The sequence below is a fragment of the uncultured Brachybacterium sp. genome, assembly GCF_947500705.1.
Taxonomy (GTDB): Bacteria; Actinomycetota; Actinomycetes; order Actinomycetales; family Dermabacteraceae; genus Brachybacterium.
The window spans coordinates 342,493-456,847 of record NZ_CANMSY010000002.1; the positions used below are offsets into that span (position 1 = coordinate 342,493).

Here is a 114,355-nt window from a genome sequence, read left to right on the forward strand (position 1 = left end):
TGTTCGCTGCGGGGTCGTTCACCGCGCTGTCGTTCACTGCGCTGTCGTTCACGGCGCTGTCGTTCACTGCGCTGTCGTTCATGACTCTCCTCCAGGGATCAGCAGGATCTCGAGCTGGTCGCCGTCATGCACGGTCTCGGTGCCGGTCGGGATCCGCACCAGAGCATCGGCTGCGGCGTACCCGCCGATCAGATGGGAGGAGGCACCCCCCACCAGGCGCACCCGGCCCGAGGGCAGCACCCGGGCCCGACGGTACTGATCCAGCGCGAGCGGCGAGTGCTCCTCCACCTCGAGCTGCACCGGCAGGTGCAGTCGGCGGCGAGCGGGTGCACCGAGCGCGGGCCTCGCGATGAGCTCGCAGCTGAGCAGCGCGGAGACCGGGTTGCCGGGGAAGGCCAGCCAGGGGACCCGTCGCTCGTCCATCTCGAGGTAGCCGATGCCCTGCGGTCCGCCCGGCTGCAGGGCGACCTTCGGGAAGGCGAGGGTGACGCCGTCACGCCCGGCCGCGTGGCGGACCACCTCGAAGGCGCCCATGCTCACCCCGCCGCTGGTGACCACGAGGTCGACGTTCAGTGCCCGGATCTCCCGGCGTAGATGAACGAGCAGGGCGCCGGCGTCGTCGGGCACCACGCCGACGTGCACCACGTCGGCTCCCGCCTCGGTGAGGGCGGCTGCCAGCCCGGGACCGTTGGCATCGAAGACACTGCCGGGGGCGGGAGCTCCGCCGGCCCGGGAATGCACCTCGGAGCCGGTGGAGAGCACCATCACGCGCAGCGGGACGTCGACCTCCACGTCCACCACCCCGCAGGCCGCCAGATGGGCGATCCGGGCTGGGGTGAGCAGCCGGCCCTCCCGCAGCACGGTGTCCCCGCGGCGGGTGTCGGAGCCACGACGCCGCACGAACCGGCCGGTCGCGACGGAGGCGGGGGTGAGCGTGACCGTCGGGGCCGGGCGTGCGTCGGGCACCTCATCGACAGGGGTGAAGCGTCCCTCGGAACTCTCCTCGACGGGGATCACCAGCTCGGCGCCCGACGGGATGGGCGCTCCGGTCATGATCGCTCGCGCGGTGCCAGGTGCGAGCACGGCGGGTTCGTCCCCAGCGGCGATCGTCGGCCCCAGCGGGAGCGTCACGCGCGCACCGGATCCCTGGAGATCATGCGCCGCGAGCGCGAAGCCGTCCATCTGAGAGTTGTCGTGACCAGGGACGTCCACCAGGGCACGCTGCTCCCGGACGGCGACCCGTCCCACCGCGCGGCCATCCAACGGGATCACCTCGGTGGTGCGGACGGTGCCGAGCAGGGCGACAGCATCGGCCACGTGATCAGCCAGGGGGATCCGCTGGGCACCGGACATCTCGCACTCGCTCCCGTCTCCACGCTCGGCGTCTCCGTGACGCACCACCAGTATGGCGCGCCGGTTCCCGCTGCGGCGCCGCGAAGGTCGCCGTGGTGCCTGGAAGGCCGGTACGCACTGCAGCTGGACTGGCACCTGGTCGACAGACACAACGGAAGTCCTCACCACCGTGCAGGTGCGCCCCCTATCCTGGAGCGAGATCCCGGCGTTGCCGGGCCGCGCTGGAAAGGAGTGAGCAGATGGCATCGCGCCGCATCTCGCTGGGGATGCCGACACCGCGCAGGACCGACGAGACCGCGACCGAGCTCCCCGACACCTCGGACCGTCCCGACACCCCCGCTCTCGCCGACCGCTTCGGCCGGGAGGCGACGGACCTCCGCCTCTCGCTCACGGATTTCTGCAACCTGCGCTGCACCTACTGCATGCCCGAATCCGGGATGACGTTCCTGAAGAAGGATCAGCTGCTGAGCGTGGACGAGGTGGTGCGCCTGGTGCGGATCGGGGTGGAGCGCCTGGGCATCGAACAGGTGCGCTTCACCGGCGGCGAGCCGTTGACCCGCCCCGATCTCGAGCAGATCATCGCCGGTGTCGCCGCGCTCCCCCATCGCCCGGACATCTCTCTGACCACCAACGCGATCGGCCTGGACCATCGCGCCGCGCCCCTGCGCGAGGCGGGGCTGGACCGGATCAACGTCTCCCTGGACTCCGTGGTCTCCGAGACCTTCGAGCGGCTGACCCGGCGCCCGCTGCTGCACCGGGTGCTGGCCGGGATCGACGGTGCCCGGCAGGCTGGACTCGCTCCGATCAAGGTCAACGCCGTGCTGCTGCCCGGGGTCAACGACCATGAGCTGCCCGATCTGCTGGACTGGTGCCTGGACCGGGACCTGCAGCTGCGCGTGATCGAGCAGATGCCGCTGGATGCGGACCACATCTGGGACCGCAGCTCGATGCTCACCGCGGGTGACATGCAGTCACTGCTCGCCCCCCGCTACGTGCTCACCCCGGTGGCCGAGGCCCGGGACGGCGCCCCCGCGGAGCTGTTCGAGGTCGAGGATCGCGCCACCGGTCGCCATCGCGGAAGGGTGGGCATCATCGCCTCGGTCACCCGGCCCTTCTGCGCCGACTGCCGCCGCACCCGGCTCACCGCCGAGGGCCGCGTGCGCACCTGCCTGTTCTCCCGGGAGGAGACGGATCTGCGCGGCGCGCTGCGCTCCGGGGTCGAGGACGAGCAGATCGCCAGGATCTGGCGTGCCGCCCAGTGGGGCAAGAAGGCCGGTCACGGCATGGACCGCGAGGACTTCGTGCAGCCGGAGCGCCCGATGAGCGCGATCGGCGGCTGAGAGAGGACGAGATGACCAGCATCGACATCACGGGAGACTCAGAGCGGATCAGCGGAGGGAGCACCGGCGATCCCGTCGGCCCCGGCCCCCGCATCGCGGTGCGCCTGTTCGCGGGAGCCGCCGCAGAGTTCGGGGCCGACGCCACGACCGTGCAGGCAGCGACTGTGCAGGACGCCGTGGACGCCCTGCTGGCGGGGGCCTCCGCCGAGGCGGCCCGGGTGATCGACCGTTCGAGCTTCCTGATCAACGCCGTGGCCTGCCCGGACCGCACCCGTGCGCTCGCCGACGGCGACCGGATGGACGTGCTCCCACCCTTCGCCGGCGGCTGATCCCGCGCGGCTGCTGACTCTCCCGGGATCAGCCCGGCAGCCCCACCTCGATCCCACTGCCCTCCACAGCGCCGAATCCGCCGCGCAGCGAGCGCACGGCGATTCCTCGCTCAGCCAGCACCCGTTGCGCGCTCGCCGAGCGTGAGCCGGCCGCGCAGTAGAGCACGGCCCCCTCGAGCCCTGCCGCTGCGGCGGAGAGCCCGGACGACTCCGCCCCATCCGCCGGCACAGACGTTCCTGACGCGTCGGACCGTCCCGCCAGCGCCAGCAGCTCGGCCATCGGCACGTGCTCGGCGCCAGCCACCATCCCGTCGGCCAGCTCGTGGGTCTCCCGGATGTCGATCACCCGCACCCCCTCGGCCAGCAGCGCCGGCAGCTCGGCGACCGTGAGCTCATCGGTCGCGGGCCCCGTGGGCCCCGGCAGCCCGCAGGTGACCATCACGTCCTCGATCTCCGTCACCGCAGGGCGCTGCGGGTCCCGGGCCAGCGGCAGCTCGTCCCAGCGGGCGCGGAGCGCGTCGTAGAGGGCGAGCCGGCCGAAGAGCACGTCCCCGAGCCCGGCCAGGACCTTGACCGCCTCCATCGCCATGGTCGCGCCCATCACCCCGCACAGCATGCCCAGCACCCCGGCCTCGGAGCAGCTCGGCACCTCCCCGGGACGGGGCGGCACCGGGTGCACATCGCGATAGGTCACGCCGCGCCCGCCCGCGCCCCAGAACACGCTGACCTGCCCCGAGAATGCCAGGATCGATCCCCACACCAGGGGGAGGTCGAGGATCTCGCACGCGTCGGAGGCCATATAGCGGGTCGGGAAGTTGTCGGTGCCATCGAGCACGAGATGATGGCCGTCCAGCATCTCGAGCGCAGAGGCGGGGGTGACCGTCCGGGCCACTGCTCGCACCGAGATCTCCGGGTTCAGCGCGCGCAGCCGTTCTGCCGCGGCGACCGCCTTGGAACGGCCCATATCCGCGTCGCCGAAGAGCACCTGCCGGTGCAGGTTGGTCGCGTCGACGGTGTCCGGATCGAAGACCGTGATCTCCCCGATCCCGGCGGCGGCCAGATAGGACAGCACCGGTGCCCCGAGCCCGCCGGCACCGATCACCGCGACGCGGGAGGCGGCGAGCCGCCTCTGCCCGAGAGCGCCCAGCTGAGGCAGGCGCATCTGGCGGAGGTAGCGCTCCTGGGACCCGGCCGCCGCCTCCGGACCGGGTGCGACCGCGCGGTCACCGATATCCGGCAGGCCACGTCCGCCTCCGGGCTCCGGTCGCTGCGCCGACGCGGGCGAAGTGACCACCGGGGAACTTGCGGCATGCACAGACCTCTCGAAAACTCCATGACTTTCCACCATGTGAGGTAGTCTCCCCCACGGCCACGCACTGTGGCAGGTGGATAACGATTCGGCTATGGAGCCGATCCCAGCGCGAAGATGCGCGTCCTTGTGACCTACAGTGCAGAAACCTGCTCAGAGGCTCCGCACGGTTGCGGAGCGAGCACCGATCATGTGAGGAATCCTGACGATGCGATCACCTTCGTCTGCCTGGAGTCGTCCGAGCCGCCGTGATGGCGCCCGGGTGCTCAGGGTCTCCAGTGCGATGATCCCGAGTCTCATCTCGGGAGCCGGTGCATGACCCAGTACATCCTGCGGCGGTTCGTCAACTACCTGGTCCTCACGGTGATCGCGACCGTGTTCTCGTACATCGCCGCGAGCCTCTTCTTCTACCCGCGCCGGCGCTATCTCGGGATCAACCCTCCGATCCCCGAGGAGTCGGTCGACGGCATCCTCAGCGCCTATGGCGTCAACGACAAGGACCCGGTGCTGCTGCGCACCTGGTGGTGGATCGAACGCATCATCTTCGAGCCCCTCTCGCAGAAGCTGGGACAGGACCTCCAGGGCAACTGGGTCATCAACGAGATCGTCGGCCGGGCCGGGACCAGCCTCCGCCTGCTCCTGCTGGGTGCCCTGCTGGCCGCGCTCCTCGGCGTCACGCTCGGTGTCTGGGGTGCGGTGCGCCAGTACAAGGCGTCCGACCAGATCGTCTCCTACGCCTCCTTCATCCTGATCTCGACCCCGACCTTCGTCGGCGGCGTGATCCTGATGATCCTGGCGACGAACTTCAACCAGCTGCTGGGCTTCCAGATGATCCGATTCACCGGGTCCTACACGCCCGGCATCACAGGGTTCTTCCCCCAGCTGTGGGACGGCTTCGTGCATCTGCTGCTGCCCACGATCGCGCTGATGCTGTTCGGCGCGGCCGGCTACTCCCGCTATCAGCGCTCGCTGATGCTGGACGTGCTGGGCAGCGACTTCATCCGCACCGCCCGGGCGAAGGGCGCCACCCGCAACCATGCACTGGTCAAGCACGGCGTGCGGGTCGCGCTGATCCCGATGTCCACCTACCTCGCGTACAGCTTCGGCACGCTGGTGGCCGGCTCGGCGTTCCTCGAGATCATCTTCTCGTGGGAGGGCATGGGCAAGTACGGCATCGTCGCCGTCCAGACCTCCGACGTCAACGCGCTGGCCGGCAACGTGTGCTTCACCGCGATCCTGCTGCTGTTCAGCTCCACCCTGTCCGAAGTGCTGTACGCGGCGCTCGACCCGAGAGTGAGGGTCTGACATGTCGATGAACGCACAGCAGCCCGCTGACCGCGGCGCCGATCTCGCCGAGGACCTCGAGCCCACGGCGCACCTGATCGCCGAGAAGGCCGACACCACCGCGTCCCAGCAGGAGAAGGCGCACCGCCCCATCTCTCGTGGCCGCCTGGTCTGGCGCCGTCTGAAGGGCAAGCCGAACTTCTACATCGGCGGCGCGATCGTGCTGGCGATCGTGGCCTTCGCCCTCTTCGGCGACCTCTTCAACATCTACACCCAGGGCCAGCAGGACTCCTTCAACTTCAACTCCCCGCCGAGCGCTCAGCACTACTTCGGCACCGATGCGATCGGGGTGGACCTGTACGCCTCGATGACCTCGGCGCTGCGCACCTCGCTGCTGATCGGCTTCCTCGCGGCGCCCACCGCCACGCTCGTCGCGGCCATCATGGGCTCGCTGGCCGGCTACCTCGGCGGTCCGTTCGAGATGTTCACGAACTGGCTGATCAACCTGCTGCTGGTGCTGCCGGTCTTCTACGTCCTGATGATCGTCTCGCCCGCGATCGCCGATCCGAGCAACCTGCCCGGCGCGATCCAGTGGCTCGGCTTCATGCCCGCCTGGGGCCTGCTGGTCATCGCGATCGGGCTGTTCAGCTGGATGATCATGGCCCAGATCGTGAAGAACCAGACCAAGTCGCTCAAGGAGCGCGAGTACGTCAAGGCCGCGCGCTACATGGGCGTGAGCACCCCGACCATCCTGCGCCGCCACATCATCCCCAACGTCGCCTCGCTGCTGATCATCGACGGCGCCCTCGGCGTCGCCGGCGCGATCCTCGCGGAGACCTCGCTGTCCTTCTTCGGCCTGGGCATCCAGGCCCCTGACGTCTCCCTGGGGACGCTGCTGCAGGACGGCACCGGGGCCGCGGTCTCGAGGCCGTGGCTGTTCGTCATCCCCGCATCCTTCCTGATCGCCCTGCTGACCGGTGTCGCGCTCGTGGGCGACGCCCTGCGCGATGCCATCGACCCCACCAGTGAGGTGAACCGTGCCTGAGCCGCTGCTGCAGGTCAAGGACCTGACCGTCACCTTCCCGAACGCGAAGGGCGGCGTCCGCGCCGTGCGCGGAGTCGACTACTCCGTGGGCGAGGGTGAGTTCCTCGGCATCGTCGGCGAATCCGGCTCCGGGAAGTCCGTCTCCTCTCTCGCGGTGATGGGGTTGCTCCCCTCCTCCGCGAAGATCACCGGTGACATCACCTTCCGCGGCGAGTCGCTGCTGGGGATGAGCGACCGTGCGCTGTCGAAGCTGCGCGGCCGCGAGATGGCGATGATCTTCCAGGATCCGCTCTCGGCGCTGACGCCCGTCTACACCGTGGGCCAGCAGATCGTGGAGGCACTGACCCTCCACGACAAGAACGTCCCGCAGCGCAGCGCCGAGAAGCGCGCCGTCGAGCTGCTGAAGATCGTGGGGATCCCCGCGGCGGAGCGCCGCGTCAAGGCCTTCCCCCACGAGTTCTCCGGGGGCATGCGTCAACGGGCGATGATCGCGATCGCGATCGCGAACGACCCCGCTCTGATCGTCGCTGACGAGCCCACCACGGCGCTGGACGTGACCATCCAGGCGCAGATCCTCGAGGTGCTGCAGAAGGCCAAGGAGGTCACGGGCGCTGCCGTCGTGCTGATCACCCACGACCTCGGCGTGGTCGCCGGCAATGTGGACCGGGTGGCGGTGATGTACGCCGGCAAGCTCGTCGAGAAGGGCCCCGTCGAGGAGGTCTTCCACTCGCCCCGCATGCCGTACACGATGGGTCTGCTGCGTTCTGTGCCGAACATGCTCACCGCCGGCAAGGAGCGGCTGGTGCCGCTCGAGGGGCGGCCGCCGAACCTCGCGAACCTGCCCGTGGGCTGCCCCTTCGCAGATCGCTGCCCTGCGGCCCAGGATCGCTGCCGCACCACCGAGCCGGAGCTCCTCGCGGATCTCCGCGACGGCCGCGAGGTCGCCTGTCACCGGTCCGACGAGATCGCGGCGGGCACCCTGAAGCCCTCCGACATCTTCCCGCGCCCCCCTCACGAGGAGCGTGCGGTCAAGGACAGCACCGGCCTGCAGCCTGTCGTCAAGGCACAGGATCTGATCCGCCACTTCCCGCTGTACAAGGGCGCCGTGTTCCGCCGCGTGGTCGGCAGGGTCAAGGCCGTCGACGGCGTGGACTTCGAGGTCCTGCCGGGCGAGACCCTCGGTCTGGTGGGCGAGTCCGGTTCCGGCAAGTCCACCACCGCGCTCGAGATCATGGAGCTGGTCAGCCCGCAGCGCGGCAGCCTCGAGGTGACGGGCAAGGACGTCGGCACGCTGTCGCGCGCTGAACGGCTGGCGATGCGCCAGGACGTGCAGATCGTCTTCCAGGACCCGATGGCGGCGGTCGACCCGCGCATGCCCGTCGGCGACATCATCGCGGAGCCGCTCACGGTCCACGGGGTTCCCCGCGCCGAGCGCGACCGCCGAGTGGTGGAGATGCTCGAGCTGGTGGGCCTGGACCCGGAGATGACCGACCGCTACCCGCACGAGTTCTCCGGCGGTCAGCGCCAGCGCATCGGCATCGCCCGCTCGCTGATCACCAACCCCAAGGTGCTCGTGCTCGACGAGCCGGTCTCCGCGCTCGACGTCTCGGTCCAGGCCGGCGTCGTCAACCTGCTCGAGGATCTGCGCGACCGGATGGGGCTGTCCTATCTGTTCGTCGCTCACGACCTCGCGATCGTCCGGGAGATCGCCGACAAGATCGCGGTGATGTACCTGGGCAGGATCGTCGAGTACGGCCCGGTGCAGGAGGTGTACGAGACCCCTCGTCATCCCTACACCCGCGCGCTCATGAGCGCGGTGCCGGTACCGGATCCGACGATCGAACGTGCGCGCCGACGGATCCTGCTGACCGGTGACCTCCCCAGCCCCACCGAGGACATCCCCGGCTGCAACTTCGCCTCGCGCTGCCCGTTGTTCCGGATGCTCGACGAGACTCGCCAGGCGCAGTGCCTCGGCGACGATCCGGCGGCGACCGTGCACGGGAAGTCCAAGGTGGCCTGCCATCACGTCGATGAGATCCATCGGCTCGATGATGCAGACATCTCCGCCCTGTCCCCCATCCCCGGCGACTGACGCCCCGCGTCCACCGCCCCCAGAACCGCAGTACCCACCCCCAGAACCCGAGAACCCCGTGCAGAGCAGCAAGCAGCACATCTCACCCAGGAAGAGAGAAACCCATGAAGATCACGAGCACTCGTCGTCTTTTCCTCGCCGGAACCGGCGTGGTCGGCTCCGCCGCCGCGCTCGCCGCATGCGGCGGTCAGGCCACTGAAGAGGAGCAGCAGTCGCAGGCTGCCGAGGAGAACGAAGAAGCCGCGGAGGAGCAGGGAGAGCTGCCCTCGACCGCCTGGGAGCGCATGGAGTACGACGAGGTCCCCGACGGCGGATCCCTGCGCAAGGCCATCCTCACCTTCCCGGCCAACTGGAACCGCGACCAGGTCGACGGCAACAACGCCGACACCTCCGAGATCTCCTACCCCTGTGGTGCCGGCGCCGAGCTGATCCTCTCCGAGGCCGGCGAGAAGGAGCTGAACCCCGACTACATCGAGTCGGCGGAGATGACCTCCGAGGACCCGCAGACGGTCTCGGTCAAGTACAACCCGAACGCGAAGTGGGACGACGGCTCCCCGATCGTGGTCGCGGACCTGATCGCGCAGTGGAAGGCGCTGAACGGCTCCAACGAGGAGTTCCTCGTCGTCTCCACCGTGGGCTGGGACCAGATCGAGTCGATCACCCAGACTGATGACGAGTACTCCGCCGAGATCGTCTTCTCCAGCCCGTTCATCGACTGGATCACCGTGCTCCACCCCGTGTCCCCGGCGTCGGTGTACGCCGACCCGGAGACCTTCAACACCGGCTTCGCCGATGGCCCGACCCCGGGCAAGGGCCCCTTCAAGGTCGGGACCATGGACCAGGGCGGCGGCGTGGTCACCCTCGAGCGCAACGAGCACTGGTGGGGTCGTGCGCCGAAGCTGGAGACCGTCATCTTCCAGGTCGTCGACCAGACCACCCAGCCCCAGTCCTTCGCCAACGGCGAGATCGACTGGCTGGACGTCGGCACCGGTGACGTGCTCAGCCAGGCGAAGACCCGTTCGGATGCGACCATCCAGGCGACCAACGGTCTGACCTGGACGCACCTGACGATCAACGTCGGCGGTGGCGACGGCATCCTCGAGGACGTCAAGGTGCGCGAGGCGATGGCCCGTGGCATCGACCGCGACGCCATCGGCCGCGCCGTGGTGGGCCCGCTCGAGGCCCCGATCGTGCTGGTCGACAACTTCGTCTACATGCCCGGTCAGGACGGCTACCAGGACTCCTACGAGGCCATCGGCAGCCTCACCTTCGATCCCGAGGCCGCCGGCACGATCCTCGACGAGGCCGGTTGGGTGCTCGAGGGCGACAAGCGCTCCAAGGACGGCAAGACCCTGGACCTCAGCGTCATCATCCCCGCGGACACCAAGTCGAACTCCGACCGTGCCCGCCAGGTGCAGACGAACCTCAATGCGATCGGCTTCAACGTCGAGCTGCAGACGGTGCCGTCCGACGGCTACTTCCCCGACTACGTCATGCCGAAGGCCTTCGACATGGTGACCTTCTCGTGGGTCGGCACCGCCTTCCCGGAGTCCTCCTCGGTCAACCTGGTCTACCCGATCGACTCGGGCCAGAACTACACCGGCTTCGCCGACGACCGTCTCGGCCCGCTCAACGAGCAGGTCAAGGCAGCCTTCGATGAGGAGGAGCGTCGCAAGGTCGCCAACGAGATCTCCGCGATCATCGCCGAGTCCTTCGCGGTCATCCCGTTCTACGCGACCCCGAACATCGTGGCGATCAAGACCGGCGTCGTGAACACCGGTGCCTCGCAGTTCGAGTCGACGGACTGGACCCAGGTCGGCGTCAAGGCCTGATCGACGTATCAGCCTGATCGAGGACACCTCATGAGGAAGGGCCGGACCGCTGCGGCGGTCCGGCCCTTCCTCTGCTCCCTTGTCCCCTGCTGTCTTCAGACGCTGTAGCCGCGCTGCCCCGGATCAGCGGAGCGCAGTGCTCACAGCAGGATGCGCGCTGCGGCGAGCGCCGCGCACACTGCCACCACCGCGATCTGCACAAGGTTCGGGCGGGTGGTCATCTCTGTGCCGGCTCCCGCCGTGCTGTCCTGCGCGGGTTGTCCCTGCTGTCCTTGCCGTCCCTGCTGTCCGTCACGGCCGTCCTGCCAGCGCTCCCACCGCAGCTTGATCACTGCGGATCGGCTGGACTGCTGGTCGTTGACGAGCCGCTCCTGTGGCGTGAGCCGGCGGCCGCGCAGACCCTGTTCGTGGATCTGCGCCTGTCGCCGCCAGGGCGCATCGCGGCTCAGCGCGGGTGCGTTCCAGGCGGTGATGGTCGAGGTGGTGCCGCTGCGGCCCGCGACCTCGAGTCGCAGCATCGCGCCGACCCTCACCTCCTCGATCACTGCGAAGGGGACCAGGTGGGTGACCAGGACGTTGCGCACCTCGACGGAGTCCTCATGCAGGACCACCCGTGGTGCCCACAGCACCATCCACACCAGCGCCAGGATCAGCAGCAGCACCGGCAGCATCATCATGCCCTCCCACCCCGCACGGAGCACGGCGTCGAGGGTGAGGCCGAGGCCGAGCAGCCCGACGACCGCGCAGAGCACTATCGCCCCGTGGGGGCGCAGGTGGAGGGTGCCTCCCGGATCGTGAACGGGGGCTGGGCTGGTGGAAGGCATGGAGTCACGGTAGTGCAGGAGCGCCTCAGATCCTGAGCACGGCCACGGTGCCGTCAGCGGCGTCGGCATCGCTGCGCAGCACGATCGCGTCGGCCCGCCCGTAAGGGGCCAGGCGCCGCCCGGGCAGCAGGTCGACCACCTCCCGGCCGTCGGCCGCGAGGCGCAGCCTGCCGGGCAGCGCATGCACGGTGCCGGGTCGGGGCTGCCCCCGATCTGCCGCCGTGTCACCGAGCAGCATCCGGCATGGCGCGGCGCGCTCCGCCATCAGCAGCGGCCGGACGAACAGGTGATAGCCGACCAATGCTCCGACCGGGGTGCCGGGAAGATGGACGACGGGCGCTCCACCGTCGAGCAGTCCCCACCCTTGCGGTCCGCCGGGGCGCAGCGCGAGATGCTCGAATCGGGAGGTGCTGCTGCCCTGGTCGCCGAGCAGGGTCTTGACCACGTCGAAGGCGCCGTGGCCGATGCCGCCGGTGGTGAGGACGAGGTCGGACTCCGCGGCGGCGCGGGCGAGCGTCTCGCGCAGCAGGACGTGGTCATCGCCGCTGTGCAGCGAGGGCAGCGCCTGCGCGCCGTCGGCCGCGAGCGCCGCAGCGAGCATCGTGCCGTTGGATTCGCGCACGCTGCCGATCGCGGTCGCCTCTGCGGCGAGCTCGTCCCCGGTGACCACCACGGTCACCCGGTGGCGGCGACGCACCGGAAGGTGGGCGAGCCCCAGGGCTCTGGCCAGCCCCACCAGTCCCGGACCCACCAGGTCTCCGGCGGCGGCGAGCAGCTCCTCCGCAGCGACCTCCTCGCCGGGGAAGCGCACGTGGCGCCCGGCGGCCGGCATGGCCTCCAGTGTGATGGCCACTGCGGCCGGGGCGGGCCCGAAAGGGTCGGCATCCGTCGCCTCGACCTCGATCACGGCGTCGGCACCGGCGGGCACCGCGCCTCCGGTCATGATCCGGGCGGCGGTGCCGGGCACCAGCGCCGGGACCTGGCCGGGGCGAGCGGGGATCTCGGAGCTCACCGGGAGAGTGGTGGTGCCAGGAACCCTCAGATCTGCACGGCGCACCGCGAAGCCGTCCATCGCGGCGATGGGCAGGGCCGGCATCGCCTCGGGGCTGTGGACCGCGGCGGCGAGATATCGACCTCGCGCCTGCTGCACCGGCACCAGCTCGGACTGCAGCGGCAGCGTGATCTCGCGGGTCAGCAGTTCGCGCCACTGTCGCGGCGAGAGACGATGGGCGCTCATGGTCCTCCTGGGGAAGCGTCGCGGCATGCGGTCCTTCCATGATCCCCCATCGTCGGCCCCACGATCCCGACCATCGACCTTCTGCCGTGGCCACCGCCGGGCGGGGGGTGCATGATGGGGCCATGCGTGAGATCCGTTTCGACCGCTTCGGCGGCCCAGAGGTCCTGACCCTGCACACCGACGCCCCCACACCCGAGCCCGCGCCCGACGAGGTGCTCGTGCAGGTGCTGTTCGCCGGCCTGAACCCGCTGGACTTCAAGATCCGCGACGGCTCCTCGGGACGGGCGAAGGACCTGCCGCTGCCGGCGGGCACCGGTCGGGAGATGGTCGGCACCGTGATCGGGGCCGGCTCCGGGCTCGACCAGGCCGAGCTGGGCTCTCGCGGCCTCACCGAGGGGACTCGCGTGTTCGGGATGCGGAGCCCCGGGGATCACCGCGGGGTGGCCGCCGAGGTGATCGCGATCTCGGCCGATGACCTCGCCCCGGTGCCCGGGGAGATCCCCGAGGAGGAGCTGCCGCGCTGGGCCGGGCTGGCGCTGGTGGGACTCACCGCGATCGCCACTGTGCGGGACACCGCCGGGATCGAGGAGGGTGAGACGGTGCTGATCCACGGCGGCAGCGGCGGAGTGGGACAGCTGCTGATCCCGATGGCGCTCGAGGCCGGAGCCTCCGCCGTGTATGCCACCGGGCGGTCCGCCAACGCCGAGCGCATCCGCGAGCTCGGCGCGACGCCCATCCCCTACGACACTGCTGATTGGGGCTCGGAGCTGCAGCGCCTCACGGACGGCCGCGGGGTCGACGTCGTGCTCGACACCCACTATCACGCGACCTTCCTGCCCAGCCTCGACCAGCTCGCCCCCGGCGGCCGGATCGTCGCCCTCCCCTCCCTTGCGGATCTCACCCCGGCGCTCGAGCGGAGCATCGAGGCACGGGTGCCGTCGATCGTGCAGAGCCGGGAGCGGCTGGACCGCCTGGCTCAGGGCATCCGCGCCGGCCGCTACCCGCTCGAGGTCTCCGAGGTGCTGCCCATGAGCCAGATCGACCAGGCGCATGTGCGGCTCGAGGAGGGCCACACCCGCGGGAAGCTGGTGCTCGACATCGGAGCCTGAGCCGCCGGGCACGCGCCGGCTCACCGCGGTGAGCCCGGACACATGTCCAGCAGGTACCCTTTTCTCATGCCTGTGCCCCCTGCCGATGATGCCGATGCCGCCCTCCGTGCCCTCGAGCCGGTGTTGCATCCCGGAGGGTGGTCGCTGCTGAACTCCCTGCCTCCCTACCGTGAGGACGACGTGCTGCGGACCTCGACGCGGCTGCGCGAGGCCGGCCATTCCCCTGAGCTGGTCTCCGCGGTGCTGACCCAGTCGCGGCTGCGGGCACGCGCTGCGGACAAGTTCGGGGAGTTCGCCTGGTCCATGCTCTTCACCCCCCATGGGCTCGAGCAGGCGACGCGTCTGCGGATCGCAGCGCTGCATGCCCAGCGCTTCCAGCGGGCCGGAGTGGGCAGCGTCGCGGACCTCGGCTGCGGCATCGGCGGCGATTCGATGGCGATGGCGGGGCTGGGGCTCGAGGTGATGGCGGTGGATCGTGATCCCGCAGCGGTCGCCGTGGCCACGGTGAACCTGCTCCCCTTCCCCAACGCCCGCGCCCAGCTGGGTGACGCCGCGGAGCACGACCCCGGGTCCACCGAGGGTGTCTGGCTGGACCCCGCCCGCCGAGCTCCCTCCCGCGGTGGCACCCGGCGCCTGCACGACCCCGAGGAGTACGAGCCGCCGCTGTCCGCCGTCCTGGACCTCGCGCGCCGGCTCGGCACTGACGATGGGCTCGGACCACTCGGTGCCAAGCTCGGTCCGGCCGTCGCCCGGGAGGCGCTGCCGCGCGAGGTGGAGGTCCAGTGGCTGTCCTACCACGGGCAGGTCCTCGAGGCCGCCGCCTGGTGCGGACCGCTCGCACGCGAGGGCGTGCTCTCCTCCGCCCTGCTCATCGATCACTCCGGCGCGCACCGTCTGGACCGAGGCGTCGACTCCGCCGGCGACCCCACGCCGGGTCCGGTCGGCGACCACGTCTACGAGCCCGACGGCGCCGTGATCCGCGCCGGCCTGATCGGCACCCTCGCCGAGCACCTCGGGGCCCGCACCCTGGACGAGACGATCGCCTATCTCACCGGCGACCGTCAGGTGAGCACCCCCTTCGCCCGCGGCTACACCGTGCACGACGTGATGCCCTTCGGCCTCAAGCGCCTGACCGCCTACCTGCGGGAGCATCGCCTGGGCGTGCTGGAGATCAAGAAGCGCGGCACCGCCGTGGAGCCCGAGGAGCTGCGCCGCAAACTGCGCCCGCGCCGCTTCGGCGACGGAGCCGCGACCCTGATCCTCACCCGCATCGGCGGGGAGCAGTCCGTGATCGTCGCCTCGCCGCATCCGAGGCCTGCCATCCAGGGCACCGCGCAGGAGGCCACGCGTTGAGCACCGGGAGCGGCACCAGCGCCGCCACCGACGCCGCCGCCGAAACTGGTGCTGCCCGCAGCACGGACAGCTCCGCGCGCGCCGACGCCCATCGTCGTCTGGTCGCGGTGCTGCTGCTGATCGTCTCCCTCGGCGCGATCGGCCTGGTCGCCCTCGGCGCGGCCGCGGATCGAGGGCCCGGCGCGGTGTACACGGGAGAGACCGAGGGCGAGTACCAGTTCGCTCCTGCTCGTGAGGCCTACAACGAACCGGACTGGGCCACCCAGGATCTGCCCACCCAGCCTCCGGACCCCGACGGCCCGAACACCGGGCTGGTCATCGCCCTGGTGGTGCTCGGCGTGGTCCTCCTCGCCCTCGCCGTCTGGGTCGCTTACCGGATGCGGAAGCTCGCCCGCCCCACCCCCGCGCTGGCCGGGTACGCCGAGGAGGACGAGCTCACCGCCGAGCAGGCGATGGCCGCGCTCGAGGATGCCCGCGCTCATCTCTCCACCGTGGTCGATGCCCATGATGCGGTGATCGCGGCCTGGCTGGCGCTCGAGCGCGCCATCGCCGAGGCCGGGGTGCGCCGCGCCCCCTCCCAGACCACGCTCGAGTTCGTCGTGGCCGTGCTCGGTGCCCTGGAGCTCGACCGCTCGGCGCTCGATCGACTCTCGCACCTGTACCGTCGGGCGCTGTTCGACCCCCAGCCCCTGGTGGAGTCGGACCGCGACGAGGCGCTCGGGCTGCTCGACGGGCTGACCGCGGATCTCGAGGTCGCCGCGAGCGGGGTCGACTCACCAGGGGGCGGCTCGGTGGAGAAGCGAGCGATGGAGGAGGGCTCCGGATGATCCGCTCCAGGCTCCCGCTGCTCGTGAAGCTGGCGATCGGCGTGGCGCTCGCCCTGGCGCTGTACGTCATCTGCACCTTCTTCGGGCTGTACCTGCCGCTGCCGCTCCTGGTCTCCGTGGGCCTGGCCTGCGGTGCCATCTGGTGGATCATCGACGAGGGTGCTGACCGCGCCGACCAGCTGCACGCTCCCGCACTCGATCTCGACGCCGACTACGCGCTGCCCCATGCCCAGGACACACGGGTGCGCCGGCTCGAGGACCTCGCTCATGGCGCCCAGCCCAGCCGCCGCATGACCAGTCGCGGCCTCGCCCGCGCACTGGACGAGATCGCCGAGGAGCGAGCACGCGATCCTGATGCCCCCGCGCTCAGCAGCGGTCTGGAGCGGCTGCTCGTGACCGCCCGCCATCCCGATGCCGAGACCCACCCCGTCGGCCCCATCGACCGACGTGCCCTGCACCGCTGCCTGACCGAGCTCGCCTCGCGCGAGGAGAGGGACCGATGACCGACCCCACCCCCATTTCCCCCGCTGCTGCGACCGAGAGCGCTGCCCCCCAGACCCCTGTCGCTCCCCGGGCGATGTCGCCCCAGGAGGCCACCACAGCCGCCGCCTCCGTGCTGGATGCCGTCGAGACCGCCGTGGTCGGCAAGCGGGAATCCCTCGAGCTGGTGCTCACCGGCATCCTCGCCGGCGGGCACGTGCTGCTCGAGGACCTGCCGGGCCTGGGCAAGACCCTCGCCGCGCGCTCGTTCGCACAGGCTCTCGGACTGCCCTTCAAGCGTGCCCAGTTCACTCCCGACCTGCTGCCGGCGGACCTCACCGGCGCCGAGGTGTTCGACCAGCGCACCGGCGAGTTCGTGTTCCGGCCGGGCCCGGTGTTCACCGGGCTGCTGCTGGCCGACGAGATCAACCGCACCCCGCCGAAGACCCAGTCCGCGCTGCTGGAGGCGATGCAGGAGCGGCAGGTCTCCGTCGAGGGCACCACCCGGAAGCTGCCCGACCCATTCCATGTGCTCGCCACGGCGAACCCCATCGAGCACGAGGGCACCTATCCCCTGCCCGAGGCGCAGCTGGACCGCTTCCTGCTGCGTCTCTCCTTCGGCTATCCCACCGCCGCGCAGGAGTGGGAGGTGGTCTCGCGCCGCATCGACCGCCGCCGCGAGGAGCAGATCGTCCCCGAGGTGCTGGACGCCGCCGGGCTGCTCGGGGTGCAGCAGGCTGTCGAGGACGTCCACGTCGAGGACTCGGTGGGCCATTACGCGGTCGAGCTCACCGCCGCGACCCGCAGCCACCAGCACGCCCTGGTCGGCGCTTCCCCGCGCGGCACCCTCGCCCTGATCACCTGCGCCCGCGCGCTCGCGGTGATCCGGGGCCGCTCCTATGTGGTTCCCGAGGACATCAAGGCCCTCGCCCACCCCGCCCTGGACCACCGCGTCACCGTCAAGCCCGAGCTGTGGCTGCAGAACGCGACCGGTGCCGGCGTGGTCGAGTCGGTCCTCGGGCAGGTGCCGGTCCCCGCTGCGATCGAACCGGTCTCCCAGGCCTCGGTGTGAACTCCGGGGACTCGCGGCAGAACGAGCTGCGGACCCGGCCGACGGCGGCTCTGGTGCGGGCCGCGATCATCGGCGGTGTCTCCCTCGCGCTCGCGCTGGTGCTGGGACGGCCCGACGTCATCCTGGTCGGTCTGCCGCTGCTGGTCTGGGCCCTGGTGGCGCTCGCCCGGCGGACCCTGCGCGGCGAGGAGCGGGCCGTGGTGGATCCGCAGCAGCGGGTGAACCGCCGCAGCATCGAGGAGGGCGGCACCGCAGCCGTCACCGTGCGCACCGATCCGGGGGTGCTCACCGCGGCGACCCTGCCGATGCCGCCCCACGCCGACGTCGCCCCTCGCCACGGCGCCCTCGCCGGCGACGGGGAGGTGCAGCTGCGGATCAGCGCACAGCGCTGGGGAAAGATCCGGGTGGGTCCGATGCACGTGCTGGTTGCCGACGCCCTCGGTGCCTATCGCGCCCAGCGGACCCTCGCCCCTGCCGAGGTGCAGGTGGTCCCAGCCTCCACGGTGCTCGACGCCCCCGTCGAGGTGCCCACCCCGATCGGGGTCAGCGGGGTGCACCTGTCCCGTCGCCGTGGGGACGGCACCGCTCTCTCCGAGGTGCGGGCATTCCGCCCGGGTGACCGCCTGCACCGCATCAACTGGCGCGTCACCAGCCGCACAGGTCAGCTGCACACCAACGCCACCTTCACCGAGCAGGACACCGAGGTCCTGATCGTCACCGACACCATTGCGGACATCGCCCCCGCGCCCTGGTCCGACGCCGAGGCACCCACCAGCTTGGACATGACCATCCGGGCGACCTCGGCGATCGCCCGCCACTATCTCGCCGCCGGGGATCGCGTCGCGGTGTTCGACATCGGTCATCTCATCGGCCCGGTGCCGGCCGGCTCCGGACCCCGGCAGCTGCGAGTGCTGACCACTGCACTGTCCCGGGCAAGCCGGGATGCCGGCGCGCTGCGCCCGGCACGGCGCCTGCGCTCGGTGCGCTCGGGCACCCTCACCGTGGTGTGCACGCCGCTGCTGAGCCGGGACACGATCGCGCAGATCGGGGTGCTGGTCTCGCACGGTGCCGACGTCATCGTGGTCGACACCCTGCCGCCGAGCATCGGCGACACGTCGGTGCTGAACGGCAAGCCGCTGCGGATCGATGGCAAGGTCTCCGACCGGTTCTGGCCCGAGGCCTGGGCGATGCGACGCCTGCTGCGCGAGAAGACGGTGCGGGAGCTGCGCGAAGCCGGAGTGCCGGTCACGGCCTGGGAGGGTCCGAGCTCGCTCGCCCCCGTGCTGCTGTCACTCTCGGCGGCCCGGACGGCGCCGCGGATGAGGAGGTCCTGATGCGAAGGGGACAGCTGGTCGATCCGGTCGCCCAGCGGCTGCTCGAGCTGCAGAAGGTGAGCGGCACGCAGTGGCTGCTGCGCATCGTCGGCACCGCGATGACGCTGCTCGCGCTGCTGATGACATTCGGGGGTACGGGGCTTCTCGCCCATTTCGGCACCACGCTGATCACGCTCGTCGTCGCGCTGGGGCTCCTGTGCCAGTTCCGCAACCCGGACAGCGATCTGGGGTTGCTGGCACCCGTGGGGATCGTGGTGGGCATCCTCGCCCAGGGCGAGGTCTCGATGCTGCGCACTGCCGGGATCGGGCTCATGCTGCTGATCGCGCACAGCGCCTACGCCCTCGCTGCGACCATTCCCGTGCACGGGGTGTTCGGTCGCAGCGCCTGGTTGCTCGCCGGCAAGGGGCTGCTGGCGGTGCTCGTCCTGAGCCTGCTGGGCGGGCTGCTGGTGGCAGGTCTCTCCGGTGTGCAGCTCGGTCCCTGGATGATGGTGGTCGGCGTGCTCGCGGCGACCGGTCTGTTCATCGCGGTGCTGCCGCGGGGGCGGTGAGGTCGCAGCGAAGGATCACCGGCCCGTGTCTGGGCTGGGCGAATGGGTGCTGTGCGGGGGCAACGCCTCACCCTGAGGCTGCGCAGTCCGGCGGCGCTTCGCCCTCCCTGGGCTGCTGGGCGTTCGGCTGGACGTGAGGGGCCGATTGGTCCTGCGCGTCAGAGTGGTCCTGAGGATCCGGCTGGCTCGGAGCGTCTTGATCATGAGGCGCGTTCGGCAGGATCTTGGACCGCGTCCCGTCGGGCCCCTTGAGGAGCCGCCTCAGCAGCGGTGAGGTCGAGGTGTAGCGGTGCCCGGTCGGCGTCTCGATGGTGAGCACGCCCGGCGCCTCACCAGCGGCGGGGTCCAGGGTCGAGGTCCATCCGGGCATCTCCTTGGCTAGGTTGAACCGTTGGCAGTGGCCCACACCGTTGCCGACATCGGTGCTGCCCCCATCGGCGTGGCGGCGGGCATGGTCGACGTCATGGATCGCGGCATCGCAGAAGGGCGTGCGGCAGCGCTGGTCCCGCGTGAGGATGAAGCGTCGGACCTCTCCGCGGAAGAGCCGGCGGCGGCCATCCACCTCTGTCAGATCACCGGTGGTCGAGTCGGTGTAGAGGCGTCTTATCCAGCGCTTCGCCTCGGTCACCTCCCGCGGGTCCTCTTCTGTCGTGGTGAAGTCTGGTGGACTGGTCGTGAGCGCGGCAGCTTCCACGTCGGGCCCGGACAGAAGTACCTCGGGCACACTCTGCGGTGGCCGTGATGACATCGTGCGGGTGCCGAGGGCGATGTTTCGCGCAGCCGGGCCAGGGATCGGAAGGCCGCCCATCCACGCGGTCTCGACGTCCTCGCCGAGCAGCGTCAGATCGGTCATGAGCAGCTGGATCTCCACCGGAATGTCGTCCACGGTCTCCACCCCGGTGGTGCGCTCGACGAGCGTATCGGCCATGATCTGGCCCTTCCCACGGGGATCACCGGAGCTCTTGGCGGTCTTGGCGGCGCGCGTGAGGGCATCGAAGCTGGCGACACCCTCCTTCACCGGCAGGACCGCCCGCAGCACCGACATCCCATCCACGGCGGGGCGCAGCGTGACCCGTCGGCCGCTGACCGCTCGCTGGTTCCGAGCCACCGCCGCCTCAGGGTCAAGCTCCATGGCTCGCGCCCGCGTGATGTCGTTCGCGCGGCCCGCGGTGACCTTCGGGAGGCGATTCTCAAACTCGGCATCGATGGTGGCACGGTCCTCGTCATCGAGGACGACCACGTTGGCCGCCACCATGTGGGCGGCCCACTCGCTGATCTTCCCGGCGCTGAGCAGCGCAGTGGTGCGCGGCATCGAGGTGACGAGTATCCGTCGCAGCGCAAGCTCATCGGAGGCCTGCTTGGGGGTGATCCTGCGCGCGAGGCCGATCTGGTCGGCGATGCCACGTCCGAGCTCATCTCGCGGTACCCCGAGGCGCTTCTGCTCCCGGATCTGAGAGTCGTGGAAGACAGCCTCAGCCTGCGCCTGCACGGCGGCGAGGCGTGCCTTGCCCTGCTCCATCGCGGTGATGAGATCGATGAGCGTGTCGTCATGCTCCCTGGGGAGCAGTTCCAGGGACGGTGCGGCGTCGAGAAGGAGCTCGAGGTCGGTGGTCCACTGCGTCGCGCCGGCGCTCATGCCTCTGCCCTCCTTCCTGCCTGCCCACGGTCCTGGACGAGTGTGTCCGAGGCTGTCGTGCTGTTCGAACAAGCGTGCGCTCCGCACCGTGGCAGCACCAGGTCTGCGCCCCGGATGTGGACGAAGGGGTGCTGGGGAGGAAGGGTCACGCCGTACGTCACGCCCTGGGCGGAACCCGGGTGTTCCACGTCGCTCCGACCGGCCACGACCGCCCGGCGAGGACTACCGTGAGGGCATGTGGCAGATGATGGACCTCCTGTACGGGCACAAGAAGGAAATGGTCGCGCGGGAAGACGCCCTCCCCGGCCGCGACCGCTACCCCTATCCGCTTGCGCGCGAGCACCTCGTGCTCGGCACCGACATGCTCGGCCCGGACGCCCCCGTCGATCCCCGTCCCTGGCCCGCGGGCAGCGAGGAGATCATCCTCGCCGGCGGCTGTTTCTGGGGCATCGAACGGATCGCCTGGCAGGTCCCCGGTGTGCACACCACCTCCTCGGGTTATGCCGGTGGATATACGCCGCATCCCACCTACGAGGAGGTCTTCTCCGCGAAGACCGGCCACACCGAGGCCGTGCGCGTCATCTACTCCGGTGGCGAGCCGACGCTGCGCGCCCTGCTCACGCAGTTCTGGGAGCAGCACGACCCCACCACCGCGAACCGTCAGGGCAACGATGTCGGTACCGAGTACCGCAGCGCCGTGTATTGGACGTCCCCGGCACAGGGCGAGGTCGTGCGCAGCTCGGCGGAGCGCTATCAGCAGGCGCTCGACGAGGCCGGTCGCGGCGCGATCACCACGGAGCTCTCACCGCTGGCCGAGGCCGGCAATGGCGTGTACTACACGGCGGAGCCGGAGCAGCAGCAATTCTTGGAGAAGAATCCTGGCGGCTACTGCAACCATGGGTTCAACGGGGTGGCCTGCTCGATCTGAGGATCTGATCGCCGACAAGGGCGGTCAGAGCTCACGGTGCGTCGCCTCAGGGTCCGACGGCCCTTCAGTCTCCTCGGTTCTTTCCGGAACCCAGGGATCGGCCTCCTCGTCCACGGGAACATCGCCGTTGACCAGTCGTGACTCCATCGACTTGGAGAAGATCGAGACCGGGTCCGAGGCGACGACGATCGTTCCGTCGATGTCCTGCCACTGGCCGCCGGCAACGGAGAACTGTCCGCTGAACGTGGTCGTCAGCTGCACGTCGTACCACCCTTCATAGCGGTACGTCGCGGAGACGACTTCCGAGGGGAACGGCTTCCCCGGATTCGTGGTCGAGATCGTGTTCCCGTCTCCCAGGTCCCATTCGTAGAGCACCGGAGTCGCACGCACGACGACCGGAACTCCCAACAGCTCCATCGGCATGCTCTGCGTCTCCGCCTCGGCATGCAGGACATTGACCATGTTCACCGGCAGCCACCCACTGTCCGGTCCAGCTGCCGCCACCAGAGGTTTAACCGGCATCGACGCGAAGTCCTCTCGGGTCACCGTGATCACAATCGGCTCAGTGCCCGCGACCAGTACGCCTCCTCGTCGCTGGCAATCGAAGCCGAGCAGCTCCTCCGAGGATTGACCGGATCGTGTGTCGATCTGCACCGTCTCCGACGCGACGAATCCCTCCCCGTCCGACGCTATGAGATCTAACATTTGGCACGTCTGAGTCGCGATACCGCACCCCGCCGCGCTACTCGTCTCCGACTCCTCGAAGAGATCGATGCAGCTGAACCGGCTGTTCATGCCGAGTTCGCGGGAGGTGATGTAGACGGGTGGCGGTGCACCTCCTGAGGATTCCGCCGTTTCCGCAGACCCATCTGCACCAGCATCAAGGAGAGTCTCAATATCTTGAATGCTGGCTCCGATCGAACCATTTTCTGTAACAGTCTCCACGTTCGCACCGGCCGGCTCTTTTGTCCCCCTTCCTTCAGCCCGGGCACCCGTGAATGGAGAAATAACAAGTAGCCCAACTAAGAGAAGCACCAGCAGCACGGGCGCTGATTCCCCGGCTAGGCGGCTACGATTACTGACCTCACCCATTGCTGGACTCGTCGAAAAGCATGGCTCCGATGACCCAACGATCTTCCGACCAGTCGACACCCAGCACCGCTGTATAGTTGATTGCCTCAAAATCGACCGGCGGACCCCCCTCTCGCGCGGGCTCAGTGTGCGGGCCCACGGTAAATATATAGCCAACTTCTAAATCATAACTATCAGATTCGACGTGCGTGATACCGACATCAACCACATCGAATGGACTCCAGAACTCACCCTCTGGCTGACCCTCAATGCGCTCCCGAAACCCTTGACAGGTTTTGCACGAATGCGAATACAGACCATCGAGAGGATCGGTCTTGCCTACCTGATAACCCCAGAAAAGAGTGGCAAAATAGAATCTGACCGCCTGTTCCGCCCCCTTCGGCGTCTCCTGATCCATGCCCGGATAGTCCGCAGGATCGGGGGCCGGGATGTCCGGGGCGGCAACGGGAGAATCCTCGCCTTCGCCCTCGCCTTCGGAGTCGCTCGGACCGGCTCCACCGTCGTCGCTCGGCTCAGCTCCCCCATCGTCGCTCTGGCCGATGTCGATCGTCGGGGGCGGCGTCGTCACCACGTTCTCGCCCCCGTCCCCGCACGAGGCAAGGCCGAGGGTCAGGGCAGTGACGGCCACGGCGGCCAGGAGGCGGCGAGACATACGGAGACCTTCCAGGTGTGCGACAGATCACCGTGACCCTACCGATTCACCCCGTCGGCCACCACCTATCTCGGAATCCTGTGGATAACCTCGGGGCCGCAGCACCGACCGACGAGTGCGCCCCAGTCGTCAGCCAGCAGGCTCCATCACCTGCCACAGCCGGTCACCGCTCAGTGGGCGTTCGAGTCCGAATCCGCCGTCGGCAGCCCGTCGCCGTGGTCCCCGCCCATGAGATTCCGTCGTGCGCCGATGTCCGGCCCACCCTCGGGCCGCGCCGCGGCCGGGGCGACGCCCAGCAGCTGCGCCGCGAAACCGCCCACCTCGCGCGGCATCGGGGCCGCCACGCCGGGAGCACCGCCGGGTCCGCAGGCCGATGCCGCCGCTGAGCGAGGCATACGGGGCGCCCCGCCCTCCCGGGCGAAGCGGGTCATCTGCTCCGTGGTCGGGTAGACAGAGCTGACCACGATGTCCAGTCCCAGCAGCGTCACCGGCAGGGCGGACTCCCCCGCGGACTCCAGCAGCGCGCGCACCGGCTCGCACTCCTCGAAGGCCCAGGCGTCCTCGTCCTGCAGGTAGACGGTGATCGGCTGGCCGGCGAGCGCGAGGGCCGCCGCCTCGTCGAGGAAAGCCTCCTGCTGCTCGACGTCGGGCGGCGGAGAGGGCAGGAAGATGTCCAGTGCCGCCTGCTGCGCAGAGTCATCCACAACGTTCATGAGCACCACCGTAGCGCTCTGAGCGCCTGGCAAACTGTGGCGATGGATACCTCCGCGTCCGCCCCCGCGCCCCGGCCCGGTCCCGTGCTCCTCGGCCACGACACTTTGGTGATGCAGCAGATCACCGGGTTCATGTCCAACGACTTCGACATCCTCGACGGCGCCGGCGAGCAGGTGATCGGGCACGTCACGACCTCGGGCGGCGGAGTGTCGCGCTTCTTCGCCGGGAGCCGCTCCCTGGATGTCGCCGACGCCGACGGCACACCGCTGCTGCACGTCGAGGATCCACCGGACATCGGCTTCGACCGCTTCGAGCTCTCGACCCCCGGTGGCGCGCCGCTCGCCGAGGTGACCAGTCGCTTCGCGCTCTTCTCGACGCGCGTGGGGATCTCGGTGGTGGGCGGCTCCGCGCTCGAGCTGAACGGGGACATGCTGGGCATGGACTTCACGGTCGAGGTCGAGGGCTTCGTCGCCGCGACGGTCGCCCGGCAGTGGGGCGGGCTCTCCCGTGGCTTCCTCGGCCACAGCCGCTATGTGCTCGCGATCGATCCGACGGCGCCGCCGCAGGTGCGGCTCGCGATCATCGGCGGCTGCATCGTGCTGGATCTGATCCGGCAGAAGAAGTCGCGCAACAGCTGAGCCTGCTCATCACGGCAGTCCCTGATCACCGCAGCATCCGTTGTGCGGTGCGCAGCCACGCCGCCGACTCCTCGGTCCAGCCCAGGTTGCCCAGGTGGATCCCGGTGGTGACGCGTTCGAGCGCAGCCCAGGCGGCGATCCGGTCCGCGTCGAGCTCGAGACGCTCGGCGAGCTGAGTGACGAGCCCTGCATGCCAGCGCCGCCCTGCGCCGGCTCCTTCGCGATGATCGAGGTCGTCGATCACCTGCTGGTGGTCCCGCAGCGCCACCCCGACGTCATATTCCGGCTCCCCGAGGAAGCCGTCGGGATCGATGAAGACATGCTCCGCCCCTCGACGCAGCACATTGCCCGGATGCGGATCGCCGTGCAGGACCACCTGGCGCGATGAGGGGACGGCGATCAGCTCGAGCGCGAGGGCCCGCGCTCGCTCGAGAACCTCGCGCTCTCCCGTCTCGCCGCCCGCGGCGGCATTCCCGCTGGCGTCGCCGCTCACGCCCGCGAGCGCGCCGTCCACGAGGGTCAGCAGCGAGGTGGCCTTCTGGGCGGGGGTGAAGGGGGCGCCGGCGGCGTTGGGGAGCTCCCAGGTGGTGGGCAGCAGGTCGGCGAGGGCCAGGGACTGGGCGAGAGGGTCCGGGACGGACTCCCGAAGCGGCGAGCCGAGCCGTTCCAGCAGCATCGCGCCGAGGTCGTCGGCGTGCTCGAGGACTCGCACGTAGCCGCGCCCGTCGGCCGCCAGGAGGACCCTCACCTGCTGGGCGTGATCGGAGCCGTGTCCGCTGAGCTTGAGGACGGCGGGGCCCATGGCGCGTCCGTGCACCTCGAGCACCGGCAGCTCGGCCCCGTCACCGAAAGCCCGGACCACGGTGAGATCCCAGCGGGACAGCACCGCCCGCAGACGGTCCGGGAGTGCGTCGAGGAGGTCCCGCGCCCAGGGCTGTGCGGCCCAGGGTCGTGCCCGTGCCTCGTCGAGCACCTCCGCCAGGCGCACTGACCTCAGGCCGTTTCCACGGCGGTCGTTGCTGCTGCCTCGCCCTGGGCTTTCGCCGCGGCGTCCAGCACCCGCCCCAGCGGGAGGTAGTGCGCATGGACCGCCTGACGGTAAGCCTCCGCGTCCCCGGCCTCGAGGGCGGTGAGCATGGCCTGGTGAGCATTGACGGTGTCCAGGATGTCCTCGGCCGGCGGGAGCTCGAGCAGCGGGACGGCGACGGTGTGGATCTCCCAGAAGGCCTGCGCGAGCTGGCGCAGCAGCCCGTTGTCCAGTTGGGAGAACAGCGCCGTGTGGAAGGCGGCATCGGACTCGGGGAAGGGCCGGCCAGCAGAGGCGAGAGCTCGCATCTGCTCGACGAGCCCTTCGAGCTCGGGATTCGTGGTGTCGCGGTAGAGCTCCACCAGCTGGTCCGCGACGGAGAGGTCGATGGCGATGCGCAGCTCGACCACCTCTCGCAGGGCGCGCAGGTCATTGCCGTCGTCGAGCCGGGCCCGGAACAGCAGCCCGTCCACCAGCGGGGAGAGCGAGAGCTGACCCACGAGGGTGCCGTGGCCGTGTCGCACCTCGACGATGTCCAGCGAGGCCAGGGTGCGCATCGCCTCGCGCACCGAGGAGCGTGAGATCGCCAGTCGCTCACACAGTGCACTCTCGGTGGGCATCGAGTCCCCCGGCACCAGCCCTTCGACCACGATCAGGTCCTGGATGCGCTCGACAGCGCTGTTGCCCGTGCCTCTGCTGCGCACCATGGTTCTTCCTCTCGGTCCCGTCGCGCGGTGCGACGCAGGTCTCATCATGCCGTGCCCCGGCCTCCGGCGCGTTCCGGTCCGGAGGGTCCTGCCTGTGCGTGACGACTTCGCGGCCACTTGGTCACCGATCGGTCACGACTGCTTCCGGAGGTGGTGGCGATCACGCGATCCGTGATGTACTCTCACCAGTCATCAGACATCATACATCTGATCTTCGCACGGTGGCGGATCTCCCGTCGAGTCGCGAGGACGGCGTGACCATCCCCGTCGCCAACGGCGCCGGGACCACCCCTGAAGGGATGCATCAACGGTGATCTCCAACTCCACCGGTCCGCTGGGCCGACGCGGCTTCCTCCGCGGCACCGCTGCCATCGCCGGCGCGGCCGGCATCGTCGCCGGCATCGGCGCCTGCGCTCCGAGTGACGACGACTCCGGCGGCGGCGGCGGCTCCGATGGCGGCGGTGCCCCCGCGGGCGAGGCGAATCCGGACGGCCACATCAACGCCGCCATCAGCTATGAGCTCGGCACCAACGGCTACGACCCCATGACCACCTCCGCGGCGCTGACCGTCGCGGTCAACTGGCACACCCTGGAAGGCTTCACCGAGCTGCACCCCGTGACCCGCGAGGTGTTCGCGGCGCTCGCCGCCGAGGTCCCCTCCGCGGACGGCACCAGCGTGGACGTCGCCCTGCGCGAGGGTGCGGTCTTCCACGACGGATCCCCCGTCACGGTCGACGATGTCGTCTTCTCCTTCGAGCGCGTCCAGGACCCGGCGAACGCGTCGCTGTACTCGCAGTTCATCCCGTTCATCGACACCATCGAGAAGAAGGACGACACCACCGTCACATTCACCCTCCTGCACCCCACCGGCGTGTTCGCCGAGCGGCTGTCGACGGTGAAGATCGTGCCGAAGGCGGCGGTCGAGGCCGACCCGAAGGCCTTCGACTCGAACCCGGTGGGCTCCGGCCCCTGGAAGATGACCGACAACTCCGCCGCCTCGAAGATCGTCGAGTTCGATCGCAACGACGACTACACCGGTCCGATGCCCGCCCAGGCGAAGACCATGAGCTGGCAGGTGATCCCGGACCCGTCGACCCGCACCAACGCGCTGCGGTCCCAGACGGTCCAGGCGATCGACTCGGTCCCTTACCTCTCGGTCGACCAGCTGAAGGCCAGCGCGGACGACGAGTCCGTGGGCGGGTTCGGGCTGCTGTTCGCGATGTTCAACAACAGCGAGGACAACCCCTTCCACGACCTCAGGAACCGCCAGGCGTTCCTCTACGCGATCGACATGGACAAGGTCATCGAGACCGGTCTGTCGGGCCAGGCGGAGGCGGCCAGCTGCTTCGTGCAGACGGAGCACCCGAACCACAAGGAGGCCTCGACGGTCTACTCGCTGGACCTCGCGGCACCGTCGAGATCTCGACCGACGACGGCGCGACATGGCAGCGCAAGCGCGTCTTCGCCCCCGGTGCCTGCCAGTACTCGGTGATCATCCCCGTGGGGCGGGACGAGTTCCTCCTCGCCTACGAGGGCGAGCAGGAGACCATCATGATCGCCCGGTTGGACATGGACTGGATCCTGTCCCGATGATCCGCCTGGGCTCCTCCCCCGCACCGGTTCCCGGCGCCCCGGTACCGGATGTCCCGATACCGGACGCCCCGATACCGGACGCCCCGGTCCCGCACACCGTGCTCGCCCGCGCCGGGGAGGGGCCCTGGCCCCGGTACCGGATCGTGGGGCTCGTCCATCTCGGCGACGGGCACCTGCTGGCGGCCTTCGATGGCCGGGACACCGGTCAGGACGTCCCGGATCCGACGGGCCTGGTGCAGCGGCGCTCCCTGGACGGGGGCCGCAGCTGGGGCCCCTTCGAGGATCTCCGGTCAGCGGATCGCGAGGGCCGCCAGTGGTACTGCGATCCCAGCTATCTCCACGACCCCGCCTCGGGCAGGCTGTTCGTGTTCCACACCCACGCGAAGGACCGCGGGGTCTGAGATGCGTCAGCTGGCACCGATGACACGGACCGGGACGTGATGGGCTCTGCCGTCGGCATCTCCGAGGACTCCGGCCGCAGCTGGGAGTTCCGCTCCGTGACCGCGGTCGCCGCTCCCCCGGAGCTGATCCGCACCGCCTTCCCGACCTCCGGCGCCGGGATCATGCTGCGCCGCGGCCCGCACGCAGGCCGCCTGCTGCAGCCGTACTGCGGTTGGTTCCACGCCGACGGCAGGGACGGTGATGCGCCCGGCACCGGCGAGCGCCCGGCCGGCGGGGAGGTGGTGCGCTCCTATGTGCTCTTCTCCGACGACCGCGGCGAGAGCTGGCAGCGCGGCGCACCGGTGGGAGAGGACATGGACGAGACCACCATCGCGGAGCTCTCCGACGGTCGGGTGATGCTGAACTCACGGGACCATGCCCGCGGCGGGCACCGACGGATCGCGGTCTCGGCCGATGGTGGTCAGAGCTGGGAGGACCGCGGGGGCGATGACCAGTTCGTGGATCCCGGCAACAACGCCCAGTTGGCGAGCCGCTGGCCGGATGCCCCTGCCGCGGACCCGAGGGCGAGGGAGCTGCTGTTCAGCAATGCCCACGACCGGTTCGCCCGGATCCGCGGCACGCTCAGCGCCTCGCACGACGACGGCGAGACCTGGCACGAGGTGCTCGTGTTCGAGCCCGGTCCGCTGGACTACTCCGTGGTCCAGGCCCTGGATGACGGCGCGATCGGGCTGCTCTGGGAGGTCGAGGCCCGCGAGATCCGCTTCGCACGGATCCCCGCGGAGCAGCTGCCCAGGGCCTGAGCTCGCCGACTGCTGGCGGCGGAGAGCACACTCTGGTCATATATCCAGAGTGTGCTCTCTGTCGCGAGTTCTCGACACACGCGGGAAAGAACGGACAGGCGGACAGGCGTGCGGACGAGCGGAGGGCGGCGGCACCGTGATGGTGCCGCCGCCCTCTGTCTGCCGCGCAGGGCCGAGGCCCCGTGCGTTCTGACTCAGCGCGCCCCGGGCTTGCCCGGGGTCGGGTTGTCGATCGTGAACTGCGGGGAGGTGAAGGTCTCCCAGTGGTCCGGGTTCGCCGGATCACCCAGGGGCTTCAGCACCCGCATCTCGAGGATGTAGTCCCCGTTCTTCACGGTCTTGGACTTCTGGTTCTTCAGCGCATAGCTGCCGTCCCAGGCGTAGACCTCGGGTGCGGCGGAGCGGCCGAGGTGGTCACCGGCGTCGATCAGGCCGACGGAGGGGTTGACCGGCTTGGCCTTCCCTCCCCCGTTGATCGAGTAGGCCGTGATCTCGAGCCGTTCCACCGGATAGCCGAAGTAGTACGCGAGGTAGGGGACGTCCCCCTCCTGCATCGTGTAGGTGTGGCCGCCGTCGGGATCCAGCAGCACGCTGCCGGCTCCGTCGGAGACACCGAGGGACGGGAGCCCCATCCCCTGACCATCCAGCACCGGCAGCGCCTGGTAGTCACCGGAGAGTCCGGCGAAGGGCACGACGAGGTCGTCCTCGGCGCCGGTCAGGGTGATCCAGCCGCCGTAGATGATGCCGTCCTCACCGAAGTCCTCACCGAGGACCACGTCGAGCTCGGTGCTGCTCCCGGCGGGCACGGTGACGGTGCCTGCGCCGGGCTCGGCGATGCCCGGGGCATCGTAGAAGGCCGGGTTGTAGGTGGGATGGCCGGTGGCGATGCCGTGGCGGACGCCGACCTGGTAGGTCTGCTCCGCCTCGGAGTCGTTGTGGACGGTGAGGGTGACGGTCTTCAGGCCGCCCTCACCCTCGCCGAGGGAGATCGAGGGCTCATCGACGCGGGTGGCGGTGTGCACGGCGCCGACCATGTCCAGCAGGCCCGCACCCTGGCGGTGGACCGGCTCGAGGTAGTCGGCATCCGGGATCAGCGACCAGGTCAGCTGGTCCGCGGTGTTCATCATCGCGGTCTTCACGTCACGAGGAGTGAGCTCCGGGGAGGACTCCAGCAGCAGCGCGGCGGCGCCGGCGACATGGGGCGCCGCCATGGAGGTGCCGGACTTGGCACCGTGAGCGCCCTGTTCAAGCGGGATCGTGGACCAGATCGCGCCGCCGGGGGCGGCGATGTCGGGCTTGAGCTGCAGCTCGGCGGTGAGGCCGTAAGAGGAGAAGTCCGAGACCAGGCCCGCGGTGGGGTTCTCGAGGGTCACGGTGCCCTCCTGCCAGGCCCAGGTGACGTCGCCGGCGGCGAGCGCCTCCTGGAGGGCCAGGCCGTCGTCCTGGCTGATCATGACCACGGGGATGGTGATCGCGGGATCACCCTCGACCGTCGGGTTCACTGCGCCGGGGGCGTTGTTGTACAGGATCACGGCGTCATAGCCGGCTGCCTGACCGGAGAACGCCTTCTCATAGAAGGAGCAGACGCCGCGCTCGACGAGCAGGGCCTGGCCCGGACCGGTGGCCGGGGTGACCGCGGCAGGGTCGCAGGCCTGGCCTTCTGCGCTGCCCGGGGCGCCGGCGGAGACCAGGGCGAGCTCGCCGGAGGTGGGGATCGCCGGTGCGCCGGTGGCGCCGCTGTAGGCGATCTCGGCGTCGGCGGCGGTCGCGTAGGGCGAGCGGAGGTGGGTGTTGTCCACCGAGGCGACGGTGATCGCGCCGGCGGCGACGCCGGGGGCACCGCTCGAGAAGGTCCCTGCGACGCCCTCGTTGCCGGCGGAGATCACCATGGTGACCCCGTTGTCGGTGAGCACATCGGACATCTGCGCGGTCGGGTAGTCCTGCCAGGTCACGAAGCTCGCGCCGAGGGACATGTTCACCACGTCCGCACCGTCCTCCATCGCCTGCTCCATCGCGGCGAGGATCACCTCGGTGCTGCTGGAGCCGTCGCAGCCGAACACGCGATAGGAGAGCAGGTCCACCTGGGGCGCCACGCCGAGCACCTCGCCGTCGGCGCCGATGATGCCCGCGACGTGGGAGCCGTGGCCGCCGCAGTCGTCGGGGTACTCATCCGGGGAGACGGGGATGCCCGCGCCGGCGTCGTAGTCGTCCCCCACGAAGTCGTAGCCGCCCACCACCCGGTCGCCCGGGAAGTCTGCCGTCTGGTCGTTGGTGCCGGAGCCCCCGAGATCGGGGTGGTTGTAGTCGATGCCGGAGTCGATGACGGCCACGGTGACGCCCTCGCCGGTGAGGCCGTCGACCTGCTGGACCTGGTCCACACCGGTCATGGCGTTGCCGTAGATGTCCTTCGGGGCGGCATCGACGGGCTCGGGCATCGAGACCTCGAGCACCGGGTAGACGGCCGTCACGCCGGCGACATCACGCAGCTTGGCGACGTCGGCATCGTCCATCGCGACCGACATGCCGTTCCAGCCGGCCACGAAGCTCTCCTCGACCTCCATCGAGATCTGGGCGGCCTCTGCGCGGTCGTGGACCTGCTCCTGGGCACGGGAGTTCGCCGAGGAGCTGCCGCCGCGGAGTGTGGGGGCTCCCTCGACCTGGACGAGCCAGCGGCCCGGGATCGCGGTCTCCGCCGAGTCCAGGACCTCGTCCGGGGTGGGGACCTCGACACCGAGCTCCGAGGCGGTGCCGAGGAGTTCGGGAGGGCCTCCCTCGGCGAGAGCGGGTGGGGCGACCAGCAGGCCGGCCACGAGGGCCGCACCGGCGCCGGCTGCGAGCGCGCTGCGGGGCCTGGGCAGATCTGAACGGTTGAAGTGCATCGTTGCATTCCTCCGGGGATGGGATGAGTGGTGCGCCGCGCATCATCGCGCCCGGATCCTCCGGCGCGCACCGACGCACAGCATTCCATCACGTGGCGCCGCTGCCCGGGGAGAAACTACAGAACCTTTACCCATCGGTATCGCTGCGTCGCATGATGACGTCCGCGCCTGCTGCTCTCCGGGGGCAGGGGGCGCCGTATACGCTCGCAGCGTGGACCGCCCGACCAACTCTCCTGCCGTTCCCGCGGTCTCTGCGGAGGCGGGCAGGCGTTCCCGACGACTGGTCCCTCCCCTGCTGGCACTGGCCGCGACCCTCGCCTACGGGATGCTGGGCTCCCAGCAGTTCCACCGTCTCGTCGCGCGCTCGTGGGATCTGGGGATCTTCACCCAGCTCGCTCGCGCCTACGGGGAGCTGCGGGCCCCGATCGTCCCTATCAAGGGCGACGACGTGAATCTGCTGGGCGATCACTTCCACCCGCTGCTGGTGATGCTGGCCCCGGTGTGGTGGGTCTGGCCCTCGGGGGAGGCGCTGCTGTGGACGCAGGCACTGCTGTTCGGGCTCTCCGCGATCCCGCTGACCCGACTTGCGATCGACCGCCTGGGGCCGGGGCTCGGCTCCCTCGCCGGCGGGGCCTATGTCTTCTCCTTCGGGCTGCAGTCCGCGGCGTCGGTCCAGTTCCATGAGATCGCCGTCGCGGTGCCGTTGCTGGCGCTGTCGCTGACGGCGCTGCTGCGCGGCAGAGCGCTCGGCGCGGTGCTCTGGGCGGCGCCGCTGGTCTTCGTCAAGGAGGACCTGGGGCTCACCGTCGCCCTCCTCGGGGTGCTGATCGCGCTGCGGCACCGCGAGCATCCGCGCCACCGCCGTGGAGGATGGGTGCTGGCCGGCTGGGGCGCAGGGTGGTTCGTGCTCTCGACCTTCGTGATCCTGCCGCTGCTGAACACTGCCGGGCAGTACGACTACACGGACAACCTGGGCTCACCGCTGGAGGTGTTCTGGCCGCCGGTGAAGTGGCTGACGGTGCTGATGCTCTTGCTGGTCGCCGGCCTGATCGGTGGCCGCTCACCGCTGATCGCGCTGATGCTGCCCACCCTCGCCTGGCGCTTCACCGGGACGGTCGAGTTCTACTGGGACTGGTACTGGCACTACAACGCGGTGCTGATGCCGATCGCGCTGGCCGCGATGCTGGACGCCCTCGGGGACCGGCGCACCGGGCACGCAACAGCCTGGTGGCGGCGGGACGCGCCACTCCCGGTGCGTCGGATCCGCGTCACCGCGGTCGCCGCCTCTGCGGCAGTCACCCTGCTGCTCGGTCCGGCGATGCCGGTGCTCGACGTGCTGCGGCCCGCGCAGTGGGAGCCGACCTGGCGGGCGGAGCCGGCAGCGGCGGCGCTCGGGGCGGTGCCCGACGGTTCGGTGCTCGCGGTGGACATCACGCTGATGGCCCAGGCGGTCCCCGACCATGACGTGCAGTGGGTGCACGGACCCAATCAGCGGGTGCCGGACTGCGTGCTCATTGACCGCTATGCCTTCTCCTGGGGCGACGGCCCGCCGCAGGACCTGCAGAGCTGGGCTCAGCAGCAGTGGGGCGCGGAATACCAGAAGGAGTTCGAGAGCGGCGGCTTCACCGTCGTGTGCCGGCCGTAGCCTGCGAGCCCGTTCCCTGGTTGTCGTCGCCGCCGCGAGAGCCGCTGCGAGCGTCGGAGGCGCCGTCGCCGGCGGAGTCGCTGCCGCTTTCGGAGCCTTCGGTGCCGGGGGCTGCGGGGCTGGATGGCACAGGATCATCAGGGGTCGTCGCCGTGCCCTCGCCTGGTGCGGGCTCCGTCGTCTCGGGATCGCTCGGCACTGGCGTCGTCGGAGCGTCCTGAGCGGGCTCCGTCGTGGGCTCCGTCGTAGGAGTCGGCTCCGGTTCTGGAGTCTCATTCCTGGGAGGAGTCGTGCTCGGTCGCGGCGCCGGTGCCTTCTCTGTGGCTGGCGGCGGGGTCCAGCCGCCGTTGCCGGAGCCATTGCCGCGGGTGCCGCCGCCGGTGGAATCGCTGCCGCTGCTGTCCTCGGTCCCGCGCTCGGCGTCGTCCTCCGCGGGCTCGGCGGGTGCCGGCTGCGTCTCCTCGGCGGGTGCGCTCTCGGTCTCCGCCGGCGTGGTCTCCTCGGCGGACTCGGCAGGCACCGGCGGGAGCGTCGTGCCGGCGGGGGTGGGGGCGCCGCCGCCATCCGAGGGGCCGGGAGTCGCGGATCCCGTCTCGGCGGGGAGCTCGACGGGTCTCTCCCCTGAATCACCGGCGAGGGCGGAGAGGGGCCCCATCCCGGCGGCACCGAAACCGGTCACCGTACCGACCCCGACGATGCTGGCGACCGCCAGGGCCCGCAGCAGTCCCTGATGGGTCGCACGAGGTGCGCTGCTGCGAATGCCGGTGGCGCGTCGCCTGCTCGACCCAGACCCCATCGATGCTCTCCCTGACTGTGCTGTTCTGCGTTCGGCTCAGGATACTGGCGCCTACCCTCTCCCGGCCTGCCGAGGGGCAGGGCTCACACTGGATCCGCCCGCTCCTGGGGCGAGCGCCGACCGCGATGGGGCCGGGGATCGGAGCGGGCGCGTTCCCGCAGCAGTCGTTCACGCTCGGCGCGCGCCGACTCCAGGCGCAGCCGCCACGGTGCATAGCGCTCTGCGGCGAGCGCGATCTGCAGCCCCCGGGAGAGGGCGAGATCGGTCGCCGAGGCCGGCAGCGCCGCGAGCTCGGCCGCGCGCTCCGGCAGATGGGCCGCTGTTCCGCAGGCGCTCCAGCGCGCGGCGACCTGCAGGATCCGGCTGCGGGTGTCGAGGATCGAGTGTCGGGCGCCGGGGATCTCGAGCAGCCGGGCACCGGGAATCCGCGTCGCGAGCTCGCGGGCGATGCGCGGGGGTGAGACCAGGTCCTGGGAGCCGGTGATCACGAGCGTCGGTGCGGTGATCGCCGGTGCCAGTTGGTGCAGATCCAGCTGCTCCCCGGTGAACGGCGGCACCGCCCGTGCCTGCTCCGCTTCCAGCAGCAGCGGATCCAGCGGGCCGCCGTCGGCGTGATGCCCACCGCCGAGCTCGGTATGCAGGATCCGGGCGGTCAGGTCGTGCTCGATCACGTACGGGGTGGACTGCAGCCATGCCTGGTTCAGCACCTGACGGACGCTGGTCCAGGTCAGACGCCCGCGCCCCACGGCCAGCAGATCCACGAGATCACGCACGGCCTCCGGCCCGCCATGCTCGTGGACGGCGAGCACGACCGGCCCCGCCCTGTAGGCGTCGACCGTGCCTTCCTGTGCGAGCCGCCGCAGCGCCCGGGCGGTGGTGTCGGTGGACGGCTCGGTGCCGTCCCAGTACAGCGCGCGCAGCGCCTCCTGGGCGATCACCTCATCCCCCGCACCGGTCAGCGGCGAGTCCAGCACCAGCGAGTGCACCCGCTCGGGGTGGAAGATCGCGAGCAGCTGCGCGAGATAGGCGCCGTATCCGCTGCCCACCACCGCCGCCTGGGGGACCCGGGCATGATCGAGCACCGCCACCAGATCGCCGACCACCTCACGCAGAGCCATCGCATGAGGCGGGAGGTCCTCGCCCTCCGCATCGAGCCGCGACAGCCCCACCCCGCGGTGCTCCATCATCAGCACGTCCAGGCCCCGCCCCGCGAGGCTGCGACGCAGCACGTCGTAGGGCAGCACTGAGGCTCGCGCCGGACCGCCGGGGATCAGCAGCACGGGCACCTGAGGCGCGGCAGTTCTGCTCGTGGCAGTGCTGCTCGCGGGGCGAACGCGGCGCGGGAGGGTGCGGGCGTAGCGCAGCGGGAAGAGCCGCGGATCCTCGGCGGAGAACTCGCGGTAGACCGTCATCAGGTCGTTGCGGAGCTGGAGCAGATCATCCTGCGCGGCACGATCGAAGAACTCCAAGGGCCGGGCGCGGGCGGAGCGGACTCCGGGCAGAGCGATCATTCGCCGGTCCTCCCGTCGAGCAGCTCGACCAGGATGTCGAGCTGTCCGGCATGGCGCGCGGTCTCCTCGACCATATGCGCCAGCACCCAGCGCACGGTGCGCACCTCGCCCCCGCCGTGCAGCTCCTCCCCCGGGTCACGGGCTCCCAGCTGGGCCCGGGACTGCGCGGTGGCGCTGCGGTAGTCCTCGCGTGCTTCCGCGAGCGAGGCTCCGAGCGGAAGCGTCCATTCGCCGCTGGCGTCATGGCCGTCGGACCAGCTGTAGCCGACGTCCTCGAGCGGAACCCCGCCGAGCACCGCCCGGAACCAGTAGCGCTCGGTGTCGGCCAGATGCCGCAGCATCCCGGTCACGGTGGTCTCCGAGCTGACCAGTCGCCGAGCGGCCTGCTCGTCGCTCAGACCCTCGGTCTTGCACAGCACGGTGGCGCGCAGGAAGTCGAGGAACCCCTCGAGGGTCTCCCGTTCCCCACCCAGCAGCGGTGACTCGGGGCGCTGTGCGGCGGGTTCGTCGGCGCTCTCCTGTGCCTGCGCCTGCTCCGCGGCGATCGCGCCCCGCTGCTCCGCCGCGAGCCGATCCACGAGGTCGTCCAGTCCTTCGACACGGCTCTCAGCGCTGCTCTCGGCACTGCTCTCGGGGCTGCTCACGAGGGATCCCCGATGGTGTTCCACAGGAAGGTGTACAGCAGTGCGTTCATCCGCGCAGCCTGCTCGTTGTTGGCCGCGCCCCCGTGGCCGCCCTCGATGTTCTCCCAGTAGCGCACGTCGGCCCCCAGGGACTCCATCGCAGCGGCGAACTTCCGGGCGTGGCCGGGGTGGACCCGGTCGTCCCGGGTGGAGGTCAGCACGAAGGTGGGCGGGTACTGGGCGCCCTCACCCTCCTGGAGCAGGTGGTAGGGGCTGAAGGTGCGGATGTACTCCCAGTCCTCGGTGTCGGGGTCCCCGTATTCGGCCATCCAGGAGGCGCCCGCCAGCAGGTGGCTGTACCGCTTCATGTCCAGCAGCGGGACCTGGATGATCACCGCACCGAACAGCTCCGGGTACTGGGTGACCATGTTCCCGGTGAGCAGGCCGCCGTTGGAGCCGCCGCGCACTGCGAGATGGTCGCGGTCGGTGACGCCGCGCTCGATGAGGTCCTTCGCGACCGAGGAGAAGTCCTCGTAGGCGCGGTGCCGGTTCTCCTTGAGCGCGGCCTGGTGCCAGCGAGGGCCGTACTCGCCGCCACCGCGGATGTTGGCCAGCACGTAGGTGCCGCCGCGCTCGAGCCAGGTCTTCCCGATCGCCCCGAGGTAGGAGGGCGTCAGGGAGATCTCGAAGCCGCCGTAGCCGTAGAGCAGGGTCGGTCGGGGTCCGTCGGCGCCCGCGCCGTCGCTCTCCTGGATCCGGCTGATCTCGAAGTACGGGATGCGGGTGCCGTCGTCGCTGGTCGCGAAGTGCTGGCTGACGTCCAGACCCTCGGACTCGAAGCGGGCCGGGGCGGACTTGATGACCGCGAGCTCCCCCGGCTCGCCGCCGCTCGCGACCGCTGCGAGGTCCCCGAGCTGAAGGGTGGTGGGCTCGATGAAGTCGGTGACCGTCACCCAGACATCGTCGCTGACGTCGGCGTCGACCGCGGCGACCCCGATCGAGCCGCGCAGCTCGGGGTAGAGATCCTGGCGCACCCACGCGCCGTGCTCATCACGGGTGTGCACCTCGAGCCGATGCACGACGTCCTCGAGGATCGACAGCACCACCGTGGTGCGGGTGATCGTCATGTCCGCGAGCGAGGTGGTCTCGGTGGGCTCGAACAGCATGTGCAGCTCCGGCTCGCCCTCCTGGAAGCGGGCGAAGTCGCCGACCACCAGAGAGCCGGCCGGGTAGGTCGCCTCTGCGACCTCCCAGTCGCTGCGGGGGGTGAAGATGCCCAGGTCTCGGTGCGCAGTGGCCTCGAGGTCCGCGGGGACCTCGATCGTGGTCAGCACCGGCGGCTGCTGTGCACGGTCGACCACGTGGATCGTGTTGTCGTAGAAGGCGTGCGCCTCGATCACCCAGTCCCGCTCCCAGCCGGGGGTCGAGTCGTGGGCCGCGAAGATCGCCATATCCGACTCGGAGACCTCGTGCACCAGCTGGGCCTCGTCCAGCGGGGTGCCCCGGTGCCAGATCCGGGCCTGTCGCGCATAGCCGGAGCTGGTCATGGTCCCCTCGCCGAAATCGGTCGAGGCCCAGACGGTGTCCGCGTCGATCCAGCTCAGCGATCCCTTCGCCTCCGGACGCTCGAAGCCGCCGTCGGCAGCGGTCACGAAGGAGAGGGTCTCCAGATCGAACTCGCGGGTGACGTCCGCATCCGAGCCGCCGTGGGAGAGATCGACCAGAGCGTGCCGGTAGGGCTCACCCTCCGGCGGGCGCAGCAGGCTCGCGCCGTGCCACACCCAGTCCTCCCCCTCGGCCTCGTTGAGCGCATCGACGTCCAGCAGGACCTCCCACGCGGGCTCCTCGGTGCGATAGGAGTCCAGGGTGGTGCGCCGCCAGAGCCCACGCTCATGCTCCGCGTCGGTCCAGAAGTTATAGAGGAAGTCCCCGCGCTTGGTGACGCCGGGGATGCGGTCCTTGGCATCGAGGATCTCTCGGATCTCCTCCTGCAGCGTCGCCGCCAGCGGGACGCCCGCCGGGTCCCGAGGATCGCCGACGCCGTCCAGCTCCGACTCCGCCGCAGCGTTGCGCCCTCTGACCCAGTCCAGCGCCTCCTCTCCGGTGACCTCTTCGAGCCACTGGTGGGGATCCGCGCTGCCGTCGGGGGCGGGCAGCTGTGGGGCCGGGGTGGGCTGAGGAGCGGGGGCGGTCATCGATTCTCCTGGTCAGACGTCGGGGATGGGGTGGACACCATGAACTCGGTGAAAGTGGTCAGGACGGTCTTCCAGGCGATCTTCCAGACCTCTCGCGCCTCGGCGCTCTCGAGGCCCTTGTGCTCGATCCCGAGGGTGCTGCGCCCCTCGTCCTTGGCGGTGATGTTCACGGAGAGCCGGCTCCCGTCGCTCACGCCGGCGCGCCAGTAGCGCCAGGTCGGGGTGTCGCTGAGGCTGGGCTGTTCGAGCCCGAGCTCCTCCCGGCGTGCGGCGGTCATGAAGGCGTCCCAACGCTCGCGCACGGCGTCGGGTTCTCCGGGGAGGGTGCGGGAGGCCGACGCGGCGAAGTCCCCCGCGCAGCTCTGGCCCACCACCCGGCGGCCGATGATCTGCTCGTAGGCGACGGTCACGCCCTGCGCCCACCATCCGCTGATCTCCCACCGCTGCGGCAGCAGGCGGGCGATGGCGGTGTGGTCGAGCTCGCGGCCCCCGGCGTCGTCGATCCGCCGCACCCAGGTCGCCAGCGGCGTCCCGGTGCCGGACTCGATCCGCGCGGCATGGGGATGCTCCTGCGACGGGGTCTCAGTGCTCATGGGACCACCCTACGGGGGCACCGGTGGCTCCGCTCACCTCCTGCTGACATCGGGACCCGCCATGGAACACTGACGGCATGCGTCGTCGTCAGCTCCTGGCCCTCACCCCCGCGGCGGCCCTCGCCGCCTGCACCGCAGAGGAACCCTCCCAGGGCCCCGGGGCCGACGGGCCCGGCGGCTCCAGCGACGGCTCGAGCGACAGGGGCGGCGCCGAGGGAACGTCCTCGCAGGAGCCCAGCGCAGCGTCGTCGGCCCCCACCACCACCGAGCCCCCGACCGCGGCTGAGCGGCTGCTGGAGACCCTCTCTCCGCGCGAGCTCGCCGGGCAGCTGGTGCTGGTGGGGATCCCTGCCGGTTCCGAGATCCCCGAGCAGGTGCTGACCGAGCATCATGCGGGCGGCATCTTCCTGCTCCAGGTCTGGGAGAGCGCCGAGGCCGTCGACCGCACGGTCGCCAGGGCGCGCGAGCTCTCCCGCTCCGGCCTGCCGGCGCTGATCGCCGTCGATCAGGAGGGAGGGCAGGTGAGGATGCTGCGTGGGGACACCGCCCGCAAGACCCCGTCGGCCGAGACGCTCGGCGAGCAGGGCACCGAGGCGGTGACGGAGGCGTACACGAGCATCGGCGAGGACCTCGCCGCCCGCGGCATCCAGGTCGCGTTCTCCCCGGTCGCCGACGTGGTCGATCCCGCCCTGGGCGATGCCAACGAGCCGGTCGGCGGGCTGGACCGCGGCTTCGGCACCGAGCCGGAGGCGGTGGGTGAGTGCGTGGCGGCCGCGACCACGGCCCTCGCCGCCCAGGGCATCGGTGCGACCCTGAAGCACTTCCCAGGACTCGGACGGGTTCAGAAGAACACGGACTTCTCCGCCGAGGGCATCGAGGATGAGGTCACCGGTCCCGAGGACCCGTTCCTGCAGTCCTTCCGTGCCGGGATCGAGGCCGGCGCGCAGCTGGTGATGATGTCCTCGGCGATCTATCCGCAGCTCGAGGCGGGGGTCCCGGCGATGTTCTCCGCCGCGGCGATCCAGGATCTGCTGCGTGACGGGCTCGGGTTCGAGGGGCTGGTGGTCACCGACGACATCGGCGCTGCGAAGGCCGTGGCCGCCGTCCCCGTCCCCGAGCGCGCCACCCGCCTGCTGGAGGCGGGAGGCGACGTGGTGCTGACGGCCGACGCCTCGCTCACCGGAGAGCTGGTCGACGCGATCGAGGGCTGGGCCGCGCGGAGCCCGGAGCAGGAGCAGCGGGTGCGGGAGTCCGCCGGCCGGATGCTCGCGCTCAAGGAGCAGCTGGGGCTGCTCCAGGGGTAGCCCGGCAGGTCAGTTCTTGTCGAGGGTGATGAGGTAGTTCGCCGGGCTGAAGCCCCCTGTGTGGTGCGAGAGCTGCCAGCCCTGGGCGTTCTCCGTCGCGCTGGCGACGAACTCGCGGGCGGAGGCGACGATGGTGGCCATGTCATCATCGGTGCCTGCCTCACCGATCTCCCCCAGCTCCCCCGCCCGGTCGAACTCCGCGATCCGGGCGAGCTGCGCCGCGATCGCGGCGGACAGGGTCGACCCGGCGCCGCGGACCCGACGATCCGGGAGCCGCCGGGCTCGCAGCAGATCGGTACCGCCCTGATGGACCAGCACATCCACCACGTCCTCGCCCTCCAGCAGCCGGCCGGTGATCAGCACCGTGCCGGGCCCCCGCGCCTGCAGCGCGAGCGCCTGCTCCCGGATCTCGTCGATCGAGGTCGCGAGCGGCCGGCCCAGAAGCTGGGCGGCCTCGGCCATGTTCGGGGTGAGCACATCCGCCAGGGGCAGCAGCTCCGCCGCGAGTGCCGCCGCCCCCTCCGCGGAGATCAGCGCGGTGCCGTCGGCGCTGACCATCACCGGGTCCAGCACGATCCGTCCCAGCCGCCCGCGATGGGCACGGAGCACCGCGGTCACCGCCTCGACCGCTGCGGCGCTGCCCAGAGCACCGATCTTGGTGGCGTCGAGGCGGAGGTCGCCCGCGACCGCGTCGAGCTGGCGCCGCACCACGTCGCCGGGCAGCGGATGGGTGCTCTGCACACCAGTGGTCGTGACGACGGTGATCATGCTGACCACGCTCGCTCCATAGGTGCCCAGCGCCGTGAAGGTCTTGAGGTCCGCCTGGATGCCGCCGGCCCCGTCGGTCTCCGAGTCGGCGATGGTCAGGACGAGGGGCGGGCGCATGCGGACTCCATCTCTCGGGGATCCCGGCTCCGGTGGGGCGCGGGGCGGGCGAGCCCGGGCTGCGGGTCTGTTCCGTGAGCGGAGAGTACCAATCGCGGCTGGCATCTCTATCCTGGAAGCGGTCGCAGGCACCCTCGCGTGCGAGAATCACCCGGGCGGGCATGCGACGGCACCCGCGGGGAACGAGAGCGGAGCTCCGCACAGCGGCGCTGGGGAGACAGCGGCGATGGGGAGACGGCGGAGGTGGGGATGAGCAAGGAGCCAGGCGGCGAGCAGCGGTCGGCAGATTCCTCCTTGCCCGATTTCTCCTCGCAGTCCTCGGAGGGTCTGCCCGCCTTCGAGTCCGCCGACGGACCGGTGACCCTCGGCGAGCCGAGCGAGCGCGCCCTGCGCCGCAGCCGCACCACGATGCTGGCCGTCATCGGCTCCGCCGTGGTGGTGCTCGCCGTGGTCGCGCTGGTCCTCTCGCAGACCGTCTTCCGCTCGGTGCTGACGGACCCTGACCCCACCGCATATCAGACGGGCGAGCGCTCGGCCGAGGGGCAGTCCGAGTACGTGCCGGACCCGGAGGATCCGGACATCGCCCCGCCCCCTCCGCTGTTCACCCAGGCGCCGACCACCGAATGCACTGTGCCGACCAACAGCAATCCTCCGCCCGCCGTCCCCGGGAAGGTGCGCGGCGGCGGGCTGGAGTACACGAATCCTCCGGGCTGGGGCGACGGCTGGGCGGTCAGCTCGCTGCCCTATCTCACCGAGGTCGGCGCCGACTCCCGGCTGGTCGAGGGCGGCTGGTACAGCGTGCTGAACCTCGGCCGGGTCACCTTCCCGGAGGAGGAGGGCGGATATCCCGGCCTCGAGCCCGCCGCGGTCGCGATCTTCCAGTGCTATGCCACCACCTCGGGGGTGCTCTCCCATTTCGGCGAGCATCCCGAGGTCACCGACTACCGCTCCGAGGCCATGAGCGTCGACGGCACCGCCGCGTGGATCGTCCAGGCGACCTACCACTTCGAGGATCCCAGCATGCTCGAGTCCTCGAGCGCCTCGGTCGTCACCTCGATCGTCGTGGAGACCCCGAACGGTCCCAGCGCCCTGACCGGCGATGTCGCCGCCGACCGGCCCGAGCATGCCCAGAACCTCGAGGACATCATCGCGAGCCTCGCCGTCGTCGAATGATGACCCCTGACCATCGCCCGTCGAAGGAGCCGCAGTGCACACCGGACCCCAGTACACCTCCCCCCAGCAGCAGGCCGGCGGCAATGGTGGCCGCGGCGCCGCCCTGCTGATCGGCGTGATCGCCTTCGCCGTGGTCTTCCTGCTCATCGTGGGCGTGACCGTGGGCTACCTGGTGCTGCGTCCCCAAGGGGGCGGCGGGCCGGCCGTGACCTCTTCGTCCGCGAGCGGTGCGGTGGACCCGGAGACCACGTCCGCCTCGGAGACTGAATCGCCCACTCCGACCGACGTCGTGGCGGAGCGCTGCTGGAGCCCGGAGCGGTCCGAACGGACCTCCACCAACCCCTCCGGCAAGCTGCGCGGCGGCGGGCTGCAGTTCATCCCCCCGGCGCTCTACGACCTGCGCAGCGGCGCCCAGATCACCGCCTACTCCAATGATCTGCAGGGCGCGCAGGCTCTGGTCGAGGGCACCTGGTACTCCACCATGAGCGTCGGAGCGATCCAGTGGCAGCCCGGCATCGAGTACCCCGGTGCGGAGGTCGCCTCCCAGACCATCGTCGACTGCTACTTCTCGGCACCGATCTGGGGCGAGACCACAGGCCGCTCCCTGGATGACGAGATCACCGAGCCGGTCACGATCTCCGGCATGCCCGGCTACCGGACCACCGCGGTCGTGAACTTCACCTACTCACCGATGGAGAAGACCTCCGCCACCGAACTGGTGGTCGTGGTGCTCGAGACCGACCAGGGCCCGAGCCTGTTCGTCACCGAGACCGCCGTCGGCGTGCCGGAGCACGAGGAGGCCGCCGATCAGGCGTACGCATCGCTCACCGGGATCTCCTGAGACCGACCCGGTCAGGCACTGGCTCAGACCACCGAGGAGGCGAGGCGGCAGAGGTTGTCGACCACCTGCATGGTCCGCGGTCTCCGCCTCCATTCCTCGAGGGTGAGCTCGCGGCTGCGCTCCCTATAGGTCGCCTCCACCTCGCGCATCTTCGCCAGGAAGTCGGTGCCCCCGATCATCAAAGAGCACTCCATCTGCAGCAGGAATGAACGCATGTCCATGTTCGAGGAACCGATCACCGTCACCGAGTCGTCGATGGTGACGTGCTTGGCGTGCAGGATCGTCGGGGCGCGGTAGAGCCAGATCGTGACCCCGGCCTCGAGCAGCATCGCGTAGTAGGAGCGCTGAGCGTGGAAGACCAGGAACTGGTCCCCGATCTCGGAGACGAACAGCTCCACCTCCACCCCGCGGCGGGCGGCGGTGACGAGCGCCGCGAGCATCGACTCGTCGGGGACGAAGTAGGGCGAGACCGCGACGATGCGGCGGGTGGCGGAGTAGAACAGCTGGTTGAACAGCGCCAGGTTGTTCTCCGCGACGAAGCCGGGACCGCTGGGCACCAGCTGGCACTCATAGCTGCCCGTGGTGTCCGGAGACGGCTTGACCAGGGTGTCCTCGCCGAGCATCTGCTCCGACTCGAAGTACCAGTCCGTGGCGAACAGCAGGTTCAGCTCCGAGACGATCGGGCCGCGGAAGCGCACCATCGTCTCCTGCCAGTGGAGCCCGCGGCGGATGTTCGAGGGCTTGTCGTAGTGGGCGGCGATCAGGTTCTGGCTGCCCATCCAGCCGATCTCTCCGTCGACGATCACCATCTTGCGGTGATTGCGGAGGTCGGGGCGCTGGAAGGCGCCGTCGCGGATGGGCTGGATCGGGTTCATCGGGAAGTGCTCGATGCCGTGGGCGTCGAGCGTGCGACGCATCGCCCGGTACTGCGACCCGTGGCTGAGCGCGCCCCAGTGGTCGTAGAGCACCCGGACGGGGACGCCCGCGTCGGCGCGTTCTGCGAGGGCCGCGAAGAAGTCCTCGGTGACCTCGTCCAGTCCCATGATGTAGAAGAGCACATGCACGCTCTCGCGCGCGGAGCGGATGTCGGCCGCCATGCGCGCGATCGAGGTGTCGTAGTCGATCTCGAGATCCGCGGAGTTGCTGCCGGTCAGCGGGAAGGCGCCGAGCTCGCGGTTCAGGCGCACCGCGGACTGCAGCCAGCTGGGCACGTCCGCATCGAGCTCGCTGTCGGGGATGTTCTGCGCCCGCACCCGCATCAGGCGGTTGATGACCTGCTGCTTCTCGCGGCGCCGACGTGGCAGCTGCGCTTTGCCCAGCATCAGGTACAGCGGGAAGCCGAGCAGCGGGAACACCATGATCGCGAGCAGCCAGGCGATCGCGGAGCCGGGGCGGCGGTTGCGGGGCACCACGATCAGGCCCACCAGGCGCACCACGATGTCCAGCGTCCAGTACAGGTAGGTGGCCACGAGGACCCCGGGGTCCATCACCCACTGCCACACGTCGCTCATCGAGGGGCCCTCTCGTGGGAAGCAGAACGGCGGACCCCCGAGGGGGCCCGCCGTTCAGCATACGGGCGCGGACACCGCAGCGCCCGCGCTCAGATCAGTCGAGCACTGGTCAGTCGAGCACTGATCAGTCGTTGCCGCGCAGGATCATCAGGATCCGCAGGATCTCGACGTACAGCCACACCATGGTGACCGTGACCCCGAAGGCGAGGCGCCAGGCGTACTTGCGCGGCACCCCTGCCTCGGCCGCGTGCTGGACGCTCTCGAAGTCCATCACCAGCGAGTACGAGGCCAGCACCACGGCGATGCCGCCGATGGCCAGGCCCAGGGCCCCTTCGCGCAGGCTCTGCCCCATCAGCAGCATCGCGCCGATGTTGACCAGACCGAACAGCATGTAGGCGACCAACGCGACCATGAAGATCTTGTTCAGCCGCGGGGAGGTGCGCAGCACGCCCATCCGGAACAGGACCAGGACGGTGCCGGCGACGGCGAGGGTGCCCACCACGGCCTGCAGCGCGATACCCGGGTAGAAGTACTCCATGGTGCCGCTGAGGCCGCCGAGGAACAGGCCCTCGAATCCGGCGTAGGCGACCACCAGGATCGGCGAGGGCTGCTTCTTGAAGATGTTGATCAGCGCGGTGATCAATCCGCCGACCACGCCGATCAGGGTCGCGACGCCGGTGATCGCCAGCCCCGCCTGGGCACCGGCCTCACCCGCCATGATGGCCAGCGCATAGGGCAGGATCGCGACCGCGAAGCCGACCACGATGACGATGCCGAGGGTGGCGGTGATCGCGTTCAGCGCGTCCTTCATCGTCATCCGGCCGGTGTCGTGACCGGTCGCGGAGGGACGGGCGTACATCGCCTCGAGGTTCTCCGCACCGTGCTGGGCGGGGGCGCTGTGGCCATAGCCCTGCTGAACAGAGCCCTGCGGGGCGAAGCCCGAGGACCATTGGGTGTTCTGGGCCGGCGCGGCCTGTGCCGTACCGCCGAAGCGGGGGGCGTTGTAGTTCGCGCCGTTCTGAACGGCCTGGTCGCGGCCGAACACGATGTTGTGGCGTGCCATGGGGCTCCTCACGTGGGATCTGGTGGGTCGACGACCGGCGCCATGGTGCACCCGTCGGACCGACATGCTCATTGTACGGGCGAAACCCGAGACCCCGCTGTATGCACGGCTCCGCTCTGGGCGAAGCCGGGGCGGCGGTTCCCGGGCTCAGACCGAGCTGATGACCTCGCGGAAGCGACGCAGCCGCTCGTCCTCGCTCGAGAAGAACTCCGCGGGCGTGCCATCCTGCAGGATCTTCCCGTCCTCGAGGAACAGCACCCGGTCCGCCACCTGCTTCGCGAAGGCCAGGGAATGGGTGACGACCACGAGGGTGCGGTGCTCGGCGGCGAGATCGGAGAGCACCGCGACCACCTCGGCGGCGAGCTCCGGGTCCAGGGCGGAGGTCGGTTCGTCGAAGAGCAGGAAGTCGGGGTCCATGGCCAGTGCGCGGGCGATCGCGACCCGCTGCTGCTGCCCGCCGGAGAGACGGTCGGGATAGGAGTCGGCCTTGTCGGCGAGTCCCACCTTCTCGAGCAGCTCCCGGCCGCGCTGCTCCGCCGCCTGCCGGGACAGGCCGCGGTTCTCGCGCGGGGCGAGGGTGACATTGCCGAGGGCGGTGAGGTGGGGGAAGAGGTTGAACTGCTGGAAGACCATGGTGGAGCGGGCGCGGATCTCCCGCACCCGGGCGGTGGTCAGCTTCCCGCCGACCTCGATCGGCCCCTCCCCCAGGTCGATCGTGCCGGCGTCGGGCTTCTCGAGCAGGTTCAGGCAGCGCAGCAAAGTGGATTTGCCGGACCCCGAGGGTCCCAGCAGCACCGAGGTCGTGCCCCGCTCGACATCCAGGGAGACGTCGTCCAGGGCGACCAGGTCACCGAAGGTCTTGCGCAGGCCACGCACCCGCAGCGGATCATCAGCGGACATGGGCGGACACCTTCTTCTCCAGCTGGTTCTGGCCGAGGCTGAGCAGGGAGACCAGCGCCAGGTAGATCAGCGCGACCTCGGTGTACATGATGAGCGGCTCGTAGGTGGCGGCCGCGATCTGCCGACCCACCTGGAAGACGTCGATCAGCGTGATCGCGAAGACCAGGCTGGTGCCCTTGACCAGGTCGATGAAGTCATTGGCCAGCGGCGGCAGCACGATCCGCATGGCCTGCGGGGCGACCACCTTGCGGAAGGTGGCCGCGCGCGAGAGATTCAGCGACTGAGCGGCCTCGAACTGTCCCCGCGGGATCGAGAGGATCGAGGCGCGCACGGCCTCCGAGGCGTATGCCCCGGTGTTCAGGGCCAGGGTGATCACCGCCGCCGGGAAGGCTGCCAGCTCGATGCCCACGCCGGGCAGGCCGAAGTAGACGATGAACAGCTGCACCACCAGCGGCGTGCCGCGGAACACCTGCACGTACATCCACGCCAGCGCCTTCAGCGGTGCCGGGGCGTACAGCCGCGCCAGTGCCACCACCACCGCGATCACCAGGGCGATCGCGAAGGACAGCAGGGACAGCGGGACGGTCATCTCGACCAGCGCGGTCAGCAGGCGCGGGAGCGACTCGATCCAGAGCTCGAGGAAGCGGGGCATCCGGGGACTCAGCCTTCGGGGGTGATGTCCTGACCCACCCACTCCTCGTAGATGGCGCTCAGGGAGCCGTCGGACTTCATCCCGGCGAGGATCTCGTTCACCGCTGCGAGCAGAGCGTCCTGACCCTTCTGCATGATCGCCCCGACGGTCACATCGCTGGGCAGCTCGGCATCCAGCAGGCGGAAGGCGGCCCCGGGGTGCTCCTCCTGGTAGGTCTGGAAGGAGATGATGTCATTGGCGGTCGCGTCGGCCCGCCCCTGGATCACGAGCTCGATGGCCTCGGCGAAGCCCTGCACGGGGACGATCTCGGCGCCGACGGCCTCCATCTGCTGCGCCCAGTTGCTGGTCGCGGTCTGGGCGGAGCGCTTGCCCTCGAGCTCCTCGATGGTCTGCACCTCGGAGTCCTCCGGCACGGCGATCCGGCCGATCGAGCGGGCGTAGGGCTCGCTGAAGGCGTATTTCTCCTCGCGCTCCGGGGTGATGCCGACATTGTTGACGACCAGGTCGTAGCGGTCCACGTCGAGCCCGGCGATCAGCGAGTCCCACTCGGTCTCGACGTACTCCGGGGTGACGCCGAGCCCCTCGGCGATCGCGTCGGCGATCTCCTTCTCGAAGCCCACCAGCTCGCCGGTCTCGTCGTGGAAGGCATAGGGACGGTAGGTGCCCTCGAGGCCGATCCGGATGGTCCCGTTCTCCTGGATGCGGGCCAGGATGTCCTCTCCCCCGCCACCGCCTCCGTCGGAGCTACCGGAGCCGCCGTCGGAGCTGCAGGCGGCCAGGAAGGCGGCGACCGAGGCCCCGCCGAGGGCGAGGGCGAGGCGGCGGCTGGGGCGGGGTGCGATGGTCATGGGGTGGTCCTCGTTCTTGATCTGGGAGCAGTGGGTTCAGCGAGCAGCGGTCAGGGCCTGGTCGAGGTCGTCGAGCAGGTCCTGGAGATTCTCGATGCCGACGCTGAGGCGCAGCAGCTCGGGACTGATCCCGGCGTTCGCGCGGGCCTCGTCGGTCATCGCCTCGTGGGTCATCGTGGCCGGGCGGCAGATCAGGGACTCCACCCCGCCGAGGCTCACCGCATAGGCGGGATAGTGCAGCGCCTCCAGGAAGGCGACCCGGTCCAGCCCGTCCGCGAGCTCGAAGGAGAGCACCGCGCCGCCGCCCGTGGCCTGGGAGGCGTGGATGCGCGCCTCCTCCTCGCTGTGCGAGCCGGGATACCAGACCTGCGCGATGTCCTCACGCTCACGCAGATGGGCGACGATCGCGCCGGCGTTCTCCTGCTGGCGCTCGAGGCGCAGCGGGAGGGTCTTGATCGACTGGATCAGCCGGAAGGAGTCCTGCGGGGCGAGCACCCCGCCCTGGGCCTTCTGGGCGAGGGCGAAGGCGTCGGCGAGCGCGTCGTCGTTGGTGGTGATGGTGCCGGCCAGCAGATCGGAGTGGCCGGCGAGGTACTTGGTGGCGGACTGCACGACGACATCCGCTCCGAGGTCGAGCGGCTTCTGCAGCACGGGCGTCATGAAGGTGTTGTCCACGATCACCAGGGCGCCGTGGCGGTGCGCGAGCTCGGAGATCCGGCGCAGATCCGTGATCCGGAGGGTCGGATTGGCCGGGGTCTCGATGAAGACGGCCCGGGTGGTCGGGGTGAAGTCCTCATCGGTGAGCGCGCCGAGATCGTCGACGAAGCGCCCGGTGATCCCGCGGCCCGGCAGCACCAGATCCACGAAGCGGTAGGTGCCGCCGTAGACGCTCGCCGGCAGCAGCACCTCGTCGCCGACGACCAGGGTCGACAGGGCGGCCGCAGTGGCCGCCATCCCGGAGGCGAAGGCGAAGCCGTGCTGCGCCCCCTCGAGCGCGGCCAGCACGGTCTCGAGCTGCGCCCGGGTCGGGTTCGCACCGCGCTGGTAGGCGAACTCGCCGCCCTCGCTCGCGCAGTCGAGCGCGAAGGTCGAGGAGAGGTGCACGGGAGGGACCACGGCTCCGTGCTCGAAATCCCTCAGGGTATGCACGGCGGCGGTCTGGATGTGCACGGTGGCTCCTCAGCTCCTCGGATCGGTGGCTGGGTACCACTCTAGGTCGCCGTCCCGCCAGCCCAGAGGGCTGGGTGAACGACTGTGACGCATAAGCCAGAGAGCGCAGGGGCTCAAGGAGAGCTTAGGGGACGCCAGGGACGCCGCAGGTCCTCGCCGCAGGGACTCCTCACGGTCAGGAGCCGACGGGCACCGGGGTCGCATCGATGCGGGTGGGGACCTCGGAGCCGGAGTCGGGGACGACGACCGGGATCGCTCCGGTGTAGGTCGCCTCGTGCTCCCGCAGCACGGCGAGGGTGCGACGGGAGCGCACGCGCAGCGCCAGCAGGGTACCGGCGACCAGGGCGAAGCCGAGGCTCGCGAGGACGATCGCGACGAGCATCGGGGCGCGGTAGCCGAAGCCCGCCGCGATCACCGCGCCGCCGAGGGCTGCACCGAGCGCATTGGCGACGTTGAACGCGGCCTGGTTCAGGGACGCCCCGAGCACCTCCGAGCGGTGCGCGACCCGGATCAGCCAGGTCTGCAGGGCCGGGCTGAGGGCGGAGCTCGCGAAGTTGACGGCGAAGAAGCCGATCAGCAGTCCGACCACCGAGTCCTGAGAGCCCAGGAACAGTCCCACCAGGGCCGTGATGTACAGCGGGAAGCCGATCAGCAGGGTGCCGTTCAGCGAACGGTCCGTTGCGGTGCCGCCGACGATGTTGCCCAGGGTCATCCCCAGGCCGGCCGCGGCCAGCACCCACGGCACCAGTGACACTGCTGCGCCGGAGACCTGGGTGGCGATGTCGGCGACATAGCTGAAGACGGCGAACCCGCCGGCGAAGCCGACCGCCGCGATCGCCATGATGACCCAGAGCTGCAGGCGGCGTAGCGCGACGATCTCGTCGACCATCCGCCGGCCCGCGACCGGAGCCTGGGGCGGGACCGCCCAGCGCAGGGCGAGCACGGTGAGCACGAAGATCACGGCGATGACCAGGTAGACGACGCGCCAACCGGCGACCTGGCCGAGTGCGGTCATCAGGGGCACGCCGATGAGGTTCGCGACGGTCAGGCCCGAGAGCGCGACGGCCACGCCCTTGCCCTGACTGCCGGGCCCCATCAGGGAGGCGGCCAGGAGCGAGGCCACGCCGAAGTAGGCGCCGTGCGGGAGGCCGGCGAGGAAGCGGGCGGCCACGGTGAGCTCGAAGGTGGGCATCAGCGCGGAGAGCAGGGTGCCCGCGACGAGGGCGACGGCCAGCGCGGTGATCATCGAGGTGCGGCTCCAGCGCACGGAGAGCAGCGCCAGCACCGGTGCGCCGATGACCACGCCGAGTGCATAGGACGTGATCAGGAGCCCTGCCCGGGCGATGCCCGCCTCGGGATCCGCCGACATCTGGGCGGTCAGCAGGCCGTCGGCGATCCCGGGCAGCAGGCCCATGGTCGCGAACTCGGAAGCGCCGATGCCCACGCCGCCGAGGGCCAGGGCGAACAGGGCCAGGGCGCGGCGCCGCGGCGTGATCTCGTGCGGGGCGGGGAGCGTCGCAGCGTCGGATGCGGGAGCGGGGTCGGGTGCCGGGGTGGGACGCGGGTCGGTGGTCAGGGTCATGGGAGTTCCTCGACTGTCGGAAGAGCAGATGCAGGAGGGCGTCATCGACCGAACGGACACAATAAGCCAACGCTGTTGCGTTACGTCAAGGGGGTGCGTCGTCGGATCCTCGTCACATGGCCGCCGTGGGAGGATGGTCGCCGTGAGGACGACCGGACCGCTGGACCGCGTGGCAGGCGCCCATGACGCCGCCGTGCTCGCCGTCGCACGCCGCGGGGAGCCGGTCGCACGCACAGGCCTGGCCGAGGCCCTGCAGGTCACGCCCCAGGCGATCTCGAAGATCCTCACCCGGCTGATCGCTCGCGGGCTGATCGCGGAGATCGGTTCGTTCTCCTCCGGGCCCGGCAAGCCCACCACCCTGTACCGGATCGTCCCCGAGTCCCGGCGGGCGATCGGGCTGCACCTGACCCGGACGCGGCTGCACGGGGTGGTGGCGGACCTCACCGGGCAGATCCTGGAGCGGCACAGCACGGAGATCACCCCGGAGCAGCCCGTGCCCGCCCTGATCGCCTCACTCGCCCGCACAGCACGGGAGCTCTCGGGGCACGGCCCCGGCGAGCTGCTCGGCGTCGGGGTCGGGATGCCGGGACCGGTCGATGTCGACGAGGGCGTCCACCTCGGCTCCTCGTCCCGCACCGACGCCTGGCGCGGAGCCTCGATCCGTGACCTGCTCCTGGACGAGCTGCGGATGCCGGTGCTGGTGGACCACGACTCCCGAGCCGCCCTGATCGGCGAGAGCTGGTCACAGCCGGGCCTGCTGGACAATGCCGTGCTGGTGCTGGCCGAGGAGGGGCTCGGCGCGGCTCTGCGCCTGGACGGCACGATCGTGCGCGGCGCCCATTCCCGGGCCGGGGAGGCCGGGCACACCGTGGTGAACCTGAGCGGCGAGCCCTGCCCGTGCGGACGCCGCGGCTGCGCCCAGGCCGAGTACCTCGCCGCCCAGCGGGACGGCGACCCGCAGCGGGCAGCCGAGGTGCTCGCGACCGTGGTGCTGAATCTGGTACGGCTGCTGGATGTGGACCGGGTGGTGCTCGGCGGGCGCTCGGTCTACGCCCACCACCAGGTGACGATGGACGCGATCCGGGAGGCGCTGGACCAGGGACTGCACGCCGGGGCACCCGTGCACGTCGAGGTGCTGCTCTCCACCCGCGGGGTGGACCTCATCGCGGCCGGTGCCGCGTGCGAGGTGCTCGAGCACGAGTACGGGCTGCCCTCGGCGCTCGTCGGACCCTCGCCCCGCTGAGGGCCCGCTCCGCGCACCGCTGACGGATCAGCGGGCGTCGGCCCTCTCCCGGGCCGGGGCGAGCTCGATGCCGACTTGGTCCAGCTGTGCCAGTCGCCGCCGCGCCCGCAGGCGCAGCAGGACGAGCGTGGCCAGCAGCATCCCGAAGCCGATCGTGGCGACCACCGTGCCGATCACAGTCGGGGCCGCGAGCCCGTACCCGGCCGAGATCACCGCGCCGCCCAGCAGCGCGCCGAGCGCATTGGCGACGTTGAAGGCGGCGTGGTGCAGGGAGGCGCCGAGCATCTCGGAGCGGCCGGCGATGCGCATCAGCCAGGTCTGCATCGCCGGGGAGAGGATGGCGTGGGCGAGGTTGGCGAGGAAGAAGGTGAGGGTCAGCCCCACAGGGCTGCTGACCACCAGCACCATCATCAGCATCGCAGCGATGTACAGCGGGAAGGCCACCAGCAGGGTGCCGTTCAGCGAGCGATCGGTGCTCACCCCGCCGATCGCGTTGCCGATCGTCATCCCGAGCCCGGCCACGGCCAGCAGCACCGGGATGTAGCCGGGAGAGACGCCGGCGACCTGGCGGCCGATGTCGGCGATATAGCTGAAGACCGCGAAGGAGCCGGCGAAGCCGACGGCGGCGATCACCATCACCATCCACAGCTGCACGCGCCGGAAGGCGCGCAGCTCGTCCCCCAGACGTCGGCCGCGCGGCGCGGCCTGGGCGGGGATCGTGACCGCCACCAGGACTGCGGTCAGCGCGAACACCCCGGCGACCACGAGGAAGGCGGCGCGCCAGCCCGCGCTCTGCCCGAGCGCGGTGAGCAGCGGCACGCCGGCGAGGTTCGCGACGGTGAGCCCGGACATCGCCAGCGCCGCCCCCTTGCCCTGGGAACCGGGGCCCATCAGGGAGCTGGCGAGCAGCGCCGCCACGCCCAGGTAGGCACCATGCGGGAGCCCCGCGGCGAAGCGGGCGAGCAGGGTCAGCTCGAAGCCGGGCATCAGGCCGGAGGCCAGGGTGCTCACGGTCAGCAGCACTGCGAACACCACGATCAGCCTGGTGCGGCTGAAGCGCACCGCGAGCAGGGACAGCAGCGGCGCGCCGATCACGACGCCGAGCGCGTAGGCGCTGATCGCCCAGCCCGCCCGCGCGATCCCCTGATCGGGGGTCACCGCCATCATCTGCGGCAGCAGGGAGTCGGCGATCTCGGGCAGCAGACCCATCGTGACGAACTCCGAGGAGCCGATCCCGAAGCCGCCCAGGGCGAGAGCGAACAGCGCCAGGGCGCGACGGCGGGGCGACAGCGGCGGCCGAGCCGGGGTCCGAGCCGGGGTCTGAGACGACGGGGTCTGAGGAGCAGCGGGGGGCGAAGCGGTCACGGGGCACCTCCCGGCGCGGGGTGAGGGTCGGCCCGAGGCGGGACCGTGGAGGGGAACGGGGAACATCGTGCGGGCATGCGAAGAGGTGCCGACGCGGCTCCAGCCTCCGCGCTCAGCACCTCGGGGACCACGCTATGCGGCGGCGGGACTCCCGCGCCAGAGGGTCCCGGCCCGGAGGGGAGTCGGGTCACACCGCGGGGCGGGCTCCGAAGATCGCGGAGCCGACGCGCACGATGGTGGCGCCTTCCTCGACGGCGATCTCGAGATCACCGCTCATCCCCATCGACAGCTGCTCGAGCTCGGGCGCGCCCAGCTGCTCCCGGGTCCGGTCGCGCAGCTCGCGCAGCATCCGCAGCGAGGAGCGCACCTCGCCGGAGTCGCTGGAATTCGCGCCGATCGTCATCAGGCCGACGGGGCGCAGCACCTCGCTCGCCCGCAGCCGCTCCACGATCGGGGCGATCGCCTCCACGGTGGGCGCGAAGCCGCCTTTGGACTCCTCGCCGGATGTGTTGACCTGCACCAGCACCTCGCGCGTCAGGCCTGCCGTCTCGGCGCGGCGCTCGAGGGCGTCCGCGATGCCCTCGCGGTCCACGCTGTGGATCATCTCCGCGAAGGCCACGACGTCGCGGGCCTTGTTCGTCTGCAGCCGGCCGATGAAGTGGCGCGGCACCGTGCTGTCCACCAGCAGCGGATCGGCGTGCTTGGCGATCTCCTGCGCCCGGTTCTCCCCCACCGCGGCCCGTCGGCCCCGCTCGCGCAGCAGCTCCACCGCGACGGCGATCTCCGCCGGGGTGCGCGTCTTGGTGGCCAGCAGCACGGTGATCTCGCTGCTGTCGCGGCCCACCTGCTGCGCCGCAGCGTCCAGGCGGGCGAGGACCTCGTCGAGGCGGGCTGCCATCCGCTCACGGTGCTCGGGGATCAGGGACGTGTCGTCGGCCGGAGGGGTCATGCCTCCATTGTGGCCGACGACCCCTGTGGCCGAGAACCGCCCCCGCCTGCGGCGCGGGCCGGGCTTCGCGCCGCTGTGCTCCCAGCGGTGCCCCCAGCAATACCCCCAGCAGTGCCCCCAGCGGGACTCGAACCCGCACTGTGCCGATTTTAAGTCGGCCGCCTCTGCCGATTGGGCTATGGGGGCGAGGAGCGGGCTCGAGATGCCCTGCTGACCCTCACAGCGGTTCACCCTATGCTGGAACGCATCATGACCGCTGCGATCCGGTCCCTCGCGGACTCCCTGCGCCGGTTCGGTGACGAACGCCTCGAGGCACTGCTCGTCGCCCGACCGGATCTCACCTCGCCCCTTCCCCGCGGGATCGGCCCGCTCGCGGCCCGCGCGGCAGGCGCCACCTCCGCCCGGCGCGCCCTGGAGGCGCTGATCCTGCCGGAGCTGCATCTGGTCGAGGCGCTCGCCGTGCTCGAGGACGGCGCCTCCCCCGCTCAGCTGGCGGCGGCGGTCTCCTCGGATCCGCCCACGATCGCTGCGGCGCTGGAACGCCTGATCACCCTCGCCGTGGTCTGGGGCGAGGACGAGCTGCATCTGATCCGCCCGCTGCGGGAGGGGATGCGCACCCCTGCGGGCCTCGCCGCCACCACTGACGAGGACCCCACCCCGCAGGAGGCGCAGCAGCGGGTGGAACGTGCCCGCGCCGCACATCCGGAGGTCCTGGAGACGCTCGCCTGGGGACCCAGCACAGTCACCGGTGAGGGACGGCTCGCCGCAGAGCTGCTGACCGCCGGGATCGTGGTGGCCGAGGGGAAGGCCCTGCACCTCCCCCGCACGGTCCAGCTCGCCCTGCGCGGGGGCCGGCTGCGCCGCACCCATCTCGCGCAGCGTCCGGCCCCGGACGGCCCCGAGCTCACCGAACGGATCCCCGGCTCCCGCACCGCCCAGGCCGTCGAGCGCGCCTTCGAGGCCCTGCGCCTGCTGGGAACGGTGCGCGGCTTCGACGAGGACCCACCGGGGGTGCTGCGCCGCGGCGGCCTCCCCCAACGGGACCTGCGCCGCCTGGCGGACCGCGCGGGAGCACCGCTGCTGGACTATGCGACGGTTCTGCAGACCGCCTGGCAGGCCGGGCTGATCGGCCATGACGGTCAGGAATGGCATCCCACCCAGGACTGGGACGCGCACCGCCAGCTCACCGCGGAGCAGCGCTGGGCGGAGCTGACGCTGGCCTGGGCGCGCGGTCACCATCTCGCGGCGGTGGTGGGGACCCCGGACTCCTCCGGCACCGGCCGCTCGCTGCTGTCTGATCTCACCCGACGCGACGGGGTGCGCACCCGGCGCGGCAGCCTGCTGCGGCTGCTGCGCACCTCCCCCGGCGTGGACGCGAGCGAGGAATCCCTGGCCGCGGCGCTCGCATGGGCGTTCCCGCTGGTCCCCGCCGAGGTGATCCGCGAGGAGACCGCCGCGCTGCTGGTCGAGGGTCGGGCGCTGGGCCTGCTCGACGGCGGCGCGCTGACCGTGCTCGGCCACGAGCTGGTCCTCGCCCTGGACGAGGAGATCACCAGCGCCGATGCACGGCTCGCCGCCGTCCTCGCGGCGCAGGCCCCGGCCCCGGTCGCCGAGGTGCTGCTGGACGCTGATCTGACCGCCGTCATCCCCGGCCGACCCGCCGAGCGGCTGCTGCCGCTGCTGGACTGGACCGAGGTGGTCTCCCGCGGTGGGGCGCTGACGCTGCGCTTCACCACCGCCGCCGTGCGTCGGGCGCTCGGGGACGGTCGGGACGCGGAGGCGCTGCTGATCCTGCTGGAGGACGTCTGCCGCACCCCCGTCCCCCAGGCACTCACCTATCTGCTGCGCGATGAGCAGCGTCGCCACGGCCGGGTGCAGGTCTCCCGGGCCACCACCGTGCTGACCGCGGACGCCGAGGTGCTCGACCTGCTGCAGTCCGCGCCCGAGGCCGCCCCTCTGGGCCTGCACCGCCTGGCGCCCACCGTCGCCGTCACCCTCTCCGACCCCGGCTTCGCCCTGCAGATGGCCCGCCAGGCCGGCCTCTCCCCCCAGGCCGTGGGAGCGGACGGCCGCCCGGTCCCCGAGGAGCTGACCCACTCCCTGCGCGGCAGACCGGTCGAGCCGGACCTGGTGACGATCGACGGTCCGGAGCTGCGGGTGCCCGCTCTCGAGGCGGTGGCCCGGCTCCGCGCCGCGGAGGAGGGGGTCAGCGACCTCTCGGTCACCGATCGGCTGCTGGAGGCGATCTCCCGGAACGACGAGATCCCCCTCGGGATCGTCGACGGGCGCGGCGGGGTCGTGGTGAAGCACGCCCAGCCGCTCTCCCTCGAAGGAGGCCGCCTGCGCGCCCGGGAGGTCGGCCGCGACGAGGAGTTCACGGTGCTCGTGCACCGGGTGACGCTGAGCTGAAGGGCTGAGCTGAAACGCTGAGCTGAAAGGTGCGAGCCACCAGGCACCATGGGGAGTCCTCCCCATGGCGGGACCTCCCCCTGCACGCGGTACTATTCCGAGCGCCAGGACCGGACGTACGAGAACACCCGACCTGGGGCCCGGCACGTCACCGCCGGGGAATGATCATCAGGAAGAAGGGGATTCCCATGACCGCACCCAACTCGGGCTACGACGTCGAGAAGATCAAGAAGAGCGCGCTCATCGCCACCATCGTCGGCTTCATCTGCGGCGGTGCCATTCCGGGCGTGCTCGGCCTGCTCGGCTACCTCAAGGCGGACCAGGAACCGGCCACCGCGAAGAAGTTCACCAAGTGGGCGTGGATCGCGTTCATCATCATGTGGATCCTCGCGATCATTTTCATCGTGATCTACGTGGTGTTCATCGTCTCCATGGTGAGCTCCGGCGAGATGTCCACCTACTGACGCGCCGCAGAGCGCTCTGCCCCACGACCGCTCGGCACGAAGGCCCCGGACCTGCTGGTCCGGGGCCTTCGTCATGCTCAGGGGCGGGGCGCCGTCACCGGCGTCCCGCCCCCCATGCATCAGTCCTGCATCAGATCCTGGAGCGGATCAGTCCTGCTTGGTCTCGCGACGGTCCTCGGACCACTCCACGTGGAAGGTGCCCTCGGCGTCGACGCGCTGGTAGGTGTGCGCACCGAAGTAGTCGCGCTGTGCCTGGACCAGGGCGGCCGGCAGGCGCTCCGCGCGCACCGCGTCGTAGTACGACAGGGTCGAGGAGAACACCGGCACCGGGTAGCCGGCCGAGGCCGCGAAGGCCACGATGCGGCGCCACGCCGGGATGCACTTGGCGATCTCGGTGCTGAAGTACTCGTCGGCCAGCAGCAGCGGGAGCTTCGCGTCGCGCTCGTACGCCTCGGTGATGCGGTTGAGGAAGCGGGCGCGGATGATGCAGCCGCCGCGCCAGATCCGGGCCATCGCGCCCAGGTCGATGTCCCAGCCGAACTCCTCCGCACCGGCGGCGATCTCGTCGAAGCCCTGCGAGTAGGAGACCAGCTTCGCGGCGTAGAGCGCCTTCTGCAGGTCGTCGATGAACTGGGCAGGATCGGCGATCTCGAGGGTCTGCGCCTCGGCGGACAGCACCTTGCGGCCGGCCTCGCGCTGCGGCGTGGAGCTGGAGACGGAGCGGGCGAAGGTCGCCTCGGCGATGCCGGTGACCGGGACGCCGAGGTCCAGGGCCGTCTGCACGGTCCAGGCGCCGGTGCCCTTCTGGGCGGCGCGGTCGAGGATGACATCCACGAACGGCTTGCCGGAGGCGGCGTCCGTGTGATGGAGCACCTCGGCGGTGATCTCGATGAGGAAGGACTCCAGGTCGCCCTGGTTCCACTCGGCGAAGACATCACCGATCTCGGAGGCGCCCTTGCCGAGGGCCTTGGACATGAGGTCGTAGGCCTCGGAGATGACCTGCATGTCGGCGTACTCGATGCCGTTGTGGACCATCTTCACGAAGTGGCCGGCGCCGTCGGCACCGACGTGGGTGCAGCACGGCGCACCGTCGACATGTGCGGAGATCTTCTCGAACATGGGGCCGAGGCGGTCGTAGGATTCCTTGGTGCCGCCGGGCATGATCGAGGGGCCGTTCAGGGCGCCCTCCTCGCCACCGGAGACGCCGGTGCCCACGAAGTGCAGGCCCTTCTCGCGCAGTGCGGCCTCGCGGCGGCGGGTGTCGCCGAACAGGGCGTTGCCGGCGTCGACGATGATGTCGCCCGGCTCCATCAGCGAGGCGAGCTCGTCGATCACGGCGTCGGTGGGCTTGCCGGCCTTGACCATGATCAGGGCGACGCGCGGCTTCTGCAGGGAGGCGACGAAGTCCGCCATGGACTCCGAGGGGTAGAACTCGCCGTCGGTGCCGTGAGCATCGATGACGTGCTCGGTCTTGCCGACGCTGCGGTTGTGGAGGGCGACCTTGTAACCGTTGCGGGCGAAGTTGCGCGCCAGGTTGGAGCCCATCACCGCCATTCCGGTGACGCCGATGTCTGCCACATCGGCGGGGGACGGAGCGAAGCTAGCCATGGGTTCTCCTCATGTCGGGTGCTGTCGAGCCGGGCTGGACCTCGCAGCCGAACAGACGTCGGCGGGTCGGGCGTCCCGGTCCATCGGGCCCCATCTTAGGGATGTTGGGCCCGAGGTGCTCGGGAGTGCCAGGGCTTGCCGTGATCCCGGCGCCTGCCGGGGATCGAACCCAGCCGGCGCCCCGTACCGTGATCCCCGCACGCCACCGCCCTCACCGGCCCGACAGAGAGCCCTCCCGATGACCGACCCGTCGCCCCACTTTGCACCACCCTCCCGCAGCCCCCACCACGGCGGTGCGCCGGCTCCGGGGACGGACCTCGCCGCGGATCTCGGGGCGGGGCTGCGCTTCGCCGGCACGGCGCTGCTGCGCAATCCGGTGGCCTATCTGGTCGTGGGATTCATCTACTGCGCGATCTACGCCGTGATCGTCATCGGCGGGATGATCGGTGGCTTCGCGGCGATGTTCTCGCGCACCGACCAGTGGACTGCGGACTACATCCCGGTCGCCGAGCTGCTCCTGTTCTTGGCGATCATGGTCGGTGCGCTGCTGCTCGCGATCCCGTTCAGCCTGATGTGGCAGTCAGCGTCGGGCCGCGCTGCGGAGATCGTCCTCCAGGGTGGTCGGCCCACCGTCTCGCAGGCGCTCGTGGGGCCCTGGCGCATCATCCTCACCTCGCTGCTGTACAGCCTGATCGTGATGGTGGGGATGCTCCTGTTCTACGTGCCCGGCCTCATCGCCGCGGTGCTGTTCATGTTCGCGATCCCGGCGTCGGCCCGCGGCGCCGCCCCGATCGCCGCGCTCAAGGAGAGCTTTGCCCTGGTGCGCGCGAACCTCGGCACCGCGATCGTGGCGTATCTGGTGCTCTCGGTGATCCTCTCGGTCGGCGCCATGGTCGTGGTGGGCATCCTGGTGATGACCCCGTTCATCGTGCTCTTCGAGCTCGGCATGTACGAGCGGCTGCGGGGGCGCGAGCTGCCGGAGCCGGCCCGGGCCTGAGCCCTGAGCCCTGAGCCCTGAGCCCGTTCCACCTCCGTCGATCGCCGTCTTCTCGTGCCCGGTGCGCATCCGCGGGTGACGGGGAACGCGCTCGTCGAGCCCGCCGCTGCCTGAGCGGGGACGTAGCCTGAGGGGATGACCGACGGCCCCCTCATCGTCCAGAGCGACAAGTCCCTCCTGCTCGAGGTCGACCATCCCCGGGCGCAGACCGCCCGGATCGCGATCGCCGCCTTCGCGGAGCTCGAGCGCGCGCCGGAGCATGTGCACACCTACCGGATCACCGACCTGGGGCTGTGGAATGCGCGCGCCGCCGGGTATGACGCCGAGTCGGTGGTCGCCGCGCTCGTGGACCACTCCCGTTATCCGGTCCCGCATGCGCTGCTGATCGAAGTGGCGGACACGATGGACCGCTACGGCAGGCTCCGGCTCCGCTCGGATCCGGTCCATGGGCTGGTGCTGCACGCCCTGGATCAGGCGGTGCTCGAAGAGGTCTCGCGGACCAAGCGGATCCAGGGCATGCTCGGTGCCCGCCTCGACGAGACCACGATCGTGGTCCACCCCTCCGAGCGGGGCGCTCTCAAGCAGGCGCTGCTGAAGCTGGGCTGGCCGGCCGAGGATCATGCCGGGTACGTCGACGGCGAGGCCCACCCGATCTCCCTGCGGGAGGAGGACTGGCAGCTGCGCCCCTACCAGGAGGAGGCGGTGGACGGCTTCCGCCATGGCGGCAGCGGCGTGGTGGTGCTGCCCTGCGGCGCCGGAAAGACCCTCGTCGGCGCCGGGGCGATGGCCTCCATGCAGCGCACCACGCTGATCCTGGTGACCTCGACGGTCTCGGCCCGGCAGTGGAAGGACGAGCTGCTGCGCCGCACCACGCTGACCGAGGAGGAGATCGGTGAGTACTCGGGCGCTTCCAAGGAGGTGCGCCCGGTGACGATCGCGACCTACCAGGTGCTCACCCTGAAGCGGAAGGGCGTCCACCCGCATCTGGAGCTGATGAGCGCCCGTGACTGGGGCCTGATCATCTACGACGAGGTCCATCTGCTGCCGGCCCCGGTGTTCCGGATGACCGCCGACCTGCAGGCTCGGCGCCGTCTGGGGCTCACCGCGACGCTCGTGCGCGAGGACGGCCGCGAGGGAGAGGTGTTCTCTCTGATCGGCCCCAAGCGCTATGACGCCCCCTGGAAGGACATCGAGTCCCAGGGCTACATCGCCCCTGCGGACTGCACCGAGGTGCGGGTGACCATGCCGGCCGCGGACAGGATGGCCTACGCGATGGCCGAGGCCGCGGACCGGCCCCGGCTCAGCGCCGCGCACGGCGCGAAGATCCAGGTGGTGGAGCGCCTCGCCTCCCGCCACCCGGGCGAGCCGATGCTCGTGATCGGGCAGTTCATCGACCAGCTCGAGGAGATCGCCGAACGCCTGGGCGCCGACCTGATCACCGGCCAGACCCCGGTCAAGCGCCGCCAGGAGCTGTTCACTGCTTTCCGCGCCGGTGAGATCGACCGTCTGGTCGTCTCGAAGGTCGCGAACTTCTCGATCGACCTGCCGGAGGCGTCTGTCGCGGTCCAGGTCTCCGGCGCCTTCGGCTCCCGCCAGGAGGAGGCGCAGCGGCTGGGCCGGCTGCTCCGCCCGAAGGTGGACGGCCGCACCGCCCACTTCTACACCGTGGTCATGCGCGACACCCAGGACCAGGACTACGCCGCGCACCGTCAGCGGTTCCTCGCCGAGCAGGGCTATGCCTACACGATCATGGACGCCGACGAGCTCGAGGCCGCGGCGGACGCGGACTGATCGGGCTCGGTTCCGGGGCCCGACGCACCGGCGCTGTCCGCTGATCTGGGCGCGAGGCTGGCTAGAGTGGGCGACGCACCCCATCCGCCGACGTCCGTCGGCCCTCCCTCAGGAGATCGACATGACCTCATCCGACGATTCCCTCCGTCCCACCGGTCACGACGACGCACCCCGCCCCGTCTCCCCGACCGCCGGCCCCGCCCGACCACCTGCCGACGGCACGGCAGGAGAGACCGGCACCGAGCGCCCGGCCCCCGGGCGCCGCGCCGCGGAGCGGCCCCGCTCCCCTGAGCCCGCCGGCGAACCCGAGCCTGCCGGAGGCGGCGGGAAGACCGCCGGCATGTGGATCGGGCTGATCCTCGGCGCGATCATCCTGGTGCTGCTGCTGATCTTCGTGATCCAGAACAACAACACCGCCGGCTTCCAGTACTTCGGCGCGCAGTTCGATCTGCCGCTCGGAGTGGCGATGCTGCTCGCGGCGATCGCCGGCGCGCTGGTGATGGCGCTGGTCGGCTCGGTGCGGATGATCCAGATGAGCTGGACGATCCGGAAGCTGCGCAAGCAGCAGGACAAGATCCACCGCGCCACCCGCTGAGCACGTCCAGCTGACGTCCAGCTGATTCCCAAGCTCGAGGAGGACGGTGGGCCCATGACGACGAGCGAAGAACAGGACTACGAAGCACGCCTGCTCGTGGTCGACGACGAACCCAACATCCGCGACCTGCTCGCGACCTCACTCCGCTTCGCCGGCTTCGAGGTGTTCACCGCCTCGACCGGCAACGAGGCGATCCGCGAGGCCACCGAGCACCAGCCCGATCTGGTGGTGCTCGACGTGATGCTGCCGGATATGGACGGCTTCACGGTCACCCGGCGCCTGCGCGATCGCGGCGAGCAGTACCCGATCCTCTTCCTCACCGCGAAGGACGAGACCCAGGACAAGGTCGCCGGCCTCACCGTCGGCGGCGACGACTACGTCACCAAGCCCTTCAGCCTCGAGGAGGTCGTGGCCCGCATCCGTGCGGTGCTGCGCCGCACCCACGGCGGCTCGGAGCCCACCGTGGACAGCTCGCTGGTGGTCGCGGACCTGCGCCTGGACGAGGACTCCCATGAGGTCCATCGCGGGGACGTGAACATCGAGCTGTCCCCCACCGAGTTCAAGCTGCTGCGCTACCTGATGCTCAACGCCGGCCGGGTGGTCTCCAAGACCCAGATCCTCGACCACGTCTGGGACTACGACTGGTCCGGCGAGGTAGGCATCGTGGAGTCCTACATCTCCTACCTGCGCCGCAAGGTCGACGTCATCGGCGACCCGATGATCCACACCAAGCGCGGCATCGGCTACGTCCTGCGAGCCCCCGAGGGCTCCTGAGGCGTGGCCCTGCCGACCCTGCGCGCCGAACGGCCCGTGTCCCTGTGGACGCGGATCGTCGCCCTCATCTCGGCGCTGCTGGTGCTCGGTACGGTCGTCACCGGCAGCCTGTCCCTGTTCCTGCTGAACCGCACCCTGATCCAGTCGGTCGACAGCAACCTCCAGGCAGGCATGGGCGAGATGCTCACCCTGGCCCAGCAGGAGCTGAAGGGGGACGACGACGCGATCCGCAAGAGCACCTACACCCCGGTCGAGTACGCGATCGAGATCCGCGACCGGGACGGGCGGCGGATCGAGGGAGCCGTGGTCTACTACGGCCCCGGTGACATCGTCATCCCGTTCCCGGAGCTGAGTGCGGAGCAGATCCTGCAGCAGGGCGGCCGCCCCTTCACGGTGCTCGACTCCGCGGAGAACCGGTGGCGGGTGGTGGCGATGCTGAACTCCGGGCCCGACGGAGGCAGCGTGTACGTGGCGCTGCCGCTGACCGGTGTGGACCGCACCATGCACGAGATGGCGCTGGTCATCGTGCTGGTGGGGACGATGGTGGTGCTGGTGGGCATGGGGCTCGGCGGATATGTGACCCATCGAGCGCTCGAACCGCTGCGCGACGTCGAGGCGACCGCCTCCCAGATCGCCGGCGGTGACCTCTCCCGCCGCGTCCCCGTCACCCGCACCAGCCTCGAGGTCCATGACCTGGCCTTCTCCCTCAACGAGATGCTGGTGCGCATCGAGCAGGCCTTCGCCGCGCAGTCGACGTCCGAGGAGCGCGCCACGGCCTCCGAGGCGAAGATGCGGCGCTTCGTGGGCGATGCCTCCCATGAGCTGCGCACCCCGCTCGCGGCCATCCGCGGCTTCGGCGAGCTGTACCGGATGGGCGCCCTCCCTCGCGACGAGGACGTCGCCTCGGCGATGCGCCGCATCGAGGACGAGGCGAAGCGGATGGGCTCGCTGGTGGAGAACCTGCTGCGCCTGGCCCGGCTCGACGAGAAGCCCGAGCTCGCCCTGGACCCGGTGGACTTCACCGATGCCCTGTTCGACGCGGCGCAGGACCTGCGAGCGCTGGATCCCGGCCGACAGGTGATGGTGACCTCGCTGTCGGGGACTCCGCTGTCCGTGCAGCCGCACCTGTCGATCGGCGTGCTCGGTGACGAGGCCTCCCTGCGCCAGGTGATCCTGAACCTGGTGGGCAATGCGAACCGCCATACCCCCAAGGGGTCGCCCGTCGAGATCGCCGTCGGCTACCTCTCCCCGCAGCGGGTGCGGATCGAGATCCGGGACCATGGCGAGGGCATCGAGGACGATCAGCGCGAGAAGGTGTTCGAGCGCTTCTACCGCACGGACGCCTCGCGGGTGCGCTCGGCGACACAGGGCGGCGGGGCCGGGCTCGGACTCGCGATCGCCGCCTCGATCGTGGAGCAGCACGGCGGCACCATCGGAGTGTCCGAGACCGAGGGCGGGGGCGCCACCTTCTGGCTCGAGGTGCAGGGCACCGAGATCTCGCCGGAGGCGCGGGTGCGACCGGACCAGCTGCGGGCGCTGAATGCACCGAGCCCCGCCGGATCTCCGGAGCGCGAGGACTCCTGACGGGCCGGGCCGGGTCAGCGTCCGTCCTCGAGCACCTGGCCGACGAAGCCGCGCTCCCCGCGCTCCTGGGCGAGCCGGTCCAGCAGCTCCAGCAGCTCCAGAGCCCCCCGGAGACCCTGGTCGTCATGCGCTTCGATGCGGGGTGCGGCCGACGGCTCCTCCCGGGCCATCCGGAACGCGCCCGGAGCGGCCTCCTCGGCCGGCGGCAGCGGGTCGACGTGCCCGAGCCTGCCCACGATGAGATCCCGCGGGACCTGCTTCAGGCCCAGTGCTGCGGCATGCTCGGCGCTGCGCCGGGCGCGCGCGCCGGGGCGGTCTCTCAGCTTGATCCTCAGCCCGGAGGCGATGAGGATCCGCGTCAGCTCCCCGTCGCTCACGAACGTCACCCCGGCCTTCTTCAGCGCACCCTCGGCTGAGGTCGGCCAGTCGTAGTGGTCCAGGTCGAAGGAGCGGGGCGGCAGGCCCGCCCAGGCGGCGACCTCGTGCAGCTCCTCGAGCGAGGCGTCCGAGATCAGATGGCCCCACAGCATCCCGTGATTGGGCCAGCGCGGAGTGTCGGCGTAGACGGTCACGAGCGTGCTCCTCTCCGGGGGCCCGGTGCGCTCTCGTGTCGTGCCGGTGCGGAGGCACCGGCCAGGAATCGGAGCAGCCGTTCGAGCGGGCCGCGGTGGCCGCGGGTGCGCAGGAGGTCAGCCAGCGGGATCATCGCCAGCCAGGTCAGCAGCACGATCACGGCCGCGCCCGCGGTGCCCAGCCGGGTCCCGAGGTCCAGGGCGTAGGGCGGGAAGAGGGCGAGGAAGACGACCGACTGGCCGATATAGGCGCTCAGGGACACGGCACCGAGCGCTTCGATACCCCGGACCGCAGAGCCCAGCGGGTGCTCGGCCCTCACTGCCCCCTGCTCGCCGCGATGTCGCAGATGCTCGACCAGCAATGCCGCGGCGGCAGCCAGTCCGAGTGCGCCGACGACCCCCGAGTACTGGTGCACGACGCCCAGGATGCCCAGCAGCAGCTCGTTGTCGAGGTGCGCGTGGCCGGGGTCGAGCACGAGAACGGCGGTCAGCGGGATCGCGCCGAGCAGCCCGATCAGCAGACCCCAGCGTGCCAGAGGGATCAGCAGGTCACGGTTCGCGCGCACCTCCTCGAGCAGCCGGAGCCGGGCCGCGATCGCGCCGAGCGCCATCGGGGTGAGGAGCCCGAGGTCCAGGAGCGGGGTGAGCACGGTGCTGCGCAGGGTCTCCTCGGCACGAAGTGCGAGACCGGTGAGGTAGTCGGGGGCGGACGCCGAGGCGTATCCGCTGCCGCCGCCCAGCCCGATGGTGCCGTCGGCCCAGCCCCAGACACCGAGTGCCGGCAGGGCGATCACAGCAACTGCCGGCATCACCATGCGTCGGCGGGTGATCAGCAGCACGCAGAACATGCCGATGATGGCATAAGAGACCAGGATGTCCCCGCTGAACAGCAGGATCGCGTGGGCGAGGCCGATCACGAGCAGCACCATATGTCGGCGCAGCATGCGCAGCATGAAGCGGCGCGCACTCTCGCCACGCTCGTGGGAGCGGCGGTACAGGATCCCGATGCCGTAGCCGAACAGCATCGCGAACAGCGGGAAGCCGCGGTTGTCGGCGAACAGGGCGATCAGCACGTCGGCGGCGCGATCCAGCGCGGTGGCATCGAGCTGCTTGACCAGCACCGTCCACTGCGAGCCGTGCAGCCACCCCACCGTGTTGGCCAGTGCGATCCCGAGCAGTGCGAGTCCGCGGGCGAGGTCGGGCCCGCCGGCGCGGCGGGAGAGGGGGACGGAGGTCATCACCGCGCCCGGGGCCCCGGCGAGGGAGGCACAGGGGCGCCGACGGGGGTGGTGTCCATGAGCGCCATGCTCCCACAGCGCTGGTGACGCGTGGCAGTGGTCGTCAGGCTCTGCGGTGGTCGTCAAGCTCTGCGCGCCCAGCGCCGGGAGCGGAGCACCAGCGCGGTGACCCCGCCGCCGAGGGTGAGGAGAAGCGCGGTCACCTGTGCAACGCGCTCAGCGATCACGAAGCGGGTGCCGAGGTCGTCGTCGACTCCGACGCTCAGCAGCAGACCGCTCGCCAGCAGCATGCTGCCCGCCAGCACCAGGAAGGCCAGCAGGCACACGCCGAGATAGCGGGCGACCGTGTGGCGGCCCGTCAGGCGTGCACCGAGCCGGAAGGCATCCCCACCGGTCAGCGCGTGGCTCCAGGCGATCGCGCCGCTGAACAGGCCGATGTCCACGAGATGCTCCCACCGGGTAGGCGCGGAGGAGCCGTCATCGCCGGCAGTGACGATCCCGAGATCGTTCCAGTGCTGGGATTCGGGAGCCCAGTCACTGAGCAGGATGACACCAGCAGCACCGAGGATGAGCACGAACTGCACGGTGCTGACCAGCACGGTGCGGGCGCGCACTGCATCGGCGCGGGAGACCCCGAGCGAACTGCGCAGCTGCCGACCGTCCTCGAGCACCGCGTCGGCGAGATCCGCTGGTAAGCGCACGGCGAGCAGGATCAGCAGCACGCCGAGGCGGAGGTCGAGGAAGACTGCGCACAGGATCGCGACCACGATGAACGCGCCATACAGCGCGAGCAGATCGCGTCGGCGCCGCCATTCGATTCCCAGTGCGCGGCGCAGCGGCGTCGAGGGCCGCTGGCGGGTGGCGGTCTGGGCGCTGCCGGTCATCGGGAGACCTCTCGGAGGGTGAAGGTGAGGATGTCCTGGAGGGTGGGGCGGCGCAGATCTGTCAGCTGGTCCAGTCCCACTGCGTCCTCCGCGCGCACCAGCGCTTCGAACTGGTCGCCGCTGCGGCGGGCACCTCGCAGCACCTCAGCGCACCCCTCTCGGCTCGGAGCCCCCGTGGTGGCGACCAGGTGCTCCTCGACCAGATCGATCGCGCCTCCCTCGAGCACGACGCGACCTTCGTGCAGCAGCACGACGTGGTCGACGAACCGGTCGATCTCGCCGAGGTCGTGGGTGGACAGCAGGATCGTGCGGTCCTCTCCCCCGGCGTGGTGCTCGCGCAGTTCGTCGAGCACGTCGGCGCGGGCCAGCGGGTCGAGCCGGGCGAAGGGTTCATCGAGCATCAGCAGATCGGGGCGGATGCCGAGGGCGACGGCGAGCAGCAGTCGGGTCCGCTGCCCGGCGGAGAGCCGACGCAGCTGGGCACCGGGGGCGATGCCCGCGCGGCGCAGCAGGCGCCCCGCCAGGTGGGCGTCGTACGCCGGTTCGACACGGCGCTGGGCGAGCACCATGTCGTCGGCCGTCCAGTGATCGGGCTGGAAGGGGACGTCGGGGACGATGCCGACCCCGGCGGGCAGGGCGTCCTCGGCGCCACCGAGGGGAGCTCCCAGCACGTCGATCATGCCGGAGTCGGGCGCCAGCGCCCCGGACAATGTGCGCAGCAGGGTGGTCTTGCCGGCGCCGTTGGTGCCGACGAGTGCGGTGACCTGGCCGCGCGGCACCTCGAAGGAGACGCCTCGCAGCACATGCTGCAGGGGCCGGGCCCATCGCTGCGCATCGGGCAGTCGGACATCGAGAGCGCGGACCGTGACCGCGGAGCCTGCGGAGCCCGTGGCAGGCAGGTCGAGAGGCTCACCGAAGGGCATGGTCACCTCACCGTCTCCGACCGACCGGAGTCGAGACCACGGATCCAGCGGCGCACCGAGAGGCGCAGCCGCAGCAGCAGTCCGGCCAGCAGCGCCGCCAGCACCGTCCCAACGATCGCAATCCCGCCGGTGCCGGACCAGAGATCGAATCGCAGCGCGATCCCCACGAGCGCCATGGGGATCGCCAGCAGCACTCCGGCGAGGAAGTAGGTCAGGATGCTGATCACGGCCATGCTCCTCCCGGGCCGTCGCATCGTGCAATCCCCGCCCACCACGATCCCGGTCGCCACCAGGGCTGCCAGCGAGAACAGCGCCCCCACGACAACGATCGGGAGCTGCGGATCGGAGGGGTCTCCGGAGAAGGAGAAGGGGGTCGCGCCCCCCGAGGTCTCTCGCCCCAGGAGCACCGAGATCACGGCGCCGGCGGTCACGGTCATGACCACCGCGGCATGCTCCACGCCGACCAGCGCCAGTCGGCCGCGCACCCGGTCAGCGCGGCTGAGTCCGAGGCTGGCTCGCAGCTCCTCGCGCTCGATGGTGTCGGCCCGGCCGTAGCGGTACCAGCCCAGAGCCGCCCAGAGGGTCAGCAGGCCGGCGTACTGATCGGTGGCGAGCGCCGCCCACAGCAGCGCGGCCGCGCAGAGCATGAGGGTGAGGGCCAGCTGGCCGGCGTTCAGCCGCAGCTCGGTGCGGAGGGCGAGCCCGGCCGGTCGCTGCTCGGTGGGCGGGCCGCCGGAAGCGCGGGCAGCAGTGGTGGTGCTCATCGGTGAGTCCTCCTGAGGCTGGGGGCATCGGTCCGCGCGGCGCGGAGCACATGCGTGACGATCTCGCTCACGTCGGGGCGGCGCAGAGACGCACCGGCAGGGAGCCCCACGGCGTCATCGACGGCGATCAGGGCCCGAGTGCCGGTGCCGGTGCTCGACGCACCGAGGAACGGCTGCCCGGGCCCCGTCTCCACGTCGGTACGGTCCAGGTCGCACAGCAGGAACTCCTCGCGCAGAGACTCCACCTCCCCGCTCAGGACATCGCGCCCCTGGGCGATGACGACGAGCTGGTCGACGAAGCGTTCCATGCCGTCGAGGTCATGGGTGGCCAGCAGGAGCGTGTGCCCTTCGTGGGCCATGACGTCCCGCAGCACCTCGATGAGCTCCGTGCGCGCGAGCGGATCGAGGTGGGCGAAGGGCTCATCCAGGATCAGCAGCTGCGGATCCTGCGCCAGGGCTGCGGCGATTCCCAGCTGGGTGGCCTGGCCGCGGGAGAGGCGGCGCAGCTCCCGCTGGTGCGGGACCCCGAAGGTGGTCAACAGCTCCTCGAAGCGGGCGCTGTCGAAGCCGGGGACCACGCGCTCACGCAGCCGCGCCACATGCTGCGGGGTCCAGCGCCGGGGATAGGCGGAGATGTCGGGCATGCTCGCCGCTCCGAGCGGGGGCCGTACTCGGGCGGGACCGAGGGCTGTTCCGAGCACCTCGACCGTTCCCGTGGAGAAGGCGAGTGCGCCGGCCACCGTGCGCAGGGTGGTGGTCTTGCCGGCTCCGTTGGCCCCGACCAACGCGGTGACCTGGCCTGCCGGGACGGTGAGGTCCAGACCGCGCACGATCAGGAGAGGCTCCGCGTAAGAGCGGTCGCCTGAGGGGATCCGCACCTCGAGGTCACGGACCATGACGGCGTTGCTCAGGGGCTGGGACATCTGCTGGGGCAGCTGCTGGTTCATGGCTTCTCCTCCAGATGGCGCGCGAGGTCCAGATGGCGCGCGAGGCGGGCGGTCAGGTCCCGATCCTCGATCCCGGCGGTGCGGGCGGCGCGGAGCGCCAGGTCGAAGCCCTCGTCGATCTGCTCCAGGGCGCGGCGGCGCAGCTGATCGCCGTCCGGGGCACGCACGAACACACCCTTGCCGCGCACCGCAACGACCAGGCCGTCCGCCACCAGCTCGTTGTAGGCGCGAGTGGTGGTGATGACACTGACCCGCAGGTCCCGGGCGAGTGCACGTATCGACGGGAGGGCGTCCCCCGAGGCGAGATCACCGGTGAGGATCGCGGTGGCGATGCCCTCCTGGATCTGCTCGTAGATCGGTGCGGAGGCCGAGGGGTCGATCGGGATGTGCATCGTTCCCCCTCACCACCGAAGTGAACATACTGTCTATAGACAGCATAGACAGCTGAGGGGTCGCTAGGTCAACCCTCCCGAGCGAGCGAGACACCCCCGCGGCCCCGTTCGGGACTCACCGCGCCGCACTCGTCGGAACATCGCCCGGGCGGGGCCGGACCGCATTCATCCACATTTTCCGAGAGGTCTTGACATTCTCCCATCAGTCAGAATTTCGCGGCCGATGCTTTGGGTGATGATATTTCTGCACATTCCGGCGCCGTGCACCCGCCCGCTCGCCCGCCTTCCGCGAGAGCGGCGCGCCGTTGTCGCCGGAGTCCCCTCCTTCTGACTGCTTGCACGCATCTCACCTGCAGTCTTGCTTGGATCCGGACCATCGAGGTCGACGGCCGAGCACTCTCGCGCCACGCCTCCCCTTCTCGACCATTCCTCCACAGTGGCCCACTATCCACAGTCTCATCCACAATGTTCGGCGCCATCCACATATTACCCTTCGGGGTGGTGCGTGTTTTCGAACCCGCATACGATGGGGGCATGGAATCGACACCGATGAGCAGCGGGGACCACCCCGGCGAGGACACTCCTCGCCGGGACGTGGCCGCGCCGTCGGGAGATGTCCTCGAGGAGGTGCTGGGACGGTTCAGCGCGATCGAGGCGGGCCCCGAGACCCGAGCGCTCATCGCCCAGATCTTGGCTGCAACCCTGATGGCGTTCACCCGCACCCGCTCGGTGCGCGACCCACTGCCGGATACCGCCCCTGAGAGCTCCGAGGAGGCCCTTGCCGTCCTCGCCGGCGTCGATCAGCTGCGCGCCTCCCTGGCCGCGATCGATGCGACCTGGCAGGTTGCCGCCGAGGACCGGATCCGGCGCGATGATCTCGCGCGGGGTGTGCCGTCCTCGCAGCAGGGCCGCGGCGCTGGTCAAGAGATCGGGCTCGCACGCCGGATCTCGCCATCCGCCTCGTCGTTCTCCCTGGCGAAGGCACGCCGCCTGGTGCAGAACATGCCCGGCGCCATCGACCGTCTCTGGGCGGGCGCCATGACGGACCAGCAGGCCTCCGCGGTCTCCGGTGCACTCGACGGCGCCAGCGCGGACACCTGCCACCGGATTGATGACCACCTCCTCGAGCACCCAGAGTTCCTGCAGGGCAAAGGATTCAAGCGCCTGCGGAGCGACACCCAGAAGCTGGTTCAGAAGCTCGAGCCAGAGACATCACGTGAACGAGCGGAGCGTGCCGCCCGCGCCCGGCATGTCACGATCACGCCCCTGGACGACGGGATGGCCCGAGTGACCGCCGTGCTGCGCGGGATCGACGCCGCCGGGCTGATGAACTCCCTGAACGTCCGTGCCCAGTCATTGCGCGCCGCAGGGGCGAAGGCCTCCGTGCCCGCGCTCGAAGCGGATCTCCTGGTCGACGACGTGTTGCGCGGCAGCCAGGTTGAGGAGCCCGGTGATCAGCACGTCGTGACCAGCGACCAGTGCCTCGAGGCCAGCGATCCGGTCGTGGAGCCTGTCGATCCGGACGTCGAACCCGGCCTGTTCGATGATGCGGAAGAGGTCCTGGGGTCTGCCGGCGCCGAGCAGGCGCCTCCGAAGATGCCCCGCACCCGTCCCGGCCTGGACGTCGGCATCGTCATCTCCGACACTGCGCTGCTGGGTCCGGATGACGGCTCCGAGACCGCCGAGCTCGAGGGCTACGGAACCATCCCTGCCCACATCGTCAGAGATACCCTGCTCGGCCAGCCACCAGGTCATCTACGAGCCGACGAGGGTGAACATCCCGATGAGGTGGTCTCAGCCTTCTACCGGCGGCTGTACCGAAGCCCCCGCACCGGCGAACTGATCGCCATGGAATCCCGAGCTCGGGCCTTCCCCGCCGGGCTCGCCCGGATGATCCGCTGGCGCGACACCACCTGCCGCACCCCCTGGTGCGATGCGAAGATCCGTCAGATCGACCACGTCATCCCGCATCACAAAGGCGGGCCAACCAGCTATGCGAACGGCCAAGGGCTTTGCGTGCGCTGCAACCTGCTCAAGGAGCTCGGCCTGTGGGTGCTGAGCCCGCTGAGTCGATCCGACACGGCCATCGATTCGGTCGCCACCGATACGGCTGCCGCAGACATTGCCGCTGCCGGCTCGACAACAGGGTCGGAGAGCGAGGCGAGCACTGCGGACTCCGCAACCACACTCGCCGACCCCTCCTCACCGCCGCGAGCCTGGATCTGGAGCAGCCCGCACGGGGCGGTCGGGATCTCGTTCACACCGTCGCAGTTCACGCCGTCATCCGATCCTCCGTCGCACGATCATCCGCCGTACGATCCTCCGCCAGAGGAGCACTGCGCCGATGCCGACGATGAATCGGACCCACCAGACACGCCCACCACCTCGTAGGCCGTAGCCTCCCAGCCCCCTGCCCCTGTGGCGAGCAGGTGCGGGGTCAGCGACCAGCGTCGGCGCGGGTGCCCTGGTGGTGGCGCAACAGCCAGCGGCCGTTCTCGTAGATCCAGACGGAGGTGCGCTCGACCGTTCCCTCGGGGCCCGTGGTCACATACCTCAGCAGCACCACGCCGGGGGCGATCTCGTCGGCGACGAACTCCTCCGCCTCCACTCCCACGAGCGGCGCGAGATGGGCGAGGGCCTCCTCGCGGTCATACCGGCGGCCGCTCGCGCCCACCTCGGTGAAATCCCTGTGCAGCAGCTCGGCGGCGCTCGGCGGGTCCGCACGGAGCGTCGCGCTGAGCAGTGCCAGCTCCCGCGCGGTGATCAGCTCGAAATCGGTCGCGCCAGGGGCATCGGCCACCAGGACCGTCTCCTCGGAGGCAGTAGAGCAGCTCGCCGGGGCCGAGGCCGACTGGTCGGCGGGTTCATCGAAGAGGCTGAAGAGGTCATCCGCCGGGGCAGGAGCAGTGGGTGCGCTCGCAGCAGTTGACGGGGCGGCGCCGGCACCGGGATACCCGGGTCCCACCTGCGGGTCCTGCTTCTTCTGGAAGGCAGTCGCCGCGGCGTTGGCGCGCTTGTCCGCGGCCTCGTTCATCGCGTGGCCGGAGTGACCCTTGACCCATTCGAACTCGACGCTGCGCCCGGCGAGCGCGCGGTCGATGTCCTTCAGCAGGTCGACGTTCAGCACCGGCTTGCCATCCTTCTTGCGCCAGCCCTTGCGCTTCCAGCCCGGCATCCACTTGGTGACCGAGTTGATGACGTACTGGCTGTCGCACAGGATGTGCAGGTGCTGGTCGGCGTCCACCGCGGTGGACTCGAGCAGGTCGAGCACCGCTTTCAGCTCGCCCATGTTGTTGGTGCCGTGGGGCCAGCCGCCCGCGCGCCAGGTGTTCTCGTCGATGTACCAGGCCCAGCCGGCGGGGCCGGGATTGCCGAGGGCGGAGCCGTCGGCCGCTGCAGTGATGCTCATGCAGTCAATGCTTCCACAGGTCGCGGGGTGGATCGCTCAGCCTCAACGCTCAGACCCAGCGGGCCACGGTCATCCCGGCGCTGGTCGGCGGCTGGTCCATCGCGATCATCGCCGCGGGCAGCTGCTCGGCGTCGATCACGCGGCCGACGGTCCCTGCAAGGTCCAGACGTCCGCTCGCGATTTCGGCGAGGAGTTCGCCGTATTCGGCGACGGCGAGGCCGTGACTGCCGAGGATCTGCAGCTCCTGCGCGATAACGCGGCCAATCGGAAGGGAGGGATCGGCGTCCTCCCCGAGCAGCAGCCCCACCTGCACGTGCCGGCCGCGGGGGCGAAGCGACTCGATCCCGGCGCGGGCGGTCGTGGCGGAGCCGAGCGCGTCGAGGCTGACGTGGGCGCCCCCGCCGGTGACCTCCCGCACTTGGGCGGCGATGTCCGGGGAGGAGGGCAGGGCGGTCGCCCCGAGCGCCTCGGCGGCGGTGAGGGCGCGGGGCGAGACGTCGACCGCGATCACCTCGGCGCCGGCGGCGAGGGCGATCATCACGCAGGCCAGGCCCAGCCCGCCGCAGCCGAACACCGCCACCTGCTCCCCCGGCTGCACGGCGGCCTGGGCGCGCACGGCGTGGTGGGCGGTGCCCACGCGGCAGCCGAGCCCGGCGGCGAGGGTCATGTCGATCCCGTCGGGGAGGGCGACGAGGTTGTGATCGGCCTCGATCACCACCACCTGCTCGGCCCACGCGCCGGGCAGGTCGAAGCCGGGCTGGCGCTGCTCGGGGCATACCTGCGGGGTGCCGGCGAGGCACTGCGCGCAGCGGCCGCAGGCGAGGATGAAGGGTGCGGTCACCCGGTCCCCCACGGTGAAGCGCGTGACCTCGTCACCGACCTCGGCGACGACACCGGCGAACTCATGGCCCGGGATGTGCGGCAGCAGCACGGAGTCATCGTGACCCTGCCAGGCATGCCAGTCGCTGCGGCACACGCCGGTGGCGTGCACGGTGATCACCGCGCCGCGCGGCGGGCAGGCGAGGCTCGGCACCTCGACCAGCTCGGGCATCCCTCGGAAGGCCTCGAAGCGGACAGCTCTCATGGGATGCTCCTCAGAACGGGCGGCTCAGACCAGGCGGCTGAGACCAGACGGCTCAGACCAGACGGCTCAGACCAGACGGTCGGCGGGCTTCTCATAGGTGCCGTAGACGGCCTCGCGGGCGAAGCCGAGCGCGTCGTAGAGCCGGGTCGCGCCGGTGAGCGACTCGGCGTCGACCTCGAGCTCCGCGGTGGCGAATCCCGCCTCGGCCGCCGCGGCGAGGGTGCGGGCGATGACGGCGCGGGCGAGGCCCCTGCCACGGGCCCCGGGGCGGGTGCCCACCAGGGCGATGTGCAGCACGCCGGGCTTGTCCTCCGAGGTGATGACGTAGGCGAGCACGGTGCCGTCGGCGTCGAGCGCGATGCTCGAGAGCTCACGACGTGCGGTGTGGGAGGACCACCAGATGCTCCAGCGCTCCGGAGGGACCGGGGCCGAGCCCCAGTGGTCGGCGAAGGCATCGAGATGGGCGAGCCGGGTGGCCTCGGCATGATCGTCCTCGGGGGCGATCACCTGCACCTGCTCGCGTTCGAAGGGCGGCAGCATCTCCCCGGGCAGTTCGCGGACCATGACCAGCCAGCTGCGGGCCCGGCGGTAGCCGCGCTGCTCGAGCAGCGGGCGCACGTCGGCGCCGCCGGTGAGCGGGGCGTCCTCCCGGGCGTCCAGGTCCGGGTCGCGGCCGCCGGAGGCGCGGAAGATCGCGTCGGCCTCCGCGGGGTGGCGTGCGGCGGCGAGCTGGGTGGCGCGCTCTTCGGCCCAGTCGAACAGTTCGGCGCCCAGCCCCTGGCGACGCTGGGCGGGATCGACGCCGCCCATCAGCTGGCAGCGCACGCGACCGTCGCGATCCAGCGAGGTGTGGACGTCGACGGCGGTGAACCCGATCAGCTCCTCCCCCGTCCAGAGGGCGAGGGTGTCCTGGCTCAGGTCGAGTCCGGGCATCGTGAGCCATTCACGGATGCTGGGCTCCTCGGCCGGTTCGCCGAGCTCGTCGGCCACGTCGATGCGGTTCATCAGCGCGGTGAGCGCGGGGACATCATCGAGGGTGAGCGGGCTGCGGGTCATCACGGTGTCGGTGGAGGTCACCGGACAAGTGTAGAGAGGGAGTGCACAGGGCATCACGTCAGCCGGTAGACGCTGACGTGGCTGCAGGAGTCCGCGGTGAACTCGGAACGGTCCCAATCGGCCCAGCGTGATTCGAGGGTGAATCCGGCCAGCTGCGCCATCAGGTCGAGTTCCGAGGGCCAGATGTAGCGATGCGGCGTGCGACCGATCTGCGCCTCGCGCGCACCGTCCACCGCAGGATCGAAGCGCACGTGGTGGGAGACGAGCTGCTGCGCGAGGGTGTCGATCGTGTCCACGAGCAGGTACCCGGGCTCGGAGATCTCGACGGTGCCGCCGTGACCGGGGGTGAGCGAGCGCAGCTGCGGCACCCACAGCTCGATCACGAAGCACCCTCCCGGCGCAAGATGACGGGCGGCATTGCGGAAGCACTCGACCTGCTGCTCCTGGACGAGCAGGTTCGAGATCGAGTTGAAGACCAGATAGGCGAGGGAGAACCCCTCCCCCGCGCTGGCGGTGGTCATGTCCCCGCGGATCACGGGCAGGGCGCTCTCGTCGACCTTCTCGCGCAGCCGGGAGAGCATCGGGGCCGACAGCTCGATGCCGGTGACGTCGACGCCCGCCTCGTGCAGCGGGATCGCGACCCGGCCCGTGCCGATCGCGAGCTCGAGGGCGCGACCTCCCCCGGCGAGCTCGGCGAGGATCTCGACCGTCGGCCCCAGCACCTCCGGGGCGAACATGCCCTCACCGGGGGTGTCGTACCCGGCGGCAGCGTGGGCGTCCCACAGGCGTGACTGATCGACCATGTCCCCATCATCACGCCACGTCGACGGCACGGCCACCGAATATGCGGCAGCACAGGCCCCTGCGCCGGCCTCAGCCCTCCTGCTCGTAGGCGGCCCGCTGCTGCTGGATCTCGCGCAGCCGGGCGAGGTCGAGCTTGCGGCCGCGGTCGAAGTCGACCACCCCGTTCTTCTCCTGGAAGACGTCGGTCATCTGGGTGTAGCAGTAGCCGAACATGAGCGGATCCTCGAGCAGCACCCGGGTGAGGCCCTCGAACCGCGTATAGAGCTGCTCCTCGCTGCGCACCCGCTCGCCGTAGCCCCAGGATTCGGCGGCGTTGTTGCCGGCTCGTGAGGCTTCCTCGGCCCGACGGGCCTCGGCCTCGTTCCACCAGATCCCGCCGTACTCGGAGACGAAGTAGGGCTGGCCCGCGAAGGGCAGCGAGAAGGAGCCGTCGGCGAAGGGCATCTCGTCCGGGCCGAGCTCGAGGCGGTTGGCCCAGGGGGCGCCCTCGGCGAGGCCGGACTGCTCGACCCGGAAGCGGTCGACGTCCTGCTCGTAGGAGTGGGAGTCGAAGATGTCCGCGCCGCGCACACGGTGGGCGTAGCCCGAGGCGTCCAGCACCGGCCGCGAGGGATCCGCGAGCTTGGTCGCGTCGTACATCGCCTGGGTGACGTCGTCGAGCTGGGTGAGCCGGTCGTGGAGCACCTGGTGGGTCTCGTTCAACGGGCACCAGCCGATGATGCTGGGGTGGTTGACATCCCGCTCGACAGCCTCGATCCACTGGCCGATGAAGGTGGCGGTGGGCTGCTGGTTGTCGCCCATCGGGCCGTGCCCGGAGATGCCCCAGTCCCCGAACTCGCCCCAGACCAGGTAGCCGTGGAGGTCCGCCCAGAACAGCATCCGCTGCTCGAAGACCTTCTGGTGCAGACGCGCACCGTTGAACCCGGCCTCGAGCGCCAGGCGGATGTCGGTGGTCATCGCGGAATCGGTCGGGGAGGTCATGAAGGTCTCCTCCCAGTAGCCCTGATCGAGGACCAGTCGCTGGAACACCTTCTCGCCGTTGATCCGGAACTCGTGGCCGCGCAAGGTGGTCGCACGCAGGCCCGCATAGGAACGGACCTCGTCCAGCACGGTCCCCTCGGCGCTCAACAGGCGGACGGTGAGGGCGTAGAGCTCGGGGGCGCCCGGGCCCCAGATCCGCACCTGGTCCTCGGGGATCACGAGCTGCAGCTGCGGGGAGAGGTCGAGGTCGGCACGCACGTCGGCGCGGGCGATCTCCTCTCCGCCGGGCACGGAGACGACGACCTCGAGGCGGGTGCCGCGCGTGCTGCGGGCCAGCGGCGCGGTGATCGAGAACGCGCCTCCGGCGAGCGACGGGGTGATGCGCAGGGAGCGGATCTCGTCGACCGGGACCCCCTCGAGCCAGACGCTCTGCCAGATCCCGGTGGTGCGGTGGTAGCTGGCGTGGGTGGCGTGGTACCAGGTGGACTGCTTGCCGCGGGCCTGGGGGACGTCGTGGGGGTCCCGGGCGCGCAGAACGATCTCGACCTCGGTGCCAGGACCGACGCCGGGGACGCTCGAGAGATCGGCGGAGAAGGGTGTGAAGCCGCCGCGGTGGCGGGCCACCTCCGTTCCGTTCGCCCAGACCGTCGCGTCGTGATCCACCGCTTCGAAGCGAAGGATCGGGCGCAGGCCGTCCCAGTCGGCGGGGATGGTGACGGTCCGTCGGTACCAGACGGCGTTCAGGAAGTCGCGGTTCCCGATCCCGGAGGCCTCGGTCTCCGGGGCGAAGGGCACGGTGATCGTCTGCGCGAGCTCGCGCTCCAACAGGCCCCGCTCCCGGCCGGAGTCGCCCTGGTCGATCTCGAACTGCCAGGTGCCGTTCAGGCTCCGCCAGGTGGGGCGCTGCAGCTGGGGTCGCGGATGCTCGGGCCGGGGCACGTCGGCGGCCGACGGCGGGGCGTCCAAGATCGCGGCGAGCTCATCGGCACGGGTGAAGAGAGCGGAGAGCTGCGCAGGCAGTTCGGGGGTCTGGGCGGTCACGGGGACTCCTCGGCACGGGATCGACGCTGATCGGACCCCCTCATCCCATCGCATATGCACTCACATTGCAACGTGGGAAAGAACGGTGGAGGTTCAGCCGTCACGGTGGTATGTCACACCGACACGGCGCAGCATCGCCAGCACGGGCACCTGCGGCTAGTGTGGGTCGAAGTGCCGTTCTCCCGCCGCGGCACAGGTCCTGAGCGGATAGCCCCGATCCTGGTCGACGTCACCCCGTCACCCTGGTCTCGGCAGGCTCCGCCCCAGCGACACCGTCGGCGAAGGAGAGCTGCTCGCGAGCAGCGCCGCATGTCGACGCCCCGGGCAGGACTGCACCACACAGAACGGATCACCTTTCGTGACCACCCCTGATTTTGCACGCCTCGGCGTGCCCTCGATCCTCGTCCAGGCACTTGCGCCGCGAGGCATCACCGAGCCCACCCCGATCCAGGCCTCGACGCTGCCTGACTCGCTGGCCGGCCGGGACGTGCTGGGCCGGGGCCGCACCGGCTCGGGCAAGACCTACGCCTTCCTGCTGCCGCTGGTGGCCCGCCTGATCGCGGAGCCTCGCCGTCGCGTGTCGCGCCGCCCCCGCTCCCTGATCCTCGCGCCGACCCGCGAGCTCGCCTCGCAGCTCGCCGAGTCGCTGAAGCCGCTCGAGGTCGCCGCGGATCTGCGCAGCACCGTCGTCTTCGGCGGCGTGGGCCAGAACCCCCAGGTCAAGGCGCTCAACAATGGCGTCGACGTGCTCGTCGCCTGCCCCGGCCGCCTGCTGGACCTCATGAACCAGGGCCACGTGGACCTCGGCGCCGTCGAGATCACCGTGATCGACGAGGCCGATCACATGGCGGACATGGGCTTCCTGCCCATGGTGCGCAAGATCCTCGCGAAGACCCCCTCGAAGGGCCAGCGGATGCTGTTCTCCGCCACCCTCGATTCCGGGGTGAACAAGCTCGTCAAGGAGTTCCTCCACGAGCCCGTCACCCACTCCGCGGATCCCGCGACCAGCCCGGTGGGCACCATGGAGCACCATGTGCTCGAGGTCGCTGCGACGACGCGCTTCGATGTGCTGCGCGATCTCGCCGCCGCCCCCGGCCGCACCATCATGTTCACCCGCACCAAGTACGGCGCGAAGAACCTCGCCCGCAAGCTCAGCGCACGCGGCGTGGACGCGGTGGACCTGCACGGCAACCTCTCGCAGAACGCCCGCACCCGGAACCTCGAGGCCTTCGGCGACGGCACCGCGACGACGATGGTCTGCACCGACATCGCCGCCCGCGGCATCCACGTCGACGACGTGGCCCTCGTGGTCCACGCCGATCCGCCCGTCGAGCACAAGGCCTACCTGCACCGCTCGGGCCGCACCGCCCGCGCCGGCGAGTCCGGCACCGTGATCACCGTGCAGACCCCGGAGCAGAAGCGCGACGTGAGCGACCTGATGCGGAAGGCCGGCATCACCCCCACCTACCACTCCCAGGTGCAACCCACGAGCCCCGTGCTCACCTCGCTCGCCCCGGGCGAGCGGGTGGCCACCCATGAGCCCCGCCAGCCGGAGCCCGAGGTGGACCAGGCCCGCTTGAACGGTGAGCGTCGCGGACGCTCCGGCGGCCAGGGCCGCGGTGGCCAGGGCGGCGGCCGTGGCGGTCAGGGCGGCGGCCAGGGCGGCGGCGCCCGCCGCGGCGGTCAGGGCGAGGAGTCCCGCACCGAGGGCCAGGGCCGCGGCGGTCAGGGCCGACGCGGCCAGGGCGCCGGTGGTCAGGGACGTTCCGGTGGCCAGAGCGGTGGTCGCCGCGGCGGGCAGGGCGGCAACGCCTCCGGCGCGCGCCGACAGGGCCAGAGCGCTCCCTCCCGCTACTCCACGAGCTCCGACGGCGGGGGCACCGGCAACTCCGTCGGCGGCGGTCTCGCCTCCTTCTCCTCCGGTCGCAATCGGTGAGCAGCGACGCCCCGGCCGGCGGTCGACGTCGCGCCGGAGCATCTGCTCCGCACAGCATCGAGCAGGTGCTCGCCGCTGCCCGACAGGGCGTCCATCGCCTCGCTCCGGAGGACCTCCACGCCGCTCAGGCGCAGGGAGCCCACGTGCTCGACCTCCGTTCGGCGGCGACCCGGGAGTCCGAGGGGCACATCCCCGGCGCCACCGTCATCGAGCGGCTGGTGCTCGAATGGCGGCTGGATCCGAGCAGTGCACATCGGATGGCGGGCGGCCCGGAGCATGGCGATCTGGTCGTGATGGTCTGCAACGAAGGGTTCTACTCCTCGCTCGCGGCCCGCGACCTGCATGACCTCGGCTTCCACCGGGCCACGGATCTGATCGGCGGCTTCCGCGCGTACGCGGACGCAGGGCTGCCCACGGCCGCGGAGCCCACCCGCGAAGTGCTCTGAGTGCACTGAGTCCGGACGGAAGCATGCGGGGCCGGGTCCATCGAGGGCCCGGCCCCGCGTCGTCCCTCAGCTCAGTCAGAGTCACCAGGTGGGTGTCCTCACCGGGCCTGCTGCCGAACAGTCTGTGGCAGGTCAGAGCATTCATGAGCTGGTTCGAGTGGCTGAGCTCGACGCCCTTGGGCCGTCCGGTGGTGCCGGCGGTGTAGAGCACGACCGCGGTGTCGGTCTCCTGCGCCTGCACGGTCTCGAATGTCGTGGGCATCGCGGCCACCACCTCCGCAAGGGTCGGCGGAGCCGTCAGGAGCCTGCTCACACCGTACGCTTCGTTCCTTGCGCAACTGACGAATCCGGGAGATGCTTCCCCATGCCCGCGATGCGGGATGCCGACATGGGGAGCGAGGACAGGAGGGGCGATGGCACAGACCGGCAGCGATGACCTCACTGCAGACCCTGAGCCCAGCGAACCCCGACCCTGCGAACCCCAGCCCACCGAGCTCCAGCTCGCGGCGGCGGCGAACACCTTCGCCCTGCTGGCGAGCCCCTCGCGGCTGCACCTGGTGCATCTCATGAGCGGTGGCCAGTTCGATGTGGGCACTCTCGCCGGGAAGGCGGGGCTCAGCCTTCCCACCACCAGTCAGCATCTGAGCAAGCTGCGCCTGGCCGGGATCGTCTCCGTGCGTCGCGAGGGCCGCCACAGCTATTACACGGTGGAGGACCCCCACGTCCTGAACCTGGTCGAGCAGATCTTCGAGCACATCGCCCCCGACGGCACCCTCGCCCCCGATCCACCCCTGAAGGACTCCCTCGCATGACCTCTCCCGCTTCGACCTCCCCCGTCGCAGACAAGCGCGTGGACCTGCGCATATTCGCATGGCTCTCGATCGTCGCCGCAGTCATCACCATCACCTTGAAGACGGGCGCCTGGGTGATGACCGACTCCGTCGGCCTGCTCTCCGACGCGGCGGAGTCGACGGTGAACCTGGTCGCCGCCGTGGTGGCCCTCATCGCCCTGACGGTCGCCGCGCGCCCCGCGACCGAGCGCTTCCTCTACGGCCGGGCCAAGGCCGAGTACTTCTCCGCCGCCGTCGAGGGACTGATGATCTTCGTGGCCGCCGCGGTCATCATGGTCACCGCCGTCGAGCGCTTCATCAACCCGCGGCCGCTCGAGAACCTCGGCATCGGCCTGGTGATCGTCGTGATCGCCTCGCTGATCAACGGCGGGGTCTCGCTGGTGCTGCTGCGCGCCGGGAAGCAGCACAACTCGATCACCCTGCGGGCCGACGGCAAGCACCTGATGACCGATGTGGTCACCAGCGCCGGGATCCTCGTCGGGGTGGGCCTGGTCGCGCTGACCGGCTGGGAACGGCTGGACGCGCTGGTCGCCTTCGCCGTGGGAGTGAACATCATCGTCACCGGCATCGGACTGCTCGGCGAAGCGATCTCGGGCCTGCTGGACAAGGCGCTGCCGGAGGCGGACCACGAGATCATCACCGAGATCCTGCGCCGCCGCACCGACGGCACCATCACATTCCACGGCCTGCAGACGCGTGAGGCCGGGCAGCAGAAGTACATGAACGTCCACGTGCTGGTTCCCGATGAATGGACCGTCAAGCGCGGCCATGACTACATCGAGGGCCTCGAGGACGAGCTGTGCCGCTGCCTCCCTGATCTCACCGTGCTCACCCATCTCGAGCCGATCTCCGATCCGGCGTCCTATGCGGACATCCCCGAGCAGCACGTGCCGATCCATGGCGACGACCATGACTCGACCCGGCCGCCTTCAGGGGAGCCCGGAGGCCTTCTCCACCCAGACACGGCGACCTGAGCCCACCCCGACCCCGTCGAACCCGGCGTGCCGCACCGGAAACGATGTCAGGATGCGAGCGCGCTGATGATCTTCGTGCACGAGCTGGCGAACCTGGTCGGCGGGCTCGCTCTGGGACACGACTCGGTCCTGCACCCCTTCGGCGTGATCGATCTCGGCACGCCGCCGGAGGGCGAGCAGGTGGTGACGCTCCTCGCCGGCCCCGCCTTCAGCCTGGTCACCGGCGTGCTGATGCAGCTGTGAACTCCACTGCGGGCACGTGCCGATCTCCTGCACCTGGTGTGGCTGCGGTTCGCCTTCGTCTCGGTCCAGGAAGGGATCATGCACCTGTGCCTGAGGCCCTTCGGCGCAGGAGACGCCGGCCAGGCCGCGCAGCTGCTCGGACTGTCCCTCCTGCTGCAGCTTCTCGGACTCGCGATCGGCGTCGGCGGCATGTTCCTCCACGCCCGGGTCTTCGCGCCCCACATGGCACGTCACGCTGGGGCCGACCCTCGACTGCGCAATGCGATGACGCTGTTCCCGTGGCTGTACGGGATGATCGCCTCGGTGCTGCTGAGCATCCTGTCTCTCGCGATCAGCCCGGCCGAGCTGCCTGCCAGAAGATGAGCGGGCGCTCAGCCCGCCAGCAGCTGCGCCAGTTCCCTGTCCGAGGCGCTGAGCGCCTCCCGATCGTAGGTCGCGCCGGTGGCGAGCACCTCCTGTGAGCCCGTGCGCTCGATCAGCTCCTCGATCCGGCGGCGAACCGTCGCCGCCGTCCCGGCCACCGTCGCCGCAAGGCCCTTCTCCACCCGGCGGGCCTCCTTCTCGCTCATGCGCGTCTGCCGGATCCGCGCGACCGGTTCGAGCGCCTCGAACAGGCCGGTGGTGCGGGAGCGGGCCATCGCCCAGACCTCCGGCAGCGCGAGTTCGCGAGCCTCCTCGTCGGTGTCCGCGATCAGCGCGTCGACGGAGACGATGACCTGCGGCGCGCTGCCGCGATGCGGTCGGAAGCCGCGGCGGTAGGCGGCGAGGCGTTCCGGCAGCTCCGGGGAGTCCAGGAAGGGGCCGCCGAGCACCACCGGCAGTCCGAGCGCGGCGGCGGTGTCCACCCCGCTGCCGGTCGCGAGCACGAACACCGGCACCTCGCCGGCGTCGGCGGGCCGGGCGGTGAGCGGCGCGGCGCCCTCGAGATGGCCCCGCACCTCGGCGATCTCCCGGGCGAAGTCCTCCGGGCTCGTCTCGAGGCGGCCGAGGGCGTGCCGGACCGGCTCGGTGAATCCCAGCGACCGGCCGAGCCCGAGGTCGATCCGGCCCGGGTACAGCGCGGCCAGCATGCGGAACTGCTCGGCCACCACGAGCGGGCGATGGTTGGGGAGCATCACCCCACCGGAGCCCAGCCGGATCCGCTCGGTGCGGGCTCCGACTGCCGCCAGCAGCACCGCCGGGGCGCCGCTCGCGATCCCGGGCACCGCGTGATGCTCGGCGACCCAGAACCGTTCATAGCCCAGCTGTTCGACGTCGATCGCGCGCTGGACCGAATGCTCGAGAGCGGCGGCCTCGGGCTGCCCATAGCGGGTGCGGGAGCGGTCGAGCAGGGAGAGCCTCATGCCGGGGCCAACGCCCGAGGGCGGCGGATGCTTCCCTGTTCAGGGGTCGAGAAGCTCTCACCCCCGGCCCCGCCATTGCAGCGGCTCGCTCGATAGCCTGAACAGTATGAATGCTCCTCATGTGCCGCTGTCCATCCTCGATCTCGTCTCCATCTCCGACGGGATGACCACGCGCGAGGCGATCACCGCGTCGATGGACGGGGCGAAGGCTGCCGACCGGCTGGGCTACGAACGGCTCTGGTTCGCCGAGCACCACAACACCAACAGTCTGGCCTCCTCCGCCACCGCGCTGCTGATCGACCGGGCGGCGTCGATGACCGAGCGCATCCGCGTCGGCTCCGGCGGGATCATGCTCCCCAACCATTCCCCGCTGACCGTGATCGAGCAGTTCGGCACCCTGGTGCAGTTCCACGGCGACCGCATCGACCTGGGCCTGGGTCGAGCGCCGGGCACGGACCAGCTCACCGCTCAGCTGCTCGCACGCACCTCGGCGGAGCCCTCCGCCTTCATCGCCGCCGTCGAGCAGATGCGGGACTGGTCCCGCGAGGAGCCCACCGGCTCGCTGCCGATCACCGCGGATGTCGCCCGAGGGACCGAGGTGCCGATGTGGATCCTGGGCTCGACCGCCAACGGGGCCCGGCTGGCCGCCCAGCTGGGGATGCCCTTCTCCGTCGCCTCGCACTTCGCGCCCTTCCAGTACCTGCACGCGCTGGACGTCTATCGCGACAACTTCGACCCTGACGCCGCCTCGGCACAGATCGAGACGCCCCGCACCATGGTCGGCGTCAACCTGGTGATCGCCGACACCGACGAGGAGGCGGAGCGTCAGTTCACCACCCTCCAGCAGATGTTCCTGGGAGTCGTCACCGGTCAGCGCCAGAAGATCCAGCCGCCGCGACCCATCGAGGAGGTCGCCCCTGCCCAGCTCCTCTCCCAGGTCGACCAGACCCTGTCGATCAAGGCCGTCGGCTCCCCCACCACCGTGGTCCGGCAGCTCGAGGAGATCGTCGCCGCCACCGGGGCTGACGAACTCATCCTCACGGCCTACTACTACGATCCGGCGGACCGGCTGCACGCCCTCGAGCTGCTCGCGGAGGCCTGGGGCTTGTGAGACGACGTGAGGCGGTGCCATTGCAGGCACCGGAGACACCGCAGGCATGACGACGGGGCCACGGCGCGCACGCCGTGGCCCCGTCGCGAGCAGGATCACTCACTGGACATCCCGAGCAGGTCGGGGATGAACATCGAGATCTGCGGGACGAACATGATCGTGGTCCGTCGTGAGTTGCGTCCCACCGAGCATTCGACTGGCATGCTGGTGCCCATGGCGACGCCGCCCACCCCCACCGCTTCCGACACCGCACAGCACACCCCGACCACCTGGCTGCTGCCAGCCGTCGGGGTCTCAGCCTCCGCCTTCCTCCTCTTCGGTCTCCAGCTCGCCGGCTGGGGGCACGGCCTGCTCGTGCTCAGCCTGCTCAGCGCGTTCCTGATCTCTCGAGAGCTCGGGAAGGATCTCTCCCTGATCGGCCTCGGGATCGCGATCGTCTCGACCACCTCGGTGAAGGCGAACGTGGACTGGGATCGGTTCTTCACGATCGGGACCGTGCTGATCCTCGCCGTGACCATGCCGCTGCTGATGGATCGACTGGTGCTGCGACGCCGCGCGATCCGCTTCCCCTGGCTCTCCGGTGAGCGGTGGAATCGGTGGCAGTGGGGGTACATCATCGCCGTGCCCGTGCTGGGCTGGCTGATCCTGCCGTACTACTTCATCACCTCGGGAGCCTATGAGAACTGGCCTGCCATCACCGACGGCGGCGCACTGGCGCGCTTCTTCGTGGGCGTGAACTTCGTGGGCACCTGGGACGAGCTGTTCTTCATCTGCACCTGCTTCGCGCTGCTGCGCCGCCACTTCGGGCTCTGGACGGCGAACCTCCTGCAGGCGGTCATCTTCGTGTCCTTCCTGTGGGAGCTCGGCTATCAGGCCTGGGGACCGCTGCTCACCATCCCCTTCGCCCTGCTGCAGGGCTGGCTGTTCTCCCGCACCGGCTCACTGCTGTACGTGCTGATCGTGCACCTGCTCTTCGACGTGCTCGTCTTCCTCGCGATCGTCCACGCGCACAACCCCGGGGTGATCCCGATCTTCCTGGTCTGAGCCGGTCAAGGGCCGTGCGGGCCGGCCCGAGGCAGCCGTCATCCGGCGACGACAGGGAGCGGGTGCTCAGTCCTGGACCTCGACCAGATGCACCCGGACCGTTCGCGGGTCCTGATCGTCGATCAGCACCATGCGCTCGTAGGGCACCCCGCTCAGCGAGACGTCCTCGAGGAGCCAGGTGTCGGGGACATCGCCGATGTCGAAAGTCGCCTTGGCCTCGGTCGTCGTGACGTGGGCTCGGGCCGGCAGACCCTCGTCTCCGTAGCTCTGCCCCAGCCAGGGGTCGATCACCTCCGCCGGAGCGGTGAGAGCGACCTCGCATGCCCATTGTTCGAAGTCGCCCGCGGGCTGTCGCTCGATGAGCTGAGCGTCCACACCGTCCGGAGCCGGGGCGAACTCGGCCAGCTCAAGGGCCTCCGCAGCTGTCGCCGGGCCGACAGGTCCGTCATCCTCTTCTGCCGGCGGCTGAGTCCACCGTTCGATCGTGCACGAGGTGAGCAGGGCGGTGAGGCCGAGCGGCAGGACGGCAAGAACGGACCGTCGCTCCCATCGACTCGGACGCTTCCTCATGACCGCTGACCTCCGAGAGGTGCGTAGGTCGCGCTGACGCCGACGGTCACCCGTGCCGGATCCCCATCGTCGACCATGATGTACCTCTCTCTCGGGCTGCCCGCCTCCTTGGTGATTCCGAGCCGCCAGTCGGTAGGCAGGTCACCGATTCCGAGGACATCCTTCGCCGCGTCGAAGGTCACCCAGGCGCGGGGGATCTTCGCACCGTCCCCGAAAGACGCCTGGACCCACGTCCAGACCTCCGCACGAGGGAGCACGAAATCGAAGATCGCGACGGCCAGCCCGCTGGCTCGGGTACGCCGACGCACCACTGGCGGCTGTTGCAGGACGGGACGAGCAAGACCCACGCTGTCGATCAGCTCCTGCCAGCTCTCCCCGCTGAACACGTCGCGCACATCTTCCCCATCATCACGGTCGACCATCACTCCTCCTGCTCTGCCGTCGGTGTCCGGACCCGATGTCACGGTCCGGTCGAGGTGACGGAATCGGACTCGCCGACGATGTTATATTCCCGCGCCATCCCCGCCTTATGGAGGCTCCCCATCTGCTCGTCCGGGATGCTGACCACGTCCGGCATCCCGGGAACCCAATCCGGCACGTCGACTGTGACGCCCTTCCCTACATCCCAGTTGTACCGATCTCGCACATTGACGTTCGTGCTCATCTCATACGTCCATTCTCCCCCGGGGGTCCCCGGCGGATATGCGGTCACAGTGCCGTTGAGGTTGTAGTCGAAGGACCCCGTGGCGTAGAAGTACTTCTCGCTTACGCTCTTGTCCGCCTTGCCCCCGGTCCAATCGGTGTTGACGGGGAACGTGACCGGGCCGGTGGCTCCAGATGCCTGAGCCTGGTCGATGGCCTCCTGCCCGATCGCCTGCTGAGACTCGGACACGGCCGTCCCGAAGCTGGGAACGCTGGACATCATGTCGTCGACGTCGATGTCCTTGTCCTCGCCGGTGTTGTCGATGTAGTGCTGGAGGTTGTCCGATGCCGCACCGTTTCCGACCACGCGCCCTCCGAAGATGAGCTTCTCGATGAGGTCCATCGTCTCGCGGTCCTCATCCGTCGGCTCCTGCGTGTCCCATTCTCCGGAGCCCTCGTCCTTCGGAGACCACGCCGGCGGCTCAGGAGCATCTGCCGTCGTGCCGGGCACGCCTCGCCCCAGTCCGTGACCTTCGAAGGGTGCTGGCCCATTGACGGTGCCGTCAGGATTGAGAGGTGGCGATTCGTCGTCGCCGTCGCGACCGAAAAGATTCGTCGCTGCCGATCCCGGCACCAAGGGTCCGCTCCCGCCCCTCCGGACTCGATCGCCGCCAGGGCCCCATGCCTGTCGCTCCCCGCCCTCGGAGGCCGCATCCTGCTCCTCGGCATGGTCGAGGAGCTCCTGGGCTGAGGCACTCAGCCGGTCGATCGTGGGGTTCCACAGCTGCGTCACCGACATGGTGAATGAGTCTCGGAACTCGTCCGCATCGGCCCCCACCCATGCCGCCGTCTGCACAGCCGACATGATTTCCATGAGCAGTGCCGAGCACCGGCCCTCTGCCGCCTCCATGGCGTCAGCGTGGTTCCTCAGCCCCTCAGTGTCCGCTCCGCAGAACATGGCCCTCACTATCCCCTGTGGTCAGCGCCTCCCGGCAGCGCCGGTCGGTTCCTGAGAGTAGTGGAAGGGCGCAGGCTCGACGATGGGGAGAAGTCCCCGGCCCGACCGGGAAGGCAGCAGGCCCCGACCCTCCAGAGAGGATCGGGGCCTGCTGACGCTCAGGCGAGCGGCGTGATCAGAGGATCACATCATGCCGCCCATTCCGCCCATGCCGCCCATGTCGTCGCCGCCACCGCCGGCCGGTGCCTTGGGCTCCGGCTTGTCGGCCACGACGGCCTCGGTGGTCAGGAACAGGCCCGCGATGGACGCCGCGTTCTGCAGCGCGGAGCGGGTGACCTTGACCGGGTCGATGATGCCGGCGGCGATCAGATCCTCATACACACCGGTCGCGGCGTTCAGGCCCTGGCCGACGGGGAGGTGCTTGACCTTCTCCGCGACGACGCCGCCCTCGAGACCGGCGTTGACCGCGATCTGCTTGAGCGGGGCCTCGATCGCGACCTTGACGATGTTCGCGCCGGTGGCCTCGTCACCCTCGAGGGTGAGCTTGCTGAAGGTGTCGGCACCGGCCTGCAGCAGCGCGACGCCGCCACCGGCGACGACGCCCTCATCCACAGCAGCCTTGGCGTTGCGCACGGCATCCTCGATGCGGTGCTTGCGCTCCTTGAGCTCCACCTCGGTGGCGGCGCCGGCCTTGATGACGGCCACGCCGCCGGCCAGCTTCGCGAGGCGCTCCTGGAGCTTCTCGCGGTCGTAGTCCGAGTCGGAGTTCTCGATCTCGGTGCGGATCTGGGACACGCGACCGGCGATGCGCTCGGCGTCGCCGGAGCCCTCGACGATGGTGGTCTCGTCCTTGGTCACGACGACCTTGCGGGCCTGGCCGAGCAGCTCGAGCCCGGCGGTCTCCAGCTTCAGGCCGACCTCCTCGGAGATGACCTGGCCACCGGTGAGGATGGCCATGTCCTCGAGCATCGCCTTACGACGATCGCCGAAGCCCGGTGCCTTGACGGCGACGGACTTGAAGGAGCCGCGCAGCTTGTTGACCACGAGCACCGCGAGCGCCTCGCCGTCGACATCCTCGGCGAGGATCGCGAGCGGCTTGCCGGACTGGATGACCTTCTCCAGCAGCGGCAGCAGATCCTTGACGGAGGAGATCTTCGAGGAGATCAGCAGGATGTAGGGGTCCTCGAGGACCGTCTCCTGGCGATCGGCGTCGGTGACGAAGTAGGGCGAGATGAAGCCCTTGTCGAACCGCATGCCCTCGGTGAGCTCCAGCTCGAGGCCCATGGTGTTGGACTCCTCGACCGTGATCACGCCTTCCTTGCCGACCTTGTCCAGCGCCTCGGCGATGAGCTCGCCGATGGCCGGGTCAGCGGCGGAGATGGCGGCGGTGGAGGCGATCTGCTCCTTGGTCTCGATCTCGTGAGCCTGCGCGAGCAGGGTCTCCGAGACCGCGGCCACGGCCTTGTCGATGCCGCGCTTGAGCGCGATCGGGTTGGCGCCGGCGGCCACGTTGCGCAGCCCCTCCTTGACGAGGGCCTGTGCGAGGACCGTGGCGGTGGTGGTGCCGTCGCCGGCGATGTCGTCGGTCTTCTTGGCGACCTCCTTCACCAGCTCGGCGCCGATCTTCTCGTAGGGATCGTCGAGCTCGATCTCCTTGGCGATCGACACGCCGTCGTTGGTGATGGTGGGCGCGCCCCAGGACTTCTCGAGCACGACGTTGCGGCCCTTGGGGCCGAGGGTGACCTTGACGGCGTCGGCGAGCTGGTTCATTCCCCGCTCGAGGCCGCGTCGGGCCTCCTCGTCGTATGCGATGAGCTTGGCCATTGTGGAATCTCTCCCGTGTGGTGTGGTGTCCACCCGGCCCTGTGCCCGCGACGGACGAGAGCCGGCACCGTGTTCATGTCCCACGGCGCCGACCCCCTCACGGGGCCGGAATGTTTATGTCGACAACGCGGTGGACCGCCTGTCGATCGTGCCTCCGATGCGCGGGAGCTCGAGCGCGCGAGGCGCTGTCACTCTCGATCACCGAGTGCCAGATCATCATAAGCACTCAAGCGTGGAGAGTGCTAACTCTCTGCTCGTGGCGGACACATCGGTCGGGCCACCGTCGGAGGGGGATGAGGCGAGCGGCAGGCGCCGACCTCGTGGGTCGGCGCCTGCCGCTCATGCTCTCACCGGTCGAGGGCGAGCCCTGTCAGCCCTCGCCGTCGCCCTCGGCGCCACCGCCGGCGTCGCCGGGCTCGGCCACGGCGACCAGGGTGATCGGGGCGTCGTACTCGTCGCTCTGGCGGGCCTCACCGGCACCGGCCAGTTCGGCGAGCGCCTGAGCGGTGTCCGCGTCGGCCTCGTCGCGATAGAAGACCACCGGCTCCTGCTGGGCGTTGTCCGAGGTGGCGACGCTGATGTCCTCCCAGCCTTCACCCTCGAGCGTGTCGCGCCAGGTGCCGGCCAGGCCGTTGATGCCACCGGCGTTGACCACCAGCACCGGGGTGGAGAGGTCCGGCTCGGGGGCGGGCTCGGCCTCCTCCTCGGCCGTGGTCTCCTCGGCGCTCGGCTCTGCAGCTTCGCTCTCGGCCGCGGCGGACGTGGGGTCCTCCGCCCGGTCGTCACCGTTGCCGCCCATGCCCCCGATGAAGAAGAGCAGCACGATGAGCAGCACCGCGGCGGCGCCGATGATGATGATGTACAGCAGGTTCTCCCGCCAGAACGGGAGCTCGGCGCGGTGGGCGCCGTGGAAGGACACGGCGTCCGCCTCATCGTCGAAACGGTCCGGCGGGTACGGATACTGGGAATCAGCCACGGCCCCATTAAACCTGCTCCGCCCGCGCCGAGTGCGGAGCACACGCCCTGCGGGCGTCGTCGCTCACGCCACTCGGTGGATGCCGCCGGCTCCTGCAGCGCCGTCCTCGGACGTGCGCCGGCCCCGCAGCCGGTTGACCACAGACGGTGCGGCCCGCAGTGCTGCGGGCTCATCGAGAAGTGCATTCAGACGCACGTAGTACGCCACCTTCGACAGGCCGATCTGCTCACGGATCGCCCGTTCCTTCGCGCCGACGTACCGGAAGGTGCGGCCTTCGAGGGCGAGGATCCGTCGGTCCCGGTCGCTGAGCCCGCCCTGCGGGCCGGGCAGTGACGCATCGGACATCGCGACGGGAGTGTCGTGGCCCTGTTCGTCGTGGCCCTGTTCCGGCTCTTCTCCGTCGAGAAGCCGACGCTCCGCAGCTCCCGTGCCCTCTCCAGGCTCCGTGCTCTGCTCGGCCTCCGCGGCGAGAGACGCTGCGCGGGAGGATCGATGAGCAGGATCGGCGGGCATATCTCGAGGGTACGGGCCACGACGCACGAGTCCTGTCCGACGCGCCGCTGACCGGGCCGGGTGGGGGACGGCTCACGCCGGAGAACGCTGCAGGCGCCCGTGGGCGGTCCGGGGGAAGACGCGCCCGATGGAAGATTCTGCCCGCTAAATGGCACTGCCCGAGGGAAGACTCTGCCGATGGAAGACTGGGCGCGTGCTGACATCGCTCACCGAGAACATCGCTCCCGACTGGGCGGCGGCCCTTGCGCCCGTCGAACCTCGTCTGCAGGAGCTGGACGGTTTCCTGCGCTCCGAGGTGGAGGCGGGTCGCGACTACCTGCCGGCTCCTGATCGGGTGCTGCGTGCCTTCCGCCGTCCGCTGGAAGAGGTGCGGGTGCTGATCGTCGGCCAGGATCCCTACCCGACCCCCGGTCATCCGATCGGTCTCTCCTTCGCGGTGGAGCGGGACGTGCGCCCGCTGCCGAGGTCGCTGACGAACATCTACAAGGAGCTCGAGAGCGATCTGGGGATCCCGCGCGCGGCCCATGGCGATCTCACCGCCTGGCAGGACCAGGGTGTGCTGCTGCTGAACCGGGTGCTCACCGTGGCCCCCGGTGCGGCGGCCTCGCACCGTCGGCGCGGTTGGGAGGAGGTCACCGAGCAGGCGCTGCACGCGCTGGTGGCCCGCGGCGGACCGCTGGTGGCGATCCTGTGGGGTCGCGATGCCCAGTCATTGATCCCCCTGCTGGGCGAGGTCCCCCACCTCGCCGGCCCGCACCCCAGCCCGCTGTCGGCCTCCCGCGGGTTCTTCGGCTCTCGGCCGTTCTCCCGCGCGAACACCCTGCTCGAGCAGCAGGGAGCGGCACCGATCGACTGGCGCGTCGAGGTCTGATCCCTCCGGCGCAGCCCGGACTCGGGCCGGGTTCAGCCCTCGACCCAGACCCAGCTGTCCAGGATGCCCTGGATCTCCGGGGACAGCTCTGTCGCCCCATGGGTCTCCACCACGATCTGGACCACCTCGCCGGCCACGTCCGCGCAGTACATCTCCCCCACGACGTCCTGCCCGTCATGGGTGCCCAGGGTGCGATGGGCCGCGAGCTCCTTGCCGTCGAGCGTGATCGGGTCGATCTCCTCGGGATCTTCGGACTCGTCCCAGGCGAAACCGGTCCAGGTGGCCTGGGTGCGACAGGTCATCACCGCGTGCAGGTCGGAGTCGAACATGTACACCACGACGCTGTTCTCGGCGAGGTTAAAGAGGTCATCGGGGGCGATGTCCTCGTCGGCGACCTCCGCCACTCCGTCGGTCTCCGCCGCCTCCGCGCTCTCGTGCAGGTCGAACCAGGTCGCCGGATAGGAGAAGCTGAAGAACTCGTGCTCGACGGTGACCAGCTCGGGCCCGTCCGCAGTCGCCGTCGGCCCCGCCTGCGTCCCTCGATCCCGGCTCACGAGGTAGACCACCCCGCCGGTCACGGCGAGGAAGACGAGCACGAGCAGAATCAGCACGCAGCCCAGCGCGATCCAGAAGCCTGTGCGTGGGCGCGACGGCGATGGGGGCTGCTGCCCCGGATATGGATGCCCCATGGTCTCCCCCGACGTGCTGACCCGACCCGCGAACGGCGCTGCCCGCAGCTGCCCCGCCATCGTACGGCGGGCGCTACTGTGGTGCCACGTCGCACGCCCTGCTCCTGACCCCGCCGTGGAGGAACCTATGCCCCTGCACACCGCCCAGTTCACGCCGCAGGGACCAGGGGTCGACTACGACCCCCACTGGTACCGCAAGGCCGTCTTCTACGAGGTGGTGGTGCGCGCCTTCGCCGATGGCAACGGCGACGGCACCGGTGACTTCACCGGCCTCATCGAACGGCTGGACTACCTGCAGTGGCTGGGCATCGACTGCCTCTGGCTGCCGCCGTTCATGGCCTCGCCGCTGCGCGACGGCGGCTACGACATCTCCGACTACGAGGCGGTGCTGCCGGAGTTCGGCTCGATCACCGATTTCGAGCGCCTGGTCAGCGAAGCCCACCAGCGCGGGATCCGGGTGATCATCGACCTGCCGATGAACCACACCAGCGACAAGCACCCCTGGTTCCTCGAGTCCCGCTCGGACCCGGAGGGACCCTACGGCGACTTCTACGTCTGGTCGGACACCGACGAGAAGTACTCCGAGGCCCGCATCATCTTCGTGGACACCGAGGAGTCCAACTGGGCCTTCGACCCCGTGCGTCGGCAGTTCTTCTGGCACCGCTTCTTCTCGCACCAGCCCGATTTGAACTTCGAGAACCCGAAGGTCCGCGAGGCGATGTTCGACGTCGTGAAGTTCTGGATGGACAAGGGCATCGACGGCTTCCGCGCCGACGCGATCCCCTATCTCTTCGAGGAGGAGGGATCCGACGGGGAGAACCTCCCTGCCACCCACGACTTCCTCGCCGAGCTGCGCAGCTACGTCGACGCCCACTGGCCCGGACGCGTGATCATCGCCGAGGCGAACCAGTGGCCCGCCGACGTCGTGGATTACTTCGGGACCGACGAGAAGCCCGAATGCCATATGTGCTTCCACTTCCCGGTGATGCCTCGTCTGTTCTACGCGCTGCGCGAGGGCAGCGCCCGCCAGATCATCGACATCCTCGAGGACACCCCGGAGATCCCCCGGGGCGCCCAGTGGGGGACCTTCCTGCGCAACCACGACGAGCTGACCCTCGAGATGGTCACCGGCGAGGAGCGCACCGCGATGCTGGGCTGGTACGCGCCGGACTCCCGGATGCGGGCGAACGTGGGCATCCGGCGGCGCCTGGCGCCGCTGCTGGACAACTCTCGCGGCGAGCTGGAGCTGATCCACGCCCTGCTGCTGTCCCTGCCCGGCTCCCCGTTCCTCTACTACGGGGACGAGATCGCGATGGGCGACAACATCTGGCTCTTCGACCGTGACGCCGTGCGCACGCCGATGCAGTGGACCCCGGATCGCAATGCCGGGTTCAGCGAGATCACCGATCCCGGCAAGCTGTACCTGCCGGTGATCCAGTCGCTCGTCTACCACTACGCCACCACCAATGTGGAGGCGCAGATGGCGCATTCGAGCTCGCTGCTGCACTTCGTGCGCTGGATGCTCGCGGTGCGCAAGGAGCACGAGGCCTTCGGCATGGGCGCCTACCGCAACGTCCCCGCCGATTCGGACCGCGTGCTCGCCTTCACCCGCACCTATGACGGGGCCGAGCACGGCGAGGACGCGGAGTTCCATGCCGAGACCCTGCTGTGCGTGTTCAACCTGTCCTCACGGCCGGTGACCGTCGACCTCGAGCTCGGAGGGCTGACCCGGCGCACGGTGCGCGACCTGTTCGGCGGGCACGAGTTCCCGCCGGTGGGAGAGGACGGCTCGATGACCATCACCCTGGGCGGGCACGGCTACTACTGGCTGAAGGTGCGCCCGCTGCATCCCGACGGGGAACCGATGACCGTCACCACCGCGCTGCCGGTGATCGCCGCGGAGGATGTCCAGCCCACGGCAAGCTGACCACTGCCGCAGGACGGGGCCCGGGCTCCGGGAAGATGGGGGAAACGCCGCTGCGCCACGGGCCCGACGCCGATCAGGTCACATCCCGCAGGCGCTCGCGGTCCTCCATCGTCTACTCTGCTCGACGGCTCATGAGCCGCAAAGGCGCATCGATGACACGACACGAGGGACGCTGACCAGCAGCTTCTGACACGGAACGGCCGATCGCGCTCCCCGTTCCTCGTCGTCTGGAGTTCCCTCTTGTCCTCTTCCCACGCCCCCTCTCAGGGCATGTCGCGCTCTGCGATCGGCATGATCGTCGTGGCCGCCGCCGCGGCCTTCCTCGCCACCTTCAACGAGACCTTCCTCAACGTCGCTCTCACGCCGATCATGGAGAGCTTCTCCGTCGACATCGCCACCGTGCAGTGGCTGGCCACCGGCTATCTGCTGGTCGCAGCGATGTTCGTGCCGGTCTCCAATGTCCTCTACCAGCGCTTCGCGACGCGTCCGCTGTTCGTGGCGGTCGTGGCGCTGATGGTGATCGGCTCCGTGATCGGCGCTCTCGCCCCGAGCTTCGGCGTGCTGCTGGCCGGCCGCCTGCTGCAGGCGATCGGCACCGGTCTGCTCACCCCGATCGGCATGAACATCACCCTGGCCGTCGCTCCGCGCGAGAAGCTCGGCATGGCGATGGGCATCATGGCCGCGATGACGACGCTCGGCCCCTCGCTGGCGATCGTCGTCTCCGGTGCGCTGCTGTCGTTCACGTCCTGGACCACGCTGATGTGGATCTTCGGCGCGCTCGCGCTGGTGGTGCTGCTGGCCGGCGCGGTGCTGTTGCGCACCGTCGTCCCGCTCGGCCGCCCCGTGCTCGACGTCCTCTCCTTCCTGCTCGTCGCGGTGGGCCTGGTCGGCCTGCTGTACGGCATCTCCACCGCGTTCAGCGGCTCCCCGCTGGTGGCTGCGATCACAGCTGTCGTCGGCATCGCGGCACTGGCGGCGTTCATCAGGCGTCAGAGCCGGATCGAGAACCCGCTGCTGAACCTGCAGCCGTTCCGCAGCACGCCCTTCGTGCTCGGCGTGGCGATGACGATGCTGGGTCTGCTGTTCGTCTTCGCGATGAACGTCGTCATCCCGATCTTCCTGCAGTCCGTGCGGGGCCTGAGCCCGCTGGGCGCCTCCCTCCTCCTGGCCCCCGGCATCCTGCTGACCGTGGCCCTCGGCCCGATCGCCGGTCGCCTCTTCGACCGTCGTGGCGGTCGCGTGATGATCCCGGTCGGATTCGCCATCATGGCGGTCTTCGCCCTGCTGGTCGGCGTCGCCGCAGGGAGTTCCTCGGTGCTGCTGTTCGGCCTGCTCTACATCCCCGCGGTGCTCGCGACCTCGCTGGTCATCGGTCCCTCGCAGACCTTCGCCCTCTCGCATCTGGACCGTGAGACCAGCCCTCACGGCGTGACCGTGGTCAGCACGAGCTTCCAGATCGCCGGGTGCCTGGGCACCTCCCTGGCCGTGGGCGTCTTCAATGCGACGACCTCCCTCAGCCTCACGGGCGGCTCGGACGCACTGGCGGCCTCGACGACCGGCTTCCGCGGCGCGGCTGTGCTGGTCGCCCTCGCCTCAGCGCTGGGCATCGTTCTCGCCGTGGCGTCGACCAGGGCTTCACGCACCGCCCGGGCTGCCCAGACCGCCACGGTGGAGGAGTCTGCGGCCTCCGGCGCGACGCGCACCGTCGAGGGCCTGATGAAGTCCGACGTCCATGCACTGTCCACCGAGCAGAGCGTGCTCGAGGCACTGCGGATGTTCTCCGAGCGCGGGATCTCCGGCGCCCCGGTCCTGGACGCCGACGGTTCCTTGGCCGGCTTCCTCTCGGACGGTGACGTGATGCGGTATCTCTCCGCCGAGCACCCCAGCTCCGCGAGCATCTACTCCTTCGCGATCGGTGAGTCCGCTGATCTCGAGGACGCGCTCGCTGATCTCGTCAACCTCTCAGTGATGCGCCTGGCCACCCGTGAGGTGGTCACGGTGGATGCCAGCGCATCGATCGCCGACGCCGTCGCAGTGCTGTCGGACGAGCACCTCAAGAAGGTGCCGGTGGTGCGGGGCGAGGGCGGGCCGATGATCGGCATCGTCAGCCGCTCCGCGATCAACCGCCTGGCGATCTCCTCCTCCCTCGCCTCCCGCGGGGAGTCGGCGGGAGACACCGCTGAGCAGCACGGTGCTGCCGGAGATGTCCGTCAGGAGTCCGCTCTGGTCTGATCCCACCAGGGCAGCAGTTGCTGCGCCGGCCGGTCCCCCACGGGCCCGGCCGGCGCTGTCGTGTCCACGGGCGGACTCTGCCCGGGCCCAGTGAAAAATCTCCGTCGGGGGCCCGCGCCGTGCCCGGGTCGAGCTCGATGTGCCATTCTCAGGGATCGGCACATGACGCAGACACGAGGTCCGAGTCGAGATGCAGCCGGCGGGACACTGCCCCGGCGCGATGCCGATTCGGCGTGACGAAGGGAGAGTGCGGTGGCAGAGCCCCGTTCAGCGGCACAGGAGGCGGCCGATCCGAGCACCAGCCCGGAGAGACTCCTCGAACTCACCGAGAAGCATCCCCAGCTGCAGCGCCTGATCCTCCTGAACCCGTCATGCCCCGAGGTGGCGCGTCAGTGGATCCTGGCCACGAACCCGTGGGCGAAGCGCGCGTACGAGGAGAACGTCGAGGTGGAGGACGACGCTCCCACCGCCCTCCATCCCGCAGTGGACGACGAGGACACCCACGTCTCGGGCGTCTCCCCCGCCGGAATCTCCGCTCCGCCCTCTGACGCCACGTCTGACGCCGTGCCCGGCGCCACGCCCGGGCCTCTCTCAGAACCCGCGACCGAGGCCTTGCAGGATCCAGCTGCCGTCTCCGCCTGGGGCGACTTCGGGGACGACGCCTTCTGGGGCGAGGGGGACTCCGCGGTCGAGCCCGCGCCGGGATCTCCGACCCCCTCCGTGAGGATCGCGCGGGATGCGAGCGTGGTCCCGCTCGGGCCGGCGCCCTCCCCCGCGGCGTCGGAGTCGCCGGCATCGGAGTCCCCGACATCGGAGTCCCCAGCCGCAGCAGCCACCCCCACGCCCGCGCCGGCTCCGACGCCAGCGCCCATCACCACGCCTGTTCCGGCACCAGCACCAGCTGACTATCCGGACTACGCCGCCCCGGCCACTCCCGGCGCCTATGACGCCGCAGCGATGTATGGCGCGCAGGCCTCCGCCGCACCGCAGCAATCGCAGGGGCAGAGGCAGAGGCAGAGGCAGAGTCCTCTGACGCCTTACGGTGCCGCAGCGCCCACTGCGGCGACTACCGCGGCGCCCCCTGCGCACCCCGGTGCGACGGACGATCAGGGCTCGAGGCCCTCGCGCCGCATCTGGTGGGCGTGCGGGGGTTGCCTGCTGCTCTCGCTCCTGCTGGTGATCGCCATCGCCTTCGCCGGACGAGCCTGGCTGTCCGCAGACGACGACGGATACGAGCGAGACCGCTCGACCACGGCCCAGGAGACTCCGGCCGAGGAGCCTGCGGAAGAGCCCACCGAGGAGACCCCCAGCCAGGATCCGGTCTCCCCCGCCCCTGACGGCGCCCAGGAGATGACCGAGCTGCGCTCCCCGACCGGCAACATCATCTGCCTGCTGGAGGAGGACACGGTGTCCTGCTCCGTCCTCGAGCGCGACTTCAGCGAGTCCGGACTCGAGGACTGCGAGAACGGACCGTTCTCGATCCAGGTCGCTGGCGCGGAGGCCGCCCCGGCCTGCGGGACGTCCTTCCTCAGCGATTCCGCGACAGTCCTCGAGTACGACCAGAGCGCGACCTCCGGGGATGTCGCCTGCACCAGCCGTTTCGACGGCATGACCTGCTGGAACGTCATGACCGGCAAGGGATTCATGGTGAACAAGGCGACCTACGAGACGTTCTGACCCCGGTCCGGACGCCAGCACCCAGGCGCAGAACAGCCCCTCACCGGAGCACATCGGAGACGATGTCCTCGCAGGTGAGGGGCTGTTTCTTCGAGCTGGAGACGGGAATCGAACCCGCAACCACCTGTTTACAAGACAGGTGCGCTACCGTTGCGCCACTCCAGCGGGCGGACCGGCTGACGCATCAACCGGTCCGGAGCAGTCTAGAGGGAATCGCAGAGCTGCTCGTCCCCCACTGCAGGTCGTTCAGAGGGTCAGCCCTCGCCGCCGTCGGAAGCTGCTGCCTCGCCGCCGTCGGAAGCTGCTGCCTCGCCGCCGTCGGACGCCGCAGGACCGCCGCCGGCGGCCAGAACCGCCTCGCGCAGCGCACCGGGCTGGTTCCATCCCTCGTAGGTGGTGCCGTCGATCTCGACGTACGGGGTCCCGCCGCCGTTCTCCTCGCCGTACGGGTTCGCGACCCGATTCACCCACGGCTCATAGGTGCGCGCCTGGATGTCGCTGATCGCCTGCTCGGAGGCCCCTGCCTCCAGAGCGAACGCCTCGATCTGCTCGTCGGTCAGCCCCTCCGCACCGGGCTGGTTGGCGAACATCAGCGCCTGGAAGGCCATCGCATTGGCCGGATCATCCGCGTAGACCGCGACCAGGGCGTTCGCCGCCCGGGAGGAGTAGTCACCGGAAGAGGACTGCATATCCATGAAGTTGCGGGGCACGATGTTCACAGTCGCCTCCTCGTTCGCGACCATGGTCGCGAGGTCCTCGGAGTTGATGTCCTCGAAATTCCCGCAGTGGGGGCACATGAAGTCCACATGGATCTCCAGCACGGGCTTGCCGGAGTCCTCCGGGGCGCCCAGAGAGATGTACGGCTGGTCTGCGCTCATGCCCTCGGGCACCGCGACCGGACCCTCCGGCTGCATCGAGCGGTAGATGAGGAAGCCGACTCCGGCGGCGAGCACGAGCGCCACCACGGTGATCGCAGCGATCACGACGGTGCGCACGGTGCGCTGGCGCTTGAGCTCCGACTGCCGCTGCTTGCGCAGGGCCTCGCGCTGCGCTTCACGACGCTCCTGGGCTGACTTGGATGAACCGGTCGCGGCCATGGAAACTCCTTGCCCCCGATCCGGGGCTGCGGTGGGTGATAGATCGATGAGAGTTTAACGGTCTCCGTCTGGATGGTGCCGGGAAGGATGGGGCACCTCACGTGCTGTTCCGGGACCGCGCGAGATCTCAGCGCCGCCAGATGGCGATGTCGTCGAGTCGCGGGCCGCTGGGGAAGGGGAAGTAGTCGACTGCTCCACCGCGGGCGAGGAGGGTGAACACCACAGCCCCCAGCAGGAGCAGGAGCAGCACCACCACCACTGCGCTCCAGAGCAGGTCCGGAGCGGCGGCGTCCACCATCCGGTGCGCACCGTTGCGGGTGGTGCGACTTCCCAGACCGACCCAGGTGATCAGCAGGGTGATCGCCATCGCGGTCGCGAACGCCACCCCGTCCGGGGGCGGGGCGCCCTGGAGCAGCGTCCAGGAGGCATCGAGAGCGATCCCCACCAGGACTCCGAGGACCAGCGGGAGCAGCGCCTGGGCCGCGATCTCGAGCAGCCCCAGCAGGAATCGGAACGGACTGGCCAGGCCCGTCTTCCAACGCAGTCCGGCGCCGGTCGCACCGCGCATCCGCTGAGCGGTCGCGGACAGATGCGACCGCTCCCAGGTGCGGGCGAGCGCCCCCAGCAGCAGCAGCACGGCCAGCGACATGTAGGGCGCGATCACGGCGAGGGACACGATCAGCAGGTGCCCGATCCACACCAGCAGCGGACGGCGCGGCGGCGGCTCCGGCCACGGGCCGTAGGGGGTCATCGGCCCGGCTGCGGAGGGCGGGTACGGCGCAGGGTGCTGCGGCCGTGCCTCGATCGCCTGCGGGGCCCGACGCTGCGGATCCGGAAGCGGGGAGTAGGCGTACGGCTGGTGCGGGCGCTCCTGCACCGGCGCCTGCTGGCGGGGCACGTGCTGCTGCGGTGCCGGGAAGGGCTGGGCGTACGGCTGGTGGGACGGCGGCGGGTCGACGCGCTGCTGCGGAGCGTGCTGCTGCGGAGCGTGCTGCTGCGGAGCGTGCGACGGCGGCGCGCTGTGCGGCGGCGGAGGGACGACCGGAAGCGCCATGGTGGGTGTCCCGATCACGGGCAGGGCCTCGGTGACCGGCTCGGCGGGGGTGGCGATCCGCGGCAGCGCCTCGGTGGGCTGCTCGGCGGGGGTGGTGATCGTCGGGATCATCTCGGTGGGCCGGTCCTGGGCGCCTGCGCTCGCGACCGCGGTCCCGTCTGCGCCGGTGGCCGACGCCCGCTCCGGCGCCGTCTCCGAGGTCTCGCCCGTCGGGTCGGCGTCCTCCCCGGTGGGCGTGCCCGCCCCGATCACGGGCAGCACCGCAGTCCGGGAGCCGGCATCCAGCAGCTCCGTATCTCCCGGGTCGGGATACCGGGTGAGGTCCAGCTCTGCGAGCTGCGCGAGCATGTCCTCGGGAGCCGGTCGCTCCGCAGGGACGGAGCGCAGCGCCGCGCGCAGCCAGTCCGCGAGCTCCGCGGGAAGTCCGTCGACGTCGATCTCTCCGCGCTCGGCGCGCAGGAACACCAGATCGGCGCGGCCGCTGCCGAAGGGGTCACGACCGGTGGCCGCGAAGGACAGCAGCGCCGCCCAGGCCCACCAGTCCCCCGCCTCTCCCGTGTGATCGCTGCGGATCACCTCGGGGTCGAGATAGGCGGCGGTGCCCATCACCAGGCCGGTGGAGGTCAGCCGGGATTCCTCGGCCGCGATCGCGATGCCGAAGTCGATGATCACCGGATCCAGCCGGTCCCCCTCAGGGTCGAACCCGCTCAGGTCGCCCTCGGTGGCGCCGCGCAGCATGACGTTGCTGGGTTTGAGATCGCGGTGGATCACGCCGGCACGGTGGATGTCGCGCAGCGTCTCCCCCATCACCAGGCCGATCTCCCGCACCGCCTCGGGGTGCAGGCCGCCATGGGAGCGCACCGCATCATCGAGCGTCGGACCGGGGATGAACTCGGTGACCACGAAGGCGTCCGAGGAGTCGAGCTCTGCATCGAGGATGCGCACGATGTTGTCGTTGCGCACCAGCTTCTGCGCCGTGACCTCCCGAGCCAGACGCTCGCGCGCCTGCCGGTCGTCGGAGATCTCGTGACGCAGCAGCTTGATGGCCACGTCGTTGCCGTCGGCGTCGTGCGCGCGGTAGACGATTCCCATCCCGCCCGCGCCGATCCGGCCGAGGATCTCGTAGCCGGAGTCCTCGGCGAGCGCGAGCAGCCGCGGGTCGCGGGCATCGCGGTGGGAGATGCGGGACTCTGCCATGGCCTCCATGCTACGAGGCCCGCGCCCGGCATCCGGTCCGATTCACCGCACCCCCACATTGTCCGCACCCCGACCGCACCCCGGACACGGGCCGGCTGGAGCGTTCTCAGGGGGAGTCGACGTGAGACGATCTCCTCGCGGCGCGGTGGGCGCCGCGGTGCGGGGGCGGCTGCCGCCCGGCACCCGAGAGCGACCGAAGGACTCCGTGCCATGCGTTCGAACCTGTTCGATGCCTCCAACCAGGAGCGCCAGACCAACGACCGATGGGCGCTGCAGTCCAACAAGATGCTGCGCTGCTCGCTCACTCCTGACGCGCCGGAGATCATCTCCGCCTCCGGGGCGATGGTCGCCTATCAGGGGCAGATGGACTTCTCGTACCAGGGGTCCGGCGGCGGCATGAAGCTGCTGAAGAAGATGGCCACCGGCGAGGGCGGCAACATGATGCGCACCCGCGGGCAGGGCGAGATCTTCTACGCCCGCCAGGCCAACGAGATCTTCCTGATCCAGCTCGAGGGCGAGGCCCTCACCCTGAACACCAAGAACATGCTCGCCTTCGACAGCTCCATCCAGTGGGACATCAAGTCCCTCGGCGGCGCGGGCTTCATGGCCGGGGGTCTGTTCAACCTGTTCCTGCAGGGCCAGGGCATGGTCGCGGTCACCTCCGACGGCCCGCCGATGCTGCTGGACTGCTCTCAGCAGCCCACCTATGTGGACCCCCAGGCCGCGGTGTGCTGGTCGGCGAACCTGCAGCCGCAGATCAAGAACGATTTCAAGATGGGCTCGCTGATCGGCCGCGGCTCCGGCGAGTCCTTCCAGCTCGCCTTCCACGGCCCGGGCTTCGTGGTGGTCCAGCCGTCCGAGGGGATCCCGGTCGCCACCGGTTCCTGACCGCCGCGCCGAGACCTCGTGTCTACGATGTTCTGGTGACCTCCACCCCTCCTCAGGCCCTGGTCGACGAGCTCGATGCTCTCGGCCCTCTGGGTCGACGGCGCGCGGCGACGTCGGCGGCGAGCATGTTCGCCGGCGACGTCTCCGCCGCCGCGCCCGTGATCGATCCCGTGCCGCTGGTCCTGGACGTCGATTCCTGGTCGGAGCTGTCCACGGGCCTGGTCCAGCGGATGCGTCTGCTGGATGCGCTCTACGCGGACCTCTACGGATCGCGCACCGTGCTCGGCACCGACGTCGCCCCGGTCGCCCAGCTGCTCCAGGATCCTGCCTATCTGCGCTCCGCCGTGGGGATCCCGGCCCGCGGGAACCATCACCTCTTCGCCCTGACCACCACCGTGACCCGCACCGCCGAGGGGGCATGGGTGGTGCTCGAGGATTCCGTGGACGTGCCCGGCGGTGCCGGCACCACGCTCGAGCTGCGCCGGGTCCTCTCGCGCTGCGCGCCCACCCTGTACCGCTCCACCCCGCTGCGCCGCCTCCATCCCTTCTTCGACACCCTCCGCACCTCGCTGCACCAGCGCACGCGGGCCGACGGGCGCGCTGGCCGCACGGTGGTGCTGACCGCCGAGTCCGAGGACCCGATGCGGGGGTTCGACCACAGCTGGCTGGCGAATCTGCTGGGCGCTCCGATGGTCTCCGTCGGAGATCTGCGGACCGGCTCCGGCTCCCTCACCCTGCGCCTGCCCGGCCTGGATTCCGATCCCGGCGACGCGGTGGACGCGCTGCTGCGGCTGGTGCCCTCTCAGCTGCTGGATCCGTTGGACCTGGGCCCGACCCCGCTGGGCGGCGTGACAGGCCTGGTCGAGGCCGCCCGCTGCGGCGACGTGGAGATCTTCAACCCGCTCGGGGCTGGGCTGCTGGAGAACCCGGATCTGCGCTCCGCACTGCCGGACCTGTGCCGGCAGATGCTCCATGAGGACCTGCTGCTGCGCCCCGCCGCTCCGGAAGCCACCGGTGCGGGATGGCTCAGCGTGGACCCAGCCGGCGGCGATGAACTGATCGAACGCCCGGTGCGGATCCAGCTGCTGGTGATGGGCACCGAGGACGGCTACGAGGTGCTGCCGGGTGGGATCGCCACCACGGCCGACGACGGACCGCCGGCGCTCAAGGATGTCTGGGTCACGGTGCCGGAGACCTCCCCTGTCACCGACCCCTCCGAGCCCGGAGCGACCTCCGCAGAGCCGCGCATCCCCGCCCGGTCCCGCGGGATGCTCAGCGCCTATCCGGCGATGACCCGGTCGATCGGCTCGGACCTGTTCTGGTTCGGCCGCTACCTCGAACGGGTGGATTCCACCGCCCGCCTGCTGCGCACGGTGCTGGACACCATCAACGACCTCGATGCCGAGCACAGCCCGGCCGCCCGCACCGCCCAGGCCGTGCTGCTCGAGGCGGTCACCGAGGCCACCACCACGTACCCGGGCTTCCTGGATCTGGACCTGCAGGACCGCGCGGAGGTGCGCACCGAGCTCGAGAGCCTGCTCACCGATCGGGCGCGGCCCGGCTCCCTCGCCCAGTCCTACACCGCGCTCGCCCACACCACCCGGACTCTGCGGGACCTGATCTCGGATGACGTCTGGCCGGTGATCGCCCGCATGCGCCAGGAGGTCCGGGCGCTCGGCCGCGCGGACAGCCCGCCGCTCGAGCAGGGGCTGACGGACATCGTGGACGGCTGCCTGACGCTCTCCGGCGCGGTCGCTGATTCGATGCCCCGGAACCTGGGCTGGGATCTCACCGAGGTGGGTCGCAAGATCGAGCGCGCCATGAGCCTGCTCGCGCTGCTGCGGGCCACCCTGGGCCGGCGGCGCACCCGCGCCGCCGAGGTGCGGGTCGCCGGCGCGGTCGCGCTGATCACCGAGTCCGGGGCCTCCTACCGGCGCTCCTACCACGCAGCGGTGCAGCCGGAGCTGCTGCTGGAGCTGCTGCTCAGCGACACCACGCTGCCCCGTTCCATCGCCTTCCAGCTCGAACGGCTGGGGATGGCGCTGGATCGGCTGCCAGAGGTCACTCCGTCCCCCGAGCTGCGGGCCCCGCTGATCGCGCTGCGTTCCCGCATCGGCTCCTGGGAGGCGCGGGAGCTGCTGCGCCCGGTCGCCGAGACGGACGACTCCGCGAGCGCACCGACCGCGCTCCTGGAGGAGGTCGATGCGGCGATCGACCTGCTGCGGGAGCTTGCGACGGCTCTGGAGAACCGCTTCTTCCGTCCTTCGGAATCCACCTCACGATGGGGGATCGACGATGTCTGAGCATGACCGGGGCGCGCAGCGCCTGCGGCCGCTGATCCCGCTGCGGGACGAGGAGACGGGCACCGTCGAGCCCGTCCACTACCGCGTCCATCACCTGACCTCCTACCGGTACGCCAAGCCCGTCTCCCGCAACTACGGCCGCGCCCATATCGAACCGCGAGCCACGCCCCATCAGCGGGTGCTCTCGCACGAGGTGGTCGTGGACCCGTCTCCGGCCCGGCTCACCGCGCACACCGACTTCTACGGGAACTCCTCGACCTACCTGCTGGTGGACACCCCGCACTCGCAGCTCGACGTGCACTCCCACGCCCGCGTCACCGTCGCAGAGCGCAGCTATCCGATCGAGCCGATGTCACGCCCCTGGGAGCAGTGCACCCCGGCGCACTGGGGATCGCTGCTGCCGGATTCCGGCCTCGACTTCGTCCACCCCTCCCCACGCATCCCCGCGGGCACCGCCGCGCAGGAGATCTCCGCCGAGGTGTTCACCCCCGGCCGCGCGATCGGTGAATGCCTGGCCGATCTGACAGCGCTGATCCACACCGACTTCACCTACGACTCCGCAGCCACCACCGTCTCCTCGACCCTCGAGGAGGTGCTCGCCGCCCGACACGGCGTCTGTCAGGATTTCTCGCACGTCGGTCTCGCCGCCGTGCGGGCCGCGGGGCTCGCCGCCCGCTATGTCTCCGGATATCTGCGCACCGCGCCGTCGGCCGGCGATGCGCTGGGTACCGCGCCGGTCGGGGAGATGATCGGCTCCGCCGCCTCCCATGCCTGGCTCAGCGTGCTGGTGCCGGGCACCGGCTGGGTGGACATCGACCCCACCAACCGCACCTTCGTGGATCAGCGCTTCGTGACCACCGCGTGGGGCCGGGACTACGCGGATGTGCCTCCGTTGAAGGGGATCGTGGTGGGACCACCCGGCGCCAGCAGCACCCTCTCCGTCGCCGTCGGAGTGGTGCCCGAGATATCAGGCGCAGGCAGCCCGGAGTGAGTGCACAGAGTGAGTCTGGGCACCTCTCGCCTCGCGACAGCCGGTTCGTGTGCGGCAACTGCAGGAGAAGCGATCCGGGGGGTGCGGAGCAGGGATAGCCTGGCCGTCGGCAGCCGGACGCCGCACGTCACACAAAGCCCGGGTACCCTCCCCGTCCCCTCCTGGAGATCCTTCCCATGAATGAGCCTGCGCCCGCCACTCCGCCCACCGCCACCACGCCCAGCCCGCCGAGTCCCGTGATCACCGCACCGAAGGCGCTGACGAAGTCGCTCGAGGACGCGATGCACGCGAAGGCCATCGCGCCGTGGGACCGGATGTTCCTGCAGACCCTCACCGGGGGCGCCTTCATCGCCCTGGGCTTCGTCTTCATGGTCACCACCCAGCAGGGGATGGGCGACTGGCCGGTCGGCATCGCCAAGCTCCTCGGCGGCACCGTCTTCTCCGTCGGCCTGGGGCTCGTGGTGATCAGCGGCTCCGACCTGTTCACCGGCACCACCATGACGTTCATGCCGCGACTGTCCGGGCGGATCTCCACCGGCCGGATGCTGAGCCACTGGGGGATGTCGGCAGGCGGCAACCTGATCGGCGCCGTCCTCATCGCACTGCTGATGCTGGGGGCCGGAACCCATGCGACCAACGGCTCCGCCTGGGGGCTGATCGTCCTGGACACCACCCGAGCCAAGCTCGACCACGACTGGCACCAAGCGTTCTTCCTGGGCATCCTCGCGAACTTCGCCGTCTGCCTGGCCGTCTGGGTCGCCACCGCCGGCAAGACCGTCACGGACAAGGTCCTCGGCGTGGCCGGGCCGATCGCGCTGTTCGTGGCCACCGGCTTCGAGCACTCCGTGGCCAACATGTTCATGCTCCCGATGGGTCTGCTGATAAAGAACTTCGCCGGCGACTCCTTCTGGCAGGGCGAGGCGATCCAGGCCGCCGGGAAGTCGCTCGAGGACTACACCTCGATCACGGTCGGCGCCGCGATCTGGGACAACATGATCCCGGTGATCCTGGGCAACATCGTGGGCGGGGCCGTGCTGGTAGGTGCCTACTTCTGGGCAACCTACCGCCGGGGAGATGCCGACCTGGCGTAGAGCCGACGAAGAGCTGACCGCCTCGCGGGCCACGACGTCAGGCCGCTCACAGTGCCCGGGATCAGGACGAATTTCGCGTATACAGTGGTGCGGAAATCTGCGCAGAGCGGAGTCCGGCGGTATGAGCCGTGACCGCTCCGGATCGCATCCGACCCGGCGCCACCGCGCCATGAGACCGAGGTGAGATGTCCTCCTCCCAGCAGCCCTTCCGTCTGGCCGTGATCGGCTCCGGCCCCGCCGGCGTCTACGCCGCCGAGACCCTGCTCAAGAACAAGCAGGTCAAGAACGGGGAGCTCGAGGTCGCCATCGATCTGTTCGACCGCCTCCCGGCACCCTTCGGCCTGATCCGCTACGGCGTCGCCCCCGATCACCCCCGTATCAAGGGGATCATCACAGCGTTGCACCGCATCCTGGACCGCGGTGACATCCGCTTCCTGGGCGATGTCGAGTTCGGCACGGATCTCACCCTCGACGACCTGCGCCGCCACTACGACGCGGTCATCTTCGCCACCGGCGCGCTCAAGGATGCCGAGCTCACGGTGCCCGGGGTCGAGCTCGAGGGCTCCTACGGCGCTGCGGACTTCGTGGCCTGGTACGACGGCAATCCGGACTACCCCCGTACCTGGGATCTGGATGCCGAGTCCGTCGCGGTGATCGGCAACGGCAACGTCGCCCTCGACGTCGCCCGGGTGCTCTCCAAGAGCGCCGATGAGCTGCTGCGCACCGAGATCCCCGGCAATGTCTACGAGGGCCTGCAGGCCGCGAAGACCACCGACGTGCACGTCTTCGGCCGTCGCGGTCCCGCGCAGACCAAGTTCTCCCCGCTCGAGGCGCGCGAGCTCTCCCACCCTCGTGGCCTCCAGGTCGTGATGGATCCGCGGGACATCGAGCAGATCACCGAGGCGCAGTGGGAGGTCATCAACGCCGACAAGCGCACCTCCCAGGTGGCGCAGACCTTCGTGGGCTGGCTCGAGGAGCAGCAGCGCCGTGAGGCCGCCGGCGAGGAGCCGACGGACCGCGAGGGCCGCCCGGTCCGGCGCCGCCTGCACATGCACTTCTGGCACCGTCCGGTCGAGGTCCTCGGAGAGGATGGGCAGGTCACCGGCATGCGCTTCGAGCGCACCCGGTTGGATGCCGAGGGCAACCTCGAGGGCACCTGCGAGTTCGTGGACTACGAGCTCGGCGCGATCTACCGCGCCGTCGGCTATCACGGCTCCGAGCTGCCCGGCGTCCCCTATGACACGGAGCGCGGCGTGATCAGCAATACCGCGGGTCGCGTCACCGCTGCCGCGGGTGACGTGCTGCCCGGCCTCTACGCCAACGGCTGGATCAAGCGCGGCCCGGTGGGCCTGATCGGCGCGACCAAGTCCGACGCCATCGAGACCATCGCCAGCCTGCTCGAGGACATCGAGACCGGCACTCTGCCCTCGGCGACCGAGCGTGACGGCGACGCGATCCTGCGCCTGCTCGAGGACCGGGGCGTGCCGTACACGACCTGGGACGGATGGATGGCGCTGGACGAGCACGAGAAGGCGCTCGGGGCCGCCGCGGTCGACGCCGACGGAGAGCCCCGCGCCCGGATCAAGGTCGTCGAGCGCGACGAGATGGTCCGCGTCTCCCGCGACGCGGTGAACCAGCCCTCCCCCGCCTGACCGCGGACTGTTCGGCCCGTGCGACCGGCGCGAGCGGCCGGTCCGTACGGCCGTTGTTGCGGCCGGTCCGTACGGCTGGCGCGAGCGGAGACACGCCGCTCGCCACTCCCCGAGAGCACCGATTCCCTCCAGCAACGGAAGGGATCGGTGCTCTCGACGTGCTCCTGGTACGTGTCGCCGCACTCCGGCACACCGGCAGTCCAGCACCAGCACCAGCACCAGCACCAGCACCAGCACGGTTCCTCCCCAGCGCCTGCTCGTCCACCTCCCGGGCACCACCCGCTCGGGAGCGGCGGCAGGTCTCTACCGTCTGGGCCATGCCATCACCAGCACCACCTCCAGGGGCACGCCGCCACACAGCCATCACTCCCCGGAGGGTGTACCTGCGCAGCAGCCTCCGGCACCTCGGGGTGAGCGAGCGTCGTCTCGCCTCCGAGGAGTTCGCCCGTGTCCTGCCCGGCTGCTACACCCCGGCCTCCGAGCCTGCCCCGCTCCTCGAGATCGCACGGATCGCGCAGGAGCAGGTGGTTCCCGGGTGCACCCTCTCGCACATCTCGGCCGCGGAGGTGCTGCGGCTCCCCCTCCCGTTCCGCATGACCTGGGATCGGGGCGCGTCCCTCCACGTCGATGTCGCGGCTGCGCAGCGTCGCAGCGGCGGCCACCGCCTGATCGTGCACACCCGGAGCCCACGCAGACGCCTCCTCCTGCCCTCCGGCCTGGTGGTCGCAGATCCGGTGGACGTGCTGCTCGATCTGGCGTGCATGCTCCCCCACGATGGCCTCGTCGCGTGCATCGATGCACTCGGTTCACTGCGCCGCAAGGATGTTCGCGTGCCCGTGGAGACGGTCCGGGTCGCCACGCAGTCGATGACGGGCAGGAACATCCGAGAGCTGCGGCTGGCCGCACGGGACGCCCGGGATGCCGTGGACTCGCCCCGGGAGACCGCGACCCGCCTCCTGCTCCTGCGCCGCGGTTTCCCCGAGCCCGTGCTCAATCGGCCCGTGCTCGACCCCGCGACGGGGATCGAGTTCTTCCTGGACCTCTCCTACGACCGCTGGATGATCGCGATCGAGTACGACGGGAAGGACCACTACGATCCGGACCGCACGAAGAAGGACCGGGACAAGGATGAGGTACTCCACGACCAGGGATGGTCCGTGCTCCGGATCACCAGCCACGATCACCGCGATCCGCGACACTTCCTGGCCAGACTCCGGGCGAAGATCCACGACGCGCCCAGACGCGCCGCATGACGTGCGTCGAGAACACCGATCCCCTGCAGATTCGGAAGGAATCGGTGTTCTCGGCGATCCGACCCGGCGCGGCGCGAGAGGGGGCGTGGGAGGGGGCGCGGCGCGGGAGGGGGCGCGGCGCGGGAGGAGGAGGCGCGGCCGCCTCAGCCGCGGCTCAGCGCCGGATCCCGGCCAGGAAGTCCCCGATCCGGTCGATGGCATCCGCCAGCACGTCGACGGAGGGCAGGGTGACCAGTCGGAAGTGGTCGTGGGTGGGGAAGTTGAAACCGGTGCCCTGGGTGACCAGCAGCTTGCGGGCGCGCAGCAGGTCGTAGGCGAACTGCTCGTCGTCGTCGATGCGGTACATCTCCAGGTTTAGCTTCGGGAACATGTACAGCGCACCCTGCGCCTTCTGCACCGAGACCCCGGGGATGGCGGTCAGGCCCTCATAGGCGACGTCGCGCTGCTCGCGCAACCGGCCGCCGGGCAGGATCAGCTGCTGGACCGACTGGTGACCGCCGAGCGCCGTGGCCACGATGTGCTGCGCGGGCACATTGGGGCACAGTCGCATGTTGGACAGCACGTCCAGGCCTTCGATGAAGCTCGTCGCGTGGTCCTTCGGTCCGTACAGCGCCATCCAGCCGGCCCGGAACCCGGCCACCCGGTAGGCCTTGGAGAGACCGTTGAAGGTGATCGAGAGCAGGTCCGGGGCGAGCGACGCGATCGGGGTGTGGACGACATCGTCGTAGAGGATCTTGTCGTAGATCTCGTCCGCGAGAATCATCAGCCCGTGCTTGCGGGCGACCTCGAGGATGTCGCGCAGCACGTGCTCGGGATACACCGCACCGGTGGGGTTGTTGGGGTTGATGATCACGATCGCCTTGGTGCGCTCGGTGACCTTGTCGGCGATGTCGGTGACGTCCGGCCACCAGTGCTCGTCCTCGTCGCAGCGGTAGTGCACGGCGCGGCCGCCGGCGAGGGAGACGGAGGCGGTCCACAGCGGGTAGTCGGGCTGCGGGATCAGCACCTCGTCACCGTCGTCCACCAGGGCCTGGCACACCATCTGGATCAGCTCGGAGACGCCGTTGCCGAGGTAGACGTCGTCCAGCTCGATCCCGGGCATGCCGCGGGTCTGGTAGTACTGCGCGACCGCCCGACGAGCCGAGGGGATGCCCTTGGAGTCGGAGTACCCCTGCGCGGTGGGCAGGTTCTTGATCATGTCGACGAGGATCTCGTCGGGCGCCTCGAAGCCGAACGGCGCGGGGTTGCCGATGTTCAGCTTGAGGATCTTGTGCCCCTCGGCCTCCATGCGAGCTGCCTCTGCGGGGACCGGTCCTCGGATCTCGTAGCACACGTCGCGCAGTTTCGAGGACTGGGTGAAGATCATTCTGGGGCTCCTGGCCTGGTCGGGAGGTTCAGGCTAGCGCCAGCCGACGGCCGACGGGGAGGTCGACCGGACGACGGACGCGCCGCGCGCTCCGAGAACCCGGGGCATCACTCCAGATGGATGTCGTTCGCGGGACCGATCGGGAGGTCCAGACCGTAGAACACCAGCAGCACTGCCACCCACACAGTGAAGAACACGATGGTGAAGGGCACGAGGCGCGCCACCAGCGTGCCCAGGCCCGCACCCGGCTCGTACCTGCGCACCATCCCCAGCAGGACGATGAGGTACGGGCTGAGCGGGGTGATGATCTGGATGGAGGAATCCCCGATCCGGAACGCCGCCTGCACGAAGGCCGGCTCGAGCCCGGTCAGGGCGAGCATCGGGACGAACACCACCGCCATCAGGCCCCCCATGGACGTGCCGGAGGTGATGAAGAGGTTCGCCACGGCGCACAGCACCACGAAGCGAGCACCACCGGCAGCCCGCCGAGCTGCGCGGATTCGAGCCAGGTCGCCCCGTGCACGGCGAGGTAGGTGCCCACCCCGCTCCAGGTGAACAGGGCGAGGAACTGGGCGAGGGCGAACTGCCGGGGCGGAGGCGGACATCGAGCTCTCCCGGGACGGGCGACTCCCGGTGCCGGGAGCTGGGCGCGGGGCTCGCGCACCGTGGATCATCGTAGGTCCCACCACCTGGGACGGAGGCGCACCGCTCTTGACGACTGGCGGACCACCATTTACTTTCATGGTGTAACTATTCGGAGGGCGCGACGTCGACCACCCTCCGGCACCGCATCCCGCCGCATCCAGGAGGCCACTGATGTCCCCTCATCGGATTCCCACCGATCATCCCGTGCTCGCCCCGCGCCCCGGTGCGACGCACCGCCTGCACCTCACCGCCTCGGACGTCTCGGTGGTCCTGGATGTCACCGAGGGGCGGGCGCCGGCGATCGCCCACTGGGGCGCGGCCCTCGGCGAGCTCGGGGCCGACGGGCTCGATGCCGTGTGCGACGGGGCCGTCGACGTCGTCCCCCA

Annotated in this window: 101 protein-coding genes, 2 tRNA genes and 2 pseudogenes (2 of these 105 running past the window's edge); 50 read left to right on the forward strand and 55 right to left on the reverse strand. The window is 70.3% G+C overall.

Annotated features, from left to right (window positions below):
* Together moaC and glp are read right to left on the reverse strand one after the other, a co-directional pair.
* Nucleotides 1-52, reverse strand: the start of a protein-coding gene (gene moaC, locus Q0937_RS04690; protein WP_299300960.1) for a cyclic pyranopterin monophosphate synthase MoaC. It extends 557 nt beyond the left edge of the window; 52 of the gene's 609 nt are visible here — the first part of the coding sequence; its start codon is at nt 50-52; its stop codon lies off the left edge, out of view.
* Nucleotides 53-78: 26 nt separating this feature from the next.
* Complete coding sequence (gene glp, locus Q0937_RS04695; RefSeq protein WP_299300237.1) at nt 79-1,353, reverse strand: gephyrin-like molybdotransferase Glp; 1,275 nt, start codon at nt 1,351-1,353, stop codon at nt 79-81.
* Between the two features lie 239 nt (nt 1,354-1,592).
* On the opposite strand from glp, the gene moaA reads away from it, so the two are divergent.
* Both moaA and Q0937_RS04705 read left to right on the forward strand, forming a co-directional pair.
* Nucleotides 1,593-2,693: a GTP 3',8-cyclase MoaA gene (moaA, locus tag Q0937_RS04700; RefSeq protein ID WP_299300239.1), complete on the forward strand. Its 1,101-nt coding sequence runs from the start codon at nt 1,593-1,595 to the stop codon at nt 2,691-2,693.
* Nucleotides 2,694-2,704: 11 nt separating this feature from the next.
* Nucleotides 2,705-3,022 carry a MoaD/ThiS family protein gene (locus Q0937_RS04705; protein ID WP_363323195.1) on the forward strand — a complete coding sequence of 106 codons (318 nt, stop codon included), beginning with the start codon at nt 2,705-2,707 and terminating at the stop codon, nt 3,020-3,022.
* A gap of 28 nt (nt 3,023-3,050) precedes the next feature.
* Here Q0937_RS04705 and Q0937_RS04710 read toward each other — a convergent pair whose 3' ends face one another.
* Nucleotides 3,051-4,184, reverse strand: coding sequence for a ThiF family adenylyltransferase (locus Q0937_RS04710; protein WP_299300241.1), 1,134 nt, complete (start codon nt 4,182-4,184; stop codon nt 3,051-3,053).
* A gap of 462 nt (nt 4,185-4,646) precedes the next feature.
* On the opposite strand from Q0937_RS04710, the gene Q0937_RS04715 reads away from it, so the two are divergent.
* The 4 genes from Q0937_RS04715 (at nt 4,647) to Q0937_RS04730 (ending at nt 10,584) form a co-directional block, all read left to right on the forward strand.
* Complete coding sequence (locus Q0937_RS04715) at nt 4,647-5,636, forward strand: ABC transporter permease (RefSeq protein WP_299300243.1); 990 nt, start codon at nt 4,647-4,649, stop codon at nt 5,634-5,636.
* A 1-nt stretch (nt 5,637) separates the two neighbouring features.
* A complete protein-coding gene (locus Q0937_RS04720) occupies nt 5,638-6,660 on the forward strand; it encodes an ABC transporter permease (protein WP_299300245.1) in 1,023 nt (340 codons plus the stop codon).
* Nucleotides 6,653-8,752 carry an ABC transporter ATP-binding protein gene (locus Q0937_RS04725; RefSeq protein WP_299300247.1) on the forward strand — a complete coding sequence of 700 codons (2,100 nt, stop codon included), beginning with the start codon at nt 6,653-6,655 and terminating at the stop codon, nt 8,750-8,752. The genes Q0937_RS04720 and Q0937_RS04725 overlap by 8 nt, the downstream gene beginning before the upstream one ends.
* Before the next feature lie 104 nt (nt 8,753-8,856).
* Nucleotides 8,857-10,584: an ABC transporter family substrate-binding protein gene (locus Q0937_RS04730; protein WP_299300249.1), complete on the forward strand. Its 1,728-nt coding sequence runs from the start codon at nt 8,857-8,859 to the stop codon at nt 10,582-10,584.
* 140 nt (nt 10,585-10,724) lie between these two features.
* On the opposite strand, the gene Q0937_RS04735 is transcribed toward Q0937_RS04730, so the two are convergent.
* Together Q0937_RS04735 and Q0937_RS04740 are read right to left on the reverse strand one after the other, a co-directional pair.
* Nucleotides 10,725-11,408, reverse strand: a complete 684-nt coding sequence (locus tag Q0937_RS04735) for a PH domain-containing protein (RefSeq protein ID WP_299300251.1) — start codon at nt 11,406-11,408, stop codon at nt 10,725-10,727.
* A 25-nt stretch (nt 11,409-11,433) separates the two neighbouring features.
* The gene (locus tag Q0937_RS04740; protein ID WP_299300253.1) at nt 11,434-12,645 is read right to left on the reverse strand and encodes a molybdopterin molybdotransferase MoeA; all 1,212 of its coding nucleotides are present in this window, start codon (nt 12,643-12,645) and stop codon (nt 11,434-11,436) included.
* Between the two features lie 122 nt (nt 12,646-12,767).
* Between Q0937_RS04740 and Q0937_RS04745 the strand changes: the two genes are divergently transcribed.
* From Q0937_RS04745 to Q0937_RS04775, 7 genes are all read left to right on the forward strand, one after another.
* Nucleotides 12,768-13,754 carry an NADP-dependent oxidoreductase gene (locus Q0937_RS04745; protein WP_299300255.1) on the forward strand — a complete coding sequence of 329 codons (987 nt, stop codon included), beginning with the start codon at nt 12,768-12,770 and terminating at the stop codon, nt 13,752-13,754.
* A gap of 66 nt (nt 13,755-13,820) precedes the next feature.
* Entirely contained in the window at nt 13,821-15,107 is a 1,287-nt protein-coding gene (locus Q0937_RS04750) for a THUMP-like domain-containing protein (RefSeq protein ID WP_299300257.1), read from the forward strand.
* On the forward strand, nt 15,104-15,934 hold the full coding sequence (locus tag Q0937_RS04755; protein WP_299300259.1) for a DUF4129 domain-containing protein: 831 nt from the start codon (nt 15,104-15,106) through the stop codon (nt 15,932-15,934). The genes Q0937_RS04750 and Q0937_RS04755 overlap by 4 nt, the downstream gene beginning before the upstream one ends.
* Nucleotides 15,931-16,437, forward strand: coding sequence for a hypothetical protein (locus tag Q0937_RS04760; RefSeq protein WP_299300261.1), 507 nt, complete (start codon nt 15,931-15,933; stop codon nt 16,435-16,437). Before Q0937_RS04755 ends, Q0937_RS04760 begins: the two co-directional genes overlap by 4 nt.
* Before the next feature lie 74 nt (nt 16,438-16,511).
* Nucleotides 16,512-17,486: a MoxR family ATPase gene (locus Q0937_RS04765; RefSeq protein WP_299300966.1), complete on the forward strand. Its 975-nt coding sequence runs from the start codon at nt 16,512-16,514 to the stop codon at nt 17,484-17,486.
* Nucleotides 17,483-18,820 (forward strand): DUF58 domain-containing protein, encoded by a 1,338-nt coding sequence (locus Q0937_RS04770; RefSeq protein WP_299300263.1) that lies wholly within the window; start codon nt 17,483-17,485, stop codon nt 18,818-18,820. The genes Q0937_RS04765 and Q0937_RS04770 overlap by 4 nt, the downstream gene beginning before the upstream one ends.
* Complete coding sequence (locus Q0937_RS04775; protein WP_299300265.1) at nt 18,820-19,371, forward strand: hypothetical protein; 552 nt, start codon at nt 18,820-18,822, stop codon at nt 19,369-19,371. Before Q0937_RS04770 ends, Q0937_RS04775 begins: the two co-directional genes overlap by 1 nt.
* A 67-nt stretch (nt 19,372-19,438) precedes the next feature.
* On the opposite strand, the gene Q0937_RS04780 is transcribed toward Q0937_RS04775, so the two are convergent.
* Nucleotides 19,439-21,007: a DUF222 domain-containing protein gene (locus Q0937_RS04780; RefSeq protein ID WP_299300267.1), complete on the reverse strand. Its 1,569-nt coding sequence runs from the start codon at nt 21,005-21,007 to the stop codon at nt 19,439-19,441.
* A 235-nt stretch (nt 21,008-21,242) separates the two neighbouring features.
* Here Q0937_RS04780 and msrA point away from each other — a divergent pair, with 235 nt between their 5' ends.
* Nucleotides 21,243-21,935, forward strand: a complete 693-nt coding sequence (gene msrA / locus Q0937_RS04785) for a peptide-methionine (S)-S-oxide reductase MsrA (RefSeq protein ID WP_299300270.1) — start codon at nt 21,243-21,245, stop codon at nt 21,933-21,935.
* A 24-nt stretch (nt 21,936-21,959) separates the two neighbouring features.
* On the opposite strand, the gene Q0937_RS04790 is transcribed toward msrA, so the two are convergent.
* The 3 genes from Q0937_RS04790 to Q0937_RS04800 form a co-directional block, all read right to left on the reverse strand.
* Nucleotides 21,960-22,979, reverse strand: a complete 1,020-nt coding sequence (locus Q0937_RS04790) for a PKD domain-containing protein (RefSeq protein ID WP_299300272.1) — start codon at nt 22,977-22,979, stop codon at nt 21,960-21,962.
* Nucleotides 22,980-23,019: 40 nt separating this feature from the next.
* A complete protein-coding gene (locus Q0937_RS04795; protein WP_299300274.1) occupies nt 23,020-23,679 on the reverse strand; it encodes a DUF6318 family protein in 660 nt (219 codons plus the stop codon).
* A gap of 170 nt (nt 23,680-23,849) precedes the next feature.
* Nucleotides 23,850-24,392, reverse strand: a complete 543-nt coding sequence (locus Q0937_RS04800) for an arsenic metallochaperone ArsD family protein (RefSeq protein ID WP_299300276.1) — start codon at nt 24,390-24,392, stop codon at nt 23,850-23,852.
* 42 nt (nt 24,393-24,434) lie between these two features.
* Between Q0937_RS04800 and Q0937_RS04805 the strand changes: the two genes are divergently transcribed.
* Nucleotides 24,435-25,031, forward strand: coding sequence for an LURP-one-related/scramblase family protein (locus Q0937_RS04805; RefSeq protein WP_299300278.1), 597 nt, complete (start codon nt 24,435-24,437; stop codon nt 25,029-25,031).
* Nucleotides 25,032-25,056: 25 nt separating this feature from the next.
* Here the strand turns inward: Q0937_RS04805 and Q0937_RS04810 are convergent, their stop codons facing one another.
* Nucleotides 25,057-26,019, reverse strand: coding sequence for an aminoglycoside phosphotransferase family protein (locus tag Q0937_RS04810; RefSeq protein WP_299300280.1), 963 nt, complete (start codon nt 26,017-26,019; stop codon nt 25,057-25,059).
* Nucleotides 26,020-26,024: 5 nt separating this feature from the next.
* Nucleotides 26,025-26,765 (reverse strand): FadR/GntR family transcriptional regulator, encoded by a 741-nt coding sequence (locus Q0937_RS04815; protein ID WP_299300282.1) that lies wholly within the window; start codon nt 26,763-26,765, stop codon nt 26,025-26,027.
* Nucleotides 26,766-27,075: 310 nt separating this feature from the next.
* Here Q0937_RS04815 and Q0937_RS04820 point away from each other — a divergent pair, with 310 nt between their 5' ends.
* The 3 genes from Q0937_RS04820 to Q0937_RS04830 all read left to right on the forward strand — a co-directional run bounded on the left by Q0937_RS04820 (nt 27,076) and on the right by Q0937_RS04830 (nt 29,560).
* Nucleotides 27,076-28,257 carry an ABC transporter substrate-binding protein gene (locus Q0937_RS04820; RefSeq protein ID WP_299300284.1) on the forward strand — a complete coding sequence of 394 codons (1,182 nt, stop codon included), beginning with the start codon at nt 27,076-27,078 and terminating at the stop codon, nt 28,255-28,257.
* 97 nt (nt 28,258-28,354) lie between these two features.
* The gene (locus Q0937_RS04825; RefSeq protein ID WP_299300286.1) at nt 28,355-28,759 is read left to right on the forward strand and encodes a sialidase family protein; all 405 of its coding nucleotides are present in this window, start codon (nt 28,355-28,357) and stop codon (nt 28,757-28,759) included.
* 39 nt (nt 28,760-28,798) lie between these two features.
* Entirely contained in the window at nt 28,799-29,560 is a 762-nt protein-coding gene (locus tag Q0937_RS04830; RefSeq protein ID WP_299300969.1) for an exo-alpha-sialidase, read from the forward strand.
* Nucleotides 29,561-29,754: 194 nt separating this feature from the next.
* Here Q0937_RS04830 and Q0937_RS04835 read toward each other — a convergent pair whose 3' ends face one another.
* Nucleotides 29,755-32,439 (reverse strand): S8 family serine peptidase, encoded by a 2,685-nt coding sequence (locus Q0937_RS04835; RefSeq protein ID WP_299300288.1) that lies wholly within the window; start codon nt 32,437-32,439, stop codon nt 29,755-29,757.
* A gap of 211 nt (nt 32,440-32,650) precedes the next feature.
* Between Q0937_RS04835 and Q0937_RS04840 the strand changes: the two genes are divergently transcribed.
* The gene (locus tag Q0937_RS04840; protein ID WP_299300290.1) at nt 32,651-34,084 is read left to right on the forward strand and encodes a DUF2079 domain-containing protein; all 1,434 of its coding nucleotides are present in this window, start codon (nt 32,651-32,653) and stop codon (nt 34,082-34,084) included.
* Here the strand turns inward: Q0937_RS04840 and Q0937_RS04845 are convergent.
* The 5 genes from Q0937_RS04845 to Q0937_RS04865 form a co-directional block, all read right to left on the reverse strand.
* Complete coding sequence (locus tag Q0937_RS04845) at nt 34,062-34,880, reverse strand: hypothetical protein (RefSeq protein ID WP_299300292.1); 819 nt, start codon at nt 34,878-34,880, stop codon at nt 34,062-34,064. The two genes, Q0937_RS04840 and Q0937_RS04845, sit on opposite strands and share 23 nt — an antisense overlap.
* 83 nt (nt 34,881-34,963) lie before the next feature.
* A complete protein-coding gene (locus Q0937_RS04850; protein ID WP_299300294.1) occupies nt 34,964-36,391 on the reverse strand; it encodes an alpha/beta fold hydrolase in 1,428 nt (475 codons plus the stop codon).
* On the reverse strand, nt 36,388-37,035 hold the full coding sequence (locus tag Q0937_RS04855) for a DinB family protein (protein WP_299300296.1): 648 nt from the start codon (nt 37,033-37,035) through the stop codon (nt 36,388-36,390). Before Q0937_RS04855 ends, Q0937_RS04850 begins: the two co-directional genes overlap by 4 nt.
* On the reverse strand, nt 37,032-39,209 hold the full coding sequence (locus tag Q0937_RS04860) for a prolyl oligopeptidase family protein (protein ID WP_299300298.1): 2,178 nt from the start codon (nt 39,207-39,209) through the stop codon (nt 37,032-37,034). Before Q0937_RS04860 ends, Q0937_RS04855 begins: the two co-directional genes overlap by 4 nt.
* Entirely contained in the window at nt 39,206-39,802 is a 597-nt protein-coding gene (locus tag Q0937_RS04865) for a hypothetical protein (protein WP_299300300.1), read from the reverse strand. Before Q0937_RS04865 ends, Q0937_RS04860 begins: the two co-directional genes overlap by 4 nt.
* Before the next feature lie 77 nt (nt 39,803-39,879).
* Between Q0937_RS04865 and Q0937_RS04870 the strand changes: the two genes are divergently transcribed.
* Nucleotides 39,880-41,106, forward strand: a complete 1,227-nt coding sequence (locus Q0937_RS04870; protein WP_299300302.1) for a glycoside hydrolase family 3 N-terminal domain-containing protein — start codon at nt 39,880-39,882, stop codon at nt 41,104-41,106.
* A gap of 9 nt (nt 41,107-41,115) precedes the next feature.
* Here the strand turns inward: Q0937_RS04870 and Q0937_RS04875 are convergent, their stop codons facing one another.
* Nucleotides 41,116-41,991: a hydroxymethylpyrimidine/phosphomethylpyrimidine kinase gene (locus tag Q0937_RS04875; protein WP_299300304.1), complete on the reverse strand. Its 876-nt coding sequence runs from the start codon at nt 41,989-41,991 to the stop codon at nt 41,116-41,118.
* Nucleotides 41,992-42,240: 249 nt separating this feature from the next.
* Here Q0937_RS04875 and Q0937_RS04880 point away from each other — a divergent pair, with 249 nt between their 5' ends.
* Both Q0937_RS04880 and Q0937_RS04885 read left to right on the forward strand, forming a co-directional pair.
* Complete coding sequence (locus tag Q0937_RS04880; protein ID WP_299300306.1) at nt 42,241-43,164, forward strand: hypothetical protein; 924 nt, start codon at nt 42,241-42,243, stop codon at nt 43,162-43,164.
* Between the two features lie 34 nt (nt 43,165-43,198).
* Entirely contained in the window at nt 43,199-44,005 is an 807-nt protein-coding gene (locus tag Q0937_RS04885) for a hypothetical protein (RefSeq protein WP_299300308.1), read from the forward strand.
* 23 nt (nt 44,006-44,028) lie between these two features.
* Here the strand turns inward: Q0937_RS04885 and cls are convergent, their stop codons facing one another.
* The 7 genes from cls to Q0937_RS04920 form a co-directional block, all read right to left on the reverse strand.
* On the reverse strand, nt 44,029-45,516 hold the full coding sequence (gene cls, locus Q0937_RS04890) for a cardiolipin synthase (protein WP_299300310.1): 1,488 nt from the start codon (nt 45,514-45,516) through the stop codon (nt 44,029-44,031).
* A 124-nt stretch (nt 45,517-45,640) separates the two neighbouring features.
* On the reverse strand, nt 45,641-46,579 hold the full coding sequence (locus tag Q0937_RS04895) for a Bax inhibitor-1/YccA family protein (RefSeq protein ID WP_299300312.1): 939 nt from the start codon (nt 46,577-46,579) through the stop codon (nt 45,641-45,643).
* 147 nt (nt 46,580-46,726) lie between these two features.
* The gene (locus tag Q0937_RS04900) at nt 46,727-47,479 is read right to left on the reverse strand and encodes an amino acid ABC transporter ATP-binding protein (RefSeq protein WP_299300314.1); all 753 of its coding nucleotides are present in this window, start codon (nt 47,477-47,479) and stop codon (nt 46,727-46,729) included.
* The gene (locus Q0937_RS04905) at nt 47,469-48,131 is read right to left on the reverse strand and encodes an amino acid ABC transporter permease (RefSeq protein ID WP_299300316.1); all 663 of its coding nucleotides are present in this window, start codon (nt 48,129-48,131) and stop codon (nt 47,469-47,471) included. Before Q0937_RS04905 ends, Q0937_RS04900 begins: the two co-directional genes overlap by 11 nt.
* An 8-nt stretch (nt 48,132-48,139) precedes the next feature.
* Nucleotides 48,140-48,979 (reverse strand): transporter substrate-binding domain-containing protein, encoded by an 840-nt coding sequence (locus tag Q0937_RS04910; protein ID WP_299300318.1) that lies wholly within the window; start codon nt 48,977-48,979, stop codon nt 48,140-48,142.
* Between the two features lie 36 nt (nt 48,980-49,015).
* Nucleotides 49,016-50,149, reverse strand: a complete 1,134-nt coding sequence (locus Q0937_RS04915) for a PLP-dependent aspartate aminotransferase family protein (RefSeq protein WP_299300320.1) — start codon at nt 50,147-50,149, stop codon at nt 49,016-49,018.
* A 175-nt stretch (nt 50,150-50,324) separates the two neighbouring features.
* On the reverse strand, nt 50,325-51,731 hold the full coding sequence (locus tag Q0937_RS04920) for an MFS transporter (protein WP_299300322.1): 1,407 nt from the start codon (nt 51,729-51,731) through the stop codon (nt 50,325-50,327).
* Nucleotides 51,732-51,864: 133 nt separating this feature from the next.
* Between Q0937_RS04920 and Q0937_RS04925 the strand changes: the two genes are divergently transcribed.
* Nucleotides 51,865-52,974 carry an ROK family transcriptional regulator gene (locus Q0937_RS04925; protein WP_299300324.1) on the forward strand — a complete coding sequence of 370 codons (1,110 nt, stop codon included), beginning with the start codon at nt 51,865-51,867 and terminating at the stop codon, nt 52,972-52,974.
* A gap of 27 nt (nt 52,975-53,001) precedes the next feature.
* Here the strand turns inward: Q0937_RS04925 and Q0937_RS04930 are convergent, their stop codons facing one another.
* The 3 genes from Q0937_RS04930 to Q0937_RS04940 all read right to left on the reverse strand — a co-directional run bounded on the left by Q0937_RS04930 (nt 53,002) and on the right by Q0937_RS04940 (nt 55,474).
* Nucleotides 53,002-54,339: an MFS transporter gene (locus Q0937_RS04930; protein ID WP_299300326.1), complete on the reverse strand. Its 1,338-nt coding sequence runs from the start codon at nt 54,337-54,339 to the stop codon at nt 53,002-53,004.
* A gap of 187 nt (nt 54,340-54,526) precedes the next feature.
* Entirely contained in the window at nt 54,527-55,288 is a 762-nt protein-coding gene (locus Q0937_RS04935; RefSeq protein WP_299300328.1) for a YggS family pyridoxal phosphate-dependent enzyme, read from the reverse strand.
* Nucleotides 55,289-55,400: 112 nt separating this feature from the next.
* Nucleotides 55,401-55,474, reverse strand: a tRNA-Leu gene (locus Q0937_RS04940).
* A 63-nt stretch (nt 55,475-55,537) separates the two neighbouring features.
* Here Q0937_RS04940 and Q0937_RS04945 point away from each other — a divergent pair.
* Both Q0937_RS04945 and Q0937_RS04950 read left to right on the forward strand, forming a co-directional pair.
* Nucleotides 55,538-57,697, forward strand: a complete 2,160-nt coding sequence (locus Q0937_RS04945; RefSeq protein ID WP_299300330.1) for a helicase-associated domain-containing protein — start codon at nt 55,538-55,540, stop codon at nt 57,695-57,697.
* Nucleotides 57,698-57,885: 188 nt separating this feature from the next.
* The gene (locus Q0937_RS04950; RefSeq protein ID WP_299300332.1) at nt 57,886-58,161 is read left to right on the forward strand and encodes a DUF2700 domain-containing protein; all 276 of its coding nucleotides are present in this window, start codon (nt 57,886-57,888) and stop codon (nt 58,159-58,161) included.
* Between the two features lie 147 nt (nt 58,162-58,308).
* Here Q0937_RS04950 and gndA read toward each other — a convergent pair whose 3' ends face one another.
* A complete protein-coding gene (gndA, locus tag Q0937_RS04955; protein WP_299300334.1) occupies nt 58,309-59,769 on the reverse strand; it encodes an NADP-dependent phosphogluconate dehydrogenase in 1,461 nt (486 codons plus the stop codon).
* Between the two features lie 238 nt (nt 59,770-60,007).
* Here gndA and Q0937_RS04960 point away from each other — a divergent pair, with 238 nt between their 5' ends.
* From Q0937_RS04960 to Q0937_RS04980, 5 genes are all read left to right on the forward strand, one after another.
* The gene (locus Q0937_RS04960; protein WP_299300336.1) at nt 60,008-60,766 is read left to right on the forward strand and encodes a hypothetical protein; all 759 of its coding nucleotides are present in this window, start codon (nt 60,008-60,010) and stop codon (nt 60,764-60,766) included.
* A 135-nt stretch (nt 60,767-60,901) separates the two neighbouring features.
* Complete coding sequence (locus tag Q0937_RS04965; RefSeq protein ID WP_299300338.1) at nt 60,902-62,557, forward strand: DNA repair helicase XPB; 1,656 nt, start codon at nt 60,902-60,904, stop codon at nt 62,555-62,557.
* A gap of 121 nt (nt 62,558-62,678) precedes the next feature.
* Nucleotides 62,679-63,152 carry a lipopolysaccharide assembly LapA domain-containing protein gene (locus tag Q0937_RS04970; protein ID WP_299300340.1) on the forward strand — a complete coding sequence of 158 codons (474 nt, stop codon included), beginning with the start codon at nt 62,679-62,681 and terminating at the stop codon, nt 63,150-63,152.
* Nucleotides 63,153-63,206: 54 nt separating this feature from the next.
* Nucleotides 63,207-63,926, forward strand: a complete 720-nt coding sequence (locus tag Q0937_RS04975) for a response regulator transcription factor (protein WP_299300342.1) — start codon at nt 63,207-63,209, stop codon at nt 63,924-63,926.
* 3 nt (nt 63,927-63,929) lie between these two features.
* On the forward strand, nt 63,930-65,510 hold the full coding sequence (locus tag Q0937_RS04980; RefSeq protein ID WP_299300344.1) for a sensor histidine kinase: 1,581 nt from the start codon (nt 63,930-63,932) through the stop codon (nt 65,508-65,510).
* 14 nt (nt 65,511-65,524) lie between these two features.
* Here Q0937_RS04980 and Q0937_RS04985 read toward each other — a convergent pair whose 3' ends face one another.
* The 7 genes from Q0937_RS04985 to Q0937_RS05015 all read right to left on the reverse strand — a co-directional run bounded on the left by Q0937_RS04985 (nt 65,525) and on the right by Q0937_RS05015 (nt 71,230).
* Nucleotides 65,525-66,082: a DUF4031 domain-containing protein gene (locus Q0937_RS04985; protein WP_299300345.1), complete on the reverse strand. Its 558-nt coding sequence runs from the start codon at nt 66,080-66,082 to the stop codon at nt 65,525-65,527.
* Nucleotides 66,079-67,320, reverse strand: a complete 1,242-nt coding sequence (locus tag Q0937_RS04990) for a DUF418 domain-containing protein (RefSeq protein WP_299300347.1) — start codon at nt 67,318-67,320, stop codon at nt 66,079-66,081. The genes Q0937_RS04985 and Q0937_RS04990 overlap by 4 nt, the downstream gene beginning before the upstream one ends.
* Nucleotides 67,321-67,442: 122 nt before the next feature.
* Nucleotides 67,443-68,204 carry a hypothetical protein gene (locus Q0937_RS04995; RefSeq protein WP_299300349.1) on the reverse strand — a complete coding sequence of 254 codons (762 nt, stop codon included), beginning with the start codon at nt 68,202-68,204 and terminating at the stop codon, nt 67,443-67,445.
* Entirely contained in the window at nt 68,201-69,127 is a 927-nt protein-coding gene (locus Q0937_RS05000) for an ABC transporter ATP-binding protein (protein ID WP_299300972.1), read from the reverse strand. Before Q0937_RS05000 ends, Q0937_RS04995 begins: the two co-directional genes overlap by 4 nt.
* 2 nt (nt 69,128-69,129) lie before the next feature.
* Complete coding sequence (locus tag Q0937_RS05005) at nt 69,130-69,891, reverse strand: hypothetical protein (RefSeq protein ID WP_299300351.1); 762 nt, start codon at nt 69,889-69,891, stop codon at nt 69,130-69,132.
* The gene (locus Q0937_RS05010; RefSeq protein WP_299300353.1) at nt 69,888-70,838 is read right to left on the reverse strand and encodes an ABC transporter ATP-binding protein; all 951 of its coding nucleotides are present in this window, start codon (nt 70,836-70,838) and stop codon (nt 69,888-69,890) included. The genes Q0937_RS05005 and Q0937_RS05010 overlap by 4 nt, the downstream gene beginning before the upstream one ends.
* Nucleotides 70,835-71,230 (reverse strand): GntR family transcriptional regulator, encoded by a 396-nt coding sequence (locus Q0937_RS05015; protein ID WP_299300355.1) that lies wholly within the window; start codon nt 71,228-71,230, stop codon nt 70,835-70,837. Before Q0937_RS05015 ends, Q0937_RS05010 begins: the two co-directional genes overlap by 4 nt.
* Before the next feature lie 534 nt (nt 71,231-71,764).
* On the opposite strand from Q0937_RS05015, the gene Q0937_RS05020 reads away from it, so the two are divergent.
* Entirely contained in the window at nt 71,765-73,621 is a 1,857-nt protein-coding gene (locus tag Q0937_RS05020) for an HNH endonuclease (protein WP_299300357.1), read from the forward strand.
* A 46-nt stretch (nt 73,622-73,667) separates the two neighbouring features.
* Here Q0937_RS05020 and Q0937_RS05025 read toward each other — a convergent pair whose 3' ends face one another.
* The 5 genes from Q0937_RS05025 to Q0937_RS05045 form a co-directional block, all read right to left on the reverse strand.
* The gene (locus tag Q0937_RS05025; protein WP_299300359.1) at nt 73,668-74,639 is read right to left on the reverse strand and encodes a ribonuclease HI family protein; all 972 of its coding nucleotides are present in this window, start codon (nt 74,637-74,639) and stop codon (nt 73,668-73,670) included.
* Nucleotides 74,640-74,688: 49 nt separating this feature from the next.
* Nucleotides 74,689-75,723: a zinc-dependent alcohol dehydrogenase family protein gene (locus Q0937_RS05030; protein WP_299300361.1), complete on the reverse strand. Its 1,035-nt coding sequence runs from the start codon at nt 75,721-75,723 to the stop codon at nt 74,689-74,691.
* A gap of 66 nt (nt 75,724-75,789) precedes the next feature.
* Nucleotides 75,790-76,800: a GNAT family N-acetyltransferase gene (locus Q0937_RS05035; protein WP_299300363.1), complete on the reverse strand. Its 1,011-nt coding sequence runs from the start codon at nt 76,798-76,800 to the stop codon at nt 75,790-75,792.
* Between the two features lie 32 nt (nt 76,801-76,832).
* On the reverse strand, nt 76,833-77,582 hold the full coding sequence (locus Q0937_RS05040; RefSeq protein ID WP_299300365.1) for a class I SAM-dependent methyltransferase: 750 nt from the start codon (nt 77,580-77,582) through the stop codon (nt 76,833-76,835).
* Nucleotides 77,583-77,652: 70 nt separating this feature from the next.
* Nucleotides 77,653-79,605, reverse strand: a complete 1,953-nt coding sequence (locus Q0937_RS05045; protein ID WP_299300367.1) for a glycoside hydrolase family 2 protein — start codon at nt 79,603-79,605, stop codon at nt 77,653-77,655.
* 358 nt (nt 79,606-79,963) lie between these two features.
* Here Q0937_RS05045 and Q0937_RS05050 point away from each other — a divergent pair, with 358 nt between their 5' ends.
* Nucleotides 79,964-81,541 carry a DEAD/DEAH box helicase gene (locus Q0937_RS05050; RefSeq protein WP_299300369.1) on the forward strand — a complete coding sequence of 526 codons (1,578 nt, stop codon included), beginning with the start codon at nt 79,964-79,966 and terminating at the stop codon, nt 81,539-81,541.
* Nucleotides 81,538-81,987 carry a rhodanese-like domain-containing protein gene (locus tag Q0937_RS05055; protein ID WP_299300371.1) on the forward strand — a complete coding sequence of 150 codons (450 nt, stop codon included), beginning with the start codon at nt 81,538-81,540 and terminating at the stop codon, nt 81,985-81,987. The genes Q0937_RS05050 and Q0937_RS05055 overlap by 4 nt, the downstream gene beginning before the upstream one ends.
* Nucleotides 81,988-82,078: 91 nt before the next feature.
* Here Q0937_RS05055 and Q0937_RS05060 read toward each other — a convergent pair.
* Nucleotides 82,079-82,249 (reverse strand): annotated as a pseudogene (locus Q0937_RS05060) (AMP-binding protein); the annotation flags it as partial.
* A 151-nt stretch (nt 82,250-82,400) separates the two neighbouring features.
* Here Q0937_RS05060 and Q0937_RS05065 point away from each other — a divergent pair.
* From Q0937_RS05065 to Q0937_RS05080, 4 genes are all read left to right on the forward strand, one after another.
* On the forward strand, nt 82,401-82,799 hold the full coding sequence (locus tag Q0937_RS05065; protein ID WP_299300373.1) for a helix-turn-helix transcriptional regulator: 399 nt from the start codon (nt 82,401-82,403) through the stop codon (nt 82,797-82,799).
* Nucleotides 82,796-83,812, forward strand: a complete 1,017-nt coding sequence (locus Q0937_RS05070) for a cation diffusion facilitator family transporter (RefSeq protein WP_299300375.1) — start codon at nt 82,796-82,798, stop codon at nt 83,810-83,812. Before Q0937_RS05065 ends, Q0937_RS05070 begins: the two co-directional genes overlap by 4 nt.
* 66 nt (nt 83,813-83,878) lie before the next feature.
* Nucleotides 83,879-84,055, forward strand: coding sequence for a hypothetical protein (locus tag Q0937_RS05075; RefSeq protein ID WP_299300377.1), 177 nt, complete (start codon nt 83,879-83,881; stop codon nt 84,053-84,055).
* A gap of 36 nt (nt 84,056-84,091) precedes the next feature.
* Entirely contained in the window at nt 84,092-84,418 is a 327-nt protein-coding gene (locus Q0937_RS05080) for a hypothetical protein (RefSeq protein ID WP_299300379.1), read from the forward strand.
* Between the two features lie 8 nt (nt 84,419-84,426).
* Here the strand turns inward: Q0937_RS05080 and Q0937_RS05085 are convergent, their stop codons facing one another.
* On the reverse strand, nt 84,427-85,398 hold the full coding sequence (locus tag Q0937_RS05085) for an MsnO8 family LLM class oxidoreductase (protein ID WP_299300381.1): 972 nt from the start codon (nt 85,396-85,398) through the stop codon (nt 84,427-84,429).
* Between the two features lie 106 nt (nt 85,399-85,504).
* Here Q0937_RS05085 and Q0937_RS05090 point away from each other — a divergent pair, with 106 nt between their 5' ends.
* Nucleotides 85,505-86,509 (forward strand): LLM class flavin-dependent oxidoreductase, encoded by a 1,005-nt coding sequence (locus tag Q0937_RS05090; protein WP_299300383.1) that lies wholly within the window; start codon nt 85,505-85,507, stop codon nt 86,507-86,509.
* A gap of 126 nt (nt 86,510-86,635) precedes the next feature.
* Complete coding sequence (locus Q0937_RS05095) at nt 86,636-87,553, forward strand: CPBP family intramembrane glutamic endopeptidase (RefSeq protein WP_363323198.1); 918 nt, start codon at nt 86,636-86,638, stop codon at nt 87,551-87,553.
* A 66-nt stretch (nt 87,554-87,619) separates the two neighbouring features.
* Here Q0937_RS05095 and Q0937_RS05100 read toward each other — a convergent pair whose 3' ends face one another.
* From Q0937_RS05100 to Q0937_RS05125, 6 genes are all read right to left on the reverse strand, one after another.
* Nucleotides 87,620-88,123, reverse strand: a complete 504-nt coding sequence (locus tag Q0937_RS05100) for a hypothetical protein (RefSeq protein ID WP_299300385.1) — start codon at nt 88,121-88,123, stop codon at nt 87,620-87,622.
* Nucleotides 88,120-88,545, reverse strand: coding sequence for a hypothetical protein (locus tag Q0937_RS05105; protein ID WP_299300387.1), 426 nt, complete (start codon nt 88,543-88,545; stop codon nt 88,120-88,122). The genes Q0937_RS05100 and Q0937_RS05105 overlap by 4 nt, the downstream gene beginning before the upstream one ends.
* 38 nt (nt 88,546-88,583) lie before the next feature.
* Nucleotides 88,584-89,723 carry a WXG100 family type VII secretion target gene (locus Q0937_RS05110; protein ID WP_299300389.1) on the reverse strand — a complete coding sequence of 380 codons (1,140 nt, stop codon included), beginning with the start codon at nt 89,721-89,723 and terminating at the stop codon, nt 88,584-88,586.
* A gap of 183 nt (nt 89,724-89,906) precedes the next feature.
* The gene (gene groL, locus Q0937_RS05115) at nt 89,907-91,547 is read right to left on the reverse strand and encodes a chaperonin GroEL (protein ID WP_299300391.1); all 1,641 of its coding nucleotides are present in this window, start codon (nt 91,545-91,547) and stop codon (nt 89,907-89,909) included.
* Nucleotides 91,548-91,917: 370 nt separating this feature from the next.
* Nucleotides 91,918-92,523, reverse strand: coding sequence for a LytR C-terminal domain-containing protein (locus Q0937_RS05120; RefSeq protein ID WP_299300393.1), 606 nt, complete (start codon nt 92,521-92,523; stop codon nt 91,918-91,920).
* 63 nt (nt 92,524-92,586) lie between these two features.
* Nucleotides 92,587-93,036, reverse strand: a complete 450-nt coding sequence (locus Q0937_RS05125; RefSeq protein WP_299300395.1) for a DUF3263 domain-containing protein — start codon at nt 93,034-93,036, stop codon at nt 92,587-92,589.
* A gap of 193 nt (nt 93,037-93,229) precedes the next feature.
* Between Q0937_RS05125 and Q0937_RS05130 the strand changes: the two genes are divergently transcribed.
* The gene (locus Q0937_RS05130; protein WP_299300397.1) at nt 93,230-93,907 is read left to right on the forward strand and encodes a uracil-DNA glycosylase; all 678 of its coding nucleotides are present in this window, start codon (nt 93,230-93,232) and stop codon (nt 93,905-93,907) included.
* 32 nt (nt 93,908-93,939) lie between these two features.
* Here Q0937_RS05130 and Q0937_RS05135 read toward each other — a convergent pair whose 3' ends face one another.
* Entirely contained in the window at nt 93,940-94,518 is a 579-nt protein-coding gene (locus tag Q0937_RS05135) for a hypothetical protein (RefSeq protein WP_299300399.1), read from the reverse strand.
* A 205-nt stretch (nt 94,519-94,723) separates the two neighbouring features.
* On the opposite strand from Q0937_RS05135, the gene treS reads away from it, so the two are divergent.
* The 3 genes from treS (at nt 94,724) to Q0937_RS05150 (ending at nt 100,432) form a co-directional block, all read left to right on the forward strand.
* Nucleotides 94,724-96,523, forward strand: a complete 1,800-nt coding sequence (gene treS, locus Q0937_RS05140) for a maltose alpha-D-glucosyltransferase (RefSeq protein WP_299300401.1) — start codon at nt 94,724-94,726, stop codon at nt 96,521-96,523.
* 270 nt (nt 96,524-96,793) lie between these two features.
* A complete protein-coding gene (locus tag Q0937_RS05145; protein WP_299300403.1) occupies nt 96,794-98,755 on the forward strand; it encodes an MFS transporter in 1,962 nt (653 codons plus the stop codon).
* 252 nt (nt 98,756-99,007) lie between these two features.
* Entirely contained in the window at nt 99,008-100,432 is a 1,425-nt protein-coding gene (locus Q0937_RS05150; RefSeq protein WP_299300405.1) for a hypothetical protein, read from the forward strand.
* Nucleotides 100,433-100,525: 93 nt separating this feature from the next.
* Here Q0937_RS05150 and Q0937_RS05155 read toward each other — a convergent pair.
* The 3 genes from Q0937_RS05155 to Q0937_RS05165 all read right to left on the reverse strand — a co-directional run bounded on the left by Q0937_RS05155 (nt 100,526) and on the right by Q0937_RS05165 (nt 103,780).
* Nucleotides 100,526-100,597, reverse strand: a tRNA-Thr gene (locus Q0937_RS05155).
* Between the two features lie 89 nt (nt 100,598-100,686).
* Nucleotides 100,687-101,529 carry a thioredoxin domain-containing protein gene (locus Q0937_RS05160; protein ID WP_299300407.1) on the reverse strand — a complete coding sequence of 281 codons (843 nt, stop codon included), beginning with the start codon at nt 101,527-101,529 and terminating at the stop codon, nt 100,687-100,689.
* 127 nt (nt 101,530-101,656) lie between these two features.
* Complete coding sequence (locus Q0937_RS05165) at nt 101,657-103,780, reverse strand: serine/threonine-protein kinase (protein WP_299300409.1); 2,124 nt, start codon at nt 103,778-103,780, stop codon at nt 101,657-101,659.
* A gap of 210 nt (nt 103,781-103,990) precedes the next feature.
* Here Q0937_RS05165 and Q0937_RS05170 point away from each other — a divergent pair, with 210 nt between their 5' ends.
* The 6 genes from Q0937_RS05170 (at nt 103,991) to Q0937_RS05195 (ending at nt 111,958) form a co-directional block, all read left to right on the forward strand.
* Nucleotides 103,991-104,668, forward strand: a complete 678-nt coding sequence (locus tag Q0937_RS05170) for an AIM24 family protein (protein WP_299300411.1) — start codon at nt 103,991-103,993, stop codon at nt 104,666-104,668.
* A gap of 35 nt (nt 104,669-104,703) precedes the next feature.
* Nucleotides 104,704-106,971, forward strand: a complete 2,268-nt coding sequence (locus Q0937_RS05175) for a circularly permuted type 2 ATP-grasp protein (protein ID WP_299300413.1) — start codon at nt 104,704-104,706, stop codon at nt 106,969-106,971.
* A complete protein-coding gene (locus Q0937_RS05180) occupies nt 106,964-107,962 on the forward strand; it encodes a transglutaminase family protein (protein ID WP_299300415.1) in 999 nt (332 codons plus the stop codon). The genes Q0937_RS05175 and Q0937_RS05180 overlap by 8 nt, the downstream gene beginning before the upstream one ends.
* A gap of 176 nt (nt 107,963-108,138) precedes the next feature.
* Entirely contained in the window at nt 108,139-109,053 is a 915-nt protein-coding gene (locus Q0937_RS05185; protein ID WP_299300416.1) for a formate transporter FocA, read from the forward strand.
* Nucleotides 109,054-109,238: 185 nt separating this feature from the next.
* A complete protein-coding gene (locus tag Q0937_RS05190) occupies nt 109,239-110,705 on the forward strand; it encodes an FAD-dependent oxidoreductase (protein ID WP_299300419.1) in 1,467 nt (488 codons plus the stop codon).
* 410 nt (nt 110,706-111,115) lie between these two features.
* A complete protein-coding gene (locus tag Q0937_RS05195; protein WP_299300420.1) occupies nt 111,116-111,958 on the forward strand; it encodes a DUF559 domain-containing protein in 843 nt (280 codons plus the stop codon).
* 154 nt (nt 111,959-112,112) lie between these two features.
* On the opposite strand, the gene Q0937_RS05200 is transcribed toward Q0937_RS05195, so the two are convergent.
* The gene (locus Q0937_RS05200) at nt 112,113-113,324 is read right to left on the reverse strand and encodes a pyridoxal phosphate-dependent aminotransferase (protein ID WP_299300422.1); all 1,212 of its coding nucleotides are present in this window, start codon (nt 113,322-113,324) and stop codon (nt 112,113-112,115) included.
* Between the two features lie 107 nt (nt 113,325-113,431).
* Nucleotides 113,432-113,988, reverse strand: a pseudogene (locus tag Q0937_RS05205) (AbgT family transporter).
* A 152-nt stretch (nt 113,989-114,140) separates the two neighbouring features.
* Between Q0937_RS05205 and Q0937_RS05210 the strand changes: the two are divergent.
* Nucleotides 114,141-114,355 carry the 5' portion of an alpha-galactosidase gene (locus tag Q0937_RS05210; RefSeq protein WP_299300424.1) on the forward strand. The gene runs 2,044 nt beyond the window's last position, so the window shows 215 of its 2,259 coding nt (coding positions 1-215); it begins with the start codon at nt 114,141-114,143; the stop codon falls past the right edge of the window.

Coding starts and splice junctions, on each gene's coding strand:
- glp (WP_299300237.1), bottom strand. CDS start 1,353: ATGTCCGGTGCCCAGCGGATCCCCCTGGCTGATCACGTGGCCGATGCT.
- moaA (WP_299300239.1), top strand. CDS start 1,593: ATGGCATCGCGCCGCATCTCGCTGGGGATGCCGACACCGCGCAGGACC.
- Q0937_RS04705 (WP_363323195.1), top strand. CDS start 2,705: ATGACCAGCATCGACATCACGGGAGACTCAGAGCGGATCAGCGGAGGG.
- Q0937_RS04710 (WP_299300241.1), bottom strand. CDS start 4,184: ATGCGCCTGCCTCAGCTGGGCGCTCTCGGGCAGAGGCGGCTCGCCGCC.
- Q0937_RS04715 (WP_299300243.1), top strand. CDS start 4,647: ATGACCCAGTACATCCTGCGGCGGTTCGTCAACTACCTGGTCCTCACG.
- Q0937_RS04720 (WP_299300245.1), top strand. CDS start 5,638: ATGTCGATGAACGCACAGCAGCCCGCTGACCGCGGCGCCGATCTCGCC.
- Q0937_RS04730 (WP_299300249.1), top strand. CDS start 8,857: ATGAAGATCACGAGCACTCGTCGTCTTTTCCTCGCCGGAACCGGCGTG.
- Q0937_RS04735 (WP_299300251.1), bottom strand. CDS start 11,408: ATGCCTTCCACCAGCCCAGCCCCCGTTCACGATCCGGGAGGCACCCTC.
- Q0937_RS04740 (WP_299300253.1), bottom strand. CDS start 12,645: ATGAGCGCCCATCGTCTCTCGCCGCGACAGTGGCGCGAACTGCTGACC.
- Q0937_RS04745 (WP_299300255.1), top strand. CDS start 12,768: ATGCGTGAGATCCGTTTCGACCGCTTCGGCGGCCCAGAGGTCCTGACC.
- Q0937_RS04750 (WP_299300257.1), top strand. CDS start 13,821: ATGCCTGTGCCCCCTGCCGATGATGCCGATGCCGCCCTCCGTGCCCTC.
- Q0937_RS04760 (WP_299300261.1), top strand. CDS start 15,931: ATGATCCGCTCCAGGCTCCCGCTGCTCGTGAAGCTGGCGATCGGCGTG.
- Q0937_RS04765 (WP_299300966.1), top strand. CDS start 16,512: ATGTCGCCCCAGGAGGCCACCACAGCCGCCGCCTCCGTGCTGGATGCC.
- Q0937_RS04775 (WP_299300265.1), top strand. CDS start 18,820: ATGCGAAGGGGACAGCTGGTCGATCCGGTCGCCCAGCGGCTGCTCGAG.
- Q0937_RS04780 (WP_299300267.1), bottom strand. CDS start 21,007: ATGAGCGCCGGCGCGACGCAGTGGACCACCGACCTCGAGCTCCTTCTC.
- msrA (WP_299300270.1), top strand. CDS start 21,243: ATGTGGCAGATGATGGACCTCCTGTACGGGCACAAGAAGGAAATGGTC.
- Q0937_RS04795 (WP_299300274.1), bottom strand. CDS start 23,679: ATGTCTCGCCGCCTCCTGGCCGCCGTGGCCGTCACTGCCCTGACCCTC.
- Q0937_RS04800 (WP_299300276.1), bottom strand. CDS start 24,392: ATGAACGTTGTGGATGACTCTGCGCAGCAGGCGGCACTGGACATCTTC.
- Q0937_RS04805 (WP_299300278.1), top strand. CDS start 24,435: ATGGATACCTCCGCGTCCGCCCCCGCGCCCCGGCCCGGTCCCGTGCTC.
- Q0937_RS04815 (WP_299300282.1), bottom strand. CDS start 26,765: ATGGTGCGCAGCAGAGGCACGGGCAACAGCGCTGTCGAGCGCATCCAG.
- Q0937_RS04825 (WP_299300286.1), top strand. CDS start 28,355: ATGATCCGCCTGGGCTCCTCCCCCGCACCGGTTCCCGGCGCCCCGGTA.
- Q0937_RS04830 (WP_299300969.1), top strand. CDS start 28,799: ATGGGCTCTGCCGTCGGCATCTCCGAGGACTCCGGCCGCAGCTGGGAG.
- Q0937_RS04835 (WP_299300288.1), bottom strand. CDS start 32,439: ATGCACTTCAACCGTTCAGATCTGCCCAGGCCCCGCAGCGCGCTCGCA.
- Q0937_RS04845 (WP_299300292.1), bottom strand. CDS start 34,880: ATGGGGTCTGGGTCGAGCAGGCGACGCGCCACCGGCATTCGCAGCAGC.
- Q0937_RS04850 (WP_299300294.1), bottom strand. CDS start 36,391: ATGATCGCTCTGCCCGGAGTCCGCTCCGCCCGCGCCCGGCCCTTGGAG.
- Q0937_RS04860 (WP_299300298.1), bottom strand. CDS start 39,209: ATGACCGCCCCCGCTCCTCAGCCCACCCCGGCCCCACAGCTGCCCGCC.
- Q0937_RS04865 (WP_299300300.1), bottom strand. CDS start 39,802: ATGAGCACTGAGACCCCGTCGCAGGAGCATCCCCATGCCGCGCGGATC.
- Q0937_RS04870 (WP_299300302.1), top strand. CDS start 39,880: ATGCGTCGTCGTCAGCTCCTGGCCCTCACCCCCGCGGCGGCCCTCGCC.
- Q0937_RS04875 (WP_299300304.1), bottom strand. CDS start 41,991: ATGCGCCCGCCCCTCGTCCTGACCATCGCCGACTCGGAGACCGACGGG.
- Q0937_RS04880 (WP_299300306.1), top strand. CDS start 42,241: ATGAGCAAGGAGCCAGGCGGCGAGCAGCGGTCGGCAGATTCCTCCTTG.
- cls (WP_299300310.1), bottom strand. CDS start 45,516: ATGAGCGACGTGTGGCAGTGGGTGATGGACCCCGGGGTCCTCGTGGCC.
- Q0937_RS04895 (WP_299300312.1), bottom strand. CDS start 46,579: ATGGCACGCCACAACATCGTGTTCGGCCGCGACCAGGCCGTTCAGAAC.
- Q0937_RS04900 (WP_299300314.1), bottom strand. CDS start 47,479: ATGTCCGCTGATGATCCGCTGCGGGTGCGTGGCCTGCGCAAGACCTTC.
- Q0937_RS04905 (WP_299300316.1), bottom strand. CDS start 48,131: ATGCCCCGCTTCCTCGAGCTCTGGATCGAGTCGCTCCCGCGCCTGCTG.
- Q0937_RS04910 (WP_299300318.1), bottom strand. CDS start 48,979: ATGACCATCGCACCCCGCCCCAGCCGCCGCCTCGCCCTCGCCCTCGGC.
- Q0937_RS04920 (WP_299300322.1), bottom strand. CDS start 51,731: ATGACCCTGACCACCGACCCGCGTCCCACCCCGGCACCCGACCCCGCT.
- Q0937_RS04925 (WP_299300324.1), top strand. CDS start 51,865: ATGGTCGCCGTGAGGACGACCGGACCGCTGGACCGCGTGGCAGGCGCC.
- Q0937_RS04935 (WP_299300328.1), bottom strand. CDS start 55,288: ATGACCCCTCCGGCCGACGACACGTCCCTGATCCCCGAGCACCGTGAG.
- Q0937_RS04945 (WP_299300330.1), top strand. CDS start 55,538: ATGACCGCTGCGATCCGGTCCCTCGCGGACTCCCTGCGCCGGTTCGGT.
- Q0937_RS04950 (WP_299300332.1), top strand. CDS start 57,886: ATGACCGCACCCAACTCGGGCTACGACGTCGAGAAGATCAAGAAGAGC.
- gndA (WP_299300334.1), bottom strand. CDS start 59,769: ATGGCTAGCTTCGCTCCGTCCCCCGCCGATGTGGCAGACATCGGCGTC.
- Q0937_RS04960 (WP_299300336.1), top strand. CDS start 60,008: ATGACCGACCCGTCGCCCCACTTTGCACCACCCTCCCGCAGCCCCCAC.
- Q0937_RS04965 (WP_299300338.1), top strand. CDS start 60,902: ATGACCGACGGCCCCCTCATCGTCCAGAGCGACAAGTCCCTCCTGCTC.
- Q0937_RS04970 (WP_299300340.1), top strand. CDS start 62,679: ATGACCTCATCCGACGATTCCCTCCGTCCCACCGGTCACGACGACGCA.
- Q0937_RS04975 (WP_299300342.1), top strand. CDS start 63,207: ATGACGACGAGCGAAGAACAGGACTACGAAGCACGCCTGCTCGTGGTC.
- Q0937_RS04990 (WP_299300347.1), bottom strand. CDS start 67,320: ATGACCTCCGTCCCCCTCTCCCGCCGCGCCGGCGGGCCCGACCTCGCC.
- Q0937_RS04995 (WP_299300349.1), bottom strand. CDS start 68,204: ATGACCGGCAGCGCCCAGACCGCCACCCGCCAGCGGCCCTCGACGCCG.
- Q0937_RS05000 (WP_299300972.1), bottom strand. CDS start 69,127: ATGCCCTTCGGTGAGCCTCTCGACCTGCCTGCCACGGGCTCCGCAGGC.
- Q0937_RS05005 (WP_299300351.1), bottom strand. CDS start 69,891: ATGAGCACCACCACTGCTGCCCGCGCTTCCGGCGGCCCGCCCACCGAG.
- Q0937_RS05010 (WP_299300353.1), bottom strand. CDS start 70,838: ATGAACCAGCAGCTGCCCCAGCAGATGTCCCAGCCCCTGAGCAACGCC.
- Q0937_RS05015 (WP_299300355.1), bottom strand. CDS start 71,230: ATGCACATCCCGATCGACCCCTCGGCCTCCGCACCGATCTACGAGCAG.
- Q0937_RS05020 (WP_299300357.1), top strand. CDS start 71,765: ATGGAATCGACACCGATGAGCAGCGGGGACCACCCCGGCGAGGACACT.
- Q0937_RS05025 (WP_299300359.1), bottom strand. CDS start 74,639: ATGAGCATCACTGCAGCGGCCGACGGCTCCGCCCTCGGCAATCCCGGC.
- Q0937_RS05030 (WP_299300361.1), bottom strand. CDS start 75,723: ATGAGAGCTGTCCGCTTCGAGGCCTTCCGAGGGATGCCCGAGCTGGTC.
- Q0937_RS05040 (WP_299300365.1), bottom strand. CDS start 77,582: ATGGTCGATCAGTCACGCCTGTGGGACGCCCACGCTGCCGCCGGGTAC.
- Q0937_RS05065 (WP_299300373.1), top strand. CDS start 82,401: ATGGCACAGACCGGCAGCGATGACCTCACTGCAGACCCTGAGCCCAGC.
- Q0937_RS05070 (WP_299300375.1), top strand. CDS start 82,796: ATGACCTCTCCCGCTTCGACCTCCCCCGTCGCAGACAAGCGCGTGGAC.
- Q0937_RS05075 (WP_299300377.1), top strand. CDS start 83,879: ATGATCTTCGTGCACGAGCTGGCGAACCTGGTCGGCGGGCTCGCTCTG.
- Q0937_RS05085 (WP_299300381.1), bottom strand. CDS start 85,398: ATGAGGCTCTCCCTGCTCGACCGCTCCCGCACCCGCTATGGGCAGCCC.
- Q0937_RS05090 (WP_299300383.1), top strand. CDS start 85,505: ATGAATGCTCCTCATGTGCCGCTGTCCATCCTCGATCTCGTCTCCATC.
- Q0937_RS05095 (WP_363323198.1), top strand. CDS start 86,636: ATGAACATCGAGATCTGCGGGACGAACATGATCGTGGTCCGTCGTGAG.
- Q0937_RS05100 (WP_299300385.1), bottom strand. CDS start 88,123: ATGAGGAAGCGTCCGAGTCGATGGGAGCGACGGTCCGTTCTTGCCGTC.
- Q0937_RS05105 (WP_299300387.1), bottom strand. CDS start 88,545: ATGGTCGACCGTGATGATGGGGAAGATGTGCGCGACGTGTTCAGCGGG.
- Q0937_RS05110 (WP_299300389.1), bottom strand. CDS start 89,723: ATGTTCTGCGGAGCGGACACTGAGGGGCTGAGGAACCACGCTGACGCC.
- groL (WP_299300391.1), bottom strand. CDS start 91,547: ATGGCCAAGCTCATCGCATACGACGAGGAGGCCCGACGCGGCCTCGAG.
- Q0937_RS05125 (WP_299300395.1), bottom strand. CDS start 93,036: ATGCCCGCCGATCCTGCTCATCGATCCTCCCGCGCAGCGTCTCTCGCC.
- treS (WP_299300401.1), top strand. CDS start 94,724: ATGCCCCTGCACACCGCCCAGTTCACGCCGCAGGGACCAGGGGTCGAC.
- Q0937_RS05145 (WP_299300403.1), top strand. CDS start 96,794: ATGTCGCGCTCTGCGATCGGCATGATCGTCGTGGCCGCCGCCGCGGCC.
- Q0937_RS05160 (WP_299300407.1), bottom strand. CDS start 101,529: ATGGCCGCGACCGGTTCATCCAAGTCAGCCCAGGAGCGTCGTGAAGCG.
- Q0937_RS05165 (WP_299300409.1), bottom strand. CDS start 103,780: ATGGCAGAGTCCCGCATCTCCCACCGCGATGCCCGCGACCCGCGGCTG.
- Q0937_RS05170 (WP_299300411.1), top strand. CDS start 103,991: ATGCGTTCGAACCTGTTCGATGCCTCCAACCAGGAGCGCCAGACCAAC.
- Q0937_RS05180 (WP_299300415.1), top strand. CDS start 106,964: ATGTCTGAGCATGACCGGGGCGCGCAGCGCCTGCGGCCGCTGATCCCG.
- Q0937_RS05185 (WP_299300416.1), top strand. CDS start 108,139: ATGAATGAGCCTGCGCCCGCCACTCCGCCCACCGCCACCACGCCCAGC.
- Q0937_RS05190 (WP_299300419.1), top strand. CDS start 109,239: ATGTCCTCCTCCCAGCAGCCCTTCCGTCTGGCCGTGATCGGCTCCGGC.
- Q0937_RS05200 (WP_299300422.1), bottom strand. CDS start 113,324: ATGATCTTCACCCAGTCCTCGAAACTGCGCGACGTGTGCTACGAGATC.